The sequence below is a fragment of the Gluconacetobacter entanii genome (assembly GCF_003206495.1).
Lineage (GTDB): Bacteria > Pseudomonadota > Alphaproteobacteria > Acetobacterales > Acetobacteraceae > Novacetimonas > Novacetimonas entanii.
This window is the reverse complement of record NZ_NKUF01000011.1, coordinates 1-88,010: the sequence shown is the minus strand read 5'-3', so window position 1 is coordinate 88,010 and position 88,010 is coordinate 1. Positions and strand designations below refer to the sequence as shown.

Genomic DNA, 88,010 nt, shown 5'->3' with positions numbered 1-88,010 from the left:
GCGAATGGTATGCTGTCAGATGCCAGCTCGCCATCATGTTCGATGATCGTTTCCCAATGGCCTGAAAAAGTGCCACCGCACAAAATTCTACACAGTCTCGCGTGGCTGTCCGCGATCAGCGCATGCACGGCCCGCGCCGACAGCCACATGCTGGCAAAATCGGGATAGGTCTGTCCGTTCCATAAGGGGGCAAGGCCGACCGAACCGATGGCAAAACGGAATCCACGCTGCCCGTCGATACCGAACAGTACACTCAATGCCGGGTCCGCGCCGGTTTCCTGCCCCAGCACAAGCAGATGCCCCGCATCGCCCGCATGCATGTGGCGCTGTACCGTCAGGAGGTCGAACAGGCTTTCATCTTCGATCGAATGTTCGATATGCGCCTTTACATAGGTCATGAACAGCGGGTTGCGGACATCGGTGACACCGCGCGGGCAGAAATCGAATCCCCACCAGCGTGACATCTTGACCAGGTGAAAGGCCAGTTCATTGCGCAGGCGCGTCAGTTCGGGTGGGTTTTCGCCCTCGTTACACAATGCCTGAATATCGCGGAACCGCGTGGCCAGTGTGTTGGCCTGTGCGGCGAAGGACGTGCGCGGGTTGAAATAATCAAGGAACAGGGCGGGGCGGGAATGTTCAAGGTGCCAGTCCGGGCTGCATCCTGTGGTTTCGGGCATGATGGCTTGATCCCTGCACGGAAAAAAAGATGCGGCATCGCCCGCAGGCAGGTGGGCGATGCCGCAGAGTTTTCACGGAGGTAGGGCTGGGAAATCGACGGTTGGGGAACTGTCTGATACGCCGTGAGTTCCTTTTTCATATTGCAAACGAATATCAATTGCAACAAGAAAGTCGCAACAGGACCGGCCATGCAGGCAAGGGCAAGGATCTGGTGTGCGTTGCCATGCGCCGGTCCGGATGGATATCGCGCGGATGCGGGGGAGGTTCCCCGCCCGTGGCGACATTAATAGTTTTGAAATCGAAACATTCTTTCAGAAAACGTTCACATTCCCCAAGGAAAATCAGGACTATGGTCCGCTGGTCCATTGGTCGGCAAAGGATGGATCATGCAGGATACGTCACGTGAAAAGAAACAGGACTTCATTGAGGAATGGCGTCCCGCGCTTGTCTTGGTATGGAAGGGGCGTCGGCATGTGGATGCCGGAAACATGCCGCCGTTTTCACAGGATTTTTCCTCTTGCGATGGTGCGCCTGTGGATGACGAGGATGCCTATATCCACGACGAATTCTGAACATGCTGCGTGGGTTGCGCATTTGCGGCGCCGTCTGACAGCGGAGCAGGTTCCCGTATGAGCCATACGCCCGGTCACGATCGCGGCATGCTGGACAAGATCCGCATGCGTGAAGAAATCCTCGATGACCTTGATGAAGAAATCGAGCTTGAACTTGACGATGCGCGCCTTGGCTCGGGCCGGGCGTGCGATCCGCTGGACTTCCGGCAGACCTATTTTCGCGATCTTCTGCGACTGCAGGGCGAACTGGTGAAGGTGCAGGACTGGGTCAAGGAAACCGGGCATCGTCTGGTCGTGATCTGCGAAGGGCGCGATGCGGCGGGAAAGGGCGGCGTCATCAAGCGGATCACGCAGCGCCTCAACCCGCGCATATGCCGCGTTGCCGCCCTGCCTGCCCCCAATGACCGCGAACGCACGCAATGGTATTTCCAGCGATATGTCAGCCACCTGCCTGCCGCGGGTGAAATCGTGCTGTTTGACCGAAGCTGGTACAACCGTGCAGGCGTCGAACTGGTGATGAATTTCTGTACCGACGCGGAATATGAGGAATTCTTCCGCTCCGTGCCGGAATTCGAGCGGATGCTGGTGCGCAGCGGGATCCAGATCGTCAAATACTGGTTTTCAATTTCCGACGATGAACAGGAACTGCGATTCCGCGCCCGTATGGAAGATCCGCTGAAACAGTGGAAGCTCAGCCCGATGGATCTTGAAAGCCGCCGGCGGTGGGAAGCCTATACCCTGGCCAAGGAAATCATGCTGGAACGCTCCAACATCCCGGAGGCACCATGGTGGATCGTCCCGGCCGTCAACAAGAAGAAGGCGCGCCTGAACTGCATCAGCCACCTGCTGTCGCAGATTCCCTACCAGGATGTGGAAAGACCTGAAGTGACCTTGCCGGAACGTGTCTTCAGCCCGGATTATATCCGCCAGCCTGTTCCTGATGACATGATTGTTCCGGAATTGTATTGAAAAAGCAGGCGGGCATGTCACCCTCCGTATGGTGGCTGGCGGCAGTCCCACGGGGCTGCGGTCTGTATGTGGCGCGTTATCGTGATTTCATTATTGTGAGATGTTATGCGGAAACATTATCTACTATCAGTGCTGTGCACGTCGTTGTTCATGGCTTCCGGAAATTGCATGGCGCGGACGTCGGCACCTGCGAAAGCGCCTGACGCGGGATACCTGACGCCCGCGACGCAGCCTGATGCGACACAATACCTGCCGCCTCCGCCGCAGGCGGGGTCGGCGCGACAGGCGGCGGACGACCATGCCTTTCAGTCCACACGCGGACTGAAAGGGGGCGCACGCTGGGCGCTGGCGACATCCGATGCGGACCTGAGCATGGAATCCCTGCTGCGCAGCTATTCCTGTGCTGCCGGGTTTACGCTTGATGCCCGCAAGGCACCGCGCCTTGTCGCGCTGATCGCCCGGATGGATGCCAGTGAACGTGCCACGACGCGTTACGCCAAATCCACATGGCACCGCCCGCGTCCCTTTGTGGGAAATGACCAGCCGATCTGCACGGAATCGGATCGCGCCCATCTGGCCACGTCCGGGGCCTATCCGTCGGGACATACGATTCTGGGCTGGAGCACGGCGCTGGTGCTGGCGGAACTGCTGCCGGACCGGTCAACGGACATCCTGCAACGCGGGCGCGTGTTCGGTGAAAGCCGCATCGTCTGTGGCGTGCACTGGGCCAGCGACGTGCTGGAAGGATACGTGACCGGGTCGGCGGATATTGCCGCCATGCATGGCAATCCGGCATTCCGTGCCGATCTGGATGCCGCGCGGACGGAACTGGAGGGTCTGCGTCAGGCTGCCTCCAGGCCCAACGCGCAGGCCTGCGCGATCGAGCATGACGCCGCGACCCATTCGCCCCTGTGATGGAACCGTGCGGGGAAAGGCGCGTCTTTCCCCACCTGCGTTCATGTACATACCAAGAGACCCCCGCCGCGTTATCGTGAAACCGGGGCTGGAACTGGAAAAAAGACTGATGGACAAGGCCATGCTGACACGCAGGCACGCACTCATACTGGCGGGGGGCGCGGTGATGTGTTCGGTGCGGCCGGGTCATGCCGCACCATCCCTGGCGCCAGTGCCGCTGGTGATGGCGCACCGGGGCGCGTCCGCCCTGCGTCCGGAACATACGCTGGCGTCCTATGCCAAGGCCATTGCGGATGGGGCCGACTATATCGAACCCGATCTGGTTCCCACCAGCGACGGCGTACTGGTGGCGCGCCACGAAAGTAACATCGCGGGTACTTCGGATGTGGCGGATCACCCGGAATTCGCATCGCGCAAACGCACTATCGTCATTGATGGCGTGTCGGAGACGGGGTGGTTCACGACGGATTTCACGCTGAAGGAACTCAAGACCCTGCGCGCACGCGAACGCCTGCCTGCGGTGCGGGCGCACAACACGCGCTATGACGGGCATTTCGATATCCCCACGTTCGAGGAGGTCATTGATTTCGTCGCGGCGGAGGCTGCCGCGCGGGGACGTGTGATCGGCCTGATTCCTGAAATCAAGAACTCGACGCATTTCCACAAGCTCGGCCAGACGCCGGAGGAAACGTTCCTGCAGGTGATCGGGGCGCACGAATATACGCGCTACTGCCCGCTGGAGGTGCAGTCCTTTGAAACCACGAACCTGAAGATGCTGTATGGCAGGGTCAAGGCGATCAACCCGCAGGCGCGCCTGATGTTCCTGATGGGGGAGCGTACGCAACGGGTGCCCGACCTTGTGGCGTCAGGCCATGGGGCGACATTTGGCGACCTGATGACGCCTGCGGCCCTGCGTGACGTGCGGCAGTACGCCGATGTCATCGGTCCGTCGAATGTCGATATCATCCCGCGTGACGGGGCCGGGGCATGGCTTGCGCCATCGTCCCTGATCGAGGATGCGCATCGGGCGGGGCTGCTGGTCCATTCCTATACGTTCCGTCCGGAAAACTGTTTCCTGCCGCTGCAACTGCGTAATGCGATGGGGGACAATGCCCGCAATCCCGAAGGATCGATTGCGGAAATCCGGCGTTACCTCGATCTCGGGCTTGACGGGTTTTTCACCGACGATCCGGCACTTGGCCGCCAGGCCGTGCGGATGTAATCCCGCGTTAAGTATAAGAAGTTTTTGGTGAAGCTTTTTTCAAAAAGCTTCAAAGCAGCACCCGAAATCCCTTATTTCTTAACAATCTCTTTATGCTCGGCTGAACTTTCACGGGCATAACAGAAAAAAAGGGGGGCTGGCACATGATGCGCCAGCCCCCTTTTCATAGATCCTGTCAGGAGCAGGTTCAGCTTCCCTGAAGCCCGCGCAGGACGTCCGCCGGACGCACCGGCATATGACGCAACCGCACCCCGACAGCATTGAAGATCGCATTGCCGATGGCCGGCCCGACCACTGTGGTGCCGGGTTCACCCAGACCCATCGGCTTTTCGGTGCTCGGCAGGAACTCGATGTCCATTTCCGGCGTATCGGCGATACGCAGCGGGGTATAGGTATTCAGGTTCCGGTCCACAGGCTGTCCGTTCACGATTTCCGTGTTTTCGAACAGAACCATGCTCAGGCCCCACAGGGCCGCGCCCTCGGTCTGGGCACGTGCGCCATCGGGATCGACCACGGTGCCCGCATCCACCACGATCGTCAGCTTCTCACAGCGGACAACCCCGGTGGAACGGTCCACGTGAACCTGCGCACAGCATGCAATCCATGTCGGCATGCCGCGTTCCTGACCCGCCGTCGTGCAGATGCCCAGCGCCGTGTCCTTGGGCAGGTTCTGCTTGCCCCAGCCGACCTTTTCCGCCAGACGACGCAGGACCGCAGCCTGCCGCAGCGCGCCACCGACCGCATCGGGGGCCTCGCCCTTGTTGCGGCCCGCACCCGTCAGCATGTCCAGACGGAACTGCACCGGATCCTTCTTCTGCGCATGGGCGACTTCATCAAGGAAGCATTCCACCCCCCAACTGGTCCAGCCGGGACTGACCGAACGCAGCCAGCCGGGACGGAATGTCTTTTCCGCCAGGTCGTTGCGCAGGGCACGCACGCGGAATGCACCGACCTCGTACCAGTGATCGGCACCGGCGATGGCGAACTGGTCATACGGCACGTCATTCACGCCCTTGGACATGAACGCTTCGGCCATGACGCCGGTGGGCCAACCGGCCGCCGCCTGGTAATCCATGGCGGTGATCTTGTTGGACGCATCGAACGCCATGCGCACCCGCTGCACCGAAGGGGAGCGGAAGGAGTCGAACACCATATCGTCCGAACGCGTCAGGATCAGCTTGACCGGCTTGCCGCCCAGCGCCTTGGAGGCAAGGGCGGCCGGGATCATGTAATCCCCGTTCAGGCGACGCCCGAACCCGCCACCCAGCAGGTAGCTGAGCAGCAGCACCTTGCTTTCGGGAACTTCCAGCGCCTTTGCCAGTGTCGGCAGGATCAGCGACTGCCACTGGTTGCCGGCATGGATCTCGTACACGCCATCCTTGACGAAGGCGAGGGCGTTCGTCGGCTCCAGTTGGTAATGCAGGACGGAGGCGCAGGTATATTCCTTGTCCATGACCGTATGGGCCGAACTGAACGCCTGATCCACGCCATCGTCGTTGAAGACGTAGACGCCACCTTCCTTGTGGTTGATCAGTTCGCGGCCACGATCCTGGATGTCGCGCTCATTGACATGGGCGGTCTCGCCGGGGATCCAGTCCACCTTCAGCGCGTCGGTCGCCCGGATGGCGGCGGCATAGCTGCTGGCGAGCACCACGACCCATCCCTGCACGACGCCCGACGGGTCATCGATCTTCAGGTAACGGATATAGCCCTTGATCTTGCGCGCCTCGCTGTCGTCAACCGAACGCACCTTGGAGCCATAGCGCGTCGGCGGCATCTTCGGGCGGGCATAGACCATACCCTCGACCTTCGCGTCGATGCCATAGATGGCCTCGCCCGTGGTCTTGGCGGGAATGTCGAGCGCCTTCTTGAGTTCGGAATTGCCGATCAGGCGACGCTCGCTCGCGGGCTTCAGGGGCAGCTTGGCCATCTCTTCGGGCGTGAAGGAGTGGCTGGGATGTCCCTGTGCGACAATGTCGCCAAAGCTGATCTGCTTGCCGTTGGCGGCGGACACGATGCTCTGGCTGACGGTGCACTTGTCCGGCGTCGTGCCGAGCAGGCGCGCGGCTTCCTCCACCAGCGCCGTGCGCGTTGCCGCACCCGCCTGGCGGAAGACATCCCACGTCATCCATACCGACCAGCTTCCGCCGGTCACCATCAGGCCCCACTTGGGATCGGTATCGACGTAATTGATACGCACCTTTTCCCAGTCGGCCTCCATCTCGTCCGCGATGATGCGGGCAAGGGCGGAGCCGATATGCTGGCCCATTTCCGCACGGATGATGTTGACCGTGATTTCCCCATCCGGCGCGATCGAACACCAGATGGTCGGCTCGAACGCCCCGTCGCCGGGGCCGGATTTGTCAAGCGGGAAGATCTGGTTGGCCGAGGCCTGCCGGGCGAAGCCGAACATGACGCCAGCCCCCAGCGAGGTGACAAGGAAGCCACGCCGGGACAGTCCCTGTCCGGCGCCGGAGCCTTTTCCGGTAAGAAAACGGTTCAGTCTACCCATTTGACGAATCTCCGCGTGCGGCTGCCGCGGCCTTCTTGATGGCCTCGCGTATGCGAATGTAGGTCATGCAGCGGCACAGGCTCCCGGCCATGACCGCGTCGATTTCCTCATCCGTGGGGGAGGGATAATCCTTGAGCAGGCTGACGGCCTGCATGATCTGCCCGGACTGGCAGTAACCGCACTGCGGCACCTGCAGTTCACGCCAGGCAACCTGCACGGGATGCTTGCCCTCGGGGTCGAGTCCCTCGATCGTGGTGATGTCAGCGCCTTCGGCGGCGCTGACGGGCGTGATGCACGAACGGGTGGCGCGGCCGCCGATATGCACGGTGCAGGCACCGCACATGCCGATGCCACAGCCGAACTTCGTCCCGGTCAGGCCGACTTCGTCACGGATCACCCACAGCAGGGGGGTATCTTCCGGGACGTCAACGGTGACTTCGCGTCCATTGAGGTGAAAGGTCGTCATGTTCTAGCTCCGTCTTTCATCTCAATGAGAAGAGGCGACAGGAGAGGCAGCCAGCGTCTTGCGGACATCCGCGGCTTTCTTCTCAAGGTCGGTCCAGGGTTTCAGGGTCGTCCGCGTGGCGCGCAGGTAGGCGGCCAGACGCGCAAGGTCCGCGTCGGAGAAGGAATGATAGAAACTCGGCATCGAGGCGGTGGAGATGCCTTCCGTCGTTCCAATTCCGTGCAGGATCACCTGATACAGGTTGGTCGGTTCATCCAGCCACAGCGCGTTGTTCAGCGCCAGGTCCGGGCGGCCTTCGACAGGCTGCGGGCCGGCATTGGCGTGGCATGCGGCGCAGGCCCCGGCATACAGCCGTGCGTTCGGGTCCGTCTTCGGGCCAACCAGGTCACGCATGGAGGCCTTCATCGCCCAGGCGATGGCCTTGGGATCCTCGCTGACGCGGCTTGATGCCTTGTCGATATCCGCAAGGTAGTGCGCGATGGCATGCACGTCGGATTCCGGCATCTCGCTCAGGCCGCCATGGACGACCGGCGACATCGGGCCCGCGGCACTGCCATGCAGCGGGGCGGAGCCATAGCGCAGGTACTTGAAGAACTCGTCCTCGGTCCACACGACCGGGGTCGGGTTGTGTTCATTGAGCGGGGGCGCGATCCAGTTATCGACCGGCGCACCGTCATAAGGCGCGCTGCTCTTTTCCGCGCCCATGGCGTTACGCGGCGTATGGCAGGCGGAGCAGTGGCTCAGCCCTTCGGCCAGGTACGCGCCACGGTTCCATTCCGCATCCTTGGCGTTGTTGTTCTTCAGCGGCCCTTCATGCAGGAAGAGCAGCTTCCACCCGGCCTGTTCGAGGCGGATGTTGAACGGGAAGGCGACCGTGTTTTCGCGCTTGACCGAATGGACCGGCTCACGCGTCATCAGGAACGCATAGACATCGTCGATGTCCTGATCCGTCATGTGTGTGAAATGGTCGAACGGGAAGGCAGGGAACAGCTGCGTGCCGTCACGCGAAATGCCCTTGCGCATCGCCCGCTTGAACGCCGCTTCGGACCAGTGGCCGATACCGGTTTCCGGGTCTGGCGTGATGTTGGAAGAGAAGATGGCGCCAAAGGGCGTATCCATCTTGTAGTCGCCAGCCAGTTCGATCCCGCGCTTGCCATCGGTGCGGGTATGGCACTCCGCGCAGTAGCCGCCAGCGGCGAGCACGCGGCCGTGTTCGATCTGCGCCTTGCTGAAAGAGGAAGGAGGTGGCGGTGCGACCGGAGAAATCTCCGGATACCACGCGTAAGCAAGGAATCCGACGCCTCCGGCGACACCGATTCCCACAATCGCTGCTGCAATGCGTTTAATCACGATGTTCTCGCGGTTGTGAAAGTCATTAGATCACCCCGTATCATCCGCCCCGAGTTTCGGCGCTACGTCTTCAGAAACAACGAAATCAGCATGCATGTGCATGCCGCCTTCCGGCACCGGATCGGCAGGACGCGCATCGGCGTTCCTCCTCGCGGCGGACAGTAAGTCTTCTGTTTCCTAGTCAAGGGCTTCCACCCAACGTAAGGTGAAAACGCCTATAAGACTTATTTGGATTTTTATACCCCATAGGAAATCTTCTGTAAAAGCCTGAATAAGTGGCGTTTACAGGGGCCTGATGGCAGATGGGGCACGATACGCGGGAGAGGAATTTTCCCGGCGGGCTGTGTCTATATCCGCTTATATACAGACGCGCGCCGCCGGGTCAAGCGGGGACGACACGGATTGTCGTCCCCGGCATATCATGGGTGCCGGTTGTTATTCCGGCAGGCTGTAGGCGACCACGTAATCGCCCATCTTTGTGCCGAACGATCCATGGCCACCATCGGCCGTCACGATGAACTGACGCCCGTTGACGGAGTAGGTCATGGGCGTGGACTGCCCGCCGGCGGGCAGGCGGTCCTGCCACAACTGCTTCCCGGTCGTGACGTCATAGGCGCGGATGTAATAATCCAGCGTGGAGGTCAGGAACGCCACGCCACCTGCGGTCGTCAGTGGCCCGCCAAGGCTGGGCACGCCCATCTTGAACGGCAGCGGCAGCGGTGCGCTGTCGCGGATCGTGCCGTTGCGGTGCTTCCACACGATCTTGTTCGTGCGCAGGTCGATGCCCGACATGTATCCCCATGCAGGCTGCTTGCACGGCAGGCCCAGCGGCGACAGGAACGCATGCAGGTCCACGCCATAGGGGACGCCGAACTGCGGCTGCACGCCACTTTCGCTGCCGGACGGCAGGGACTTGTCCGGGGTTGCGGGGTTGTTCGGGCCACGCGGGATCAGGGTGGAGACGAACGGGATGGCGATCGGGTTGGCGATCGCGATCTGCCGGACCGGGTCAACAGCAAGGCCGCCCCATTCGAACATGCCCAGGTTGCCGGGGAACACCAGCGTACCCTGTAGCGACGGCGGCGTGAACGGCCCGTCATAGCGGAGCTGATGGAACATGATGCGGCAGATCAACTGGTCAAACATCGTGCCGCCCCACATGTCCGCATCCGTCAGGTTCTTCTTCGGGCGGAATGTCAGTTCGGAGAAGGGCTGCGTCGCCGACAGGTGATCGCCCGGCGCCGCACCCTGCGGGACGGGGCGTTCGGGGGCAGGGACCACCAGTTTGCCATTGCGACGGTCAAGCACGAAGATATTGCCGGTTTTCGCGGGGGCATACAGGGTGGGGACGATTTCGCCGTCCGCGTTGCGGATATCCACCAGGCTGGGCTGTGCCTGGATGTCCATGTCCCACAGGTCATGGTGAACGGTCTGGTAGCTCCAGGCCAGTTTCCCGGTCGATGCGTTCAGGGCGACGATCGAACTGGCATACCGTTCGGCATCCGCATTGCGGTTTCCGCCCCAGATGTCGGGGGTCTGCACGCCCATGGGAATATAGACCAGGTCCAGATGCGGGTCATAGGACGCCGTAATCCACGAATTGGGCGAATTGGGCACGAAATGATGCTGCTCGGACGGCATTTCGTTCGGGTCCTGGTTGCCCGGGTCGAACGCCCATTTCAGTTCGCCGGTGTTGACGTCGAACCCGCGCGTGACGCCGGATGGCTCATGCGTGGAATAATTGTCCGTCACCGCGCCAGAGACGATGACCATGCTGTCGGTCACGACCGGCGGGGATGTGGGTTCGTAAAATCCCGGCGTCTTGACCGTCATGCCGTCCTTCAGGTCAATCTCCCCGTCCTTGCCAAACCCGTGGCAGCGTTCGCCGCTATGCGCGTCAAGGGCGAACAGGCGGCCGTCATTGGTCGGCAGGAAGATGCGCTGCGCACATTCGGCAGGCGCGGCATCGGCGTCGGCCTTTGCCTCGTGGTAGGAGACACCACGGCAGGTCAGGTGCTGGAAGGTCGGGTTGTGGACGATCTGCGGATCGAATTTCCACCGCTGCTTGCCCGTGGCGGCGTCAAGCGCAAACAGGATCTGGTGCGGGGAGCACAGATAGACCGTATCGCGGATCTTGATCGGCGTGACCTCGTCCGTCGTCTCGCCCGGGTCGCCGGGGCCGCGCATGTCGCCGGTGCGGAAGGTCCATGCGACCTTCAGTTTGCTGACATTGGCGGCCGTGATCTGCTTGAGCGGAGAGAAACGGTCCCCGAATTCCGTCCGGCCATAGGCCTGCCAGTCCGCGTCGGGCATTTCGTTCGCATCCCCCGGCGTCGGGGCGTTCTGCGCCACGGGGGGCAGGTCGCCCGCAATATCCTGCGGATCCTGCGTCAGGGCGATCCCGACCACGGCCACGGCGGCCGCGATGACGGCCCCTAGTGCAAGGCGCGGTGGCCGGGTCTGCGTTGAAAGCGCGCGCGTCACGCCGGGCAGGAAGAACAGGAGACCGATCGGCACCAGGATATCGCCACGCGGGGCAAGGGCCCAGAAATCGAACCCGACCTCCCGCACGGCCCAGATCATCGTGCCGGCCAGCAGGACGGCATAGAGGGTCAGTGCGGTCTGGGAGCGTATCCACAGCATCCATGCCGTCGCCAGCAGCGCGGCGCCGGCGATGACATAATAGAAAGAGCCCCCCAGAACGGCCAGCCACAGGCCACCCCCCAGTAGATAAAGACCGGATATCGCACACACGGCGATGACGAGAAGGAGCGTGGGGGTGCGACCGGGGCCGGGATGGGAAGGGGGCGTATTCATGATCATCCTGAACAAAGCAAAAACAAGGCGTGCGACGGCTTTGCCCAAGGAGACAGCTTATAAAGCGGCCTCAGGTCAAGAGGTTATTTTTGACGATGACGTGTCAGGCCACCCCGCCATGGGGGTATGGCAGGCGGGGTGGGCGACGGATCATGAAAGGAGGGTGGGGGGGAGGGTTATTCCGCCGTGAGGACGACCTCCGCCAGTGTGTGGCGTGTTCCATGCGCGCGAATGGACTGCCGGACCGTGCGATAGCGCGTGACGAAATCTTCGGAGTCCGCAAGGCCCCAGCCAGCGAACACCGTCATGTCCAGTGCGGCGTCAATGTCCGCGCCGGTGGCAAGGGCGCGGTCCTGCGCGCTCAGGTGCGGTTCCACGATCGGGTAGGTCGCGCCATTGTCGTCACGCCCACGCAGATATTCGAGATAGCATGAGATCAGGAACGCGATGCGGACGGGGTTGCGGTGCGTCGCCAGCACCCCCATCGCGGTTTCACGGACGAACATCTGCAGCTTTGACGTGCTGTCCGAGGCGATGCGCAGCAACTGGTCGCTGATCGCATGGTTGCGGAAGCGGCGCAGCAGCAGCGCGCCATATTCCTGCAATGCCATGCCCGGCGGCGCGCTGAGCAGCGGTTCGGCGTCATAGGCAAGGTAGCGCTCCACCAGCGCCACCTCATACATGTCGGTCATGATGTCGCTGACGATGCGATATCCCGACAGCACGCCCGACAGGCCGAGGAGCGAGTGCGAGGCGTTGAGCATCCGCAGCTTCACTTCCTCGTACGGATGGACGTTATCCGTGAACTGCACGCCCACCGCGTCGAATTCGGGACGGCCCGCACAGAATTTGTCCTCGATCACCCACTGGATGAAATCCTCGCAGAAGACGGGGATGCGATCGTCAAGCCCGCTTGCGGCGTCAAGGCGGCGCACGTCATCGGGACGCACGGCCGGGGTGATGCGGTCCACCATGGTGCATGGGAAGGTCACGTTCTCTTCCATCCACTCCGCCAGCGCCACATCGCGGGCGCGCGCCCATGACAGGACGGCGGTGCGCGCGACATGGCCATTCTGCGGCAGGTTGTCGCACGACAGGATGGTGAACGGCCCGACGCCGCGGTCACGGCGCAGGCGCAGCGCCTCGGTCAGGACGCCAAAGGCGGAGTGTGGGACGTCGCGTTTCAGGTCTTCGGCAATGACGGGCAGGTCGAGCGGGAAATGACCATTTTCGTCAATGTAGTAGCCGCCCTCGGTAATCGTCATGCTGACGATGCGGATCGCGGGATCGGCCAGGCGTGCGATGACGGCGGCGCGATCGGCGGGGCCATGGACATATTCAACGATGGAGCCGATGACATGCACCGTGTCGGGCGCGTCGGGCGCGCAGACCGTCAGGGAATACAGGCCGTCCTGCGCCTTCATGGCGTCGGCCTTGTCCGTTTCGGCCGGACTGTCCATCAGGCCGATTCCCACGATGCCCCAGTCCGCCTGACCGGGACGGCCCAGCACGTGTTCGACATAGACGGCTTCATGCGCGCGGTGGAAATTACCGACACTCAGATGCGCAATGCCCGGCGTGACCTTCGCACGGTCATAGGACGGAATCGTGATCTCCGGCGGCAGGTGGGGCAGGGTATTTGAATTGAGTATGGTCATGACCATTTTCCACGGCAAAGTATTCACGACGCCTAATCAGAAATGGAAAACGTGACAACCCGCGAAAGTGATGTGCCTGCCGCCGGTTTTCGGAAGGGAGGGGACAGGGGCGACGGGCGTTGGCAGGATTTGGGGCATGGCGGGACGCGGCGGGGTGGCATTACGAAGTATTGCTGGATGTTGTCGGGGCGTTTTTCATGCGTCATGCAGATATTGGAAATAGGGAAATGGCATATTTCCTGCCGCCGCGCAGCCCATGTCCCGCCCGCATCCCATCGGGTGGCATGCAGGCAGGTGCCCCGGCCCGCATGGCCGGGGGAAGTGGGTCAGGCGGCCAGTCCGCCGTCCACGTTCAGGGCCGCGCCGGTGATGTTGTCGCTTTCGGGACGGGCGAGGAACGCCGCCATGGAGGCGATGTCGGCGGGCTTGCCATATTCCGGCACGCACAGGAAACCGCGCAGCATGTCCGCGCCCTCGCCATTGGCGGGGTTCATGTCCGTATCGATGGGGCCGGGCTGGATCACGTTGATGGTGATGCCCTCCGGCCCGAGGTCGCGCGCGGCGCCCCGTACGAAGCCGCCCAGCGCCGCCTTGGTCGCGCTGTAGAGCGAGATGCCGGGGAAGGGTGCGCGCTCGCCAAAGACGGAACCGATCAGGATGATGCGCCCGCCGCGCTTCATGTGCTTCACGGCGGCCATCGTCTCCAGCATCACTGCGCGCACGTTCAGGCCGAGTGTCGCATCCACCTGCTCCACCGTCATGTCCTGCACCCGGGCATAGGGATAGATGCCTGCATTGCACACCAGCGTATCCAGCCGTCCGAAGTCACGCACGACCTGTTCGATCATGTCCCGTGCCGCGCCATCGCCTTCGCCCGCGCGATAGGCGCGCGCCGTGCGGCCCAGCGCGGTGATCCGCGCCACCGTCTCGTCCTCTGCCGCCGCGTTGCGGGCATAGGAAATCGCGATATCGAACCCGTCCTTCGCCAAGGCTTCGGCGATGCTGGCGCCAATTCCGCGGCTGCCGCCGGTTACGATCGCCACACGTCGTGCTGTCATGCTCGTTTCCTTCCGTCCGGGGGCTGTCCGCCCCCTGTTGCCGTCACCTTATAGGCGCGCGCCATGGGGGAGACAACGCGCCGTGGTGGATCAGGGCTTGATTGGTGTCGCGGCGTTGTCTATAGGCAGCGATGTTCGCGCGTCCGGGCCTGATTCAGGGGCATGCCCGGCCGCAATGTCACGTTCATGTTTCCGCCGGTCCGTTGGGCAGGTGGCGCGTGAAAAAACGATGGAGATGAAAATGCCCAAGATGAAGACCAAGTCGTCGGTCAAGAAGCGGTTCAAGATCACCGCGACCGGCAAGGTGCTGGCTGGCCCCGGCAACAAGCGTCACGGCCTTATCAACCGTTCGCAGAAGATGAAGCGCACCAACCGCGGTTCGCAGACCATGACGGAAATGGATGGCCGCACTGTGAAGCAGTGGGCGCCCTACGGGCTGGCATAAGGAGCATCTGACACATGGCACGCGTCAAGCGGGGCGTTACCTCACACGCCCGTCACAAGAAGGTTCTGGAACTCTCTAAGGGTTACCGTGGCCGGTCTTCCACCAACTACCGCATTGCGCTCGAACGGCTGGAAAAGGCCCTTCGCTATGCCTATCGCGACCGTCGCAACAAGAAGCGTGAATTCCGCGCCCTGTGGATCCAGCGCATCAACGCCGCCGTGCGTGAGCATGGCCTGACCTACAGCCGTTTCATCAACGGTCTGGACAAGGCGGGGATCGAGATCGACCGCAAGGTGCTGGCCGCCATCGCGTTCGACGACGCGGCGACCTTTGCCGAAATCGTCAAGAAGGCGCAGGCCGCTCTGGCCTGAACCTGTCATCCACCCCGTGTGGTGACAGGTCCGCAAAACGGGTCGTCCTGCCGGGCGGCCCGTTTTGTTTTTAAGTTCCCCGGGCGCATCCCGGCGCGCGACAGCAGCGCCGTGGTCCCGCCCCACGTAACCCCATGACCGGCATGGCCGCCATTTGTCGAATGCGCCTCGGCCTGCCTGTCCGGTGAGCCTGTGCGAGGTAGCATGAGTGACGATCTCGAAACCCTGAAGCAAGACACCCTCAAGGCGCTGGCCGCGGCACCCGACCTGCGGGCATGGGACGAGGTGCGCGTCACGACGATGGGCAAGTCCGGGCGCCTGACCGGCCTGCTGAAGGAACTCGGTCGGATGTCGCCCGAGGAGCGCAAGGTCCGCGGCAGCGCGCTCAACCGCCTGCGCGACGAACTCTCGCGCGAGATCGCGGCCCGGGGCGAGGCGCTGGAGGCCGAGGCCCTCAATGCCCGCCTGGCTGCCGAACGGGTCGATGTAACCCTGCCCGCCGCCCCGCAGGCCGAAGGCACGCTGCACCCGATCACCCGCACGATCGAGGAAATGACCGCGATCTTCGGGTCGATGGGCTTCAAGGTTGCTGAAGGCCCGGATATCGAGACCGACTGGCACAATTTCGCCGCCCTCAATACACCCTCGCACCATCCCGCGCGCACGGACCAGGACACGTTCTACCTCCCGCAGGAGGAAGGCGGCACGGTGGAGCGCGTGCTGCGCACCCAGACATCAGGTGTGCAGATCCGCACCATGCTGGCGCATGAACCGCCCATCCGCATCATCGCGCCGGGCCGCACCTACCGCGCCGACCATGACGCAACCCATTCGCCGATGTTCCACCAGTGCGAGGGGCTGGTGATCGACCGCGACATCACGCTGGGCCACCTCAAGGGCTGCCTGTCGGATTTCCTGCGTGCCTTCTTTGCGCAGCCTGACCTGCCGGTGCGTTTCCGTGCGTCCTACTTCCCGTTCACCGAACCGTCGATGGAGGTCGATATCGGCTGGTCGCGCAAGACGGGGCAGATCGGTGGCGGCGATGACTGGCTGGAGGTCCTCGGCTCCGGCATGGTGCAGCCACGCGTGCTGGCGAACTGCGGCCTCGACCCGCGGGAGTGGCAGGGATTCGCGTTCGGCATGGGGATCGAGCGCCTGACGATGCTGCGCCATGGCATTCCCGACCTGCGTTCCTTTTACGACAGCGACGTGCGCTGGCTGCGCCATTACGGAACCAGCCCCCTGTCTCCCGCCCTGCTGCATGAAGGTCTGTGATCGATGAAGTTCTCACTGTCATGGCTGCGTGAACACCTAGACACCACGGCAACGCTGGAGGAACTGTGTGCGCGGCTGAACACGATCGGGCTGGAGGTCGAGGGGATCGAGGATCGCGGCGCGGTCCTCGCCCCGTTCCGCACCGCGCGCATCCTCACGGCGGAGCAGCATCCCAACGCCGATCGCCTGCGTGTCTGCCAGGTTGACGCGGGCGAGGGGTTCGAGCGCGTGCAGGTCGTCTGCGGCGCGCCCAACGCACGTGCGGGCCTGTCGGTCATCTTCGCCCCGCCGGGCACATGGATCCCCGGCAGCGACATCACCATCAAGGCCGGCAAGATCCGCGGCGAGGCCAGCGGCGGCATGCTGTGCTCGCTGCGCGAACTGGGTCTGGGGCAGGAAACCGGCGGCATTGCCGAACTGCCCGACGGTACGGTGGTGGGGCAGTCCTATGCCCTGTTCGCGGACATGGATGACCCGGTCGTCGAAATCGCCATCACGCCGAACCGGGGCGATGCGCTGGCCATCCGTGGCATCGCGCGCGACCTGGCGGCGGCGGGGATGGGGACGCTCAAACCCTGGCTGGCCGAAACGGTGGAGGGGCGCTTTGTCTCGCCCCTGACATGGGCCGACAGCTTTGCCGAGGCCTGCCCATGGGTGCTGGGCCGTACGATCCGTGGCGTGCGCAACGGACCCAGCCCGGAATGGCTGCAGCGGCGGCTGGAATCCGTGGGCCTGCGCCCGATTTCCGCGCTGGTGGACATCACCAACTATTTCGCGTTCGACCTTGGTCGCCCGCTGCATGTCTTCGACGTGGCGAAGGTGGGGGGCAATGTCCTGACCGTCTGCCGTGGCGCAGGCGAGACGCTGCGCACCCTTGACGGGGGCGAGCATGTCATGACGGTGGATGACTGCGTGATTGCCGACGCCAATGGCGTGCAGTCGCTGGCGGGCATCATGGGGGGCGAGGCCACCGGCGTGGACGAGGCGACGACCGACGTCTTTGTCGAATGTGCGCTGTTCGATCCCGTGCATATCGCCCTGAGCGGACGGCGGCATAACCTGCATTCCGACGCGCGCCAGCGTTTTGAACGCGGTGTGGACCAGGCCCTGCCGCCCGCAGCGCTTGAGGCCGCGACACGCATGATCATCGACCTGTGCGGGGGCGAGGCCAGCGAGGTCGTCTCCGCCGGGAGCGCGCCGGCATGGCAGCGTGACGCGCACCTGCGCTTTGAGCGCATCAGGACGCTGGGCGGCCTGACGGTTGTGCCGGACCGGGCCGTGGCCTCGCTCGAAGGGCTGGGCTTTGAAGTGCGCGAGCGTGATGCGGAGCATGTGGTCGTCAGCGTCCCGTCATGGCGCAACGACATCGCGACGCCGATGGTGCTGGACCAGGCGCGTGACCTGCCGCCCGAGCAGGCCGCCCGCGCGGCGCAGGGCGCGATGGCCGTGGATTCGGAAGTGGACCTGATCGAGGAGATCCTGCGGCTTGAGGGCATGGATGCAATCCCGGCGGTATCCCTGCCGCCGCTGTCCGCCGTGCCGGTGCCCGCGCTGACGCCCGCGCAGGTGCGCGCGGCCGCTGCACGGCGGCATCTGGCCGCGCGTGGCCTGCTGGAGACGGTCGGTTTCTCCTTCGTCGCGCATGAACAGGCCGCGGCCTTTGGTGAAACGCCCGAAAGCCTGCACCTGCTCAACCCCATTGCCGCCGACCTGGACCAGATGCGGCCCACGCCGCTGGTGAACCTGCTGGGCGCGGTGCATCACAACGCGGCGCGCGGCTATCCCGACCTGGGCCTGTTTGAAATCGGCGCAGGCTTTGGCGAGGCCGGGCAGCGGCAGATCGCAGCGGCCATCCGCAGCGGCCATTCGGCGCGCACCCCCGGCCATGCGGCAATGCCGGTGGACCTGTGGGCGGCCAAGGCGGATATCCTGGAGGTGCTGCGTGTCGCCGGTGCCCCGATGGAGGGGCTGAGCATTACGCCTGACGCGCCCGCGCATTACCATCCGGGCCGGTCCGGCACGGTGCGTCAGGGGCCGAAGCTGGTGCTGGGCTATTTCGGGCAACTGCATCCAGCACTGCTGGCCGAACGCGGGATCGACCTGCCGGTGGTGGGGTGCGAGGCCTTCATCGAGGACGTCCCTGAACCCAAGCGCCGTCGCCGCGCGGTGCCCAACCTGTCGCCGTTCCAGCCCCTGCACCGGGATTTCGCCTTCATCGTCGCAGGCGACGTTCCGGCGGAAAAGCTGCTGCGTGCCGTCAGGGGGGCTGAACGCAACCTGATTTCCGCCGTCAGCCTGTTCGATGTGTACGAGGGTGACAAGATCCCGGCAGGCCACAAGTCCATGGGCATCGAGATCACGATCCAGCCCATCGACCGCAACCTGACCGATGCGGATATCGAGGCCGTCTGCGCACGCGTGATTGCCGCGGCACAGAAAACCTGCAATGCCGAACTGCGTGGCTGAATGTGGGTGATGCGACGGGGCGATGTGTCCCGTCGCGTCCATGCATCTGTCATCCGCATGTCCATCAAGGGAGAGACTCCATTGCGCGCCATAGGGGGATGGATCGGGGCGGGGCTTGCCGTCCTGGTGGCGGGATATGCCAGTACGGCGGGCGCCACGGCGATCACGGGGGCCGGGTCCAGTTTCGGCGCGCCGATCTATGGCGCGTGGGGCGAGGACGCGGCGCGGGATGTGAACATCACCCTGAATTACCAGACGATCGGGTCGGGTGCGGGGCAGAACCAAGCGCGCGCCCGCACGGTCGATTTCGGGGCATCGGACGCGCCCATGTCGGCCACGGCGCTGAAGGATGCCCGACTGGCGCAGTTTCCCACCGTGATGGGGGCAATCGTTCCCGTCATCAACCTGCCGGGGATTGCGGATAACCAGTTGCGCCTGACGGGCGCGCTTGTGGCGCAGATCTATGACGGGGAAATCACGTCATGGAATGATGCGCGCATTGCCGCCGTCAATCCGGGGCTTGCCCTGCCGGACATTCCCGTCGCACCCGTGCGCCGTGCCGACGGGTCGGGCACGACCTTCGTGTTCACGACCTACCTTTCACAGTCATGGCCGCAATGGAAGGCGCAGGAAGGGGCCGGGACCTCGATCCAGTGGCCGGTGGGCGAGGGCGCGCGGGGCAATGACGGCATCGCCGCCGCCGTGCGCAATACGGAAGGGAGCATCGGCTACCTCGAATATGCCTATGCCGCGGGGAACCACATGGTCATGGCGCGGATGCGCAACAGCCATGGCGAAGATGTCGCTGCTGATAACGACAGTTTCGAGGCCGCTGCCCGCTCCGCAAAGTGGGAGGACGACGCGACACGCCGTGTCGAGATCCTTGACGCGGCGGGGGAAGGGGCATGGCCGATCATGTCGGCGACCTATGTCCTGATCCCCACCGATCCCACGGACCGCGCGCGGGGACGGGCGGTGCGCGATTTCTTTGTATGGGCATTCGAGCGCGGGGACGATACGGCGCGCAAGTTGCAATATGTGCCGTTGCCACAGGACGTAAAGGCCGGGATCGAAAGCTTCCTGAAGCAGGAATAGCGTGGGAGCAGGTGCGGACTTTGTTCAAAAAGGCAGGGTTTCCCGAAGCTTTTTGAAAAAGCTTCACCAAAAACTTCTGGATGATGACTGCGTGTCGAAATGCTCCTTTCAACGAACCGGGGGATATCGAACCTGCCCACCAGTTCATTGGATAAATCATGGTTTCCAAAGGGTAATACCCTTTGGCGGGTTTCAGGGCAGAGCCTTGAGATGCTCCATCGGTAATTAACGACCGCATCTGAAAAAAAGACCATGAAGCCGGCATGACGGGCACGGATATGGCACCATGGCGCAACCATCTTCCGGGAAAACAGGCATTGATGACACCACCGACCCCTTCCACGGTACAGCGGACGATCTGGCTCTTGGCGGGGGAGGCAAGCGGCGACGTACTGGGTGCGCGCTTGATGGGCGAACTGGCGCGACGTGACCCAAACCTGCGTTTCGTCGGGGTTGGCGGCGCACGGATGGAGGCCGCAGGCCTGCGGAGCGAATTTCCCATGCGGGACCTTGCGGTCATGGGACTGGTGGAGGTCCTGCCGCGCCTGCGTTTCCTGTCGCGCAGGCTGGAGCAGGCGGTGGCGCATATCCATGCGATCCGCCCCGACCTGATCATCACGATCGACAGTCCCGGCTTTGCCCTGCGCCTGCTGCGGCGGGTGGCCGCGCTGTCGGTGCCACGGGTCCATTATGTCGCGCCGCAGGTCTGGGCATGGCGGGAACATCGTGTGCGCAGGTTCCCCGGCCTGTGGGAACGCATGCTCTGCCTTCTGCCGTTCGAGCCTGCTTTTTTCGCCCGACATGGGGTGGAGGGACGCTTTGTCGGGCATCCGGTGGTGCAGTCCGGGGCGGATACGGGCGATGGGGCGGCGTTTCGCGCGCGCCATGGTATCGCGCAGGATGCGCCCGTGCTGGTGCTGATGCCCGGCAGTCGCCGTTCGGAGGCCCCGCGCCTGCTGCCGGTGTTCGGGGAGGTGCTGCGCCAGTTGCGGTCACGCTGCCCCGGCATCGTGCCGGTGGTGCCCGTGGCCCCGGTGATTGCCGACACCATCCGCCGGGGCGTCGCGGACTGGCCCGTCCGGCCCATCATCGTGACCGACCTGCAGGACAAGCACGACGCCTTTGCCGCGGCGGGTGCGGCCCTGACCAAATCCGGCACGTCCACGCTGGAACTCGCGCTAGCCGGGGTGCCCATGGCGGTGACGTACCGCGTCAATCCCGTGACCGCCGCGATTGCGCGCCGCCTGATCCGGGTGCCCTATGTCGCGATGGTCAACCTGCTGGCGGGGCATCGCCTTGTGCCTGAACTGCTGCAGGAACGCTGCCGGGCGGACCTGCTGGCCGATACCATCGTGCGCCTGCTGACGGACGGGCACAGCGCGCGCATGCAACGGGCCGGGTTTCGCGACATCATCGCCACACTGCACGGCCCGCAGGGCGACCCGACCGCCGCCGCCGCGGATGAAATCCTCGACCTGCTGCATGTGTCACAGGGTGCTGGAAAATAAGGACGTGGGGGCGCGGCCTTTTTGGAAAAAAGCCTCGCCCGAAACGTTCTTATGATTGCACGATGCTGCACATGGCGCATTTCAGGCAGCGCGCGGGCGGCTGCCTGATGCCTGTTACTGCGCGCTGTTGGGTGTCTTGGACGGCTGCGGACTGCCTGAGGGCGCGACCGGGGTGGGGGGCGGCGTCGGCTTGTCGCCATCAGGCTGCTGTGGCAGTTCGACCTGTGCATTCACAAGCGCACGCACCTGCGAGATGACCATGTATCCACCAAGCATGATGGTCAGGAAAATCGTCAGGATGATCCAGGCCAGCTTGGCGCGGGGATCCTGTTCCGGGGGAAGGTCAGCGGGCATGGGATCTCCTTTCCTGCTGCGGTGGTGGGCGAGGGGGCTCAGCCGTGCTTGTACAGTTCGTCCGCGCTGATCTGTGGCTGCGAAATCACCACCAGCCCCTCGGGCCGCATGGCGTTGAAGAAACAGCTACGCCGTCCGGTATGGCATGCCACGCCCTTCTGATCCACCAGCAGGAGGACCGCGTCACGGTCACAGTCCAGCCGCGCATCCACCAGCGTCTGCACCTGTCCCGATGTCTCCCCCTTGCGCCACAGCGCCTGGCGGCTGCGTGAAAAGTAGCAGACCAGGCCCGTGCGCAGCGTTTCCCCAAGGGCTGCGGCGTTCATCCATGCCAGCATCAGCACCTCGCCCGTGTCATGCTGCTGTGCAATGGCGGCGATCAGCCCGTCATCGTTGAAACGGACCTGGGCGATCATGCTGGCGCAGGTGGCGGCGTCGGGCGGGGTATAGGCCATGGGATCAGTCAATCCGGTAGAGGGAACATGCATCCTGTCACATGCCCGCAACGTCGCGGCGTGTCTAGCCTTCCCCTTCCTTTTGCGGCAGGTGGAACCATGCGGGCATGCGCACGGCAAGGGGATGCCCCGCCGCCGTCAGGCCCGGCGTGTGGATATGGGTGCTGCGGATCATGGCCATGCCCACCTGGTCGCGTGAGGAGCGGAGTTCGCCGACCTCGCGCCATTCATGCATGATGGGTGTCGCAGGGGGCGGCAGGTCGCGTGTGCCCTCGACCGGCAGGAGATGGCGCTTCACCAGCCCGCGATAGCGGGTGCGCGCGGTAAGTTCCTGTCCCATATAGCATCCCTTGGTCCACGAAATGCCATTAAGCTGGTCGAAATTGGCCTCCAGCAGCAGCGTCTTCCCTGACTCGCAGTCGCGCACGCCATCGGGCAGCCCAAGCGCAAGGCGATGGCGGTCGTAATCGACGTCATCCGCCGTGGTGTCTGGCGCGGCATGCCCGTGCAGCGTTCGCCATCCGGCCTGTGGCAGGCGGGGGTCGGCACTGGTGGGGAAGCGCCCGTCATCGGGCATCGCGCCGTCCCATCCCGCATGCACGGCGTATCCGGTTTCACTGATGTCCACATCGGCGCGCAGGCGATAGCGTGAGAGGCGCTGGCGCAGCATCTGTGCCTGTGACGCATCGCAATCAAGCAGCAGGCGTTCGCCATGCGGGTCGGCGAAGACAAAGAAATCCGCCAGCCACTTCCCCTGTGCGGAGAGGAATCCGGTCCATGCGGCATGGGCGGGGGTTACGGTTGTCATGTCATTGGACACAAGTCCCTGCAGGAACGAAACCCGGTCCCTGCCAGAGACAGCCAGCACCGCGCGGCCCGGCAGATACGCATACTTCACCATGACCTGCACTGTGGGGATACGGGCGGCATCAGGCAAGGGGATAACGGAGATTTGGCATCCCCGCCGAAGACGCATATGCACCGTTGCATGCGCATCCTGTTCATTACCTCCACCCGTCTGGGGGACGCCGTGATCTCGACCGGCCTGCTGGACCATCTCCTGCACCGATATCCGCAGGCGCGGTTCACCATTGTCTGCGGCCCCGTCGCGGCGGGCCTGTTCGCGCACATGCCGCAACGGGAGCGGACCATTGTCATGACCAAGCGGCCCTATGACATGCACTGGGTCGATCTGTGGCGGCAGTGCGTGGGAACGCGGTGGGACCTGTGCGTGGATCTGCGCGGATCGGTCATTCCGTTCCTGCTGCGTGTCGCCACCCGGCGCGGCATGCGTGGGGGACGACGGCCGGGGGCGCGTGTTTCCCACCTGGCGCGTGTGCTGGACCTGTCGCCGCCGCCCATGCCGGTGGTCTGGACCAGTGCTGCCGAACGCGCGCGTGCGGGCGCGCTGCTGCCCGACGGACAGGGACCGTGGGTTGCACTGGCCCCGACCGCGAACTGGGCGGGCAAGGTCTGGCCCGCCGAACGATTCGTCGCCTTCTGGCATGCGTTCGTGGCCGTCCACGGACCCGCGCGGCCCGTGATCCTGTATGGGCCGGGCGATACCGAACGTCAGATGGCGCAGGGGGTCATCTCGGCCCTTGGCGATGCCCTCGATACCGGGGGAGGGCTGTCCGTGACGGAGGTCGCGGCGCTGCTGCAGCGCTGCATGCTGTTCGTGGGCAACGATTCGGGCCTGATGCACCTGTCCGCCGCCGCAGGCACGCCGACGCTGGGTCTGTTCGGGCCAAGCCGCGCGGATGAATATGCCCCGTGCGGGCGTCGCGTAGCCCATGTGGTTGCGCCCGGCCCGGCGGGCAGTGCGGACATGCGCGACCTTGGTGTGAAAAATGTCCTCGATGCGGCGCTGCACCTGCTGGCGGACGTCGCGAAAGCAGGGTAAAGGCGCGCCGCGCGTCAATGGCGGGGCAGGGCGGGAATTGCCCCGTTCTTGCCATGTCGTGCCTTTACATCCCTGTGCGAACATAATTTTCTTAAAGGTCCGAGGACGATCATGATGGACATGCGCGGCGGTTTTCTGGCCCGTGGTTTCATGGCCCTGTGTGGGGTTGCGGCATTGGTGGGGCCGATGTCCCCCGTGGCGGTGTGGGCGCAGCCTGCTGCGGGAGGATGGACGCCCAAGGGGTGTGGGGCGGCCCCGGTCGCGCCAAAGGTCGATTCAGCCGACGTGTCGCGCTTCAACGCCAGCGTCGATCGGGTCAACGCCTATGAAAAGGCGGCCCGGACCTATGCCACATGCGTGGCTGCGGCATCGACGAAGGAACAGGCGGCCATCAGCGCGGATGCCAGCGCGCGCATGCACCGTGTCCACGAGTCCGCAGCCCAGGTCCAGAAGCAGGTATCCGACCAGTTCGCGCGCCTGTCAGCGGAAATGAAAAAAGGCCACGACCATCTGGCTGCCCGCTGATCCCGCCACGGGTGGAGCGGGCGCAGGAGCGTCCGCAACCGGAAGGGGCAGGTGATAGGGATACCTGCGTTGCGGCAGGGCCTCATGACAGGTGCAGGGTCGGTACATCCGGGTTTGCTGTCGCCGCGCAGGACAGGTATGGTCTGCCCTTCATGACAGGGATCGTCCCGGCGGGACGGGTGCCGTGCATCCTGCACGGCAGCAAGCGGAGAGCGGGTTAAACGTGGCTGACGACATCTTCAGGGAAGTCGATGAGGAAATGCGCGCCGAGCGGCTGCGCGCATTGGCGCGGCGTTACATGATGCTGGCGGGCGTCATTGTCGTGGCCATCTGCATCGGTGGCGGGGCGTGGCAGTATAATGCGTGGCGCGTGCAGCAGGCGGACCAGGCCAGCGCCGACGCCTATTTCGCGGCGCTCAGGAATGCGACGACGGCGCATACGCCCGACGGGGATGTGGTGGCGCTCAATGCACAGCAGAAGACCGCGCTGACGCAGCTTGCGACGCTGGAAAAGACCGCCCGCCCGCCGCTGCGCGCGCTGTCGCGGATGGAACGCGCCGCCCTGCTGGTCAACAGTGGCGACACCGCGCAGGCGCTGGCGCTGTGGGCGCAGGTGAACGCCGATCAGGCCGCCGATCCCACCATCAGTTCGCTTGCCGGCCTTTTGTGGGTGCAGCACCAGATCGATACGGCCGACCCCGCGATGCTGCGGTCGCGGCTGGCCCTGCTTGACGGGGCGCAGCAGCCATGGCGCGGCCTTGCGCTGGAGTGCGAGGCGCTGCTGGATCTGCGTCAGGGGCATGAGGACGATGCCCGCCACCGGCTGGAGCGGCTGAGCATGGACATGAACGTGTCCGACGGGGTGCGCACCCGTGCCGACGGACTGCTGCAGACGCTGGGGACCGGCCATGTCGGTGGATAAGGTCTCCCCCGGCATGGTACGGCCCCCCCACCCGACAGGCGTGAACGCAATGAAAAAGACCCTGACCCGCCGACGCGCCCTGCTTGGGGCGGCGATGCTGCCGCTGCTTGCGGAATGTACCGGCGGGACGCCGAAGAAGAAGCCGCTGCTGATCGGGCGGCGGACGGATGTGCTCAGCACCGGTGCGGGTCTTACAGTCGATACGGACGAGACGACCGCCACCGTGACGGTGCCCGCCGCCACGTCGATCAGTGCCTGGCCACAGCCGGGGCTGACGCCCGGGCATGGCGGCGTGAATGTCGCATGGGCGGGCAACATGCAGCACCAGTGGAGCCACAGGATCGGCGCGGGTAATTCGGAGCCTGAATTCCTGTCCTATGTCGCGCTTGGCAAGTCGGGACGCGGCATGATCCAGTCGCCGCCCGTGGTGCAGAACGGGCGGCTGTATGTCGCCGATGCGCAGGGCGTGATCCGTGCCTTTACATGGCCCGGCATGCACAAGGTCTGGGAATACAACCCCAAGCCGAAGAAGATGCTGTCGAACAATATCGGCGGTGGCATCACCATTGATGGCGATACGCTGTATGTGGTCGATGGCATCGGGCAGGCGCTTGCGGTGGATGCGCATACGGGCAAGCTGAAATGGCGGCTGCAGCTTGGGACGCCGGGACGTTCCGCGCCGACCTTTGCCAATGGGTGCCTGTTCTTTGGCACCATCGATGAAAAGCTGTTTGCCGTGAATGCGTCCAATGGCGATATCCTGTGGACCTATACCGCCACGTCGGCCGACACCATCATCGCGGGGCAGCCTGCGCCCGCCGTGATGGACGGCGTCGTGCTGGCCGGGTTCGGATCGGGCGACCTTGTCGCGCTGCGTGCCGAAGGTGGCGAGGTCGTGTGGGCCGATACGCTGGCCAGTTCCAACGGGCAGGGGGCGCTGATCGATTTTTCCTGCGTGCATGGCATGCCGGTCATCAGCAACGGCACGGCGTACGCCATCAGCACGGGTTCGGTCCTTGTCGCGATCGACATGCGTTCGGGGCGGCGCCTGTGGGAACGTGCGATTTCGGGGCAGAACACGCCTGTCGTGATCGGCGACTGGATCTTCCTGCTGTCGATGGACGAGGAACTGGCCTGCCTTGACCGGGAATCGGGGCATGTGCGCTGGATTACGCAGTTGCGCCAGTATGAAAACAGCACCAAGCAGAAGGGCGGCGTCGTCTGGACCGGCCCGCTGCTGGCTGGGGGGAAGCTGGTGTGCATCTCCAGCCTGCCGCAGAATGGTGTCGTCATCATCGACCCGGCAGTGGGGCACATCCTGTCGCTGCATACCCTGCCCGATATTGTGACCGTGACCCCGATTGTTGTTGACGGGCTTATGCTCCTGCTCAACAACAGCGGTGGCCTCATGGCCTATAGTTGAGAAAGTTCCAGTCGTGACCTCATCATTCCCGTCCGATCCGGGGCACGACCTGCCCGTCGTGGTCATCGCCGGCCGCCCCAACGTGGGCAAGTCGACGATCTTCAACCGTCTGGTCGGCCGCCGGCAGGCGCTGGTTGCCGACACGCCGGGCGTGACCCGCGACCGCAAGGAAAGCGAGACTACCGTGCGTGGCAGGCGCATCCGCCTGATTGACACCGCCGGGCTGGAGGAAGCCGCCCCCGACACGCTGTTCGGGCGCATGCGGGCATCGTCCGAATCCGCCGTGGCGATGGCGGACCTTGTACTGTTCTGCATTGACGCGCGCGCGGGCATCACGCCTGCGGACGAACATTTCGCGGCATGGCTGCGCAGGCAGGGGCGTCCGGTCCTTGTCCTTGCGAACAAGGCGGAGGGACGGCAGGGGGCCGCCGCCGCGATGGAGGCGTTCTCCCTCGGGCTTGGCGCGCCGCTTGCGATCTCCGCCGAGCATGGCGAAGGCCTGGCCGACCTCATGGGCGAAATTGCCGACCGTATTCCCGACGGCCCGACACAGCCGCGCCGCCCGTCCCGGCGCGAACGGGCCGAGGGCGAGGAGGAGGACGATACCCGTCCGCCCGGTCCGCTGCGCCTTGCCATCGTGGGGCGGCCGAACGCGGGCAAGTCCACGCTGCTCAACCGCCTGCTGGGCGAGGAACGGATGATCACCGGCCCCGAACCGGGGCTTACGCGCGATTCCGTATCCGTCATGCTGCATGACGACGAAGGCCCGATCCAGTTGGTCGATACGGCGGGACTGCGGCGCAAGGCGCGTATCGACGAGACGCTGGAGAAGATGTCCGTCTCCGCCTCCATCGAGGCGCTGAAGATGGCCGAAGTCGTGATCCTCGCACTTGATGCGACGCTGGGCGTGCATGAGCAGGACCTCCAGATCGCCCGCCTGATCGAGCGTGAGGGACGGTGCTGTGTCCTCGCGCTGAACAAGTGGGACGCGGTGGAGGATCGCAACGCCACGCGGCAGGCCATCCGCGACCGTATCGAAACCTCCCTCAGCCAGATGAAGGGCATTCCCGTCGTCGCGTTTTCCGCGCTGACCGTGGCGGGGGTCAACAAGCTGCTGCCGACCGTGCGCCATGCCTATGAGGTGTGGAACCGCCGTGTGCCGACGGGGGAACTCAACCGCTGGTTCGAAATGATGGTCTCGCGCCATCCGCCGCCGCTGGTGCAGGGACGGCGGCTTAAGCTGCGCTATATCACGCAGGCCAAGTCGCGGCCGCCGACCTTCATCCTGTTCGGCACCCGGACCGAACAGATGCCCGAGGATTACCAGCGTTACCTGGTCAATGGCCTGCGTGAGGCATTCGACCTGCCGGGCACACCGATCCGCCTGCTGCTGCGTGGTTCACAGAACCCGTACGCCCCGACGAAATGATCCTCTGGACAGAAGATAAAAGTTTATGGGCGCCGCCTTTTGACAAAAGGGCGGCGTTCTTCTGTTTCAGGGCCTTTTCAGGCAACCAGTGACGCCAGCAGCGTAAACAGCAGTCCAAGCACGGCGATCAGGGTTTCCACGACCGACCATGTGCGGATGGTCTGCCCCACCGTCAGGCCCAGATATTCCTTGATCTGCCAGAAGCCCGCATCATTGAGCGGGCCGAGCGCGACCGAACCCGCGCCCGTGACGATCACCATCAGTTCGGGCGAGACACCGTGCGCATGCAGCAGGATCGGCCCCACGATTCCCGATGCCGTGCTCATCGCCACGGTGGCCGATCCGGTGGCGACGCGCACCACGACCGCCAGCAGCCATGCCAGCACCAGCAGGGGGACATGCGCGCCCAGCGCCAGCGTGGTGATGGACGATGAAATCCCGCTATCGACCAGTTCGCGCCCGAACCCGCCGCCCGCGCCGACCAGCAGCATGATCAGCGCGGTTGGGCCGAGGCATTCATTGGTGAACTTCAGGATGGTCGCGCGTGAAAAGCCCCGCGCGACACCCAGCACGTAGAAGGACAGCACCGTCGCGATCGCCAGCGCGATATCGGTATTGCCGACGAAATGCAGGATCGTGTTGGCCGTGTCACCGGGGCGCGAGAGCAGGTCCGCCACCGATCCCACCAGCATCAGCAGCACCGGGCACAGGATCGAGAACACCGTGGTCATGAAGGGCGGCAGGTTCGCGGGCGTCGCGTCATTGACGAACTGGCTGGCGAGTGCGGCCTCGTTCGTTGGGCCAATCCGCGGGGTGATGAACCGGGCATAGACGGGACCGGCCAGGGCCGCGACCGGCGTTCCGATGATGGCCCCCCACAGGATGGTGCGGCCCGTATCCGCATGATAGGCCGCCAGCGCCAGCAGGGTTGCGGGATGTGGCGGGATCATCGCATGGGTGACCGACAGCGCCGCCCCCATCGGCAGCGCCACCATCAGCAGCGGCGTCTGCGTGCGTCGCGCAAGGGTGAAGGCCAGCGGGATGAGCAGGACGAACCCGACCTCGAAAAAAACCGGTAGTCCCACCAGAAGGCCAATGACCATCATGGCCCAACTGACGCGGCGTGCGCCCGCGATGCGGGTGATGGTCAGGGCGATCTGGTCCGCGCCGCCGGATTCCGCAAGCATCTTGCCCAGCATCGTGCCCAGCGCGATCACGGTGGCGACATGGCCCAGGACCTTGCCCGTGCCCTCCTCGAACGAGGAGATGGCCTTTTGCGGCGGCATGCCCGCGCATAGTGCAAGCAGGATCGACACACCGAACAGCACGATGAACGGATTGATCCTGCATCGCCCGATCAGGACGATTACGGCGATTATGGCCATGACGGCAAGGGTAACGGCAATAAAAGGGGACATCATCACATCTGTAAAATTATTATTGACATCATCACATCTGTAAAATTATTATTATTGGGTGATCTGTCGCGACATGCGCCGCATGTGGGGTGAAAAGGCGAATATGGAACGCGACCATGGCGTAACGTAGGCAATATTGCACACGATCCTGGGTGCCGTGCGTCCGTGTCGGGATGGTGACTGGAAAAATAAATCCTTTTCCATAAGCTGACCGGACATGCCCGGCATATGGGAACACCATCTGCCGCCAGCATCGCGAGCAATGACAACAGTTGCAAATAACAAGACAGAATGAAAGCCGTCCGCGCTTTCATCATAAAAACCGGACAAGGAAACTGTCATGTCGTCACTTCAGTCCCCGGCATCCATAACACGGCCCGACGGGACGCAGGGTTCCCCCGAATTCCTGGCCCGTTCCGTGGGCGTCAGCCTTCTTGCGGCCCTTGCCGGACTGATGTTCGGCCTTGATACGGGTGTCATCGCCGGGGCCCTGACCTTCATCGGCGATGAATTCCATGCCTCCGCGCAGATGCAGGAATGGATCGTCTCCTCCATGATGGCGGCTGCCGCCGTGGGGTCGATCGTGGCGGGGAACCTGTCGTACCGCTTTGGCCGGCGCAAGGCGTTGATGGGGGCGGCGATCCTGTTCCTTGCCGGGTCGGTCACCTGTGCGCTGGCGCCGTCCGTCATGGTGCTGGTCATCGGCCGCGTCTTCCTGGGCCTTGCGGTCGGGATCGCGGCATTTACCGCGCCGCTCTACATTTCCGAGGTGGCGATGGAATCCTCCCGCGGGTCGCTGATTTCATGTTACCAGTTGATGATGACACTGGGCATTTTTCTGGCCTATGTCGTTGACAGCTTCCTGTCCTATGGCGGGCACTGGCGATGGATGCTGGGGCTGATGACGCTGCCGGCGGTGGTGTTCTGCATTGGCTGCCTGTTCCTGCCCGACAGCCCGCGCTGGCTGATGATGCGCGGCGATACGCGCCATGCCCGCCTTGTCATGCGCTACCTGCGTTCAAGCCCGCAGGAGGCGGATCGTGAAATCGACGACATCGCAACAGAACTGAAGAAGGAACATGGCAATGTGTGGACCTTCTTTCGCACCAATCCCAATTTCCGCCGCTCCGTCGGGCTGGGGATGCTGCTTCAGGTGATGCAGCAACTGACGGGCATCAACGTGCTGATGTATTACGCGCCCAAGGTCTTTCAGGCCGCGCATTTCGGCGTTGCGGCCGCCACGTGGTCCACGGCGGTCATCGGTCTGGTCAACATGGCGGCGACGGGGCTTGCGATCCTGTTCATCGACCGCTGGGGGCGTCGCCCGCTGCTGCTGCTGAGTTGCGTTGTCATGACGCTGAGCATGGCGGCCGCGGGCGCGCTGGTGGCGATGGGGGCCTCGACCCTGCCGCAGGAGATCGGGATGGTGGTGGCGCTGCTGCTGTTCGTTGCGGGATTCGCGATGGGGGCGGGGCCGCTGGTGTGGACGCTGTGTTCGGAAATACAGCCGCTGCGGGGCCGTGATTTCGGCATCGCATGTTCGACATTCACGAACTGGGCCGCCAACTGGCTGATCAGCAACACGTTCCTTTCGGTCCTCGAGGTGTTGGGAGAGGCACGGACCTTCTGGCTTTTCGCGCTGATGAACGCGATATTCATCGTCATTACCCTTGGCTTCGTGCCGGAGACCAAAGGCGTCTCCCTTGAGGCGATCGAGGATCACCTGATGAAGGGACGCAGGCTGCGTGACCTCGGTCGCTGAGGCGGCGATCAAGGGGGATTTCTGACCCAATGGGGGAATTGCAGGTTTCATGATTATCCGCACTGACGAGACATTCGACATCGACACGCCCTCTGGCCGGATGCGCCTGCATGTCTTTCGCCCCGTGGCGGAGGGACAGTTTCCCGGCATCGTCCTGTTTTCGGAAATCTATCAGGTCACGGCCCCCATCCGCAGGCTTGCGGCCATGGTGGCGGGGCAGGGCCATGTCGTTGCGGTGCCGGAGGTGTACCATGAATACGAACCCGCGGGCACGGTCCTGGCCTATGACAGGGCGGGCACGGATCGGGGCAATGCCCTGAAATATACCAAGCCCCTCGCGGCCTATGACCATGATGCCCATGCGGCGGTGTCGTGGCTGGTTGATGACTGCGCCGTCTGTTCGGGGCGGGTGGGGACGCTGGGCGTCTGCCTTGGCGGGCATCTGGCCTTCCGTGCGGCGTTCGATGCGCGCGTGCGGGCGGCGGTATGCTTTTACGCCACCGATATCCATTGCGCCTCCCTTGGGGAGGGGAAGCATGACGATACGCTCGCACGCCTGCCTGAAATCTCAGGCGAGGTGATGATGGTGTGGGGACGTCAGGACCCGCATGTGCCGTTCGCCGGCCGGCAGTTGATCCGTGAGCGGATGGAACTGGCGGAAATACGTTACGAATGGCATGAATTCAACGCGCAGCATGCCTTCCTGCGTGATGAAGGGCCACGTTACGACGCGGCGCTGTTCCTGCAGTGCATGGACATGGCCAAGGCGCTGTTCCACCGTAACCTGACATGATGGCCGGGCAGGGGAACATGCCGCCCCGCCCTGTTCAGGGCGCGCCGCGCGTCAGCAGGCCCGCCACCAGCACCAGCGCTACGGCAAGGCCCGTTTCACGGTTGAAGCGGAACAGGCGCAGGCATTGCGGGGCATTGTGTTCGTCAAGGCGCATGACCTGCCATGCCAGCAGCGCGGCCGGCAGCGGCAGCCCGGCCCAGAAACCCGGTCCCTGGTGCGACAGCGCCCCCGCCGCCGCAATGCCTGCAAGCGCGAGTGCGTAGCAGGTCCCGACAAAGCCGCGCGCCATGTTCGCCATCAGGCGCGATGTGGATTTCACCCCGATCCGGGCGTCGTCTTCCATGTCCTGAAAGCCATAGATCGTATCGAACCCCAGTTGCCAGACGATGGTGGCGGCATAAAGCATACCCTGCGCCAGGTCGATGCGGTCCGCCGCCGCCGCATATCCCAGCGGGGCGCCAAACCCGAACGTGAAGCCCATGACAAGCTGCGGCCACCACGTCACCCGCTTGGCCAGTGGATACAGCGCCACCAGCAGGAGCGAGGAGGCACCCAGCACCCGTGACAGCGGGTTGAGGCACATCAGGATATTGAACCCGATCAGCAGCAGCGCGATCAGGAACAGCCCGGCCTCGCGCATGCGCAGCGCGCCACTGGCCAGCGGGCGTCCGGCGGTGCGCGCGACCATGCGGTCGATATCGCGGTCCCACATGTCATTGACCACGCATCCCGCCGCGCGCATGACGATACTGCCGATCCCGAACAGCACGATCAGGCGCAGGCGTTCGCGTGGCGCGACACCGGCAGGCAGCAGGATGCCCCATACCCCAGGCAGGAACAGAAGCCATGTCCCGATGGGCCGGTCCAGCCGTGCCAGCAGCGCATAGGGGCGCAGGGGCGCGGGAAGACGCCCGATCCAGCCGTCAGTACGGATGTCGGTATGCGACGCGGACTGTGTCACGACATGTATTCTCCCGGCGATGAGGCCCGGCATGACGATGACGCCGGGCGACCTGGCTGCTAATGCGGACACAGATGGGCCGGATGATCGTGCGTGGTCAAGTCCGGGCCGCGACGACAAGACCGAGATGGCAGGCCGATACGCCACAGACCGAAGGAAACATCATGAGGGACAGTCCCCGCCTGTTCATGGACCCGCAGGCATACCCGCCCATGCAGCCCGAAATGGTCATCCGGCTGGAACCGGATCGCGCGCATTATCTGGGCAATGTCCTGCGTCTGGGCGCGGGCGCGCGCGTGGTCGTGTTCAACGTCCGCGATGGTGAATGGTCCGCCACCATAGAGATGCTGCGCCGTGATCGTGGGGAAATCCGCCTTGGGCAGATGGATCGCGCGCCGTGCGTGACGCGGGGGCCGCAGATCATGTTCGCGCCGCTCAAGCGCGATGCGACCGAAATGATCATCCGCATGGGAACGGAACTTGGTGTTGGCTGTTTCCATCCCGTCATTACGGAACGCACGAATACCCATCGCCTGAACGAGGGACGGCTGTCGGCCATCGCGCGTGAGGCCAGCGAGCAGTGCGAGCGCCTCGATGTTCCCGACATCCGCCCGATCCGGCCGATGACGGATGCGATTGCGCACTACCCGGCAGATATGCAACTGTTCGTTGCACTTGAACGTCTGGACCCCACGGCGCAGGAAGGTGAAGTTCCCCGTGCGCGTCCCGGCGATGCCCTGCTGATCGGACCCGAAGGCGGGTTTTCGGCCCAGGAGCAGGCGTTCCTGCGTCGCCAGCCTGTCACACGGGTGCTGTCGCTGGGGCCGCTTGTGCTGCGGGCGGATACGGCGGCAGCGGCAGGACTGGCCCTGATGGGGGCTGGCATCCGCAGGGGACTGGCCGGAGGGGATTGATCCGGCCGCTCTCTGGCATAGGGACCAGATCCGGTCCACAATGGTTTCGCACTCTTTCTGTAACGAGGATTCCCGCCACGTCATGTCCAATCCTGGCGACCAAGATACAACTCCGATCGAATCGGTTACCCAACTGGCCGGCCTGCTGGCGGCTGGGGCAAAACCACAAGATGCGTGGCGGATCGGCACGGAACATGAGAAATTCGGCTTCATACGTCCGCAGGCCACGCCGCCGGGCCGTGCGCCATGGCTGCCGCCCCCGTATGAGCCTGACGGGATCCATGCCGTCCTGTCGTCCCTGCGGGATCAGGATCGCGGCGCATGGCACGACATCCGTGACACGGGCGCGCTGATTGGCCTGAATGGGCGCGAGGCGCACAGGGGGGCGTCCATCTCCCTTGAACCGGCCGGGCAGTTCGAACTGTCGGGCAAGCCGCTGGCGACCCTGCATGAAACCCGGGCGGAGATGCAGGAGCATTTCGACAGCCTGCATCCCGTCTGTGACCGGCTTGGCCTCGGGTTCGCGCCGCTGGGCTTTCACCCCTTCGCCCGGCGCGAAGACATGCCGACCATGCCCAAAAGCCGCTACGCCATCATGCGCAACTACATGCCCAAGGTTGGCACGCTGGGGCTGGACATGATGCTGCGGACCTGCACGGTTCAGGTCAATCTCGATTTCGCCTCCGAACAGGACATGGTGCGCAAGATGCGTGTCTCGCTTGCGCTGCAGCCAGTGGCGACGGCGCTGTTCGCGAATTCGCCGTTTTATGAGGGCCATCCCAATGGCCTGTTGTCGAACCGTGCCCATGTCTGGACCGACACGGATAACCAGCGTTCGGGCATGCCGCTGGCATTCTTCGCCCCCGATTTCGGATTCGAGGCGTATGTCGAATGGCTGCTTGACGTGCCGATGTATTTCATCATGAGCGACGGGCGGATCCATGACGTGGCGGGCCGTTCCTTCCGTGCATGGATGAATGGCGACACCCAGCAGGGGCTGGAGGGACTGACCCCGACGCTGGGCGATTTCGAGGACCATATGACCACTGCCTTCACCGATGTCCGGCTGAAGCAGTTTCTGGAAATGCGTGGCGCGGATGCCGGGTCGCCCGCGATGATGCTGGCGCAGTCCGCGCTGTGGGTCGGCCTGCTGTATGATGATGCGGCACTGGCCGCGGCGGACGCCCTTGTGCGTGAACAGCCATGGGAAAGCTATGTCGCCCTGCGTGCGGCGGTGCCGCGCCATGGACTGGATGCGCCATGGGCGGGCGGTGTGCTGCGTGACCTTGCCGGGCGCATGGTCGCGATCGCCACCGACGGGTTGCGCGCGCGCGCGCGAAAGGACGCCACCGGGCAGGATGAGGCGCGTTACCTTGATCCCCTGCATGAAATCACCAGTGGCGGCCCGACGCAGGCCGAGGTCTGGCTGCAGGCCTATCATGGTCGCTGGGGCGGTGATGTGACCCGTATTTTCGACGAAGCCGCAATCTGAAGCATTGCCACGTTCGGGATGCCATGGGGCCGGTCATCAGGAATTGGTGGCCGGCCCCTTGTATGTACGGGTGTTGTTTTGTATTGCGACGCGGTCTCAATCCGGGTGGATAGTAATGTTTTTGTGCTGTTGTCCGGTTTTCTGGGTTGTTATTGTATAATGAGAATTATTTTCGTCTTCTGAAATGGCTTGAACGCGATAACTGCTTTCTGCATACAGTAATGCATGCGCAAATTCTCGACATTGACGGATCAGGAAATCCTCGCCCTCGCCATTTCCAACGAGGAAGAGGACGGCCGCATCTATTCTGATTTCGCCTATGCGATGCGGGAGAAATTTCCCGATACCTCGAAAATCTTCACCGACATGGCGCAGGAGGAAGACCAGCATCGCCGTGACCTGATCGACCTGTATGCCAGCAGGTTCGGGCAGCATATCCCCCTGATCCGGCGGCAGGACATTGCGGGGTTCCTGACCCGCAAGCCCGCATGGCAGGTGCAGGGGCAGGGGATCGATGCGGTGCGCCGCCATGCGCGTCAGATGGAACTCGACGCCGCGCGGTTTTACCGCCAGGCGGCGACGCGCACGACCGATATCGCGACGCGAAAGCTGCTCGGCGACCTTGCGCTGGCCGAGGACCGGCATGAACAGGCGGCAGGTGCGATCGAACTCGACCGGCTTCCCGCTTCCAAGCGGGAGGAGGAGGACGAGGACGCGCGCCGCCGCTTTGTCCTGCAGATCATACAGCCCGGCCTTGTGGGCCTGATGGATGGTTCCGTCTCCACGCTTGCGCCGGTCTTTGCCGCGGCCTTTGCGACGCATCTGCCGTGGAATGCGTTTCTGGTGGGGATGGCGGCCTCGGTCGGGGCGGGGATTTCCATGGGCTTTGCGGAGGCGCTGTCCGACGATGGCAAGCTGTCGGGCCGTGGCGCGCCGCTGCTGCGCGGGTTGATCTGCGGGCTGATGACGACGGCGGGGGGAATCGGCCATACGCTGCCGTTCCTGATTGATAATTTCACCACCGCCATGATGGCGGCCGTTATTGTCGTGGTCATCGAACTGTTCGTCATTTCATGGATACGCTGGCGTTATCAGGATACGCCATTCGGTTCGGCCATCGTGCAGATCGTCCTTGGCGGTGCGCTGGTGTTCGCCGCTGGTGTCCTGATCGGCAGTTCCGGCTGATCCCCCCGTATGCCTCCCGCTTTGCCTTGATCTTGACGAAGTGATGGGGCACGCACGTGCATGTGCTTTTTCTGGCCGGACACTTTCCCGATGAAATACCCTGACCGTTTTCCCCTTTCACGTCTGCGTGGTCTGCGTCCGATCATGCTGGCGATGCCGCTGGTGCTCGGGCTTGTGACATATGCCCTGCCGGCCGGGGCACAGGCGCAGATGGTTGTGGGGGCTTCGGACCAGGATCATGCCCTGATCACCCGAATCGAGGAGCACCTCAACACCATCACGCTGCTGACCGCAAAATTCCATCAGGTCGCATCGGACGGGAAGCAGTCCACCGGCACCGCATGGCTGGACCGCAGGAACCGCCGCATGCGTTTCCAGTATGATCCGCCCAGCCCGCTCCTGCTGGTCGCCAACCATGACCAGGTCGTCTTCAATGACAGCGAACTGGGCCAGACCACCACGATGCCGATGGACAAGACGCCGATCGGGCTTCTGCTGCGTCCGCATCTTGCGCTGTCGGGGGATGTGCAGGTCACGGCGCTGGTTCACGAAGGGCCGCAGATAGAGATCACGCTGGTACGGACGGATTCGCCCGGTGATGGCAGCCTGACGCTGCTTTTCCATGAGGAGAAGGGACAGCTTCTGCTGCGTGGATGGATCGTCCAGGATGCGCAGGGGGAAAGCACGCGTGTGGACCTGCTGCATGCGTCCGTGGGCGGGGCGGAACCGCCGGACAGCCTGTTCAACACGGATATTGGCGACAAATAGGAAACGGGTCCTGCCCGTTGCCTAGTCCGCGTCCCGTGTCAGTTCCAGCGCCCGGGCATAGACGGTGCGCCGGGGCAGGTTGACGATCCCGGCCACCAGGGATGCCGCATCCTTGATGGAGAGTGATTTCAGGGCCTCGTGCAGGTGGGTGTCGAGGTCCTGCGGCCCCGTATCGTCGGCAGGCGGGGGGCCGAGGATGACCGTGATTTCCCCCCGTGGCGCATGGTCCCGGTAATGTTGCGCCAGTTCACCCACGGGGCCGCGCCGGACTTCCTCGAACCTCTTGGTCAGTTCGCGCGCAACAGCCGCCGGCCGTTCCGGGCCGAATACCGCCGCAAGTGAGGCCAGCATGTCCGCCAGGCGATGTGGTGCCTCATGCCAGATCAGCGTGGCGCAAAGCCCCGCCTGTTCCGCGGCACGTAGTACGGAGAGGTTTTCGCGCCGGGCGGCATCGCGTGGCGGCAGGAAGCCGGAAAACATGAAGGGATGGGGCGGCAGGCCCGAAAGCGTCAGCGCCATGACCGCCGCATTGGCCCCCGGCACCGCCGTGACATGCCCGCCGCCCGCGATGACGGCGCGTACCAGGCGGTATCCGGGATCCGACATCAGGGGCGTGCCGGCATCGGAAATGACCGCGATTTTGCGGCCCTGCTGCAACAGGTCCAGCAGGGCGGGGATGCGTTCCTGCTCGTTATGGTCATGCAGGGGGCGGGTGCGGGTCCTGATGCCATGCGCCTGCAGCAGTTTCGCGCTGGTGCGCGTATCCTCGCACAGGATCAGGTCGGCTTCGTTCAGGCATTGTACCGCGCGTGCGGAAATATCGCCCATATTGCCGATCGGCGTTGCCACCAGCGTCAATATGCCTCCATCATGTGATGACATGACCTGTATATCCTCTCTCTCCGCATGACGCGGCTTCGCATCTCCGCTATGGATCGTCGCCGATCGAGACTGCAAAGGCGAAAGACATGAGTCGTCAGACATTGGTAACCCGCAAGCTTGGACAGGATCCTGTTTCTGCCACGCAGGGATCTCCTTGCAAGGCCTTATTGCTGGCCGGGGTGCTCATGTCCACGCTTGCGGCGTGTGCTGGCGGCGGGGAAGGGACGAAAACATCTCATGCCGGGCGCAATGTCGGCGTGCTGCTGCCGCTGACGGGCAACAATGCACGACTGGGGCAGGAAATGCTCAGCGCGGCGCGCATGGCCATGAACACGCCCACGGCGCCGAAGCTTGACGTCCATGACACGACCGCCCCCGGCGGGGCCGCTGCCGCCGCGCAGGCTGCGGTAAAGGCGGGTGACGGGATCATCCTTGGTCCGCTGACGGCGGGGGACGCCACGCAGGCGGCGGCAATGACGGAACAGACCAGCGTGCCGATGCTGTCCTTTACTTCCGACGTGTCGGTTGCGCGTCCCGATGTCTGGATCCTTGGGATCGCCCCGGAACAGCAGGTGCGCCGCATGGTGGGGGCGGCCGTCAGGGAAAACCGGCAGCATTTCGCGGCCTTCCTGCCCAATACGGCACTGGGCCATGCCATGGGCGATGCCATGAGGCAAAGCTGTAGCGAACATGGCCTGCAATCCCCCCAGATCATGTACCATGGCACGACCGCCGCCGAGATTACCGAACAACTGAAGACATTCTCCGCCTTCGATAGCCGAGCTGCCGCGGCGGCAACACAGGCGGCGGCAACCGCCCCTGCTGCGCCCGTGCCGACCGGTGTTGATCCGGCCAACCCCGACGCCGCCGCGACGGATGCTCCCCCCACGCCTCCCGCGCAACCCGCGGAAGTACCCCTGGCCCCACCGCCATTCGATGCGCTGTTGCTGGCGGATACGGGGCTGCAACTGGGTCATGTGATCGAAGGGCTGCGTGCGGTGCAGGTCTCTCCGATCCAGACGCGCATCATGGGGCCCGGCCTCTGGGGCGCATTCGCGGGCAAACTGGCGCAGTTGCAGAATGCCTGGTACGCCGCGCCGGACCCGGCAAGCAGGCAGCATTTCGTCCAGCTTTTCATGGCACAGTACCATCATATGCCGACCCCGCTGGCCGACCTGTCCTATGACGCGGCGGCACTGGTGAAGGCACTGGACCAGGCGCCACGGACGGGGGGCGCGAAAAATGGCTATTCGGTGCAGGCCTTGACCCGCAACGAGGGATTTTCAGGGGTGGATGGTGTTTTCGGCTTTACGGCCAGTGGCCGGACACGCCGCGATCTGGCGATTTTCCAGATCCTGCCCGAAGGTGGCAGCCGGATGGTTCAGGCCCCTTCAGGGCGGTTGCAGAACGGAACGAACTGACAAAGGATAGGAACTCTGTCCGTCTGGCGGCGTCAGTGGGAAAGGAGGGCTGCGGCAATCATGCCGCAGCGGTGGCACCACAGGACAGCACCGGACGGATGGCGTACAATGCCGCTTCGAAACTGCGATATGATGACAGGCGCCGGTCGCGCAACTGGTCGATCAGGACCCAGCGCATGCCTTCCGGCTGGATCATGTAGGCCGGGTCTGCATTTTCACGCACCCAGACAAGCACATTTTCAATGCCATCGCCTTCTTCGGCAGATGTGACATCGACGTCGCACAGTCCCATGCAGGTACCTGCTTCCAGCCAACGCATCAGGTATTCGTAATGACGGGGCAGAAACCCCTGCCGAAGCGGAATAACATTGGAGGCAGAAATCTGATGATCCATCATGCTCATAATGTCGGCCCTCTGACATATCCTATGCGTTAACAGCACGTCTCAACGGTAAGTCTTGCATGAGTGCTTGCCAAACTGAATCTGTCTCCAGAAGCCGCAGAAAGAGGCAGAAATTGCCGACCGTGACAAAAAAGCAATGCTTTGTTGCGCTTTAGAGTCATTAAATGATTATTTATTGTTCAGTTGCCTATTCCATCGGCGATGCAGCCAGAGCCAACTGCCCGGATGTTGGCGTATTTTCTGTTCAATGTAATCGTTGACCTGCTGGGTCAGCAGCAACTGGTCGCGCTTGCGGTCCCCCGTATCTGGAAGTTCCAGGGGCGGGGAGACATGGACGCGCAGGCGTGCAGGACCCAGCCGCTCCACATATCCGGCGATCACGGGGCATTTCTGCCGCAGCGCCATGGCGGCCATGGCGCTTGCCGTCATGGCGGGCCTGCCGAAGAATCGGGCCTCGATTCCATCATTCATCTTCTGGTCGACCAGCATCCCCAGATGGCAGCCGCGGATCAGGTGCGCCAGCGCCTGCCGCGCGCCACGTGCGCCCTTGGCGAACAGGGGCACGGCCTGTCCCATGGCCTCGTCACGCAGGTCGCACAGCATCCGGTCCACATACGGGTTGTTCGGCGCGCGGTAGAAGGAGGAGAACGCAAGCCCGTAGCGCGCCACGGCGGGGGGCAGCATTTCCCAGTTGCCGATATGCCCCGACACGAACATGACGGGCCGACCCGTATGGGCATGGGCGCGCAGGTGTTCTTCCCCCACGACATCCCATCCCGGCCCGGCGGAGGGGTTGTGGGGAAGTTTTGCAAGGTGGGGGAGTTCGCCGGCATTGCGGCCGATATTTTCCCACATGTCGCGGATGATGCGCCATCGCGAGCGCCGCCCCAGATGCGGCATGACATAACGCAGGTTGGCATCGGCCACTTTTGAAACCGGCAGCCACGGGCCAGCCACCCGGCACAGCCACCCTGCCGCGTTGGATGCATGTTCGGGCTTCATGCGCCGCAATCCCGCCAGCAATGCGGACAGCAGCGTCGCCTCCACCCACATGCGGCGTGGTGGCGGCCTGTCGTGGGAACTGCTCATTGTCCCGATTTCCCCAGCCATGTCTCCAGCAGGCGTTCGGGCACCTGTGGGTCGGACCAGCGGAGCGACACCCCGACGGGTGTGACCCGTGCCTGAAAATCCGGGGGCAGGCGGACAAAATCCTTGGGCGTGGTCACCAGTCGGGCCTTCATGTCGTGGGCGGTCTTCAGCAGTTGCGCCAGTTCGGCAGGGTGGTAGGGGTGATGATCGGCAAAGGCGACGGCCTGTCGCACATCGACGTCTGACTGGCGCAGTCCGTCGAAGAATTTGGAAGGTCGCCCGATTCCCGCGAACGCGACGACAGGACAGTGCAGGGGAAGGGCGGCCTCGTCCTGCTGCAATGTCGCGCAATGGCAGGGCAGGGCGGGTGGCAGGCCATGCAGCAGGCCGGTCCGGTCTTCCCCGATCATGAGGATCGCCTGAGCACGTGACAGGCCGGAGGATACAGGTTCGCGCAAGGGACCGGCCGGCAGCACGCACCCATTGCCGAACCCCTGGTACCCATCCACCACCACGAGAGAGACGTCACGCCGGAGTCCGGGATTCTGCAACCCGTCATCCATGATCAGACAATCGGCCCCGTCCGCGATGGCAAGGCGCGCGGCCTGCGCCCGGTCCGCGCCGACATAACAGGGGGCAAGGGCCGCAAGCAGCAGGGCTTCGTCGCCCACGTCGCGCGCGGTATGCCGTCCTGCCTGCACACGTGCGACCTGCCGCAGGTTGCCGCCATATCCCCGTGTCAGGAAAGCAACCCGGCGATTGCGCGCGACAAGGCGACGGCCCAGATCCAGCGCCACGGTCGTCTTGCCGGTGCCCCCCACCGTCAGGTTGCCACAGCACAGGACGGGGACGGGTGCGGCCCATGGATACCGACGCAGGCGCATCCTGCCGATGGCGGCATAGAGCCATGAGAACGGGGACAGCAGCAAAGCCGGGAGGCTGCGGGATCCGCCCTGCCATTCCCAGAAATGGGGCGCGTGCATCAGCGGTACACTACCTTGAGAATGCCTGCGGCAACACGCTGCGCAACCTGTGCATCACGGGTCGCGGCCGCGCGGCCTGCCGTCATGGCGTCATGCAGCCTGCCTTCATCGCGGAGCATATCCACCACCCAGTATGCCAGTTCCTGCGCATTGGCCACATAGGTCACCGCATCGCCCAGCGCCGCGAAGGCCTGCCGGAAATTGGCGATGGCGGGACCACTGGCCAGTGCATTACCAAGGCGCGCGGGTTCCATCGGATTATGGCCACCACCCTGCGGGGCAGGCAGCAGGCTGTTGCCCATCAGGACAGGGCAGTGCAGGGCATAGAACAGCCCCATTTCACCCAGCGTATCGCAGATCCACACACTGTCACCGGGGGCAGGGGCCTGCCCCATGGCGCGACGTGGGGCATGCGGTCCCACAAGCGGCATCAGGCCAGCGCCGCGTTCGGGATGGCGCGGCACGATGATCGTCAGCAGGTCGGTGATCTGGCTGCGGGCGAGGGCTGCGGCCTGCAGGACGATTTCTTCTTCTCCCGGATGCGTGGAGGCCGCGATCCAGACGGGACGGTTGCCAACCTGCTGTTTCAGCAGCGCAAGGTCCGTGTCCTTCCGCGGAAGGGATGCCGCGTCCTTGAGATCGCCGAGCAGCGCGATATCTGTCCGGCCCAGCGCATGCAGACGTCGGGCATCTTCCGCCGAACGGGCGCACACCCACGCAAGCGCGCGGAGCATGGTGCCGACAAGGCAGGGCAGGCGCCGCCACATGGCATAGGACCGATCGGACATGCGAGCGTTGATCAGGAGAACCGGCACGTCTTCATGCCCGCAGGCCGCAATCATGTTCGGCCACAACTCGCTTTCCGTCAGGATCGCCCCGTCAGGATGCCAGGTACGCACGAACCGCCGCATCCATGCAGGCACATCGAGGGGCACGAACTGGTGAATGACCCGCACGCCATCGGGCAGTTCGCGCAGCCGCTGCACCAGCAGGGCCGCCGATGTGGTGGTGGCGGTGGTAACAAGGAAATGCAGGTCGGGCCGGGCATGATGCAACGCGGCGATGACGGGAAGGATGGACATGGTTTCGCCCACGCTGACGGCATGCAGCCACACTAACGGCCCTTCGGGGCGTGGAAGGGTGGCGATGCCCCGCCGTTCGCAGACCCGTGCCGCGATTTCCTTGCCCCGTCGCACACGCCGCGCAAGATATGGCCGCAGTACGGGGGCAAGCGCCGTGGCGACGCCCGACCACAGGGCACACGACAGTCGGCCACATATCCTGTCGCGGAACGTCAGGTCATCCCGTTGCGATACACGCGTTTGCATGTCCCTGCGGTAGCATGGGGAATGACGGGGTGAAAGCACAAGCTCATGCAGGCGGCCTCACCCCGCGAGGGCGTCAGGCCTCAAGAAAGCGCCGCAGGCCAAAGCCCTGCGGCTTCTCGTTCAGGACGGAGGGCTGATACGCCACGGTAAAACGCGTATGCGCCTTTTCCCATACGGACGGATCGCTACCTTCGGCAATGACGACCGTGGTGATGCCACAGCGCAGCATGAATTCGTACTGGTCTGGCAGGGCATGGCCCGTGGCGCGGATCTCGCCCTTGAAATGCAGGTGCTCACGCAGGGCACGGGCCTGCGTGAAGGCACGTCCGTCACGGAAACCGGGAAAGTCCACATTCACCAGCGCCAGACGGGGCAGCACGGTACGCAGGGCGGTGACGTCTTCATCAGGTGTCAGGCGCACACCCACCGGCGCATTGCCCGCGCGCGCCAGCGCTTCTTCCACCCGGGCAAGCGGCACGATGACGGCCCCATCGGCGGGGCAGGGGGCGTCATCGGGAACCTGTGTCCACGTATCCGCGACAATCCGGCCATTTTCAAGCAGTGGCATAGACAGCATCCTTGAAGACGGCAGCGCCAAGCCGCCGATAGGTATCAACAAACCGCTCACCTTCGTGCCGGTGCACCAGATAGGCATCGATCAGGGCGGCGATGGCATCCACGGTCTCATCCTCCGGCAGGGCCGGGCCGATGATCTGGCCGATGGCCGCGTCATTTTCGCCCGAGCCGCCCAGTGTTAGCTGGAAATATTCCTCCCCGCGCTTGTCCACGCCAAGGATGCCGATATGGCCGGCATGATGATGCCCGCAGGCATTGATGCAGCCGGAGATGTTGATGCGCAGCGCGCCGATGCGCTCCTGCAGGCCGGGATCGGCAAAGCGGGCGCTGAGCTTCTGCGCGATGGGAATGGAGCGTGCATTCGCCAGCGAGCAGTAATCCAGCCCCGGGCAGGCGATGATGTCGCCCACCAGGCCGATATTCGGCGTCGCCAGCCCCGCTGACGACAGTTCCTGCCACAGTTCCTGCAACTGGTCCTGGCGCACATGTCCCAGCACGACATTCTGCATGTGGGTGATGCGGATCTCACCAAAGCTGTAGCGTTCGGAAAGGGCGGCGATGGTGTCCATCTGGTCCGCCGTCACGTCACCCGGGATCCCCCCATCGGGCTTGAGCGAAATCACGGCGGAGATGAAGCCGGGTGCCCGGTGCGGGTGCGTGTTGGTGCGCACCCAGCGGTCGAAGGCGGGATTGCGCGCGCGATCGGCCTGCAACCGCTGCGCCGCGTCCGCGGGGGCATGCAGGTCCGGCACGGCGAAACGCGCGCGGATGCCCGCGACGATGGCCGGATCCAGCCGGTAGCGCGCACGATCCATCTGCGCGAATTCGGCATCGACTTCCTCGCGGAAACGCTCGATCCCCAGCGCCTGCACAAGGATCTTGATACGGGCCTTGTACATGTTGTCGCGACGCCCATGCGCGTTATAGACACGCACGATCGCCTCCAGCCACGCAAGGAGGTCTTCCTCCGGCAGGCCGTCACGCAGCAGCACGCCGATGACGGGCGTGCGCCCCAGTCCGCCGCCGACATGGACATCGAAGACCGCGCGCCCGTCATCGCCGGGACGTGCAAGCAGGCCGATATCATGGAAACGCGCCGCCACCCGGTCATGGGGACTGCCGGTGATGGCGATCTTGAATTTGCGCGGCAGGAAGGAGAATTCCGGATGCAGGGTGGACCACTGCCGCAGGATTTCCGCATGGATGCGCGGATCGAGCACTTCGTCCGCCGCAGCGCCTGCGAATTCATCGCACGTCACGTTGCGGATGCAGTTGCCGCTGGTCTGGATGGCATGCATGTCCACGGCCGCCAGACGACCAAGGATGTCGGGCGTATCCTCCAGCCGGATCCAGTTGAACTGGATGTTCTGGCGCGTGGTGAAATGCCCGTAATCCCGGTCATAGGTCCGCGCGATATGCGCCAGTTCACGCATCTGCGCCGCACCCAGCATGCCATAAGGGATCGCCACGCGCAGCATGTAGGCATGCAACTGCAGGTACAGGCCGTTCATCAGCCGCAGCGGCTTGAACTGGTCTTCGCTCAGTTCGCCCGAAATACGGCGCGCCACCTGGTCGCGGAACTGTTCCACCCGTTCGTGCAGGAACGTGCGGTCCACCTGGTCATAGGCGTAACGGCCGACGGCGGGCGCCGGTGCTGTCTGGGACGCGGTGTCAGACATGGACGGTATCCTCATGGGAGGGGGCGAACTGTGGATGCACGGTGGGGCCAAAGGCACGGATCCGCTCACGCACCGTCAGCGGCATGATCCCCGCCTCCTGATCCGCAAGCTGCACGCCATATACGCCCACGACGCCCTGCTCTTGCTGGTGGCGGGCGGTATCGGCGATCACGGCCTCGATCCTGTCATTCGGCCAGACCGCGGCGCAGGCGATATCAACGGACCATGTGCCCTGGTCCGTCAGCCAGACGATCCGCCCGTCGAGCAGGCGATTGGCCGTGACAACGCTGGAGCCTGTTGTTGTGCGGCGGTTGTTCCTGACATCCACTTCTGGTCAATCCCTTTCAGGCGAGGCAGGCGCTGGCATTCCACCGTGCGGGATGGAGATGCGCGTGATTCATACGGGTGTGCACGTATATTTTATATTTCCACATGACGCCAGCGATATCGACCGCAGCCACGGTCGCGACGGCATGGGAAAGGGACAGGCGAAGCGGCAGGAAAACCCGTCCGCTTCGCCCTGTTCCCTCAGGACGCCGGAGCAGCCTTGCGGTTCAGTGCGGTGGTGTCCGCAATGAACGTCACAAGGTCACGCGCGCTGTCGGCGGCATCGCGGTTTTCGGTCGCAAGCCGCAGTTCAGGCTTCGCAGGCGCCTCGTAAGGGGCGTCGATCCCGGTGAAGCCGGAAATCTTCCACGCCCGCGCGGCCGCATACAGGCCCTTCGGATCGCGCGTTTCACAGGTGGCCTGCGGGGTATCGACGAACACCTCGTGGAACTCGTCGCCCACGATCTGGCGTGCGAGTTCCCGATCCGCAACCGTGGGCGAGATCAGGGCGACAAGCACGACCTGCCCGCTGTCGGCAAGGATGCGCGCCACCGCCGCCGCACGGCGGACATTCTCGCGCCGGTCCGCCTCGCTGAAGCCAAGGTCCGAACACAGGCCCGCGCGCAGCGTATCCCCATCAAGCACGGAAACATCGACCCCGCGGGAGAACAGTTGCACTTCCGCCGCGCGGGCGATGGTGCTCTTGCCCGCGCCGGGCAGGCCGGTCATCCAGAACACGCCGCCATGATGCCCCTTGGCCTGCGCGCGGTCCCATGTGGATACCGTGCTGCCGGTCGGATGGATGGCCTTGGTCCCGCTGGCGATCTCCGCCACCCCGATCAGGGGCACGCCACCGACGATCTGCTGGTTGCGGTCCACAAGGACGCCGCGCCCGTCCGCCGTGCCCGGCAGGAAGGGGTCGAACTGCATCGTCTCCGACACCGCAAGGGTGATCTCGGCAAAGCCTTCGGGGGGGACGACATCGGCGGGATGTTCGGTCAGGTCCTCGAGTCGGACAACGGAATCGATCGAGGCCACCGTTACCTGATGTTCCGCCGTGGCCAGTCGCAGGCGGAAGCTTTCACCCACGCGCAGCGGTTCCTGACGCAGCCAGAACAGGCGCGCCTGCACGCGCGCACCCTGCAGTGGCGCTTCACCCGGCGGGAACAGCAGGTCGCCACGGTCGGGAATCACGTCGGGTTCCAGCGTGATGGCCACCGACTGCCCCGCGATGGCGGAGGTCTGCGGCGCGGTATGCCAGCTTTCGATCGTGGCAATCCGGGCGATCGTGCCATGGCGTCCGATCACGACGCTGTCGCCGATGTTGATGCGGCCACGTTCGATGCGCCCGACCACGACGCGCTGCGTATCAAAGCGGTAGACATCCTGCACCGGCAGGCGCAGCGGCAGGTCGGAACGCGACGAGGGCGCGGGGACAAGGGCCAGCGCCTCGGTCAGGGTCGGGCCATTGTACCAGGCCATCCGCTCCGAACGCGACGCGATGTTGTCGCCTTCACGCGCAGAGGCGGGCACGAACAGGGTCGGTTCGATCTCCAACTGCTTCAGCAGGGCGGCGACGCTCTTTTCCGACGCGGTGATCTTCGCCTCGTCATAATCCAGCAGATCGACCTTGTTCATCAGCACGATGACATGGCGGATGCCGATCAGGCGCAGCAGCATCGCATGGCGACGGGTCTGTTCCTGTGCGCCCTCGGCGGCGTCAACCACCAGTACGGCGGCCTCCGCATCGGCGGCGCCGGTGATCATGTTGCGCAGGAACTGCCGGTGGCCCGGCGCATCGACGATCACGAACTGCCGCTGCCCCAGGCGGAAGGGGATGCGCGTCGAATCGACGGTGACACCCTGGTCGCGCTCGATCTGCAGGCTGTCGAGCAGGAAGCTCCATTCGACCGACAGGCCACGCTTGGTACTGGATTCGATGATCTGCGCCACGCGCCCGTCAGGCAGGCTGTCGGTATCGTACAGCAGTCGCCCGATCAGGGTGGATTTGCCATGGTCCACATGCCCGACGATGACGATCGGGGTTGCGGCCTCCTGCGAGACCGGAGGGGAAATCGTATTCATGTTCTTGATACTCCGCTCGGCCCGACGTTCACAGGTAACCGGCAACGCGAAGACGCTCGAACGCATCTTCGGATTCATGGTCCATCGCGCGGCCCGCCCGTTCCGACGTGCGCGAGGTTTCCAGTTCGGCAATCACTTCGGCCACCGTGCTGGCGTTGCTTTCGACAGGGTTGGTGATGTCCTGGTCCCCGAGCGAGCGGTACCGCTTGCCGTTCTTGGAGAAATACAGGTCCACCAGCGGGATGCCCTCACGCTCGATATAGCGCCAGATGTCGATCTCCCGCCATGCCAGCAGGGGATGGACGCGGATATGCATGCCCGCTTCGTGCGGGGTGGCGTACTGGTCCCAGAATTCGGGGGGCTGGTTGCGCACGTCCCACTTGTGTCCCGCGCCACGTGGGCTGAACACGCGTTCCTTCGCGCGGGTGGCCTGCTCGTCACGGCGGATGCCGGCGATGACACCCGCGAGCTTGTATTTCTCGATCATCGCGGCAAGGCCCGCCGTCTTGCGCGCGGCCGACCGCGCGGCCGGTGGCAGGGTCGGGTCGATTTCCTCCACCGCCGGGCAGTCGCCGAGCAGCAGGTCGAGGTTCCACTTCTTGGTGTATTCATCGCGGAACTGGTACATTTCCGGAAATTTCTTGCCGGTATCGACATGCATGACCGGGAACGGCACGCGCCCAAGGAATGCCTTGCGCGCAAGCCATACCATCACGTTGGAATCCTTGCCCAGAGACCATAGCATCGCCAGCGGCTTGAGCTTGCGATAGGCCTCACGAAGGATGAAAATGCTCTGGGCTTCGAGCTGATCAAGATCGTCCATGGACTTGCAGACCTTCCTTTCCGGGGAAGAAGTGGGGGCGGGATGAGAAGATGAAGACACGTCTACCATAAGGTCGGGGCTGCCTTCGTCATGATGGTGAGGACACCTTGCGGACATGAATGCCACATTCGGTCTTGTTCTGTCCTGCCCAGCGGCCGGAGCGCGGGTCCGCGTCCGCCCCGACGGGCAGGGTGCACGGCGCGCAGCCGATCGAGGGATAGCCACGCAGGCTGAGCGGATGGCGTGGCAGGTTGCGGAGCGTCATTTCCGCATCAAGTTCACGCGGGGTCCACTGTGCCAGCGGGTTGACCTTGATGCGGCCGTCCTCCGTCTTTTCAACAATGGGGAGGTTGACGCGGGTGGCGGCCTGCGTGCGCTTGCGCCCGGTGATCCACCCGTCAAAGGGGATCAGCGCCTCGTCAAGGGGCTCGACCTTGCGCAGGGCGCAGCAGGCGTCGGGATCGAACGCCCACAACTGTCCCTCCGGATCGCGGTCATGGATCTGCACCGGGTCGGGATGGATGTCGCGCACGTTGGTCAGGCCAAGGAAGCGTGCAAGTTTCTGCCGGTATTGCAGCGTTTCGGGGAAATGCTGCCCGGTCTGCAGGAACAGGACGGGCACCGCCGGGTCGATTTCCGCGGCCATGGCCAGCAGGACGGCGGATTCCGCGCCAAAGGACGATACCAGCCCGATACGTCCGCGCATGTCCCCCGTCAGGGCGATCCGCAGGACGTCATGTGCGGTATTTCCCTCAGCCTGCAGTGATCGTATAATTGACGGATCAACCTGCACGTTGCGATCTCCCTCCGCAGTTCACGATATTTAATCGTTAATTTGGTGAGGAGTTAATCACTATTCCCCACCCATGCAAGGGGAATAATGTACGGTCTTCGGTTTATGCATGGCAAGCCCATGTATGCGTGAGGGCTTATTGCACTATTTTTCAGTGTATATTAACGGCTCATGAAAACCGACAGTTTTCCGTTCTCCAGCACATGGCGCGTCACCCCGCCAAGGATCATCTGGCGCAGGCGGGAATGTGAATAGGCGCCCATGACCATCATGTCCGCGTTGAAATCGTGGCACGCCTCCAGCAGGGCCGCGCCGACGCTGCGGCCATCGGCGTGGAATTCGTGCATGGTCGTATCCACGCCATGGATGTCGAGGTAATGCTTGACGTGGCGCGCCTCCGGGCCAAGCCGCTGGTAGCTGCGGCTGTAGAGGATGCGCACCTCCTCGGCCTCCACGATCCATGGCAGGGCATGGCGCAGGGCGGTTGCGGCCTCTGTCGTGCCGTTCCATGCGATGCAGATGCGCCGTCCCACACTGACGGGCCGTTCGATGGGGGCGACGACAACGCACCGTCCGCTGTCGAACAGCGTGGCATGCAGCGCGTCGGAGGAGGAGACCTGCCCGCTGGCCCCGGTATTGCGCACGATGACGATATCGGACATCCGCGCCTGATGGGCGACGACGGTGTACATGTTCCCCGCCATGGCCGTAAAGCTGGCGCTCGGCCGGTCCATCGGGATGGTTGACAGCGGGGAGCGGGGGGCCACGATCGGCAGGCCCGCTTCCTTGATGAAGCTGTGGAACGTGTGGCGGACTTCCTTCAGGTGGCCGGCACTTTCATGCAGGGCGGCGGCAATCATTTCCTGCACCATCGCCCCCGACAGGCCTTCGCCCGCCATGGGGCTGACCTCCTGCCAGTCGCTGCCGACATGCAGTCCGGCGATATGGGCATTGAAACGCTGTGCGAACATGACCCCGATGCCAAGGGCGCTTCCAGCATTTTCCGCGCCAGACAGTGGCAGCAGTATCTTGCGGATGTGCATGGACGCCCCTTTCATGTCTGTTTCCCGATCTTTTTTCGTGTCTTGTGAAACTCACTCTTTCAGGAAACGAATAAAGAGGCCGCAAGTTCAGGGATAAAGACGCTGCCGGGTCCAGTCATCCTTGTCCGTGCGGGTCCATGTCGCGCGGTCATGCAGGCGATAGGGGCGATCCTGCCAGAATTCGAAACTGTCGGGCACCAGGCGAAAGCCGCTCCAGTTGGCGGGGCGGGGGATGGGGGTATCCTCCGTGGGGTAGAGGGCTTCAAGCTCTTTCAGCCGTGCCTCGAACACCGCCCGGTCGGCAAGCGGGTGCGACTGGTTGGAGGCGATCGCCCCGAGGCTGGAGATCCTGCTGCGGCTTGCGAAATAGGCGTCCGCCTCCGCCGGGGTGACGGGTTCGACCGGTCCTTCGATACGGATCTGGCGGCGGATGCTTTTCCAGTGGAACAGCAGGGCGGCGTGCGGATTGGCCTTGAGTTCCCCGGCCTTGCGGCTGTTGAGGTTGGTATAGAACACGAACCCGCGCCGGTCCGCCCCCTTGAGCAGGATCATCCGCACCGACGGCCGTCCCTGCGGCGTGGCGGTGGCCAGCGCCATGGCGTTGGGATCGTTGGGTTCGTGCGCCACGGCGTCCTTCATCCATGCGTCGAACAGGTCGAAAGGGTCCGCATCAAGGTCGATCAGTCTGGTGGTCATGTGCATTTTCCGGTCTGGGGACCACATTTTGCGCGCAGCGTATGGTCCGGTGCGAAACATATCGAAATATAAGGTAAATTACGACGGCGGCATTAATCGCTACAATTCCATGCGCCGGACCTTGTCCGATGCTTCGGCTTGTGCGACCACCATGCCGAAATTTTCATACGCCATTCACCACCAAGGGTAGTAGCATGTCAGACGGCGCGGCCAAAATCTCCGCTACAGGTTCTTTGATGAAAGGCAAGCGCGGACTTGTCATGGGCGTCGCGAACGACCGCTCCATCGCGTGGGGGATCGCCCGCGCCGTGGCGGAGCAGGGCGGCGAACTGGCCTTCACCTATCAGGGGGAGGCACTGGGCAAGCGCGTACGGCCGCTGGCCGCATCCGTGGGGTCCACGCTGGTGCTGCCGTGCGATGTCAGCGATGACGCGGCCATCGACGCCACTTTCGCCGCGATCGAGAAGGAATGGGGCCAGATCGATTTCGTGGTGCATGCGATCGGATGGGCCGACAAGCAGTTCCTGCGCGGCCGGTATGTCGATACCCCGCGTGAGGCGTTCCTCAAGGCGCTCGACATCTCCTGCTATTCCTTCACGGCGGTGGCGCGCCGGGCCGCGCGCCTGATGAAATCGGGCGGTTCGCTGCTGACCCTGACCTATCTGGGGGCGGAACGTGTCATGCCGCATTACAACGTGATGGGCGTGGCCAAGGCGGCGCTGGAGGCTTCGGTGCGTTACATGGCCGTGGACCTGGGCTGCGATGGCATCCGCGTTAACGGCATCTCCGCCGGGCCGGTCATGACGCTGGCGGCCAACGGGATCGGGGATTTCCGCTACATCCTGAAATGGAATCAGTACAATTCCCCGCTGGAACGCAATGTCTCGCTTGAGGAAGTGGGGGGCGCGGGCCTCTACATGCTGTCCGACCTGTCGGGCGGCGTGACCGGGGAAATCCATCATGTCGATTCGGGATACCACATCGTGGGCATGAAAAACCCCACGGCCCCTGACATCACCGTCGCGGGAAGCTGACACACAGGGGCGGCAGGGCATAACACGATGTCGTACAACACCTTCGGTCACATGTTCCGTGTCACAACCTGGGGCGAAAGCCACGGTCCGGCGATTGGCTGCGTGGTGGACGGGTGCCCGCCGCGCCTGCCCCTGAGCGAGGCGGACATCCAGCCATGGCTGGACCGTCGCAGGCCAGGGCAGTCGAAATTCACGACGCAGCGGCAGGAAGCCGACAGAGTGGAAATCCTGTCCGGTGTGTTCGAGGGGCAGACGACCGGCACCCCGATCTCGCTGGTGATCCACAATACCGACCAGCGTTCGCGCGATTACGGCGACATTGCCGAACGGTACCGTCCCGGCCATGCCGACGTCACCTATGACCGTAAATACGGCATCCGTGATTATCGCGGCGGGGGCCGTTCCTCCGCGCGGGAGACGGCGATGCGTGTTGCCGCAGGCGCCGTGGCGCGCAAGGTGCTGGGGCAGGGGGTGCGGATCCGCGCGGCCCTGGTGCAGGTCGGTGCGCTCAAGGTGGATCGCACGCGCTGGGACTGGGACTTGGTGGGGCGTAACCCGTTGTTCTGCCCCGATCCGGTTGCCCTTGCGCAGTGGGAGGAACTTCTGGCCGCAATCCGCAAGGATGGTTCTTCCATCGGTGCGGTGATCGAGGTCGTGGCCGAGGGCGTGCCAGTGGGCCTGGGTGCTCCCATCTATGGCAAGCTGGATTCAGACCTTGCCATGGCGCTGATGAGCATCAATGCCGTCAAGGGTGTCGAAATTGGCGAAGGTTTTGCCGCTGCCGCCCTGACGGGGGAGGAAAATGCCGATCCGATGCGCATGCAGGACGGGACGCTGCGGTTCGCCTCCAACCATGCGGGCGGCATCCTTGGCGGGATTTCCACGGGGCAGCCTGTCGTGGCGCGCTTTGCCGTCAAGCCGACCAGTTCAATCCTGACCCCCGTCCCCTCCGTCACCCGTTCGGGCGAGAATGTGGAGGTGATGACAAAGGGCCGTCATGACCCATGTGTCGGCATCCGTGCCGTGCCGGTGGGCGAGGCGATGATGGCCTGCGTGCTTGCCGATCACCTGCTGCGCCACCGGGGGCAGGTCGGGGGCTGATCGTCCCCCTTTGCGCATTACTGCTCCAGCACAATTTTAAGCGTGATGGGTGCGTTCAGCAGCTTGGAGATGGGGCATCCCGTCTTCGCCGTGTTGGCCAGTTCGCTGAAGGTCGCAAAATCAACGTCCTGCACCGTGGCGTGCAGGTCGAGATGCACGGCGGTCACGGCGAACCCGTCATCCTTCTTTTCCAGCGTCACGGTGGATTTGGTTTCCAGCAGGTCGGCCGTGATGTTCTTGCCACCCAGCACCCCTGACAGCGCCATGGCGAAGCATGCCGCGTGCGCTGCGCCGATCAGTTCCTCGGGGTTGGTGCCGGGCGTATCCTCGAAGCGGGTGTTGAAGCCATAGGGCTGCTTTGACAGGGCGCCGCTTTCGGTCGAGACGTTGCCCTTGCCGTCCTTCAGGCCGCCAGTCCACTGTGCCGTGCCGTATTTCCTGATTGCCATGGTTTCATGCTCCGTAATGATGGGGGCCACGGCCCGGATGGGCGGCCGTGGCGAAGGCATCGTGTTATAACGACCCTCCCGCATGAAAGTTGTGCCGGGCAGGTGTCACGCTATCGTGAGGTTCGGGGCAAAGGGGGACGCGCCGGACAGCCCGGGTCAGGCAGGGAAATCTTGCGCATGTCCGGTGCAGGTGTCATACCGCTGCACCTTTGTCTGAAGGGGATCGGGGCATGGCGGCCTGCCATGTCGCGTGTTTACGGGATGTCGGCTTCACCATGGACCAGACCGTTTCCGCTTCGTGCCTTTCGCACCAGAATGTGGCCTTTGCCGGTGGATTGACGCTTGAATGTGGCTTTCACCTTGCACCGGTGGAGGTGGCCTATCGCACCTATGGCACGCTTTCGCCCCGGCATGACAACGCCATCCTGATCTGCCACGCCCTGACTGGCGATCAGTATGTGGCGGAGACGCATCCCCTGACGGGGAAGCCCGGATGGTGGAGCCGCCTTGTCGGGCCGGGCCTGCCGATCGACACGGACCGCTTCTTCGTCATCTGCATCAATGTGCTGGGTGGATGCATGGGCAGTACCGGCCCACGTTCCCTGCGGGAGTGTCCTGGCGGTGGTCGTGAACCCTGGGGCACCGATTTTCCGCCCATCACGATCCGTGACATGGTGCAGGCGCAGAAGCTGCTGATCGACCATCTGGGAATTACGAAGCTGTTTGCGGTGCTTGGCGGCTCCATGGGGGGCATGCAGGTGCTGCAATGGGCCGCGACCTTCCCCGAAATGGTGTTCGCCGCCATCCCGATCGCGACGTCGCCCTTCCATTCCGCGCAGAACATTGCCTTTAACGAGGTCAGCCGGCAGGCGATCTTCGCCGATCCGCAATGGCATGGCGGCCGGTACTGGGAACATGACGCCATTCCGGCGCGTGGTCTGGCGGTGGCGCGGATGATGGCGCACATCACCTACCTGTCGGAGGAGGCGCTGAACCGCAAATTCGGGCGGCGCGTGCGCAAGGCCCCGCAGGGAAATGGCGCCAACCCCGGTTCCCTGTTCGGGGAAATGTTCGAGGTGGAAAGCTACCTGCGGCACCAGGGCTCCACCTTTGTGCGTCGCTTTGACGCCAATTCGTACCTGACCATCACCCGGGCCATGGATTATTTCGACCTCGGCGCGGATTACGAGGGGGACCTGTCGCGACCATTCCGGGGCACGCGGACGCGGTTCTGCATCATCTCCTTTTCCTCCGACTGGCTGTTTCCCACCTCGCAGGCGCGGCTTCTCGCCCTTGCGCTGAACCGGGTTGCGGCCAACGTTTCCTTTGTCGAGATCGAAAGCGACAAGGGGCATGACGCCTTCCTGCTTGATGAACCCGACCTTGACCGCACCATCCGGGGCTTTGTCGCCGGGGCGGCAGAACATGCGCGGATTGCCTGACCATGCGCCTTGACCAGAAACTGATTGCCGGGATGATCCGGCCGGGGACGCGGGTCCTCGATATCGGCAGTGGCGACGGACTGCTGCTCGATTACCTGTTCCGCATCAGCGGGTGCGATGCGCGCGGGATCGAGATCGACATGCAGGAGGTCACGCGTTCGGTCGCGCACGGCCTGCCGGTCATGCATGGGGATGCCGATCACGACCTTGAACATTATCCCGATGACGCGTTCGATTATGTGGTGCTGCAACGTACGCTGCAGGCGGTTGAACGCCCGCGCGAAGTCCTGCGCCAGATGCTGCGGATCGGGAAATACGCCATCGTGTCGTTCCCGAATTTCGGCCACTGGCAGCTTCGCCTCAAGCTGCTGCTGAGCGGGCGCATGCCGATGACGGCGGTGTGGAACACGCCATGGTACGAAACACCCAATATCCATCCCTGCACGATTCTGGATTTTTTGACCTTGTGCCGTGACGAGGGTTACGTTGTGCAGCAATGGATGGCCGTGGATGAGGAAGGCGAGCGCGCGCCGTGGCGGCGCTCCATCCGGCTGGCCAACCTGTTCGGGGAGCAGGCGCTGTTCCTGCTGCGTCGCAGGTAAGGGCGCATACCCCCTACAACCTGGCAGAAGGAAGTAAGGTCATGGAAACATTCGAGGCAATCCGCACGCGTCGCGCCATAAGGGCATATGATCCTACCTATCGCCTTGACGATGCCGAACTCGCCACCCTGCTGCATGCGGCGCGGCATGCGCCAAGTGCTTTCAACATCCAGCACTACCGTTTCGTCGTGGTGAAGGACCCGGCCCTGCGCGCGCAACTGCGCAAGGTGGCGTGGGACCAGGCGCAGGTGACCGATGCCTCCGCACTGGTGGTCATCTGTGCCGACATGGCGGCGTGGAAGAAGGACCCGGCCCGTTATTTCAACGGCGCGCCCAAGGCGGTGCAGGACCAGATGGCGGGCATGATCCGCGATTACTACATGGGGCGCGAATGGGTGCAGCGTGACGAAACCATGCGCAGTGCGGGCCTTGCGGCGCAGACGCTGATGCTGGCGGCGACCGCGCGCGGGTACCAGACCTGCCCGATGGACGGGTTCGATTATGACGCGGTGGGCAAGCTGATCAACCTGCCCGAAGATCACGTGGTCGCCATGTTCGTGGTGATCGGCAGGGCCACGCAGGAAGCCGCGCCAAGGGTCGGTGCGCTGCCGGATGCGGAGGTCATCGTGACCGATCGTTTCCCCGGCTGAAACCGCTCCCGTCGCTGGAAGATGGAAAAAACTTGCGGGCGGGGACACAAACCGATAGAAGCCGCGCCAAGGGACGGACCGCGCCTGTCCCGGTTGCTGGCATGTAGGCGCGTGTCCTTGACGCGGGGGACACGACAGAAGCGACAGGACCAGTTTCATCCCGACACCTGATACTTTGCGACGACAGACGGCCGCCCCGTGCGAACCGGCAGGGGCAGGTCTTGTGTTCCTTCATCAGGTTTTTCCGGACGCGCATGCTGTCGTGACGTTTCCGGCCATATTTCCTTGCGCCAGGAGGCGCTTTTCATGACAACGTTCGCCGATCTTCATCTTGCGGAGCCGCTGCTGCGTGCCCTCAACGAGGAAGGCTATACCACGCCCACCCCGATCCAGGCTGGCGCAATTCCCTATCTGCTTCAGGGGCGTGACCTGCTGGGGCTGGCGCAGACCGGCACCGGCAAGACGGCGGCCTTCGCGCTGCCGATCCTCAACCACCTGCTGACCAGCAAGGGCCGCGCCCACCCCAAGGGCGCACGTGCGCTGGTGCTGGCGCCCACGCGTGAACTGGCGTCGCAGATCGATGACAGCTTCGCGTCCTATGCGCGGCACATGAAGTTCACCCATGCCGTGGTTTTCGGTGGCGTGGGGCAGGGGCGCCAGATCGAGGCGCTACGCCGTGGCGTCGACGTGCTGGTTGCGGCACCGGGCCGCCTGCTCGACCTGATGGGGCAGGGGCATGTGGACCTGTCCGGGCTGGAGATCCTTGTCCTGGACGAGGCCGACCGGATGCTCGACATGGGTTTTGTCCGCGATATCCGAAAGATTGTCGCGACCCTGCCGACCGACCGCCAGACCCTGCTGTTTTCCGCGACGATGCCCAAGAGCATCTCCGAACTGGCGCATGGCCTGCTGCGTGACCCGGCGACGGTGCAGGTCACCCCGCCGTCCAGCACGGTGGACCGTATCCGCCAGGCCGTCATGTATGTGGACACGGGCAACAAGCGCGAGGCGCTGAAGCTGCTGGTGGACTCCCCGAAAGTGGAACGCGCCGTCGTGTTCACGCTGATGAAGCATGAGGCCAACAAGGTTGCCGCCTTCCTGAACGAACACGGCATCACGGCGGAGGCCATCCACGGCAACAAGTCGCAGGGTGCGCGCGAGCGTGCGATGTCGGGTTTCCGTTCCGGCGCGGTAAAGGTGCTGGTTGCGACCGACATTGCGGCACGCGGCATTGATGTCGATGACGTGACGCATGTCTTCAACTACGACCTGCCGAACGTGCCCGAAAGCTACGTCCATCGCATTGGCCGGACCGCGCGTGCGGGACGTGATGGCTGGGCCGTGTCCCTGTGTGATGCGGAACAGCGCGCATGGCTGCGTGACATCGAAAAGACGATCGGCAAGAAGATCCCGGTCGTGCAGGAACATCCCTACCATTCCGAGGCTGCGGCCAATTCCACGATGCGTCCCCCCGTGCTGGGCGGTGGTGGCCGCGGACGCGGTGGCCGTTCCGGTGGTGGTGGCTGCAATGGTCGCAGTGGTCGTCCCGGTGGCCATGGTGGCCAGCGCGGTGGGAACCGTCGCGTCGCCTGATCCGGTTACGGGTATGAGATGAAGCAGAAAGCCTGCATCTGTTCCGGATGCAGGCTTTTTGTGTATTCATGCCCTTAAAAAATCTTATTCATAATGAATAAGTTATTTTGAAATAGTCCATTACTTGTCTGCTAATGGAATTCATCAATTCCATTGCCTGCAAATAAAGCACTATGCCGTGCATGATTTCTGGAAAAAAGCGCCTGCCCCGAAGGGGTATGTGGCGGAGAGGGTGGGATTCGAACCCACGGTACGCTCACACGCACGGCGGTTTTCAAGACCGCTGCCTTCAACCGCTCGGCCACCTCTCCATAGCGTCTGTTTAGCTACGTATTCCACTGCCGTCTAGATGGCACTTTGCACAAAAACCGCACCATTCAGGTGGTCCGGTGGCGGTCCGGCCGATGGATCAGCGTTCCGGCATAAATGTGCTAATGACTCCGGTAACGCACGAAACTGGAAGCGATTCATGATGCCGAACAGGGACACGCCATCTCGACATGACACCCATGACGCACGGGAACGGGCCGGGGACCTGTCCGGAGGTCGCGGGGCATGAGCGCACGCGATACGGATGCGCGTCATGACCTTCCTTCCCGGCGGGGATGGTCGCCGGCCGTCATCATGCTCCTTGGCGTGGCGGGCATGCTCGATTTCATCGACCGGTTTGTTTTCTCCTCGGCCAATGACGCCATCAAGCATGACCTTCATCTTTCGGACGCAACGGTGGGCCTGCTCGGCGGCACGGCCTTCGCGCTGCTCTATGGCGTGATGATCGTGCCTTTCGCCCTGGTTTCCGATCGTGGGTTCGCCGCGCGCATGGCGTCGTTCGGCATCGCGCTGTGGAGTATCGCCACGGCCCTGATGGGGCGCACGCATGGGATTGCGACCATGGCGGCGACCCGTGTCTGCGTGGGGTTGGGGCAGGCGGCGTTTTCTCCTTCCTCCTCCGCGCTCAATGCGGCCTATTCGACGCCGGAGAAGCGCAGTACGTCGTTCGCGATTTCCTATGGCGTATCCTACCTCGGTTATGTCATCGGCCTGGCCGGGGGTGGATATCTGGTCGAGCATGTGGGCTGGCGCGTGACATTCGCGGCAGTGGGGCTGGCGGGGATTCCGGTTGCGATCCTGCTTTATGTATTCGTCCGTGAACCACCGATGCCGCCTGCGGAGCCGGAGGGCGGGTCGTGGCGCGCGCTGCTGGCCAACCGGCCGCTGCGTGACCTGCTCCTTTATGGTGTCACCAGCCAGGTGGTGACTTATGGCATTACCCTGTGGGGCGTTTCCTTCTACATGCGGTCCTTCGGCCTGACATCGGGGCAGGCCGGGGCGTGGTTCGGGATCGGGATCGGAATTGCAAGCGTGCTCGGCACCTTCATCGGTGGCCCGATTGCCGACCGGGTGGCCAGACACTTCGGTTTTGGTGGGGCGATGCGCTTTGCCTTCTGGGCTTATCTCATTTCCCAGCCGTTCCAGATCGTGCAGGTGCTGACGCACTCACTCAATCTTTCGCTGACGATGCTGGTGCTGACGACGACGCTCTCGGCGCTCTGCACGGGGCCGATCTATGGTGCGATCCCCAGCGTGGTGCCCGTGCACCGGCGCGCGGCCGCGACGGGGCTGTATGCGCTGCTTGCCAACGCGGTCGGCATTGGCCTTGGCCCGCCGCTTTTCGGGTGGATCAGCGACATGCTGACGCCGCATTTCGGCGCCGATGCCCTGCGCATGTCGCTGCTGGTGGCGGCCATTCTCAGTTTCTGGCCGGCGCTGCATCTTTTCCAGTTGCAGCGTCGGTTCCGGGAATAGCCGCCTCTCGCCTGCCATCCGCACATGCCCGTCGCCCCGGACAGATATGATGCATCTGCGATATGGGCCATGCCGTGAAAGTGTGGAATACGGAGGGCAGGAATCCTTTTTGACGGAAACGGCCTGCTTTTTTCACAAGCGGGCCGGGCCGTCCCAACATCTGGAAACATCATGCCCGACAGCGCCCGTGCTTCCTGTCCGCCAGACCTGTCATGGATGAAGCGGCCTGCCGTGTGGGGCACATATGCGTTTCCGCTCCTGCTGTGCTATGCGCTGGCGCCCGCGGAAATCCTGCTCTGCCTGATTGCCGGTGCGTTCGTCATCCACAGCGCCCTGAGCCGGGACTGGTCATGGCTGCGTCAACCATGGTTCGTGCTGTCGCTCCTGCTGGGGGCGGATATCGTCCTGGCCTCCGCCTGCACGGGGTCGATGCGTGCGGTCGTGCAGTCCGTGCTACTGCTGAGATATCCGGTATTCGTCGCGGCGATGGCGTTCTGGGTCCTGACGGATGCGCGCGACAGGCATCGCCTCGCCACTGCTTATGCATGGGTGGCGATATGGATGGTGGCGGGAAGCTGGCAGCAATATCTGTGGGGGCGCAACATCATGGGATATGGCCGGTGGGAAGATGGCGCCCTGCTGGGGCCGCTATGGGCGCCACGGGCGGGGCAGGCACTGTTCATGACGGCATTTCCCGGCCTGATGCCGGTCATCATTTCCCTTGCGCAGCGGCGCACCCGCGGGGGACTGCTCTGCGCCGGGGGGCTTCTTGTCCTGCTGGTCCTGACATTCCTGCTGATTTCACAACGCATGCCGACCCTCCTGTTCCTGTTCGGGACGTTATGCGTGGCGCTGATGGTGCGTGCGTTGCGTCTGCCCTTTGTCCTGGCGTGCATGATCGGGGCGGGTGGCATCGCACTGTCGCCCGTCGTCGCACCCCAGGCGTACAACAAACTGGTCATCAGTTTTGAGCACCAGATGCACGGCTTCGCGGACAGCCCATACGGCATGCTGTTCATCCGGGCGGGGGTGATGGTGTCCGACCATCCACTGGTGGGGATGGGATATGACGGGTTTCGCATCAACTGTCCCAACCCGATCTATTTTCGGGGGCTGCCCGCGCTTGGCATTGCCGATGGCCCCCATGGCGGTGCGCCGGGGTGCAACCTGCATCCGCATAATTATTACATACAGGTCGCGACCATGGCGGGCGTGCCGGGGATGGTCCTGTTCTGCCTGCTGGTCATCGCCCTGCTGCGTCCCATGGCAAGGGGACTGCGCGCCCATATGGGGGTGGAACAGATGGTGATGTGCGTCCTGGCGTTTGTCATCGTCTGGCCGTTGCAGTCCACAAGTTCATTTTCCACCCAGCCAACGGCGGGATGGGTGTTCATCGCACTCGGCTGGGCACTGGCAGCGACGCGCGGTGGGATGGGGACGGAACGTGCGGGGCAGGGAACGTGAAAGGCCGGGGGGTAGTCTTACCTTCGGGAGCGTTTTACACTATGTCGCGATGGATAGCATTGCCTCTGGTCCGACCACGACGCACCTTGTGGACATTCCCCGCCGTGACCGGCGGCAAGAGACGGAAACAAGTGTGATCATTTCCCTACCTGTGCCAAAAACAGGGCTTCCGGTACTGTCATCGGGCGGAATACCCCATGGCGGTTGAGGAAACTGGTACGCTCCGGCGGATTTTTGGCAATACCGGCTTCCTTGTCGCGGGACGTGCGACCAATGCCGTGTGCAGTTTCCTGTACATGGCGTGGTCCGTGCGTGCGCTCGGCCTGTCGCAGTTCGGCGTGCTGATGCTGGTGACGACGTTTGGCTCCGCCATTTCATCGGCCACCCACCTGCCATCATGGCAGCCGCTGCTGCATTACGGGACCGAGCCGTTCGTAAAGGGCAACCTGCCGCGTTTTCACCGGATCCTGTTCTTCTGCATGCGTGCGGACCTGCTAAGCGGGGCGACCGGCGCGCTTGTCGGGATGCTGGGGGTGTGGCTGTTCGGCACCTCCATGGGATGGCCACAGGCGGATCAGTTGGGCGCCATGGTCTACATGCTGACCATCTGTGTCATGAATACGGGATGGTCCACCGGCATATTCCGGCTGTGCAACGCCTTCTGGCTCAGCAGCGCATGCGACCTGTCCGGTGTCGTCGTGCGCATGGTGGGCACGGGCGTTGGCCTGTGGCTGCACATGGGGCTGTACTATTTCATGATGGTCTGGAGCATGACGCAGCTTGCCCTGTTCATCACCAACAGCGCGATGGCGTGGTGGCTGCTGCGCAGCGGGGGCAAGGTCAGGCGTTTCCAGCCGTTCCGGCAACTGGAAGCGGGCGATGCGCCGGGGATATGGCGCTTTACCCTGTCCACCAGCGGCAATCATGTGCTTGGCACGGTGTTCAACCAGTTCGGAACCCTGCTGGTGGGGGGGCTGCTTGGCCCCGCGGATGCCGCCGTCTATCGCGTCTCACGCCAGATCGGCGATGGCATCGCAAAGCCCGCGCAGTTGATGATGCCCGCGCTGTATCCGGAGTTCATCCGCCTGAGGGAAAAGCATGACTGGTATGGGCTGAAGCATGTGACGCTGCGCCTGTTCATGCTGATCGGCGGTTTTTCGCTCCTGCTGATGCTTTTCGCCATGGTCGCGGGCAATACGCTCCTGACATGGATGCTGCGCGTGCACTGGCCCGGCGGCAACCTGATGATCATGCTGATGCTGGGCAACGCCATCATGGGGCTGGGCATCGTGCCGCTTGAACCGCTGCTGACTGTCGTCGGGCAGGTGTCGCGGGTCCTGATCGCCCGCATTGTCGTGACGATCGCCTATCTGCCGCTGGTCTATTTCATGGCGTGGCGCTGGCACCTCGAAGGTGCGGCAAGTGCCTCGGTGCTGGCGTCGCTGATGATGCTGCTGATCTGCATGCGCCCCGTCATGACATGGTTCGGCAAGGTTGCCCCCGGTCGCCGCCCGCGTGAGGTGGTGGAGTAAAGGCGGCATGGCACGGCGCATGCAGGGGCATGTTGCCAAAAAAATCCCGGTTTCCTGCCGTGCACCTACTTGCAATCCATCCCGAAAGCCGTCATATGACGGCCATGCCGTGGCTGTTTGCGCCATGGCAATTCGCACGTGAAGCATGTGCCTCTGGTGTCCCGCACGGGACCGGCGCTTCACGGAGGACAAACCAGAAGACAAGGATTGAGCCACAATGGCTATGCCTGAATTCACAATGCGCCAGCTTCTTGAATCCGGCGTGCATTTCGGTCACCACACCCGCCGCTGGAACCCGCGCATGGCGCCGTTCCTGTTCGGTGTGCGTAACCAGGTCCACATCATCGACCTGCAGCAGACCGTCCCCATGCTGGATCGCGCGCTCAAGGCGATCCGTGACACCGTGGCCGGTGGTGGCCGCGTCCTGTTCGTCGGCACGAAGCGCGCGGCGGCCGACCAGATCGCCGAAGCGGCCAAGCGCTGCGGGCAGTACTACGTCAACCACCGCTGGCTGGGCGGCATGCTGACGAACTGGAAGACGATCACCGGTTCGATCAAGCGCCTGCGCGGCATTGATGAAATGCTGGAAAACGGCACCCAGGGCCTGACCAAGAAGGAAGTCCTGGACATCACCCGCGACCGCGAGAAGCTGGAGCGTTCGCTGGGCGGGATCAAGGAAATGGGCGGCCTGCCGGACATCCTGTTCGTGATCGACACGAACAAGGAAAAGCTGGCGGTTGAAGAAGCCAACAAGCTGGGTATCCTGGTCGTTGCGGTCCTCGACAGCAACTCCGACCCGCGTGGCGTGACCTATCCCATTCCCGGCAACGACGACGCCATCCGTGCGATCGCGCTGTATTGCGAACTGGTGTCCGGCGCGGTGCTCGATGGCATCTCCGCCGAACTCGGCGCATCGGGCGAGGATTTCGGCGCGGCCGAGGAACTGCCGGTCGATCCCGCGATTGAAGTGGCGGCTACCGAAGCTGCTGCTGCAGAGGCGCCCGCCGCCCCGGCGACACCTGCGGTCTGATTGACCACCCGGCATGCGGGTCCACGGGGCCGCATGCCGGACGGGTCGATATGCGACCCGGCCCATACCGGATTACAAGGACGCGCCCTGCCGACGGCAGGGCGCATGCCTGTCGTAAGGAGATACAGATAATGGCGGCAATTACCGCAGCTCTGGTCAAGGATCTTCGTGAGAAGACCGGCGCCGGCATGATGGATTGCAAAAAGGCGCTGACCGAGGCGCAGGGTGACATCGAAGGCGCGATCGACTGGCTGCGCAAGAAGGGTCTTTCGGCTGCGGCCAAGAAGTCCGGCCGCGTGACCGCCGAAGGCCTGGTCGGTGTTGCATCCGCCCCGAATGCCGCCGCCATGGTCGAAGTGAACGCGGAAACCGACTTCGTCGCGCGTAACGAACATTTCCAGAATTTCGTGACCGAAGTCGCCGAAGCGGCGCTGAAGGTTGGCGAAGACCTCGAAAAGCTGAAGGGCGCTGTCCTGAAGAGCGGCCGCACGGTTGCCGACGAACTGACGCACCTGATCGCCACCATTGGCGAGAACATGTCCATCCGTCGCGCCCGCGTCCTGAAGGTGCCGTCGGGTGTGGTTGCGACCTACATCCATTCCGCCGTCAGCCCCGGACTGGGCAAGATCGGCGTTCTGGCCGCCGTCGAGGCGCCGAGTGCGACCGACGCGCTGGAAACGCTGGGCCGCCAGATCGGCATGCATGTCGCCGCGACCCGCCCGGCCTCGCTGGATATCGACGGTGTTGACCCGCAGGCGCTGGAGCGTGAGCGCGCGGTGCTGATCGAACAGGCGAAGGCGTCGGGCAAGCCCGAGGCGATCATCAGCAAGATGGTCGATGGCCGTATCCGCAAGTTCTATGAGGAAGTGGTCCTGCTGGAGCAGGTGTGGGTGCATGATGGCGAAAGCCGCGTCCGCGCCATTGTGGAAAAGGCAGGTGCGAAGCTGACCGGTTTCGAACGCTTCGCGCTTGGCGAAGGCATCGAGAAGGAAGACAACGACTTTGCTGCCGAAGTGGCAAAGGCCGCTGGTCACTGAGTATTGCCGGTTTGTATCGGCATGACTGAAGGGGCGGGGACTTCCTGATGGAATGGGAAGCTCCCGCCCTTGTGCTTTCTGCCGTGCCCTATGGCGAAAGCAGCGTCATCGCCCATGTCCTGACCGGGGAGCATGGGCTTTATCACGGCATGGTCCGTGGTGGCGCGTCACGGCAGGGACGGCCGGTCTGGCAGGCCGGCAACCTGATTACAGCGCGATGGAGTGCGCGTGTGCCCGATCAGCTTGGCGGGCTTCGTGGGGAACTTGTCCATGCCTCCGCCGCGCGGGTGCTGGATTTCGCGCTGCCGCTGGCCATGCTGGCCTCGATGTGCGCGCTGGCTGATGCCAGCCTGCCTGAGCGCGAACCCCATCTTGCGGTCTTTCAGGAGCTGACGCGGCTTCTGGCCTGCATCAGCCTCGACCCGGTTGACGCGGAACAGACCGGCATGGCGGCGCTGATCCGCTGGGAGGCACTCCTGCTGTCGGATCTGGGATTCGGGCTGGACCTGTCATGCTGTGCCGTCAGCGGCCAGAAGCATGACCTGAAATGGGTCTCCCCCCGCAGCGGTCGCGCCGTCAGCGACGGGCATGCGGGGCAGTGGCGCGATCGCCTGCTGGCGCTGCCGCCATTCCTGCTGGACCCGGCGCAGGACGGCACCCCGGCCGACTGGCTCGCCGGATTGCGGCTGACGGGGCATTTCCTGGCCCGTGACGCATTTGGGCAACGTCATCGCCCGTTACCTGCCGCGCGTATCAGGCTGCTCGATATGGTGGCCAGAATGGCTGAAAACGGCGATATCCCCGACGACCCGGAAGGGGGCGCGTAGTTTTTGCCGAATTGGGGCATTGGACAAAGCCTCCATTTTCGCTATCTGTTCTTCCGGTGCTGGAGGAGTTTTCATGTCTGTCGATGTCACGCGTGGTCATGTTGAGGATACAAAGCTCGTTGATGCGCTGAGCGAGCGCTATCTGGCCTATGCGATGTCCACCATCATGTCGCGCTCCCTGCCGGATGTGCGCGACGGGATGAAGCCCGTCCATCGCCGCATGATCTTCGCCATGCAGCAGTTGCGGCTGGACCCGACGGCGGGGTTCAAGAAGTGCGCCCGTGTGGTGGGCGATGTCATCGGTAAATACCATCCCCATGGCGATGCCTCGGTTTACGAGGCGCTTGTGCGGCTGGCGCAGGATTTTGCCGTGCGTTACCCGCTGGTCGAAGGGCAGGGGAATTTCGGCTCCGTCGATGGCGATAATGCTGCCGCCATGCGTTATACCGAGGCACGGCTGACGGAGGTGGCCAAGGCGCTGCTCGAGGGCATCAACGAGGACAGCGTTGACTTCCGCCCCACCTATGACGGTGAGGAGCATGAGCCTGTCGTCCTGCCTGCGGCCTTTCCCAACCTGCTGGCCAATGGCGCGGCGGGCATCGCGGTGGGCATGGCCACCAGCATCCCGCCCCATAACGTGGGGGAAATCTGCGCCGCCGCCACGCTGCTGATCCGCAACCCGGCGGTAACGACCGCGCAGTTGCTGGACGTCATGCCGGGGCCGGATTTTCCCACCGGCTGCACCATTGTGGAGGATCGCGACGCCATTATCCGCGCCTACGAAACCGGGCGCGGCAGCTTTCGCATGCGCGCACGCTGGAGCGTGGAGCAGGGGCGTTTCGGCACATGGCAGATCGTGGTGACCGAAATCCCGTACCAGGTGCAGAAATCACGCCTGATCGAGCAGGTCGCGGACCTGATGGAGCAGAAGAAGCTGCCCCTGCTTGGTGATATCCGTGACGAAAGTTCGGTTGATATCCGGCTGGTGCTGGAACCGAAATCCCGCGGGATCGAACCGGAAGTCCTGATGGAGACCCTGTTCCGGGCCACGCCGCTGGAAAGCCGCTTTGGCCTCAACATGAACGTGCTTGGCGCGGATCAGGTGCCCGGCGTGCGCAGCCTGAAGGAAGTGCTTCAGGCATGGCTGGACCATCGCCATGACGTGCTGGTGCGCCGCACGCGCCATCGGCTGGAGGCGGTGGACCGGCGGCTTGAAATCCTTGACGGTTTCCTTGCGGTCTACCTGAACCTTGACGAGGTCATCCGCATCATCCGCGAGGAAGACGATGCGCGCGCCTCCCTGATGGCGGCGTTCGGCCTGAGTGAACTGCAGGCGGAATCGGTCCTGAACATGCGCCTGCGCAGCCTGCGCAGGCTGGAGGAGACCGAGATCCGCAAGGAACATGCCTCCCTGACCGAGGAGCGTTCCGGCCTGCTGGCGCTGATGGAAAAGGAAAGCCTGCGCTGGAAGCACATCACGTCGGAAATCAAGGCGATCCAGAAGAAATTTGGCGGCGGTGCGCTGGGTGCGCGTCGCAGCACGCTGGCGGCCCCCCCGGCCGAGGTCGATATTTCCGCCGCCCTGCCGGTCGAGCGCGAACCGCTGAGTGTCATCCTGTCGCAGAAGGGGTGGATCAGGACGGTGCGCGGGCACGGGGTCGATCCTGAAGCGCAGAAATTCAAGGAAGGCGATGGGCTGCGCCTGATCGTGGAGTGCCAGAGTTCCGACCGGCTGTGCTGTTTCGCCACCGACGGGCGCGCCTTTACGCTGCGCGCCGCCGACCTGCCGCGTGGACGTGGGGACGGGCAGCCTTTGCGCCTGACGATCGAGCTGTCGAATGAGGAAGACATCATCACGATCTTCCCCGTGACCCAGGATGCCCGGCGCCTGCTGGCGTCGAGCGCGGGTCGTGGGATGATCGTACGTGAAGAAGACATGGTGGCGGAAAAGCGCACCGGAAAGCAGGTGCTGAACCTCAAGGACGGGGAAAGCGCGCAGGTCTGCGTGCCGGCGCAGGGGGATCATGTCCTTGTCCTTGGCACCAACAAACGCATGCTGGTCTTCCCGCTGGAACAGTTGCCGGAAATGACGCGTGGCCTTGGCGTGGCCCTGCAGAAATACAAGGAAGGCCACCTGCGTGACGCCGTGGTGTTCACGGCGGCGGACGGTGTTGCATGGCCCGACCCGCAGCGCGTGCGTACGATGTCGGACATGAAGGAACAGATGGGAAAACGTGGCGACATGGGACGCCCGGCCCCGGCATGGGCAGTGCGCAAGCCGCGCAAGGCGGACTGATCCTGTTTTTGGATCAAAAAGTGTCCCCGGAAACGTTCATTCCCTACTCAACAGGATGTTCGTAAAAGTCTCCGGGGACTAAAAGGCCCTGCTATCCCACCGTAACCGGCAGCACCGGCAGGAAATGGGATGTGTCGTGCTGGGGTTCGACAAGTTCGCTCCACACACCCCGACGCATGATTTCAGCGGTATGGAACCGCGATTTATAGGCCATCTTGGGGCTGCCCTTGATCCAGTATCCCAGATAGAGGTGTGACAGTCCCATCATGCGCACCCGCTCCACCAGGTACAGGATGGCGTAAGTGCCAAGGGAGCGTCGCGGCATGTCCGGGTCGAAAAAGGTATAGACCGCCGACAGCCCATCCTCCACCCGGTCGAGCAGGCTGACGCAGACCAGTTGTCCCTCACGGTCGCGGAATTCGATCATGAAGGTCCGGATGGGCGTATCCTCGACCATGTTGCGGTAATCGGCGGCATTCATCCCCGCCATGTCGCCATTGCCATGGCGTGACTGCTGGTATCGCCGGAACAGGGCGAACTGTTCCTCCGTCGCGCGGGGCAGCACGTCCATGCTGAGCAGTTCATGGTTGCGCCGGAAGATACGCTGCTGCGTGCGGTTGGGCCGGAAACGGTGAACCGGCAGGCGTATCGGCACGCAGGCGGTGCATCCGGCACAGACCGGGGCATAGGCGATCGTGTGGCTGCGGCGGAATCCTGCACTGGACAGCCGGTTATGAAGCTGCTCTGCCTGCGGGCCCGTGATGTCGGTAACGACCTTGCGCTCCATACGCTCCGGCAGGTAGGGGCAGGGCATCGGCGCAGTTGTATAGAACAGTTGCGGATGCCGTGGTGATGTATAGGTCATACGGTTTCACCAGCAGTTCACGGTGCCCGTTTTCATGCCCTTTGCCGGATACCCGGCGCCCGTGGCGAAAATGCCCGTGTGGAAAGGCAGGAAAACAGAACGATGGGCTGATGATAACGTATCTTTGGCAGGTTCGCATTACAAACCGCAATGCCGGCGCGATCACATCTCTTCTGCGCCGGCATCGGGGCATGGGGCTCAGCCCTCGAGCAGGAGGCGCGCCGCATCGAGCGCGAAATAGGTCAGTACCCCGTTGGCGCCTGCGCGCTTGAAGGCCGTCAGGCTTTCGAGGATCGTGCGGTCGCGGTCGAGCCATCCGTTCTGGATCGCCGCCATGATCATCGCGTACTCGCCCGACACCTGGTAGGCGAAGGTCGGAACCGCGAATTTCTCCCGCACTTTCTGGATGATGTCCAGATACGGCATGCCGGGCTTGACCATGACCATGTCCGCACCCTCGTCAAGGTCGAGTGCGACTTCACGCAGGGCCTCGTCGCTGTTGGCGGGGTCCATCTGGTAGGTCTTCTTGTCGCCCTTCAGCAGTCCGCCCGATCCCAGCGCGTCACGGAACGGGCCATAGAACGCGCTGGCGTATTTGACGGCGTAGGACATGATGCGCGTGTCCTGCATCCCCTGCGCATCAAGCGCCTGGCGGATGGAGCCGATACGCCCGTCCATCATGTCCGACGGCGCGATGATGTCGATCCCGGCCGCCGCCTGGTTCACGGCCTGCTGGGTCAGGATTTCCACGGACGGGTCATTGACGACATACCCGTCCGCGATCAGGCCGTCATGCCCATGGCTGGTGTAGGGATCGAGCGCGACATCACCGATCAGGCCGATTTCGGGGAATTCCCGCTTGAGCAGGCGCGCCGCGCGGCACATCAGGCTGTCGGGGTTCAGGGCCTCGGTTCCCTTTTCGTCACGCAGTTCCGCCGGCGTGATGGGAAACAGGGCAAGGGCGGGGATATCCAGCTTCGCCGCCGGTTCCACATGGGCCGCCAGCCGGTCGAGGCTGACGCGGCGCACGCCGGGCATCGAGGCGACGTCCGTGACGCTGTCGCTCCCCTCGGTGACGAAAATCGGCCAGATCAGGTCATCGGTCGTCAGCGTGGTTTCGCGCACCAGCCGCCGGGTGAAACTGTCCCGGCGGTTGCGTCGCAGGCGGGTGTGGGGAAAGCGACCGATGGTCATGAACTGCAGTCTCCTGAAAAAACCGGGGCAAGTATGGAACCGGCCCGGCCTGATGCCAAATTATGATGCGTTAACCCGGCGGACATGAAACGTGGCGCGGTGCCTTACACCCCGTCATGTGGCGGGGGCTGCCGGGCCAGCACGCTGTTGCGATGTCCGTAACAGAGATAGATCACCATCCCCACCGCCAGCCAGATGACCAGACGCACCCATGTCAGCCCGTCGAGCGACGCCATGACGGCAAGGCACGACACGATGCCCAGCACGGGGATGACATATCCCCCCGGCACGCGGAAGGCGCGCGTGCGGTCCGGTTCGTGGATACGCAGCATGATGACGCCCAGGCAGACGATGGCAAAGGCCAGCAATGTGCCGATGGAGGTCATGTGCGCAAGCTGGTCGATTGGCAGGAACGCCGCAAAGCTTCCGGTCAGCACCATGAAGAACAGGTGTGAATAGATCGGCGTCTGCCGCACGGAATGGGTCACGCTGAACATCCGCGGCAGCAGCCCGTCACGCGACATGGCGTAGAAGACCCGGCTCTGCCCCAGCAGGAGCACCAGAAGCACCGACGTGAACCCGCAGACGACCCCGATCTTCACCGCGACCTTCAGCCAGCCGAAGGGCGTCTGGTCGATGGCTGTCGCCACCGGGGCCGCATCGCCAAGCATGTCCTTGTAATTGACCAGCCCGGTCAGCACGAAGGAAAACAGCACATAGGCCAGCGTGCAGATCAGCAGGCTGCCCAGGATGCCGATCGGCATGTCACGGGCGGGATTGCGCGTTTCCTGCGCGGTGGTGGAAATGGCGTCGAACCCGGCATAGGCGAAGAAGATCGTGCCGGCCGCGCGCATCACGCCAGAAAAGCCGAAATGCCCGAATTCCCCGGTATTGGGCGGGATGAAGGGGGTATAGTTCGCCACGTTGATATAGGGCAGGCCAAAGCCGATCACCGCGGCAATGATCAGCAGCTTTATGACGACAATGATGCCATTGACCCGCGCCGATTCAGAAATCCCGCGGATCAGCAGGACAGAGATCGCCACGATGATGAAGGCGGCGGGCAGGTTGACCAGCCCATGCGCCTGCGTCCCGTCGGGCATGGTCACCATCTCGAACGGGGAGGCGACCAGACGCGGGGAAATCACGACCCCCCATCCGGCAAGGAGGGAGGCGACATACCGCGACCAGCTTACGGAAACGGCAGCCGCCCCGACCGCATATTCCAGCACGAGGTCCCATCCGATGATCCACGCCACCAGTTCGCCCAGCGCGGCATAGGCATAGGTATATGCGCTGCCTGCGATCGGGATCATGCTGGCCAGTTCGCTGTAGCACAGCCCGGCGAAGCTGCACGCGATGGCGGCCAGCAGGTAGGACAGCACGACGGCGGGCCCCGCATTGGTGGCCGCCGCAATCCCGGTCAGGGAAAACAGGCCCGCGCCGATCGTCCCCCCCACGCCCAGCGCGATCAGGTTGACCGGGCCGAGGACGCGTTTCAGTCCCCCGGCCGAGGAGGCCCTGGCCGACACGTCCTGCCGCCGCAGCAGAGAGGGGAGGAAACCATCACGTGCAGGGCGCGTCATACGCGATATTTCCCGTCAGTCGGGACACACGAAAGGATCAAATCAGGACGCTCCGTCATTTTGGCGTTGTCTAACCGCCACGATATGGCACATAGCAACGCTGTATCCATGCCCTCTTGCACAAGGAAGGCATCAGCCGTCTTTAGACGATGGAGAATTATAACGGTGTCGGACCCTATGAACCAGACAGGCCTGAAGCAGTTTTTTCGTACCCCCCTCAGCGAGGTCGATGCGGATGTCGCCAATATCATTGAGGCGGAGAAGGTCCGTCAGCGCGACGGCATTGAACTGATCGCCAGTGAAAACATGGTGTCCGCTGCCGTCATGGCCGCGCAGGGCAGCGTCCTGACCAACAAGTATGCCGAAGGGTATCCCGGTCGCCGCTATTACGGTGGCTGTGTCGAGGTGGACAAGGTCGAGACCCTCGCCATCGAGCGGGTCAAGAAGATGTTCGGCGCCGAATTCGCCAACGTGCAGCCGCATTCCGGCGCGAACGCCAACCAGGCGGCATTCATGGCGCTGGTCCGTCCGGGCGACACCGTACTGGGCATGAGCCTTGCCGCCGGTGGTCACCTGACCCATGGCGCGGCCCCGAACTATTCCGGCAAGTGGTTCAATGCGGTCCAGTATGGCGTGCGCAAGGAAGACGGCCTGCTCGATTACGAGGAGATGGAACGTCTGGCGCGCGAGGCGAAGCCCAAGCTGATCGTTGCGGGTGGTTCGGCCTATCCCCGCGTCATCGACTTTGCCCGTTTCCGCGCGATCGCGGACGAGGTCGGCGCCTTCCTGATGGTGGACATGGCGCATTTCGCGGGCCTTGTGGCTGCCGGCCTGTATCCGTCGCCGGTTCCGCATGCCCATGTCGTGACCAGCACCACGCACAAGACGCTGCGTGGCCCGCGTGGCGGCCTGATCCTGACCAATGACGCGGATCTTGCGAAGAAGGTCAATTCGGCAGTGTTCCCCGGCCTGCAGGGTGGCCCGCTGATGCATGTCATCGCAGCGAAGGCCGTGGCCTTTGGCGAGGCCCTGCGTCCCGATTTCATCGACTACCAGAAGGCGGTGGCGGAAAATGCCCGTGTGCTGGCCGAAACACTGGTGGAACGCGGGTTCGATATCGTCACGGGTGGCACGGACTGCCACCTGATCCTTGTGGACCTGCGCCCCAAGGGGGTGACGGGTCGCGCGGCCGAACGCAGCCTGGAACGCGCGGGCATCACGGCGAACAAGAACGCCATTCCCTTCGACCCCGAAAAGCCCGCCATCACGTCGGGCATCCGCCTCGGCAGTCCTGCGGCGACGGCGCGCGGCTTTGGCGTTGCGGAATTCCGCGAAGTCGGCGTGATGATCGACGAAGTGCTGAGTGCACTGGCGAAGGTTGGTGAAGAAGGCTGCCCGAAGACGGAGCAGGACGTGCATGCGCGCGTCAAGGCACTGTGCGCCCGCTTCCCGATCTATGCCTGATCCGGCCGGGGTGTCATGCAGCCAGAATGTATGACACCCTGACTGTCACGGAACAGGTTTTATGAAATCAAAAGTTTTTGGTGAAGCTTTTTCCAAAAAGCTTCGGAAGACGCCGCCTTTTTGAAAAAGGCGGCCCCCGAAAACTTGTTGGTTTTCCAGATTGTTTTGGTGAGCTTCGCGTCTGTCAGGGCGCGGGATGGGACGATGATCCGTCCGTGACATGGGGCGCGCGGCGCGCAAGGCGTAGCGCAGTCTGCCCACGGCCCGGCCTCAGGTTGGGCATGACCAGCATGCAGTCGTCATAGGGGGTGCGGATTTCGTCATCGCCATCGCGTGCCAGCAGCGTGCCGCGCCGGGCAATGATATCCCCCCCCCGGAAAGGGGCGACAAAGGCAAAGCGCGAGGAATGTGCGCGGACAAGGTCCGTGACCATCATGCACTGCGCTGTTTCGCGGACATTCCGCCCCCCGGTCTCCGTCTTTACAAGGCATGATGGGCGCAGCACCGCGCGCACGGCCCTGCGCGCCGTATGCAGCGTCTGTGCCTGCCAGTGCTGCCCGGCCTCCACCAGGCAGGCGCGCGCCTGCGTCCGGGGAGAGGAAAAGCGTGCGAAATCAATCAGGCGCGTACCATCGGCATGTCCGTCATCGGCAACGATCAGCGGCGTCGCGCCAATCTGGCGGGCAAGCGTCATGCCACGTGGCGCGCGCCCGGACAGGACCAGCGGGCGGCCGGGCCACAGCATCGAATGCAGGTCCACAAGGATATCCGCCGTCTGGATGACCGGCAGGATCTGCCGCGCGCGGTCAAGTTCATGGGACGAACGTGTGCCGCGCAGCGTGTCTTCGGACCAGACGCGGTTCATGTCCTCGTCAATGAAGCGCGAGGCCACGGGGCGTTCGTGATCGAACTGCGCCAGTGCCTCCATGTTGGCAAAGATGAAGGACAGGCGTCCCGCCCCGGGGCGCAGGCGCGCACGCAGCAGTTCGTCCATGACGATCGCGCCGGTATATTCATTGCCATGGATCAGGCACACCACGACAACATGCGGCCCGACGCGACGGCTTTCGAAATGCATGACACCGGGAATGCCACAGTTTCCCTCCCGCCATGCGGACAGGTCGGGCGGAGGAATCCCGACCTCGAAGCGCGGCAGCGGGGCAGGGGGCGGAGGGAGCGTTTCCATGAAGACGCCGCTGCGGCGGCTGCGTATCGGAACCGGCTCCGCAGGGAGGGCATGTTTCATGCGTACAGCCCACCCCGTACAGAAAATGCGTCCCCTGCATCAGCGCAGGATGCACCTACAGGATGCCAGCGGGAACGGGAGGGCGGGGTCATCAGGCAAGTTTATCGCCTCGGCGGCAGGTCGCAATCCATGCCGCGTTCATTTATGCGCCAGCGTCACGCACAGGTCACACGGCAGGTCAGGGTGGGGTCTCGATCGCCTTCAGCCGCACGCCTGTCACCCGCTCGATTTCCTTGAGCGCAAGCCGTTCCTCCGGTGCGCACAGTGACAGCGCGCTGCCCTGCCGGCCGGCGCGTGCCGTACGCCCGATGCGATGCACATAGGATTCGGGCTGGTCGGGAATGTCGTAATTGACCACCAGCGTGACATCCTCGACGTCAATGCCCCGGGCCATCACATCCGTTGCGATCAGGACCTGCAGCCTGTGGTCACGAAAATCACGCAGCGTACGTTCACGCCGGGCCTGCGTATGTTCGCCATGCATGACGCCGCATGCCATGTCCCGACCCAGCGCCTTTGCCAGGTCATCCGCCTGTCGCCGGGTCTGTGTAAAGATCAGGACCCGTCGCGCCGGATGGGTGGACAGGAAGGACACCAGGGCGGACAGCTTGTGCCGGGGGGGGACGAACATGACCTGCTGGCGGATGCGCGGGGGCGGGGCGTCGGCGACATCCACCTTCACCCGGACCGGTTTATGCAGCAGCTTCCGGCCCAGATCGACGATCCCGTCGGGCATGGTGGCGGAAAACATCAATGTCTGGTGCGTGACCGGCAGGCGCGCGGCGATGGTCATCATGTCGTCGATGAAGCCCAGGTCGAGAATCCGGTCCGCCTCGTCCACGACAAGGGCAAGTGTGCTGTCCAGCACGACCGCGCCATCGGACAGCAGGTCCACAAGCCGCCCCGGCGTTGCGACAAGGATGTCCGCCCCGGCTTCAAGGTCGCGCACCTGCCGCGCCTTTGGCACGCCCCCGATGGTCACCACCACCTTCAGGCCCGTGCCCCGGGCGCACCCACGCCATGCGCCGCCCGTCTGGTTGGCCAGTTCGCGCGTGGGCGACAGGCAGACGATACGCGCCACATGCGGCGTGCGGCCCTGCGGCGCATCCAGCAGGCGCTGCGTCAGCGGCGCGGCGAAGGCGACGGTCTTGCCCGTGCCGGTGGGGGCGATCCCTTCGACATCCCGCCCGGCCAGAATCGGGGGAATGGCCTGTACCTGGATGGGCGAGGGGATGCGTACCCCCATGCGCGACAGGTTGTCGCCCACAGGTGCCGCAAGGCCGGTTTCAGCAAAGGAGGCGCAGGGATCTTCGGTCATCGGGGCAAGCCATACCGCGCTTTGCCCCCGCAGCAAAAGGGAAAGGGATTGACGCTGCGATTCCGTGTGCGCCAGATGCGTGCCATGACGTGTTCCTCCATTCCCGATGCCACGCCCGCACCTGTGGCGGGCGTGATTGCCGAAGATTTCGCCGGCATGAAGTCGCAGGCCTTCGGCCTTGCCCGACGCGCGGGGCTGGACCCCGTGCTTTGTCCGGTCAGGGTGCGTCCCGGCTGGCGGCATCTGCCCGCATCATGGTGGCCCATGCCCCTGCGCGCCATCCGCCCGCTGCAGGTGCCGTCCGCCTGCATGGGGGCATCGGGCCTGATGATCAGCATCGGTGGCACCGGCGGGGCGGTGGGGGCGGCCATGCGTGCGCGGGGCGGGCGTGTGGTGCAGATTCAGAACCCGCGCATGGACCTGCGGAAGTTCGATCTGGTGATCGCCAACCGCCATGACGAGATTTCAGGTCCGAATGTGCTGCTGTCGCGCACCGCGCTGCATGGCGTCTCCCCCGCATGCCTTGCGCAGGCCCGGCAGGTCTGGGCGCCACGTCTGGCCCACCTGCCACGCCCGCTTGTCAGTGTCCTTGTTGGTGGGGGGAATGGACGTTTCCGGCTGGGGGCGGCGGAGGCCCGTACGCTCGCCACGCAGCTTGGACGGATGATCGACCGCGACGGGGTGGGCATGGCGGTCACGCCATCGCGCCGGACCAGTGCGGAGGTGCGGGAGATCCTGTCACGCCACCTGACGCCGAAGGGGGCGTGGGTGTGGGACATGGAGGGGGACAATCCCTATCTCGGCCTCCTGGCCTGCGCGGACGCCATTGTGGTGACAGCGGACAGTGTCTCCATGATTTCGGAAGCCGTGGCGACCGAGGCGCCGGTCATGGTGGCCGCGCTGCCCGGACGTTCGCGCAGGATCGGCCTGTTCATGCAGGATCTGTCGCAGGCGGGGCGTATCCGGATGTTCGGGGGGCGCATGTGTGACTGGCGGGTCGCGTCACTTGATGACACGCAGGGTATCGCGCAGGAAATGCGTCACAGGCTGAACCTGAAATGATCCACGAATTATGCGTGTTTCCAGCAGGTAATTATGACATAAACAGGTATGCTCGATATCCTCACCTATGACGCACGCACCGGCGGCAATATCGCCTACAAGGCTTTCTCCCACCCCCTGGCGGCGGAGCGTCTGGCGGCGCTGGCGCGGATGTTGCGCGACAGGGGGCCGGTTGCAATCTATGACCCGGCGGGCCATGCGCGCACGCTGCTTGCACTTCTGCCGGAGGGGATGCAGGTCGAAGGCATCTATGTCCATGACTGTGAAAAGGTCGGGCAACCCACGCCCGCCGGCCTGACCCGCCCGCTGGCCGACCTGCCGCATGCCCCCGTGCGGGCGGTATGGGCACTGGATTTCGAGCATGAGCGGGTCTGCATCCGGCTGCGTGACATCCTGCCCGACGGGATGGACATCTTCACGCTGGCTGATGCCCGGTTGCCCGATGATATGCTCACTGTGGCCGGCGCCTATCTGAATCGTCTCAATTTTGCGACGAATTATGCGTTCTTCCGGGATGCAGATGGACTGTCCACCCGTCTGGTCACCACCAACTACTGGGCGCGTTATGGCGCGGGGGATGTCAGGATCTGGCTGCGGCTGTTCGGATGCGACGGCCGTCCCCTTGCAAGCTGGGTCGAAGGCCCCTTCGCACCGGAGCAGTCGATCGTGCTGGACAGTGCGGAGGTCCGGCGGCGTTTCGGGCTGGCTGCCTTTACGGGGCAGCTTTTCATCCATGTCCTTGGCGTGGCCGGCCATGATATCGTCAAATATGCGCTGGAAATCCATGGTGACGCGGCCAGCCACACCCTGTCCGTGACCCATGACGCCAATGCGTGGCCCGCCGAACGCTATGCCAACCTGCCCGCGCCCCGGCCGGGCGAGCAGGTGATCCTGTGGGTCCAGAACAGCCATGCGGTGCCTGTTACCGCCAGGGCGATGGCGCTGGGCCGCATGGGGCATGACATGCTGGTTCCCATTGACCGGGTCATCGGCCCGTATGAAACGGTGGGCGTATGCGTCAATGAGTACCTCCCACATGCATCCTGGCCGGAACAACTGGAATTCCATGGCGGCCATCATGTGGTGCGCCCGCGTTATGAAATCCGTGCGGATACGGGAACCCGTATCGCCCATCTGAATGTGGAACGCAGTGACCTTGCCCATGATCCGGGCATCGTCACCTTGCCGCCCCGGTTTTTCGGGCGGGGATATCTCCTGCCGTTTCCCGTTCCCGATCCGGCGCGGTACCGCACGACCCTGCAGCCCGCGCCGATGTCGCATGCGCTGCAGACGCTGCCGGTGCGTATCGACTGTTTTGATGAGGAAGGGCAGCCCTCAGGCTCACGCTTCCTTGGCTGCCTGACACGCGGGCATGAGATTGCACAGGACCTGTCGGAGGTCACCGGTCGGGCGGGGCATGGGGAACTGGTCTATGATTTCCGTGAGGGCGGACAGGCGGATGGCTGGCTGCATGCCCTGATACGTTATGAGGACCTGCTGACGGGCCATGTCGCGGAAACCAGTTTCGGGGCCCATATCTTCAATACGGTCATGACCTACCGCAATGAACCGCAATCCTATTCCGGGCCGCCACCGGGACTGACGACGCGGCTGTTCCTGCAGGCCGGGGCCGGACAGGCGCCAAGTTTCTGTCACCTGATCTATCCCGTATCGGCCACATGGCATGACAGTTCCGAAACCGTGCTGAGCCTGCATGACGAAAAGGGTGCGAAGATCGCGGAGCAGCAGGTCAGCATCCCGGCGCGCGGGTCGGTGACGCTCTGGCCACACCGGGTTTTCGGGGTGGACGCCATCGCGCATTCGGGGACGGGGGGATATGTCATGATCCGTGACCAGTCCTGCCGCCTGTTCGGATATCACGGTCGCCTGCGCGATGATGGCGTATTCTCGTTCGATCACATGTTCGGGTTCTGACACGGCATTCCGGAATTTCCATGCATGTCATGCAGGAAATGCGGGCCAGGGTTTCGCGTTGTTCACGTGACCCCGCCATGCCCATGCGTTTCTTACCGGAGGATCATTGCCACGATAGAGTGGTGAAATCACAGAGGAATACTGAAATGACCGATTCGCATACGCCTTCCGCTACCGAACATCTGCAGAAACTCGCCGCCCGTGGGAAGCATGAGCCCAAGCTGCTGACCCGTGAGGAGGTCACCATGCTGGCCGCGCATGTCGGCAAGGAGCATGCCGGGATTGAAAAGGAAATCGCCAAGAAGGCGGAACATAATCCCGAAGGCGTGACGGCGGACGAACTGCGTACGCTGTGCACCCACATTCTGGGCGAAAAGAAGGTCCGTTAATCCGGACTTACGCCACCTGCGATCCGTTCCGGACAAGGGGACAGGTCGCAGGTTTCGTCCTGCGGCAGGAATGCGGCAATAATGATTCGTGCGGACGCAGGTATTTGCCGCCATGCCAAAGAAATACCCATGCCCAGAGTCATGGATATACCAGCAACATATTTATTTTTTGGAAGCCCGGATGGTGGGTGCGACAGGGATTGAACCTGTGACCCCCGCCGTGTGAAGGCGATGCTCTACCGCTGAGCTACGCACCCATCCGCTCGGTGAGGTGTTATTAGTCGATCCTTCGTTCCGATGCAAGCACCTGAAGACAGGATTTTTTATCTTCGTACCGGACGACGCAACCGGTATGCGAGGGCTTCGGCAATGTGGGTCTGTTCGATGTCCATGGCGGTTGCCAGATCGGCAATCGTACGCGCCACGCGCAGCAGGCGGGTATAGCCACGGGCCGACAGGTGCAGGCGTTCCGACGCCATGACGGCATAATCGCGCGCCGCGGCCTGAATGGGGAACAGGTCGATACTGGCTTCGGCATTGCGCAGGCCGTCCTGCCGGCGGACCTGGCGCGCATGTGCCGCCTCGACCCGTTCGGCCACGACGGCGCTGCTTTCCCCACGCGCCAGACCGGCAATCTGCCCCAGCGGGACGGGTTCGACGCGTACGTACATATCCATGCGGTCCAGCAGCGGGCCGGAAATGCGGGCCTGGTAATCCTCGCCACAGCGGGGAGCCTTGCGACATTCCTGTGCCGCATCGCCGAGATATCCGCAGCGGCATGGGTTCATCGCGGCAATCAACTGGAAGCGGGCAGGGTAGGTGACATGCGCCGCCGCGCGGGCAATGGTGATGGAACCGGTTTCGAGGGGCTGGAGGAGCGTTTCCAGCGCATGGCGGGAAAATTCCGGCAGTTCGTCCAGAAACAGCACACCCCGGTGCGCGAGGCTGACTTCGCCCGGTCGGGCGCGGGCGCCGCCTCCGCTCAGGGCGGCCTGGCTGGTGGAATGATGGGGATCGCGGAAAGGGGGGCGGATGATGGGATGGCCGTCCGACAGCAGGCCGCTGACGCTGTGGATGCGGCTGACCTCAAGGATTTCCTCGGCCGTCAGGTTTGGCAGGATACCCGGCAGACGCGCGGCCAGCATGGATTTCCCGGCACCCGGTGGGCCGGACATCAGCAGCGAATGACCACCGGCCGCCGCGATTTCCAATGCACGTTTCGGGCTTTCCATGCCACGCACATCCGCAAGGTCGGGGGCCGGCATGACGGACGAAGCGCGCCTGAAATCGGGGAGTTCGACGGGCGTGAGGACCTGCTGGCCCCGGAAATGGTTGACAAGGGCAGGGAGGCTGTCCGCGGCGAGGATGTCCATGTCCTCGCTGGCCCAGCGTGCCTCCACGCCCTGTACGCGCGGGCAGATCAGGCCCAGCGACAGGTCATGTGCGCTCATGGCAGCGGAAAGCACGCCGCAGACGGGATTGAGGCCACCATCAAGTGAGAGTTCACCCAGGGCCGCGTAGCGCGTCGCCATGTCATAGGGCACGACACCCATGACGGACAGAAGGGCAAGGGCGATGGGAAGGTCGAAATGCGATCCTTCCTTGGCAAGGTTGGCGGGGGCAAGGTTCACGACAATCCGTTTTGCCGGCAGCGCCAGTCCCATGGCGGAAAGTGCCGCGCGCACACGCTCACGGGATTCCGCGACGGCCTTGTCCGGCAGGCCGACAATCAGGAACGATGGCAGTCCGGTCGAAAGCTGAACTTCAACCTTAACGGGTGTGGCGTCGATGCCACAGAACGCAAAGCCATGGATACATGCCAGCAACGTGTCAGCCATCGGTCAGAATTCAATCCGTCAGTCAGTAAGTGTCCATGATGCCGGAATGCGGCGCAAAGCGCCAATTTCAGTCCGCCCGGATAGATTTGTTGGCATAATATATATTATGAGACTTTTGGAGCAGACCGAACGGGGACGAATTCCGGCGTGCCCGGATGCGGCTTCGCATCCGTCATGTCAGTCGCCAGCGCCAGCCATCGTGTCCGATCACCTGACGCTGGCTTTTCCATTATTTATGCAGACCTGTAATTGCCTGCACGCGTTTCAGAATACCCATCCCCGCCTCTGTAAAGTTTTCCTCGCTGAACTGGGTGCAGACGTAATTGCGTGCCTGCTGCCCCATTTCGTGGAAACGTTCCGGCTGTGATAGCGCCCGGATCAGGGCATCCGCCAGCGATTGCGGGTCGCGCGGTGCCGCGCGCCAGCCAGTCTTCCCCTCCTGCACCGAATAGCGCATTTCCCCCACGGTGGTGCCAAGCACGGGAAGCCCCCCCTGCATGGCCTCGTGCATGGCGACGCAGAACCCTTCCCAGCGCGATGGCTGTACATACATATGCTGTGACGCGATGAAACCGCGCGTATCGGTCACAAAGCCAGGAAAGTGGATCATGTCGAGGCCATGCGCCCTGCACCGTTCCTCGATGAAGGCGCGATGATTCCCCTCACCGCGGATGGTGATTTCATAAGGCGGCAGGTTGTGCCGGGCTTTCTGCACCAGTGCCAGCGCGGCGCACAGGTCGCCATATCCCTTTTCGCGCGACAGGCGGCCCAGTGACCCGATGCGGATGACCTCCCCTTTCTGCCATGGCTGCGCCTGCGGTGCCTGCGGGGTGGCATAGAAAATCGGCCAGCATGCCAGACGGTCGCGCGGGATGCCGAGGATCCTGTGCGTTTCATCGGTGACGAACTGCGAATCCCCGACCCAGAAACAGGACAGCCTGCGCATGGACAGCAGAAGGCGCCGGTTGATGGGTTTGGGATTGGCATTGTGCTGCCAGCTGACCACCGGCCAGCGATGGCGTGCGCCAAGCAGTTGCCCCAGCAGCGTGGCACGGATGAGTGACGTCCATAAAAGGTCCGGCTTCCACGCTGTCAGGGCGCGGTTGAGCCAGCGGAGCGTCTGGACCTGCTGTTTTTCCCCGGCCGGACAGATCTCGACCCGGAGCCCCGCCTCCTCCAGTCGTGGCAGCGCCAGTCCGTCACGTCGCGACAGGGCGAATACGACAACTTCATGCCCGGCCTTGCGAAAGACGGAGGTGATGGCGGGAACCGGGAAACATGCGCCGCCGCCCTCAAGGGAGTTTATGATATAGGCAATGCGCATTATTCGTCAGGTTCCGTTCACATTTCCACAATGCGCGGTTTTAACAAAGATGCGACGGAAAAACAGTATCTGATCCGGGCGCCCCGTCTGCATCCCTGTTCCCTGGAACCGGATGTCAGGAAACATGGAGGACTGCCCCATTCCTTTGCCACGCACATCCCATGACGGAACACGCCATTCAGGCTGAGTGGCTGGAAAATCATTATGTTATCGAAGGAAATGTTGGCTGGGGGACCTGGATTCGAACCAGGGCTGACCGGGTCAGAGCCGGTAGTTCTACCGCTAAACTATCCCCCAGCAGTCCTGCCTGTGTGGCAGGGGCACCGTCGTTGCGGTGAAGGGGTGATAGCATCGGTGATGGGGGTGTGCAACCACCTTTTTTCGATCTTTTCACAAGATCACATATTTGACTTGCGTTTAATGCAGGACAGTCCCCACAATGATGGAATGCCTTGAAAGGCAAAGGATTGCACGCATGCTCCACGACGTTCCCCGTCCCGCTGCGCCGGGACAAGGCCCGCAGATGTTCGGGATGTCTGATTTCAGGCGTCTTCCGTCTGCCGCCCCCCTGTACGCAGCGCTGGATCTGGGAACGCATAACTGCCGCCTGATGGTTGCCGCGCCCGCCGGGCGTGGTTTTCGCGTGATTGACAGTTTCAGCCGTGTCGTGCGGCTTGGCGAAGGGCTGCATCATACCGGTCGCCTCGGGCATGAAGCCATGGAGCGTACGGCCGACGCCCTGCGCGCATGTGCCGTGCGGATGCGCCGCGCGGGCCTGAGGAAATATACCGCCATCGCGACCGAGGCCTGCCGCCGCGCCGAAAACGGCCTGGCGTTCCTTGATGGTATCCGTAACGAGACCGGCCTGTCCATTTCCATCATCTCCGCGCGGGAGGAAGCGGAACTTGCCCTGAGAAGCTGCGCCTCCCTGCTGCATGACGGCCGTTTTTCTCCCCTGCGCGAACGCGCGCTGCTGTTTGATATTGGCGGCGGATCGACGGAAATCGCATGGGTGCGCACGGACCATGCGCGCCGGCGGCAGTCCCTGATCGGGTATCTGAGCCTGCCGGTGGGCGTCATCACCATATCGGAACAGCTTGGCGATGCGGCATTCACGCCCGAAGGATACGGGCGCATGGTCGCGATGGTGCGCCAGCAGCTTGAGGCTTTCGAGGACGTCCACTGCATCCGGCGCGAAATCTCATCGGGCAATGTCGTGCTGATGGGTACCAGTGGTACGGTGACGACCCTGGCAAGTGTCGCGATGGGGCAGGTCCGCTATGATCGCGCCATGATTGATGGCGCGACCCTGCCGATGGAGCAGGCGCTGGAGGTGATCCGGCGGCTTAATGGCATGGATCGGGCGGGATTGTCCGGCCATGTGGGGATCGGTCCGGACCGCGCGCGTTACATCATGGCGGGCTGTGCGATTTTCGAGGCGATCCAGCAGGCGTGGCCGGTGCCCGAGGTGGTCGTGGCGGATCGAGGATTGCGTGACGGCATGCTTTTGCGCATGATTGACAGGAGTTCGCGTATCGCTTTTCAGCCGGTACCTTCTTCCTTTTCTCCTGTCCGGCACAAGCTGAAGCCGACGAGCGGTCCCTTACATGAAACGACGCCCAGCAGACCCTAAGCCCAGAATTCCGGGAAAATCACGCACCAGCAGCCTGACCCCCGGCGAATCCCTCGCAAGTGCGGATTCAGGTGCCGTCCGCTCCGCCCGCAACCAGACCGTTACCGTCAAGAAGGCGCGCGGGCGCACCACGGCGCAGCATCGCTGGCTCCAGCGCCAGCTTAATGATCCCTACGTGCAGGCTGCGCAGAAGCAGGGATGGCGGTCGCGCGCGGCTTTCAAGCTGATAGAACTTGACGATCGCTTCCACCTGATCCGGCCGGGCATGCGGGTGGTCGATCTGGGTGCGGCACCCGGCGGGTGGGCGCAGGTGGCGGTCAAGCGTGGCGCAAGCCATGTCGTGGGTGTTGATCTGCTGCCGGTTGACCCCGTTCCCGGCGCCACGATCATCGAGGGGGATTTCAACGATCCCGACATGCCCGATCGCCTGCGTGAACTGCTCGATGGTGCGCCGGACCTGGTCATGTCGGACATGGCCCCCAATACGACCGGCCATGCGCCGACCGATCACCTGCGCATCATCGGCCTTGCCGAACTGGCGCTGGATTTCGCAATCCAGATCCTCGCGCCGGGTGGCAGCTTTATCGCCAAGGTCTTCCAGGGGGGATCGGAAAAGCAGATGCTTCAGGCGCTGAAGCGTTCCTTCGGGCAGGTCCGGCACGCCAAGCCACCGGCAAGCCGCAAGGAATCCAGTGAACTGTATGTCATCGCCACCGATTTCCGGGGGCGCGAGTCCGCCTGAATCCGCCAATGCCCCATCCCCTGCCCTGCCGGGCCGGAGGACGGGGCCGGCGAAAGGTTACGGCGTATTCCACAGCCATGCCGCACCCCGCACGCCCGAACTGTCGCCATGGACGTTCTTGACGATCGGGGTGTTGCAGTTCGGCGTGATCGCATAACGCCGCATCATCGGCGGGACGCGTTCATAGATCTCCTTGATGTTCGAGACGCCACCGCCAAGCACGATGACATCGGGATCGAGGAAATTGATCGCCAGCGCACAGGCGCGCGCCATGCGTTCCATATAGCGGTCCAGCGCCCCGATGGCCGTGATGTCGCCGCCTTCGGCCGCTTCCACGATTCCGCCCGCGCTGCGATGTCCCGGCCCTTTCCAGTCCTGCGCCAGCGCCGAACCGCTGAGGAACCGCTCCATGCAGCCTTCATTGCCGCAGAAGCATTTGGGCATGGGGAATTCTTCCAGCCGTGGCCATGGCAGCGGCACATGCCCCCATTCGCCAGCGATGTGATGCGCGCCGATGATGACGCCGAATACGGTCCTGTATCCCTGCCCCGCCCCGTCGATGGCTTCGGAAAGGGCAAAGCAGTTGGCGTCATTTTCCACCCGGACATCCCGGCCAAGGGCCTCGGTCATGTCCTTGTGCAGGGGTTGGTTGTTCAGCCATGTGGCGTTTGCGTTCTTGATGACGTTCGTGTCGGGGCTGATGGAACCGGGAATGCCGATTCCCACGCTGCCCTGCCCGCCCAGTTCCTGGTCCACGCCCGCGATCAGGTCGCACATGGCACGGATGGCGCCGCTGTAATTGCCGGGATTGGTAATCCGGCGACGGACCAGTTCCCTGCCGTCCTGGCCCAGGGCCGCGATCTCGATCTTGGTGCCACCAAAATCGATTCCAATACGATAAGGCCCCATAAGCAGCTACTTTCGTGCGTCATGATTACATCCATGGCTTGATTTTCTTTTATGATCCGAATTGGCTCAGACTTCAAACCCCGCCCCATCCCTCATGCCGGGGATGGGCCCGTATCATAAGGAACAGGCGTGGCATGAACGAAATCCTACTTGATGCACGCGGACTGACATGTCCACTCCCCGTACTGAAGGCGAACCGGATATTGCGTGGCATGCCCGGCGGTGGCCGCCTGCGTGTCATGGCCACGGATCGCGCGTCGGTTGCCGATTTTCAGACCTTCTGTCGGGAGACCGGGCATGCGCTCATCGCATTCGGTGAAGAGGGCGGAACGCTGTCCTTTGTCATCCGCAGAAAGCAAGATGCTGAAAATAAATAGTTTTTTATGGACCGACCCGGGATTGATATGTATTCACGTAAAATGCCGTAACCTGTTGCCGCCACGGTGCGGGACAATCAGTTGATATGTCCCCTTGGCAGAAGGCCGCCCAAAGTTGTAATTCCTGCGCCACCATGATGATGAAAGTGTGACACGCCGATGACAGATGACCTGACTTCCCTTTCCTTCGAGGACGCGCTTGCCGAACTGGAAGGCATTGTCCGTCAGTTGGAAGGCGGTCAGCTCAGGCTGGAAGATGCCATCAAGGCATATGAGCGTGGCGCTGCCCTTCGACAGTATTGTGAGACCAGGTTGAACGAGGCCGAGGCCCGCGTTCAGGCGATCATCCAGCGCACCGACCGTACGCTGGATGCGAAATCTATGGATTGATGCGTCAGATGAGCCAAACAACAGCACCCTCGCCCGAAAAAGACGGCAAGGACCGTATGGTCCGTCTGCGTGCGTCCCTTGCCGCGCGGGCCGAAGCCATCGAACATGCGATTGATCGCCTGCTGCCCCCGGTCAAGGGGGGCGAAGCACGCCTGATCGACGCCATGCGTTATGCCACCCTTGGCGGCGGCAAGCGCCTGCGCGGATATCTGGTGGCCGAGGTCGCCAGCATGTTCCGGGTGGACGAGGCCGGGGCCTATCGCGCCGCGGCGTCGGTTGAAATGCTGCACGCCTATTCCCTGGTGCATGATGACCTGCCGGCCATGGACGATGACGACCTGCGCCGTGGGCAGCCCTCCACCCATCGCAAGTTTGACGAGGCGACGGCCATCCTGGCGGGCGATGCGCTGCAGACCATGTCGTTCGGCATCCTTGCCGATCCCGCGACCCATGCCGACGCCGGTGTGCGCATCGACCTTGTCACCGCACTGGCCGCCGCGTCGGGGGCTGCGGGCATGGTCGGCGGGCAGATGATCGACATGGAAGGCGAAGGCCGTTCCCTCTCGCTTGACGAAGTGGCGCGCCTGCATGCGCTCAAGACCGGCTGCCTGATCCGTTATTCGGCGGAAGCCGGGGCGATCCTCGGGCAGGCCGCGCCGGATGTGCGCGAGCGCATCGCGGCCTACGGGCGTGACCTTGGCGCGGCCTTCCAGGTGGCGGACGACGTGCTTGACGCCACGGCGAGCGCCGAGGAACTCGGCAAGACGGCGGGCAAGGATGAGGCGGCCGGCAAATCGACCTATGTCGCCCTCCTTGGCGTGGAAGGTGCCGCGCGTGAGGCGCGTCGCATCGCGGCGCAGGCCGAGGCACATCTCGATATCTTCGGGTCCGAGGCCGATCGCCTGCGTGACCTTGTGAATTACGTGGTAGAGCGCAGGAACTGAGTGCATGACTGATACCCCGACCACCGAGGCGGACCGGTGGGGCTCGATCCCGACGCTGGGCCGTTTTGCGCAACTGGACCGTGTGCGTTACCCGCATGACATGCGCAACCTTTCGGTGGAGC

General features: G+C 63.6%; 77 protein-coding genes, 3 tRNA genes and 1 pseudogene. 44 read left to right on the top strand and 37 right to left on the bottom strand.

The features are described 5' to 3' along the window. Window positions 1-677 (bottom strand): annotated as a pseudogene (locus tag CFR72_RS07195) (hypothetical protein); the annotation flags it as partial. Window positions 678-1,064: 387 nt separating this feature from the next. Here CFR72_RS07195 and CFR72_RS07190 point away from each other — a divergent pair. From CFR72_RS07190 to CFR72_RS07175, 4 genes are all read left to right on the top strand, one after another. Then, complete coding sequence (locus CFR72_RS07190) at window positions 1,065-1,250, top strand: hypothetical protein (RefSeq protein WP_146220673.1); 186 nt, start codon at window positions 1,065-1,067, stop codon at window positions 1,248-1,250. Window positions 1,251-1,307: 57 nt separating this feature from the next. Continuing rightward, complete coding sequence (gene ppk2 / locus CFR72_RS07185) at window positions 1,308-2,219, top strand: polyphosphate kinase 2 (RefSeq protein ID WP_208629985.1); 912 nt, start codon at window positions 1,308-1,310, stop codon at window positions 2,217-2,219. A gap of 168 nt (window positions 2,220-2,387) precedes the next feature. Continuing rightward, window positions 2,388-3,134 (top strand): acid phosphatase, encoded by a 747-nt coding sequence (locus tag CFR72_RS07180; RefSeq protein WP_110913306.1) that lies wholly within the window; start codon window positions 2,388-2,390, stop codon window positions 3,132-3,134. 121 nt (window positions 3,135-3,255) lie between these two features. Further along, a complete protein-coding gene (locus CFR72_RS07175; RefSeq protein WP_110913319.1) occupies window positions 3,256-4,356 on the top strand; it encodes a glycerophosphodiester phosphodiesterase in 1,101 nt (366 codons plus the stop codon). A gap of 187 nt (window positions 4,357-4,543) precedes the next feature. Here CFR72_RS07175 and CFR72_RS07170 read toward each other — a convergent pair whose 3' ends face one another. The 6 genes from CFR72_RS07170 to CFR72_RS07145 form a co-directional block, all read right to left on the bottom strand. Then, window positions 4,544-6,868, bottom strand: coding sequence for a xanthine dehydrogenase family protein molybdopterin-binding subunit (locus tag CFR72_RS07170; protein WP_110913305.1), 2,325 nt, complete (start codon window positions 6,866-6,868; stop codon window positions 4,544-4,546). Further along, entirely contained in the window at window positions 6,861-7,334 is a 474-nt protein-coding gene (locus CFR72_RS07165) for a (2Fe-2S)-binding protein (protein ID WP_110913304.1), read from the bottom strand. Before CFR72_RS07165 ends, CFR72_RS07170 begins: the two co-directional genes overlap by 8 nt. A gap of 21 nt (window positions 7,335-7,355) precedes the next feature. Further along, complete coding sequence (locus CFR72_RS07160) at window positions 7,356-8,684, bottom strand: cytochrome c (RefSeq protein ID WP_110913303.1); 1,329 nt, start codon at window positions 8,682-8,684, stop codon at window positions 7,356-7,358. Between the two features lie 435 nt (window positions 8,685-9,119). Beyond that, window positions 9,120-11,501: a glucose/quinate/shikimate family membrane-bound PQQ-dependent dehydrogenase gene (locus CFR72_RS07155; protein WP_110913302.1), complete on the bottom strand. Its 2,382-nt coding sequence runs from the start codon at window positions 11,499-11,501 to the stop codon at window positions 9,120-9,122. 176 nt (window positions 11,502-11,677) lie between these two features. Further along, complete coding sequence (locus CFR72_RS07150) at window positions 11,678-13,159, bottom strand: mannitol dehydrogenase family protein (RefSeq protein ID WP_233043032.1); 1,482 nt, start codon at window positions 13,157-13,159, stop codon at window positions 11,678-11,680. A 326-nt stretch (window positions 13,160-13,485) separates the two neighbouring features. Continuing rightward, the gene (locus CFR72_RS07145) at window positions 13,486-14,217 is read right to left on the bottom strand and encodes an SDR family NAD(P)-dependent oxidoreductase (protein ID WP_110913300.1); all 732 of its coding nucleotides are present in this window, start codon (window positions 14,215-14,217) and stop codon (window positions 13,486-13,488) included. Window positions 14,218-14,458: 241 nt separating this feature from the next. Here CFR72_RS07145 and rpmI point away from each other — a divergent pair, with 241 nt between their 5' ends. The 6 genes from rpmI (at window position 14,459) to lpxB (ending at window position 21,377) form a co-directional block, all read left to right on the top strand. Next, window positions 14,459-14,662 carry a 50S ribosomal protein L35 gene (gene rpmI, locus CFR72_RS07140; RefSeq protein WP_110913318.1) on the top strand — a complete coding sequence of 68 codons (204 nt, stop codon included), beginning with the start codon at window positions 14,459-14,461 and terminating at the stop codon, window positions 14,660-14,662. Window positions 14,663-14,676: 14 nt separating this feature from the next. After that, window positions 14,677-15,033: a 50S ribosomal protein L20 gene (rplT, locus tag CFR72_RS07135; protein WP_003620466.1), complete on the top strand. Its 357-nt coding sequence runs from the start codon at window positions 14,677-14,679 to the stop codon at window positions 15,031-15,033. A gap of 204 nt (window positions 15,034-15,237) precedes the next feature. After that, window positions 15,238-16,308, top strand: coding sequence for a phenylalanine--tRNA ligase subunit alpha (gene pheS / locus CFR72_RS07130; protein ID WP_110913299.1), 1,071 nt, complete (start codon window positions 15,238-15,240; stop codon window positions 16,306-16,308). Window positions 16,309-16,311: 3 nt separating this feature from the next. Beyond that, the gene (gene pheT / locus CFR72_RS07125; RefSeq protein WP_110913298.1) at window positions 16,312-18,774 is read left to right on the top strand and encodes a phenylalanine--tRNA ligase subunit beta; all 2,463 of its coding nucleotides are present in this window, start codon (window positions 16,312-16,314) and stop codon (window positions 18,772-18,774) included. A gap of 57 nt (window positions 18,775-18,831) precedes the next feature. After that, window positions 18,832-19,869, top strand: a complete 1,038-nt coding sequence (gene pstS, locus CFR72_RS07120; RefSeq protein ID WP_110913317.1) for a phosphate ABC transporter substrate-binding protein PstS — start codon at window positions 18,832-18,834, stop codon at window positions 19,867-19,869. Window positions 19,870-20,189: 320 nt separating this feature from the next. Beyond that, on the top strand, window positions 20,190-21,377 hold the full coding sequence (lpxB, locus tag CFR72_RS07115; protein WP_110913316.1) for a lipid-A-disaccharide synthase: 1,188 nt from the start codon (window positions 20,190-20,192) through the stop codon (window positions 21,375-21,377). 114 nt (window positions 21,378-21,491) lie between these two features. Here the strand turns inward: lpxB and CFR72_RS07110 are convergent, their stop codons facing one another. The 3 genes from CFR72_RS07110 to ygfZ all read right to left on the bottom strand — a co-directional run bounded on the left by CFR72_RS07110 (window position 21,492) and on the right by ygfZ (window position 23,087). Continuing rightward, a complete protein-coding gene (locus CFR72_RS07110; protein WP_110913297.1) occupies window positions 21,492-21,731 on the bottom strand; it encodes a hypothetical protein in 240 nt (79 codons plus the stop codon). Between the two features lie 38 nt (window positions 21,732-21,769). Next, entirely contained in the window at window positions 21,770-22,186 is a 417-nt protein-coding gene (gene hisI, locus CFR72_RS07105) for a phosphoribosyl-AMP cyclohydrolase (RefSeq protein WP_110913296.1), read from the bottom strand. 64 nt (window positions 22,187-22,250) lie between these two features. Then, on the bottom strand, window positions 22,251-23,087 hold the full coding sequence (gene ygfZ, locus CFR72_RS07100) for a CAF17-like 4Fe-4S cluster assembly/insertion protein YgfZ (RefSeq protein ID WP_110913295.1): 837 nt from the start codon (window positions 23,085-23,087) through the stop codon (window positions 22,251-22,253). 87 nt (window positions 23,088-23,174) lie between these two features. On the opposite strand from ygfZ, the gene CFR72_RS07095 reads away from it, so the two are divergent. The 5 genes from CFR72_RS07095 (at window position 23,175) to der (ending at window position 28,388) form a co-directional block, all read left to right on the top strand. After that, window positions 23,175-24,089, top strand: a complete 915-nt coding sequence (locus CFR72_RS07095) for a glycosyltransferase family 9 protein (RefSeq protein ID WP_110913315.1) — start codon at window positions 23,175-23,177, stop codon at window positions 24,087-24,089. Between the two features lie 111 nt (window positions 24,090-24,200). Then, window positions 24,201-24,614 (top strand): hypothetical protein, encoded by a 414-nt coding sequence (locus tag CFR72_RS07090; RefSeq protein WP_146220672.1) that lies wholly within the window; start codon window positions 24,201-24,203, stop codon window positions 24,612-24,614. Window positions 24,615-24,837: 223 nt separating this feature from the next. Beyond that, complete coding sequence (locus CFR72_RS07085; protein WP_110913293.1) at window positions 24,838-25,536, top strand: tetratricopeptide repeat protein; 699 nt, start codon at window positions 24,838-24,840, stop codon at window positions 25,534-25,536. Between the two features lie 49 nt (window positions 25,537-25,585). Continuing rightward, window positions 25,586-26,959 (top strand): PQQ-like beta-propeller repeat protein, encoded by a 1,374-nt coding sequence (locus CFR72_RS07080; RefSeq protein ID WP_110913292.1) that lies wholly within the window; start codon window positions 25,586-25,588, stop codon window positions 26,957-26,959. A 13-nt stretch (window positions 26,960-26,972) separates the two neighbouring features. After that, entirely contained in the window at window positions 26,973-28,388 is a 1,416-nt protein-coding gene (gene der, locus CFR72_RS07075; protein ID WP_110913291.1) for a ribosome biogenesis GTPase Der, read from the top strand. A gap of 77 nt (window positions 28,389-28,465) precedes the next feature. Here the strand turns inward: der and CFR72_RS07070 are convergent, their stop codons facing one another. Continuing rightward, window positions 28,466-29,806, bottom strand: coding sequence for a GntT/GntP/DsdX family permease (locus tag CFR72_RS07070; protein ID WP_110913314.1), 1,341 nt, complete (start codon window positions 29,804-29,806; stop codon window positions 28,466-28,468). 340 nt (window positions 29,807-30,146) lie between these two features. Between CFR72_RS07070 and CFR72_RS07065 the strand changes: the two genes are divergently transcribed. Beyond that, a complete protein-coding gene (locus tag CFR72_RS07065) occupies window positions 30,147-31,568 on the top strand; it encodes a sugar porter family MFS transporter (RefSeq protein WP_110913290.1) in 1,422 nt (473 codons plus the stop codon). A gap of 49 nt (window positions 31,569-31,617) precedes the next feature. Beyond that, window positions 31,618-32,361, top strand: coding sequence for a dienelactone hydrolase family protein (locus CFR72_RS07060; protein WP_110913289.1), 744 nt, complete (start codon window positions 31,618-31,620; stop codon window positions 32,359-32,361). 34 nt (window positions 32,362-32,395) lie between these two features. Here the strand turns inward: CFR72_RS07060 and ubiA are convergent, their stop codons facing one another. Beyond that, window positions 32,396-33,322, bottom strand: a complete 927-nt coding sequence (gene ubiA, locus CFR72_RS07055; protein ID WP_208629984.1) for a 4-hydroxybenzoate octaprenyltransferase — start codon at window positions 33,320-33,322, stop codon at window positions 32,396-32,398. A gap of 164 nt (window positions 33,323-33,486) precedes the next feature. Here ubiA and CFR72_RS07050 point away from each other — a divergent pair, with 164 nt between their 5' ends. The 4 genes from CFR72_RS07050 (at window position 33,487) to CFR72_RS07035 (ending at window position 37,681) form a co-directional block, all read left to right on the top strand. Beyond that, window positions 33,487-34,236 carry a 16S rRNA (uracil(1498)-N(3))-methyltransferase gene (locus tag CFR72_RS07050; protein ID WP_110913313.1) on the top strand — a complete coding sequence of 250 codons (750 nt, stop codon included), beginning with the start codon at window positions 33,487-33,489 and terminating at the stop codon, window positions 34,234-34,236. An 82-nt stretch (window positions 34,237-34,318) separates the two neighbouring features. After that, window positions 34,319-35,728, top strand: a complete 1,410-nt coding sequence (locus CFR72_RS07045; RefSeq protein ID WP_110913287.1) for a glutamate--cysteine ligase — start codon at window positions 34,319-34,321, stop codon at window positions 35,726-35,728. 225 nt (window positions 35,729-35,953) lie between these two features. Further along, window positions 35,954-36,913: an iron exporter MbfA gene (gene mbfA, locus CFR72_RS07040; RefSeq protein WP_110913286.1), complete on the top strand. Its 960-nt coding sequence runs from the start codon at window positions 35,954-35,956 to the stop codon at window positions 36,911-36,913. 144 nt (window positions 36,914-37,057) lie between these two features. Continuing rightward, entirely contained in the window at window positions 37,058-37,681 is a 624-nt protein-coding gene (locus tag CFR72_RS07035) for a LolA family protein (protein ID WP_390669753.1), read from the top strand. Between the two features lie 21 nt (window positions 37,682-37,702). Here the strand turns inward: CFR72_RS07035 and rsmI are convergent, their stop codons facing one another. Continuing rightward, the gene (rsmI, locus tag CFR72_RS07030) at window positions 37,703-38,665 is read right to left on the bottom strand and encodes a 16S rRNA (cytidine(1402)-2'-O)-methyltransferase (RefSeq protein WP_407716839.1); all 963 of its coding nucleotides are present in this window, start codon (window positions 38,663-38,665) and stop codon (window positions 37,703-37,705) included. Between the two features lie 83 nt (window positions 38,666-38,748). On the opposite strand from rsmI, the gene CFR72_RS07025 reads away from it, so the two are divergent. Next, window positions 38,749-39,984, top strand: a complete 1,236-nt coding sequence (locus CFR72_RS07025) for a penicillin-binding protein activator (RefSeq protein WP_341865260.1) — start codon at window positions 38,749-38,751, stop codon at window positions 39,982-39,984. 58 nt (window positions 39,985-40,042) lie between these two features. Here CFR72_RS07025 and CFR72_RS07020 read toward each other — a convergent pair whose 3' ends face one another. The 12 genes from CFR72_RS07020 to pdxH all read right to left on the bottom strand — a co-directional run bounded on the left by CFR72_RS07020 (window position 40,043) and on the right by pdxH (window position 51,809). Further along, the gene (locus tag CFR72_RS07020; protein ID WP_110913282.1) at window positions 40,043-40,381 is read right to left on the bottom strand and encodes a hypothetical protein; all 339 of its coding nucleotides are present in this window, start codon (window positions 40,379-40,381) and stop codon (window positions 40,043-40,045) included. A gap of 174 nt (window positions 40,382-40,555) precedes the next feature. Further along, complete coding sequence (locus CFR72_RS07015) at window positions 40,556-41,476, bottom strand: LpxL/LpxP family acyltransferase (RefSeq protein WP_110913281.1); 921 nt, start codon at window positions 41,474-41,476, stop codon at window positions 40,556-40,558. Continuing rightward, on the bottom strand, window positions 41,473-42,459 hold the full coding sequence (gene lpxK, locus CFR72_RS07010; protein ID WP_110913280.1) for a tetraacyldisaccharide 4'-kinase: 987 nt from the start codon (window positions 42,457-42,459) through the stop codon (window positions 41,473-41,475). Before lpxK ends, CFR72_RS07015 begins: the two co-directional genes overlap by 4 nt. Beyond that, window positions 42,459-43,787 carry a 3-deoxy-D-manno-octulosonic acid transferase gene (locus CFR72_RS07005; RefSeq protein ID WP_110913279.1) on the bottom strand — a complete coding sequence of 443 codons (1,329 nt, stop codon included), beginning with the start codon at window positions 43,785-43,787 and terminating at the stop codon, window positions 42,459-42,461. The genes lpxK and CFR72_RS07005 overlap by 1 nt, the downstream gene beginning before the upstream one ends. A gap of 73 nt (window positions 43,788-43,860) precedes the next feature. Beyond that, on the bottom strand, window positions 43,861-44,355 hold the full coding sequence (locus CFR72_RS07000; RefSeq protein WP_110913278.1) for a DUF934 domain-containing protein: 495 nt from the start codon (window positions 44,353-44,355) through the stop codon (window positions 43,861-43,863). Further along, a complete protein-coding gene (locus CFR72_RS06995) occupies window positions 44,342-46,042 on the bottom strand; it encodes a nitrite/sulfite reductase (RefSeq protein ID WP_110913277.1) in 1,701 nt (566 codons plus the stop codon). The genes CFR72_RS07000 and CFR72_RS06995 overlap by 14 nt, the downstream gene beginning before the upstream one ends. Then, window positions 46,035-46,370, bottom strand: a complete 336-nt coding sequence (locus CFR72_RS06990; RefSeq protein ID WP_110913276.1) for a DUF2849 domain-containing protein — start codon at window positions 46,368-46,370, stop codon at window positions 46,035-46,037. The genes CFR72_RS06995 and CFR72_RS06990 overlap by 8 nt, the downstream gene beginning before the upstream one ends. Window positions 46,371-46,570: 200 nt before the next feature. After that, a complete protein-coding gene (gene cysC / locus CFR72_RS06985) occupies window positions 46,571-48,454 on the bottom strand; it encodes an adenylyl-sulfate kinase (protein WP_110913312.1) in 1,884 nt (627 codons plus the stop codon). A 28-nt stretch (window positions 48,455-48,482) separates the two neighbouring features. Then, the gene (gene cysD / locus CFR72_RS06980) at window positions 48,483-49,277 is read right to left on the bottom strand and encodes a sulfate adenylyltransferase subunit CysD (protein WP_110095427.1); all 795 of its coding nucleotides are present in this window, start codon (window positions 49,275-49,277) and stop codon (window positions 48,483-48,485) included. Window positions 49,278-49,365: 88 nt separating this feature from the next. Then, window positions 49,366-50,070, bottom strand: coding sequence for a phosphoadenylyl-sulfate reductase (locus CFR72_RS06975; RefSeq protein WP_110913275.1), 705 nt, complete (start codon window positions 50,068-50,070; stop codon window positions 49,366-49,368). Window positions 50,071-50,231: 161 nt separating this feature from the next. Next, the gene (locus CFR72_RS06970; RefSeq protein WP_110913274.1) at window positions 50,232-51,113 is read right to left on the bottom strand and encodes a universal stress protein; all 882 of its coding nucleotides are present in this window, start codon (window positions 51,111-51,113) and stop codon (window positions 50,232-50,234) included. Window positions 51,114-51,200: 87 nt separating this feature from the next. Beyond that, window positions 51,201-51,809, bottom strand: coding sequence for a pyridoxamine 5'-phosphate oxidase (gene pdxH, locus CFR72_RS06965; protein WP_110913273.1), 609 nt, complete (start codon window positions 51,807-51,809; stop codon window positions 51,201-51,203). A 194-nt stretch (window positions 51,810-52,003) separates the two neighbouring features. Here pdxH and fabI point away from each other — a divergent pair, with 194 nt between their 5' ends. Then, window positions 52,004-52,843 carry an enoyl-ACP reductase FabI gene (gene fabI, locus CFR72_RS06960; protein WP_110913272.1) on the top strand — a complete coding sequence of 280 codons (840 nt, stop codon included), beginning with the start codon at window positions 52,004-52,006 and terminating at the stop codon, window positions 52,841-52,843. 27 nt (window positions 52,844-52,870) lie between these two features. Continuing rightward, a complete protein-coding gene (gene aroC, locus CFR72_RS06955) occupies window positions 52,871-53,944 on the top strand; it encodes a chorismate synthase (protein ID WP_110913271.1) in 1,074 nt (357 codons plus the stop codon). A gap of 17 nt (window positions 53,945-53,961) precedes the next feature. On the opposite strand, the gene CFR72_RS06950 is transcribed toward aroC, so the two are convergent. Continuing rightward, window positions 53,962-54,393, bottom strand: a complete 432-nt coding sequence (locus CFR72_RS06950; protein WP_110913311.1) for an OsmC family peroxiredoxin — start codon at window positions 54,391-54,393, stop codon at window positions 53,962-53,964. 275 nt (window positions 54,394-54,668) lie between these two features. On the opposite strand from CFR72_RS06950, the gene metX reads away from it, so the two are divergent. The 4 genes from metX (at window position 54,669) to CFR72_RS06930 (ending at window position 58,680) form a co-directional block, all read left to right on the top strand. Beyond that, entirely contained in the window at window positions 54,669-55,835 is a 1,167-nt protein-coding gene (gene metX, locus CFR72_RS06945; protein ID WP_110913270.1) for a homoserine O-acetyltransferase MetX, read from the top strand. A 2-nt stretch (window positions 55,836-55,837) separates the two neighbouring features. Then, a complete protein-coding gene (gene metW / locus CFR72_RS06940; RefSeq protein ID WP_110913269.1) occupies window positions 55,838-56,437 on the top strand; it encodes a methionine biosynthesis protein MetW in 600 nt (199 codons plus the stop codon). Between the two features lie 41 nt (window positions 56,438-56,478). Beyond that, entirely contained in the window at window positions 56,479-57,087 is a 609-nt protein-coding gene (locus CFR72_RS06935) for a nitroreductase family protein (protein ID WP_110913268.1), read from the top strand. 306 nt (window positions 57,088-57,393) lie between these two features. Next, on the top strand, window positions 57,394-58,680 hold the full coding sequence (locus CFR72_RS06930; protein WP_110913310.1) for a DEAD/DEAH box helicase: 1,287 nt from the start codon (window positions 57,394-57,396) through the stop codon (window positions 58,678-58,680). Between the two features lie 221 nt (window positions 58,681-58,901). Here the strand turns inward: CFR72_RS06930 and CFR72_RS06925 are convergent. Next, window positions 58,902-58,991: transfer RNA gene (locus CFR72_RS06925), tRNA-Ser, on the bottom strand. Window positions 58,992-59,235: 244 nt separating this feature from the next. On the opposite strand from CFR72_RS06925, the gene CFR72_RS06920 reads away from it, so the two are divergent. The 7 genes from CFR72_RS06920 to parC all read left to right on the top strand — a co-directional run bounded on the left by CFR72_RS06920 (window position 59,236) and on the right by parC (window position 68,672). Continuing rightward, window positions 59,236-60,486, top strand: a complete 1,251-nt coding sequence (locus tag CFR72_RS06920) for an MFS transporter (protein ID WP_110913267.1) — start codon at window positions 59,236-59,238, stop codon at window positions 60,484-60,486. Window positions 60,487-60,657: 171 nt separating this feature from the next. Further along, entirely contained in the window at window positions 60,658-61,950 is a 1,293-nt protein-coding gene (locus CFR72_RS06915; protein ID WP_233043038.1) for an O-antigen ligase family protein, read from the top strand. A 197-nt stretch (window positions 61,951-62,147) separates the two neighbouring features. Next, window positions 62,148-63,482: a lipopolysaccharide biosynthesis protein gene (locus CFR72_RS06910; RefSeq protein WP_110913265.1), complete on the top strand. Its 1,335-nt coding sequence runs from the start codon at window positions 62,148-62,150 to the stop codon at window positions 63,480-63,482. Between the two features lie 217 nt (window positions 63,483-63,699). Further along, window positions 63,700-64,512: a 30S ribosomal protein S2 gene (gene rpsB, locus CFR72_RS06905; protein WP_110913264.1), complete on the top strand. Its 813-nt coding sequence runs from the start codon at window positions 63,700-63,702 to the stop codon at window positions 64,510-64,512. 131 nt (window positions 64,513-64,643) lie between these two features. Beyond that, the gene (gene tsf / locus CFR72_RS06900; protein WP_110913263.1) at window positions 64,644-65,549 is read left to right on the top strand and encodes a translation elongation factor Ts; all 906 of its coding nucleotides are present in this window, start codon (window positions 64,644-64,646) and stop codon (window positions 65,547-65,549) included. A gap of 47 nt (window positions 65,550-65,596) precedes the next feature. Beyond that, window positions 65,597-66,376 carry a DNA repair protein RecO gene (gene recO, locus CFR72_RS06895; RefSeq protein ID WP_110913262.1) on the top strand — a complete coding sequence of 260 codons (780 nt, stop codon included), beginning with the start codon at window positions 65,597-65,599 and terminating at the stop codon, window positions 66,374-66,376. Between the two features lie 73 nt (window positions 66,377-66,449). Then, window positions 66,450-68,672 carry a DNA topoisomerase IV subunit A gene (parC, locus tag CFR72_RS06890; RefSeq protein ID WP_110913261.1) on the top strand — a complete coding sequence of 741 codons (2,223 nt, stop codon included), beginning with the start codon at window positions 66,450-66,452 and terminating at the stop codon, window positions 68,670-68,672. Window positions 68,673-68,763: 91 nt separating this feature from the next. Here parC and CFR72_RS06885 read toward each other — a convergent pair whose 3' ends face one another. From CFR72_RS06885 to CFR72_RS06875, 3 genes are all read right to left on the bottom strand, one after another. Continuing rightward, a complete protein-coding gene (locus tag CFR72_RS06885) occupies window positions 68,764-69,537 on the bottom strand; it encodes an arginyltransferase (RefSeq protein ID WP_110913260.1) in 774 nt (257 codons plus the stop codon). A gap of 198 nt (window positions 69,538-69,735) precedes the next feature. After that, entirely contained in the window at window positions 69,736-70,731 is a 996-nt protein-coding gene (gene hemB / locus CFR72_RS06880; protein ID WP_110913259.1) for a porphobilinogen synthase, read from the bottom strand. A gap of 104 nt (window positions 70,732-70,835) precedes the next feature. Continuing rightward, entirely contained in the window at window positions 70,836-72,317 is a 1,482-nt protein-coding gene (locus tag CFR72_RS06875; RefSeq protein WP_167400318.1) for an amino acid permease, read from the bottom strand. 177 nt (window positions 72,318-72,494) lie between these two features. On the opposite strand from CFR72_RS06875, the gene glyA reads away from it, so the two are divergent. Further along, window positions 72,495-73,781 (top strand): serine hydroxymethyltransferase, encoded by a 1,287-nt coding sequence (glyA, locus tag CFR72_RS06870; RefSeq protein ID WP_110913258.1) that lies wholly within the window; start codon window positions 72,495-72,497, stop codon window positions 73,779-73,781. Between the two features lie 184 nt (window positions 73,782-73,965). Here glyA and CFR72_RS06865 read toward each other — a convergent pair whose 3' ends face one another. Together CFR72_RS06865 and CFR72_RS06860 are read right to left on the bottom strand one after the other, a co-directional pair. Continuing rightward, window positions 73,966-75,027 (bottom strand): M14 family metallopeptidase, encoded by a 1,062-nt coding sequence (locus tag CFR72_RS06865; protein WP_110913257.1) that lies wholly within the window; start codon window positions 75,025-75,027, stop codon window positions 73,966-73,968. 178 nt (window positions 75,028-75,205) lie between these two features. Next, window positions 75,206-76,345: a DEAD/DEAH box helicase gene (locus tag CFR72_RS06860; RefSeq protein WP_110913256.1), complete on the bottom strand. Its 1,140-nt coding sequence runs from the start codon at window positions 76,343-76,345 to the stop codon at window positions 75,206-75,208. A gap of 84 nt (window positions 76,346-76,429) precedes the next feature. Here CFR72_RS06860 and CFR72_RS06855 point away from each other — a divergent pair, with 84 nt between their 5' ends. From CFR72_RS06855 to CFR72_RS06845, 3 genes are all read left to right on the top strand, one after another. After that, complete coding sequence (locus tag CFR72_RS06855; protein WP_110913308.1) at window positions 76,430-77,407, top strand: mitochondrial fission ELM1 family protein; 978 nt, start codon at window positions 76,430-76,432, stop codon at window positions 77,405-77,407. A gap of 48 nt (window positions 77,408-77,455) precedes the next feature. Beyond that, the gene (locus CFR72_RS06850) at window positions 77,456-79,342 is read left to right on the top strand and encodes a hypothetical protein (RefSeq protein WP_110913255.1); all 1,887 of its coding nucleotides are present in this window, start codon (window positions 77,456-77,458) and stop codon (window positions 79,340-79,342) included. A 146-nt stretch (window positions 79,343-79,488) separates the two neighbouring features. After that, window positions 79,489-79,731 (top strand): hypothetical protein, encoded by a 243-nt coding sequence (locus CFR72_RS06845; protein ID WP_110913254.1) that lies wholly within the window; start codon window positions 79,489-79,491, stop codon window positions 79,729-79,731. Window positions 79,732-79,913: 182 nt separating this feature from the next. On the opposite strand, the gene CFR72_RS06840 is transcribed toward CFR72_RS06845, so the two are convergent. The 4 genes from CFR72_RS06840 to CFR72_RS06825 form a co-directional block, all read right to left on the bottom strand. After that, window positions 79,914-79,988, bottom strand: a tRNA-Val gene (locus CFR72_RS06840). Between the two features lie 66 nt (window positions 79,989-80,054). Further along, window positions 80,055-81,569 carry a YifB family Mg chelatase-like AAA ATPase gene (locus tag CFR72_RS06835; RefSeq protein WP_110913253.1) on the bottom strand — a complete coding sequence of 505 codons (1,515 nt, stop codon included), beginning with the start codon at window positions 81,567-81,569 and terminating at the stop codon, window positions 80,055-80,057. Window positions 81,570-81,798: 229 nt separating this feature from the next. Then, window positions 81,799-82,893: a glycosyltransferase family 4 protein gene (locus CFR72_RS06830; RefSeq protein ID WP_110913252.1), complete on the bottom strand. Its 1,095-nt coding sequence runs from the start codon at window positions 82,891-82,893 to the stop codon at window positions 81,799-81,801. Window positions 82,894-83,116: 223 nt separating this feature from the next. Further along, a tRNA-Gln gene (locus CFR72_RS06825) sits at window positions 83,117-83,190 on the bottom strand. A gap of 178 nt (window positions 83,191-83,368) precedes the next feature. Here CFR72_RS06825 and CFR72_RS06820 point away from each other — a divergent pair. Together CFR72_RS06820 and CFR72_RS06815 are read left to right on the top strand one after the other, a co-directional pair. Next, the gene (locus CFR72_RS06820; protein ID WP_407716840.1) at window positions 83,369-84,526 is read left to right on the top strand and encodes a Ppx/GppA phosphatase family protein; all 1,158 of its coding nucleotides are present in this window, start codon (window positions 83,369-83,371) and stop codon (window positions 84,524-84,526) included. Continuing rightward, window positions 84,501-85,268, top strand: coding sequence for an RlmE family RNA methyltransferase (locus tag CFR72_RS06815; protein ID WP_110913250.1), 768 nt, complete (start codon window positions 84,501-84,503; stop codon window positions 85,266-85,268). Before CFR72_RS06820 ends, CFR72_RS06815 begins: the two co-directional genes overlap by 26 nt. A gap of 57 nt (window positions 85,269-85,325) precedes the next feature. Here the strand turns inward: CFR72_RS06815 and CFR72_RS06810 are convergent, their stop codons facing one another. Further along, a complete protein-coding gene (locus CFR72_RS06810; RefSeq protein ID WP_110913249.1) occupies window positions 85,326-86,177 on the bottom strand; it encodes an ROK family protein in 852 nt (283 codons plus the stop codon). A gap of 134 nt (window positions 86,178-86,311) precedes the next feature. Here CFR72_RS06810 and CFR72_RS06805 point away from each other — a divergent pair, with 134 nt between their 5' ends. The 3 genes from CFR72_RS06805 (at window position 86,312) to CFR72_RS06795 (ending at window position 87,888) form a co-directional block, all read left to right on the top strand. After that, window positions 86,312-86,554, top strand: coding sequence for a sulfurtransferase TusA family protein (locus tag CFR72_RS06805; RefSeq protein WP_110913248.1), 243 nt, complete (start codon window positions 86,312-86,314; stop codon window positions 86,552-86,554). A 159-nt stretch (window positions 86,555-86,713) separates the two neighbouring features. Next, window positions 86,714-86,944 (top strand): exodeoxyribonuclease VII small subunit, encoded by a 231-nt coding sequence (locus CFR72_RS06800; RefSeq protein ID WP_110913247.1) that lies wholly within the window; start codon window positions 86,714-86,716, stop codon window positions 86,942-86,944. 56 nt (window positions 86,945-87,000) lie between these two features. After that, window positions 87,001-87,888 (top strand): polyprenyl synthetase family protein, encoded by an 888-nt coding sequence (locus CFR72_RS06795; protein ID WP_110913246.1) that lies wholly within the window; start codon window positions 87,001-87,003, stop codon window positions 87,886-87,888. The last annotated feature ends 122 nt before the right edge of the window (window positions 87,889-88,010 follow it).

Coding starts and splice junctions, on each gene's coding strand:
- lpxK (WP_110913280.1), bottom strand. CDS start 42,459: ATGCACGCGCCCCATTTCTGGGAATGGCAGGGCGGATCCCGCAGCCTC.
- CFR72_RS06815 (WP_110913250.1), top strand. CDS start 84,501: ATGAAACGACGCCCAGCAGACCCTAAGCCCAGAATTCCGGGAAAATCA.
- CFR72_RS06845 (WP_110913254.1), top strand. CDS start 79,489: ATGACCGATTCGCATACGCCTTCCGCTACCGAACATCTGCAGAAACTC.
- cysC (WP_110913312.1), bottom strand. CDS start 48,454: ATGAATACGATTTCCCCTCCGGTCTCGCAGGAGGCCGCAACCCCGATC.
- CFR72_RS06830 (WP_110913252.1), bottom strand. CDS start 82,893: ATGCGCATTGCCTATATCATAAACTCCCTTGAGGGCGGCGGCGCATGT.
- CFR72_RS06915 (WP_233043038.1), top strand. CDS start 60,658: ATGCCCGACAGCGCCCGTGCTTCCTGTCCGCCAGACCTGTCATGGATG.
- CFR72_RS07025 (WP_341865260.1), top strand. CDS start 38,749: ATGTCCACGCTTGCGGCGTGTGCTGGCGGCGGGGAAGGGACGAAAACA.
- CFR72_RS07150 (WP_233043032.1), bottom strand. CDS start 13,159: ATGACCATACTCAATTCAAATACCCTGCCCCACCTGCCGCCGGAGATC.
- pheS (WP_110913299.1), top strand. CDS start 15,238: ATGAGTGACGATCTCGAAACCCTGAAGCAAGACACCCTCAAGGCGCTG.
- CFR72_RS07045 (WP_110913287.1), top strand. CDS start 34,319: ATGTCCAATCCTGGCGACCAAGATACAACTCCGATCGAATCGGTTACC.
- CFR72_RS06935 (WP_110913268.1), top strand. CDS start 56,479: ATGGAAACATTCGAGGCAATCCGCACGCGTCGCGCCATAAGGGCATAT.
- CFR72_RS07060 (WP_110913289.1), top strand. CDS start 31,618: ATGATTATCCGCACTGACGAGACATTCGACATCGACACGCCCTCTGGC.
- rplT (WP_003620466.1), top strand. CDS start 14,677: ATGGCACGCGTCAAGCGGGGCGTTACCTCACACGCCCGTCACAAGAAG.
- CFR72_RS06875 (WP_167400318.1), bottom strand. CDS start 72,317: ATGACGCGCCCTGCACGTGATGGTTTCCTCCCCTCTCTGCTGCGGCGG.
- CFR72_RS07180 (WP_110913306.1), top strand. CDS start 2,388: ATGGCGCGGACGTCGGCACCTGCGAAAGCGCCTGACGCGGGATACCTG.
- CFR72_RS06795 (WP_110913246.1), top strand. CDS start 87,001: ATGGTCCGTCTGCGTGCGTCCCTTGCCGCGCGGGCCGAAGCCATCGAA.
- mbfA (WP_110913286.1), top strand. CDS start 35,954: ATGCGCAAATTCTCGACATTGACGGATCAGGAAATCCTCGCCCTCGCC.
- CFR72_RS07165 (WP_110913304.1), bottom strand. CDS start 7,334: ATGACGACCTTTCACCTCAATGGACGCGAAGTCACCGTTGACGTCCCG.
- ygfZ (WP_110913295.1), bottom strand. CDS start 23,087: ATGGTGAAGTATGCGTATCTGCCGGGCCGCGCGGTGCTGGCTGTCTCT.
- CFR72_RS06970 (WP_110913274.1), bottom strand. CDS start 51,113: ATGCACATCCGCAAGATACTGCTGCCACTGTCTGGCGCGGAAAATGCT.
- fabI (WP_110913272.1), top strand. CDS start 52,004: ATGTCAGACGGCGCGGCCAAAATCTCCGCTACAGGTTCTTTGATGAAA.
- CFR72_RS07050 (WP_110913313.1), top strand. CDS start 33,487: ATGAGGGACAGTCCCCGCCTGTTCATGGACCCGCAGGCATACCCGCCC.
- CFR72_RS07080 (WP_110913292.1), top strand. CDS start 25,586: ATGAAAAAGACCCTGACCCGCCGACGCGCCCTGCTTGGGGCGGCGATG.
- pheT (WP_110913298.1), top strand. CDS start 16,312: ATGAAGTTCTCACTGTCATGGCTGCGTGAACACCTAGACACCACGGCA.
- CFR72_RS07190 (WP_146220673.1), top strand. CDS start 1,065: ATGCAGGATACGTCACGTGAAAAGAAACAGGACTTCATTGAGGAATGG.
- CFR72_RS07015 (WP_110913281.1), bottom strand. CDS start 41,476: ATGAGCAGTTCCCACGACAGGCCGCCACCACGCCGCATGTGGGTGGAG.
- rsmI (WP_407716839.1), bottom strand. CDS start 38,665: ATGTCTGACGACTCATGTCTTTCGCCTTTGCAGTCTCGATCGGCGACG.
- rpsB (WP_110913264.1), top strand. CDS start 63,700: ATGGCTATGCCTGAATTCACAATGCGCCAGCTTCTTGAATCCGGCGTG.
- CFR72_RS07145 (WP_110913300.1), bottom strand. CDS start 14,217: ATGACAGCACGACGTGTGGCGATCGTAACCGGCGGCAGCCGCGGAATT.
- CFR72_RS06835 (WP_110913253.1), bottom strand. CDS start 81,569: ATGGCTGACACGTTGCTGGCATGTATCCATGGCTTTGCGTTCTGTGGC.
- CFR72_RS07005 (WP_110913279.1), bottom strand. CDS start 43,787: ATGCAAACGCGTGTATCGCAACGGGATGACCTGACGTTCCGCGACAGG.
- parC (WP_110913261.1), top strand. CDS start 66,450: ATGTCTGTCGATGTCACGCGTGGTCATGTTGAGGATACAAAGCTCGTT.
- metX (WP_110913270.1), top strand. CDS start 54,669: ATGGACCAGACCGTTTCCGCTTCGTGCCTTTCGCACCAGAATGTGGCC.
- metW (WP_110913269.1), top strand. CDS start 55,838: ATGCGCCTTGACCAGAAACTGATTGCCGGGATGATCCGGCCGGGGACG.
- CFR72_RS07175 (WP_110913319.1), top strand. CDS start 3,256: ATGCTGACACGCAGGCACGCACTCATACTGGCGGGGGGCGCGGTGATG.
- lpxB (WP_110913316.1), top strand. CDS start 20,190: ATGACACCACCGACCCCTTCCACGGTACAGCGGACGATCTGGCTCTTG.
- CFR72_RS06855 (WP_110913308.1), top strand. CDS start 76,430: ATGACGTGTTCCTCCATTCCCGATGCCACGCCCGCACCTGTGGCGGGC.
- CFR72_RS07090 (WP_146220672.1), top strand. CDS start 24,201: ATGATGGACATGCGCGGCGGTTTTCTGGCCCGTGGTTTCATGGCCCTG.
- tsf (WP_110913263.1), top strand. CDS start 64,644: ATGGCGGCAATTACCGCAGCTCTGGTCAAGGATCTTCGTGAGAAGACC.
- CFR72_RS06820 (WP_407716840.1), top strand. CDS start 83,369: ATGCTCCACGACGTTCCCCGTCCCGCTGCGCCGGGACAAGGCCCGCAG.
- CFR72_RS07170 (WP_110913305.1), bottom strand. CDS start 6,868: ATGGGTAGACTGAACCGTTTTCTTACCGGAAAAGGCTCCGGCGCCGGA.
- pstS (WP_110913317.1), top strand. CDS start 18,832: ATGTCCATCAAGGGAGAGACTCCATTGCGCGCCATAGGGGGATGGATC.
- CFR72_RS07110 (WP_110913297.1), bottom strand. CDS start 21,731: ATGCCCGCTGACCTTCCCCCGGAACAGGATCCCCGCGCCAAGCTGGCC.
- CFR72_RS06930 (WP_110913310.1), top strand. CDS start 57,394: ATGACAACGTTCGCCGATCTTCATCTTGCGGAGCCGCTGCTGCGTGCC.
- CFR72_RS06885 (WP_110913260.1), bottom strand. CDS start 69,537: ATGACCTATACATCACCACGGCATCCGCAACTGTTCTATACAACTGCG.
- CFR72_RS06850 (WP_110913255.1), top strand. CDS start 77,456: ATGCTCGATATCCTCACCTATGACGCACGCACCGGCGGCAATATCGCC.
- CFR72_RS07070 (WP_110913314.1), bottom strand. CDS start 29,806: ATGTCCCCTTTTATTGCCGTTACCCTTGCCGTCATGGCCATAATCGCC.
- aroC (WP_110913271.1), top strand. CDS start 52,871: ATGTCGTACAACACCTTCGGTCACATGTTCCGTGTCACAACCTGGGGC.
- ppk2 (WP_208629985.1), top strand. CDS start 1,308: ATGAGCCATACGCCCGGTCACGATCGCGGCATGCTGGACAAGATCCGC.
- pdxH (WP_110913273.1), bottom strand. CDS start 51,809: ATGACCACCAGACTGATCGACCTTGATGCGGACCCTTTCGACCTGTTC.
- CFR72_RS07095 (WP_110913315.1), top strand. CDS start 23,175: ATGCGCATCCTGTTCATTACCTCCACCCGTCTGGGGGACGCCGTGATC.
- CFR72_RS06910 (WP_110913265.1), top strand. CDS start 62,148: ATGGCGGTTGAGGAAACTGGTACGCTCCGGCGGATTTTTGGCAATACC.
- CFR72_RS07035 (WP_390669753.1), top strand. CDS start 37,058: ATGCTGGCGATGCCGCTGGTGCTCGGGCTTGTGACATATGCCCTGCCG.
- CFR72_RS07000 (WP_110913278.1), bottom strand. CDS start 44,355: ATGCCACTGCTTGAAAATGGCCGGATTGTCGCGGATACGTGGACACAG.
- CFR72_RS06950 (WP_110913311.1), bottom strand. CDS start 54,393: ATGGCAATCAGGAAATACGGCACGGCACAGTGGACTGGCGGCCTGAAG.
- CFR72_RS06995 (WP_110913277.1), bottom strand. CDS start 46,042: ATGTCTGACACCGCGTCCCAGACAGCACCGGCGCCCGCCGTCGGCCGT.
- hemB (WP_110913259.1), bottom strand. CDS start 70,731: ATGACCATCGGTCGCTTTCCCCACACCCGCCTGCGACGCAACCGCCGG.
- CFR72_RS06800 (WP_110913247.1), top strand. CDS start 86,714: ATGACAGATGACCTGACTTCCCTTTCCTTCGAGGACGCGCTTGCCGAA.
- cysD (WP_110095427.1), bottom strand. CDS start 49,277: ATGGACGATCTTGATCAGCTCGAAGCCCAGAGCATTTTCATCCTTCGT.
- CFR72_RS07065 (WP_110913290.1), top strand. CDS start 30,147: ATGTCGTCACTTCAGTCCCCGGCATCCATAACACGGCCCGACGGGACG.
- rpmI (WP_110913318.1), top strand. CDS start 14,459: ATGCCCAAGATGAAGACCAAGTCGTCGGTCAAGAAGCGGTTCAAGATC.
- glyA (WP_110913258.1), top strand. CDS start 72,495: ATGAACCAGACAGGCCTGAAGCAGTTTTTTCGTACCCCCCTCAGCGAG.
- CFR72_RS06805 (WP_110913248.1), top strand. CDS start 86,312: ATGAACGAAATCCTACTTGATGCACGCGGACTGACATGTCCACTCCCC.
- CFR72_RS06810 (WP_110913249.1), bottom strand. CDS start 86,177: ATGGGGCCTTATCGTATTGGAATCGATTTTGGTGGCACCAAGATCGAG.
- recO (WP_110913262.1), top strand. CDS start 65,597: ATGGAATGGGAAGCTCCCGCCCTTGTGCTTTCTGCCGTGCCCTATGGC.
- CFR72_RS06920 (WP_110913267.1), top strand. CDS start 59,236: ATGAGCGCACGCGATACGGATGCGCGTCATGACCTTCCTTCCCGGCGG.
- CFR72_RS07020 (WP_110913282.1), bottom strand. CDS start 40,381: ATGATGGATCATCAGATTTCTGCCTCCAATGTTATTCCGCTTCGGCAG.
- hisI (WP_110913296.1), bottom strand. CDS start 22,186: ATGGCCTATACCCCGCCCGACGCCGCCACCTGCGCCAGCATGATCGCC.
- CFR72_RS06860 (WP_110913256.1), bottom strand. CDS start 76,345: ATGACCGAAGATCCCTGCGCCTCCTTTGCTGAAACCGGCCTTGCGGCA.
- CFR72_RS07155 (WP_110913302.1), bottom strand. CDS start 11,501: ATGAATACGCCCCCTTCCCATCCCGGCCCCGGTCGCACCCCCACGCTC.
- CFR72_RS06865 (WP_110913257.1), bottom strand. CDS start 75,027: ATGAAACATGCCCTCCCTGCGGAGCCGGTTCCGATACGCAGCCGCCGC.